The 115,343-nt window shown below is 69.7% G+C and carries 93 protein-coding genes and 13 pseudogenes (1 of these 106 running past the window's edge); 59 read left to right on the top strand and 47 right to left on the bottom strand.

All coding sequences use genetic code 11. From position 1 onward, the window contains the following. The 4 genes from QFZ67_RS09335 to QFZ67_RS09320 all read left to right on the top strand — a co-directional run. Positions 1-2,164 carry the final stretch of a non-ribosomal peptide synthetase gene (locus tag QFZ67_RS09335; RefSeq protein ID WP_307660628.1) on the top strand. It extends 5,702 nt beyond the left edge of the window, so 2,164 of the gene's 7,866 nt are visible here — the last part of the coding sequence; its start codon lies beyond the left edge, outside the window; its stop codon occupies positions 2,162-2,164. Between the two features lie 8 nt (positions 2,165-2,172). After that, a complete protein-coding gene (locus tag QFZ67_RS09330; RefSeq protein ID WP_307660627.1) occupies positions 2,173-11,577 on the top strand; it encodes a non-ribosomal peptide synthetase in 9,405 nt (3,134 codons plus the stop codon). 47 nt (positions 11,578-11,624) lie between these two features. Beyond that, positions 11,625-11,837, top strand: coding sequence for an MbtH family protein (locus QFZ67_RS09325; protein WP_069926457.1), 213 nt, complete (start codon positions 11,625-11,627; stop codon positions 11,835-11,837). A 286-nt stretch (positions 11,838-12,123) separates the two neighbouring features. After that, positions 12,124-12,528, top strand: a complete 405-nt coding sequence (locus QFZ67_RS09320; protein ID WP_307660626.1) for a winged helix-turn-helix domain-containing protein — start codon at positions 12,124-12,126, stop codon at positions 12,526-12,528. A gap of 371 nt (positions 12,529-12,899) precedes the next feature. On the opposite strand, the gene QFZ67_RS09315 is transcribed toward QFZ67_RS09320, so the two are convergent. After that, positions 12,900-13,595: a tryptophan 2,3-dioxygenase family protein gene (locus QFZ67_RS09315; protein ID WP_307660625.1), complete on the bottom strand. Its 696-nt coding sequence runs from the start codon at positions 13,593-13,595 to the stop codon at positions 12,900-12,902. A 187-nt stretch (positions 13,596-13,782) separates the two neighbouring features. Here QFZ67_RS09315 and QFZ67_RS09310 point away from each other — a divergent pair, with 187 nt between their 5' ends. Continuing rightward, complete coding sequence (locus tag QFZ67_RS09310; RefSeq protein ID WP_307660624.1) at positions 13,783-14,970, top strand: cytochrome P450; 1,188 nt, start codon at positions 13,783-13,785, stop codon at positions 14,968-14,970. Positions 14,971-14,976: 6 nt separating this feature from the next. Here QFZ67_RS09310 and QFZ67_RS09305 read toward each other — a convergent pair whose 3' ends face one another. From QFZ67_RS09305 to QFZ67_RS09295, 3 genes are all read right to left on the bottom strand, one after another. After that, entirely contained in the window at positions 14,977-16,737 is a 1,761-nt protein-coding gene (locus tag QFZ67_RS09305) for a non-ribosomal peptide synthetase (RefSeq protein WP_307660623.1), read from the bottom strand. Between the two features lie 89 nt (positions 16,738-16,826). After that, the gene (locus QFZ67_RS09300) at positions 16,827-18,011 is read right to left on the bottom strand and encodes an erythromycin esterase family protein (protein ID WP_307660622.1); all 1,185 of its coding nucleotides are present in this window, start codon (positions 18,009-18,011) and stop codon (positions 16,827-16,829) included. An 85-nt stretch (positions 18,012-18,096) separates the two neighbouring features. After that, positions 18,097-18,870, bottom strand: a complete 774-nt coding sequence (locus tag QFZ67_RS09295; protein WP_307660621.1) for a TioE family transcriptional regulator — start codon at positions 18,868-18,870, stop codon at positions 18,097-18,099. 158 nt (positions 18,871-19,028) lie between these two features. Here QFZ67_RS09295 and QFZ67_RS09290 point away from each other — a divergent pair, with 158 nt between their 5' ends. The 7 genes from QFZ67_RS09290 (at position 19,029) to QFZ67_RS09260 (ending at position 28,152) form a co-directional block, all read left to right on the top strand. Then, positions 19,029-21,407, top strand: coding sequence for an excinuclease ABC subunit UvrA (locus QFZ67_RS09290; protein WP_307660620.1), 2,379 nt, complete (start codon positions 19,029-19,031; stop codon positions 21,405-21,407). A gap of 283 nt (positions 21,408-21,690) precedes the next feature. Then, positions 21,691-22,629, top strand: a complete 939-nt coding sequence (locus tag QFZ67_RS09285; protein ID WP_190174513.1) for an NAD(P)/FAD-dependent oxidoreductase — start codon at positions 21,691-21,693, stop codon at positions 22,627-22,629. Between the two features lie 62 nt (positions 22,630-22,691). Then, positions 22,692-23,675 (top strand): ATP-binding cassette domain-containing protein, encoded by a 984-nt coding sequence (locus QFZ67_RS09280; RefSeq protein ID WP_307660619.1) that lies wholly within the window; start codon positions 22,692-22,694, stop codon positions 23,673-23,675. After that, on the top strand, positions 23,672-24,490 hold the full coding sequence (locus QFZ67_RS09275; protein ID WP_307660618.1) for an ABC transporter permease: 819 nt from the start codon (positions 23,672-23,674) through the stop codon (positions 24,488-24,490). The genes QFZ67_RS09280 and QFZ67_RS09275 overlap by 4 nt, the downstream gene beginning before the upstream one ends. 77 nt (positions 24,491-24,567) lie before the next feature. Next, positions 24,568-25,281: a class I SAM-dependent methyltransferase gene (locus tag QFZ67_RS09270; RefSeq protein WP_190174510.1), complete on the top strand. Its 714-nt coding sequence runs from the start codon at positions 24,568-24,570 to the stop codon at positions 25,279-25,281. 40 nt (positions 25,282-25,321) lie between these two features. Continuing rightward, complete coding sequence (locus QFZ67_RS09265) at positions 25,322-26,704, top strand: DoxX family protein (protein WP_307660617.1); 1,383 nt, start codon at positions 25,322-25,324, stop codon at positions 26,702-26,704. 65 nt (positions 26,705-26,769) lie between these two features. Beyond that, positions 26,770-28,152, top strand: coding sequence for an FAD-binding oxidoreductase (locus QFZ67_RS09260; protein WP_307660616.1), 1,383 nt, complete (start codon positions 26,770-26,772; stop codon positions 28,150-28,152). A gap of 792 nt (positions 28,153-28,944) precedes the next feature. Here QFZ67_RS09260 and QFZ67_RS39080 read toward each other — a convergent pair. Then, the gene (locus QFZ67_RS39080) at positions 28,945-29,088 is read right to left on the bottom strand and encodes a hypothetical protein (RefSeq protein WP_373429973.1); all 144 of its coding nucleotides are present in this window, start codon (positions 29,086-29,088) and stop codon (positions 28,945-28,947) included. A 62-nt stretch (positions 29,089-29,150) separates the two neighbouring features. Between QFZ67_RS39080 and QFZ67_RS09250 the strand changes: the two genes are divergently transcribed. Beyond that, positions 29,151-29,510 (top strand): hypothetical protein, encoded by a 360-nt coding sequence (locus QFZ67_RS09250; RefSeq protein WP_307660615.1) that lies wholly within the window; start codon positions 29,151-29,153, stop codon positions 29,508-29,510. A gap of 64 nt (positions 29,511-29,574) precedes the next feature. Here the strand turns inward: QFZ67_RS09250 and QFZ67_RS09245 are convergent, their stop codons facing one another. From QFZ67_RS09245 to QFZ67_RS09235, 3 genes are all read right to left on the bottom strand, one after another. Next, positions 29,575-29,979, bottom strand: coding sequence for a hypothetical protein (locus QFZ67_RS09245; RefSeq protein WP_307660614.1), 405 nt, complete (start codon positions 29,977-29,979; stop codon positions 29,575-29,577). 51 nt (positions 29,980-30,030) lie between these two features. Next, positions 30,031-30,564 (bottom strand): ParB/RepB/Spo0J family partition protein, encoded by a 534-nt coding sequence (locus tag QFZ67_RS09240; protein ID WP_307660613.1) that lies wholly within the window; start codon positions 30,562-30,564, stop codon positions 30,031-30,033. 378 nt (positions 30,565-30,942) lie between these two features. Beyond that, a complete protein-coding gene (locus QFZ67_RS09235) occupies positions 30,943-31,308 on the bottom strand; it encodes a nuclear transport factor 2 family protein (RefSeq protein WP_307660612.1) in 366 nt (121 codons plus the stop codon). A 99-nt stretch (positions 31,309-31,407) separates the two neighbouring features. On the opposite strand from QFZ67_RS09235, the gene QFZ67_RS09230 reads away from it, so the two are divergent. Beyond that, positions 31,408-32,319 (top strand): LysR family transcriptional regulator, encoded by a 912-nt coding sequence (locus QFZ67_RS09230; RefSeq protein WP_307660611.1) that lies wholly within the window; start codon positions 31,408-31,410, stop codon positions 32,317-32,319. A gap of 821 nt (positions 32,320-33,140) precedes the next feature. Here the strand turns inward: QFZ67_RS09230 and QFZ67_RS09225 are convergent. From QFZ67_RS09225 to QFZ67_RS09215, 3 genes are all read right to left on the bottom strand, one after another. Next, positions 33,141-33,809, bottom strand: coding sequence for a nucleotidyl transferase AbiEii/AbiGii toxin family protein (locus QFZ67_RS09225; RefSeq protein WP_307660610.1), 669 nt, complete (start codon positions 33,807-33,809; stop codon positions 33,141-33,143). Positions 33,810-33,814: 5 nt separating this feature from the next. Then, the gene (locus tag QFZ67_RS09220; protein WP_307660609.1) at positions 33,815-34,207 is read right to left on the bottom strand and encodes a hypothetical protein; all 393 of its coding nucleotides are present in this window, start codon (positions 34,205-34,207) and stop codon (positions 33,815-33,817) included. A gap of 556 nt (positions 34,208-34,763) precedes the next feature. Further along, positions 34,764-35,234, bottom strand: a complete 471-nt coding sequence (locus tag QFZ67_RS09215) for a type ISP restriction/modification enzyme (protein WP_307660608.1) — start codon at positions 35,232-35,234, stop codon at positions 34,764-34,766. On the opposite strand from QFZ67_RS09215, the pseudogene QFZ67_RS09210 reads away from it, so the two are divergent. Together QFZ67_RS09210 and QFZ67_RS09205 are read left to right on the top strand one after the other, a co-directional pair. After that, positions 35,229-35,711 (top strand): annotated as a pseudogene (locus tag QFZ67_RS09210) (IS5 family transposase); the annotation flags it as partial. The gene QFZ67_RS09215 and the pseudogene QFZ67_RS09210 overlap by 6 nt on opposite strands. Positions 35,712-35,736: 25 nt before the next feature. Then, positions 35,737-36,096 (top strand): annotated as a pseudogene (locus tag QFZ67_RS09205) (hypothetical protein). Between the two features lie 24 nt (positions 36,097-36,120). Here the strand turns inward: QFZ67_RS09205 and QFZ67_RS09200 are convergent. From QFZ67_RS09200 to QFZ67_RS09190, 3 genes and pseudogenes are all read right to left on the bottom strand, one after another. Then, positions 36,121-36,684: a dihydrofolate reductase family protein gene (locus QFZ67_RS09200; RefSeq protein WP_307660607.1), complete on the bottom strand. Its 564-nt coding sequence runs from the start codon at positions 36,682-36,684 to the stop codon at positions 36,121-36,123. 106 nt (positions 36,685-36,790) lie between these two features. After that, positions 36,791-37,156: pseudogene (locus QFZ67_RS09195) on the bottom strand (transposase); the annotation flags it as partial. A 24-nt stretch (positions 37,157-37,180) separates the two neighbouring features. Next, on the bottom strand, positions 37,181-37,375 hold the full coding sequence (locus QFZ67_RS09190; protein WP_307660606.1) for a hypothetical protein: 195 nt from the start codon (positions 37,373-37,375) through the stop codon (positions 37,181-37,183). Here QFZ67_RS09190 and QFZ67_RS09185 point away from each other — a divergent pair. Beyond that, a pseudogene (locus QFZ67_RS09185) lies at positions 37,374-37,562 on the top strand (transposase family protein); the annotation flags it as partial. The gene QFZ67_RS09190 and the pseudogene QFZ67_RS09185 overlap by 2 nt on opposite strands. A gap of 32 nt (positions 37,563-37,594) precedes the next feature. On the opposite strand, the gene QFZ67_RS09180 reads toward QFZ67_RS09185, so the two are convergent. Beyond that, positions 37,595-38,851, bottom strand: a complete 1,257-nt coding sequence (locus tag QFZ67_RS09180; RefSeq protein ID WP_307665777.1) for an IS110 family transposase — start codon at positions 38,849-38,851, stop codon at positions 37,595-37,597. A gap of 389 nt (positions 38,852-39,240) precedes the next feature. Here QFZ67_RS09180 and QFZ67_RS09175 point away from each other — a divergent pair. Further along, positions 39,241-39,636: pseudogene (locus QFZ67_RS09175) on the top strand (transposase); the annotation flags it as partial. 69 nt (positions 39,637-39,705) lie between these two features. Here QFZ67_RS09175 and QFZ67_RS09170 read toward each other — a convergent pair. The 5 genes and pseudogenes from QFZ67_RS09170 to QFZ67_RS09150 all read right to left on the bottom strand — a co-directional run bounded on the left by QFZ67_RS09170 (position 39,706) and on the right by QFZ67_RS09150 (position 47,508). After that, complete coding sequence (locus QFZ67_RS09170; protein ID WP_307660605.1) at positions 39,706-40,134, bottom strand: VOC family protein; 429 nt, start codon at positions 40,132-40,134, stop codon at positions 39,706-39,708. 241 nt (positions 40,135-40,375) lie between these two features. Next, positions 40,376-42,003, bottom strand: a pseudogene (locus tag QFZ67_RS09165) (ISAzo13 family transposase). 291 nt (positions 42,004-42,294) lie between these two features. Next, a complete protein-coding gene (locus QFZ67_RS09160; protein WP_307660604.1) occupies positions 42,295-43,170 on the bottom strand; it encodes a transposase family protein in 876 nt (291 codons plus the stop codon). A 181-nt stretch (positions 43,171-43,351) separates the two neighbouring features. Next, positions 43,352-45,325 (bottom strand): collagenase, encoded by a 1,974-nt coding sequence (locus QFZ67_RS09155; RefSeq protein WP_307660603.1) that lies wholly within the window; start codon positions 45,323-45,325, stop codon positions 43,352-43,354. Between the two features lie 1,208 nt (positions 45,326-46,533). Further along, positions 46,534-47,508 (bottom strand): LysR family transcriptional regulator, encoded by a 975-nt coding sequence (locus QFZ67_RS09150; RefSeq protein WP_307660602.1) that lies wholly within the window; start codon positions 47,506-47,508, stop codon positions 46,534-46,536. Between the two features lie 100 nt (positions 47,509-47,608). On the opposite strand from QFZ67_RS09150, the gene QFZ67_RS09145 reads away from it, so the two are divergent. After that, positions 47,609-48,811, top strand: coding sequence for a M6 family metalloprotease domain-containing protein (locus QFZ67_RS09145; protein ID WP_307660601.1), 1,203 nt, complete (start codon positions 47,609-47,611; stop codon positions 48,809-48,811). A 79-nt stretch (positions 48,812-48,890) separates the two neighbouring features. Here the strand turns inward: QFZ67_RS09145 and QFZ67_RS09140 are convergent, their stop codons facing one another. The 5 genes from QFZ67_RS09140 to QFZ67_RS09120 are packed head-to-tail and all read right to left on the bottom strand — an operon-like array spanning position 48,891 to position 54,532. Next, positions 48,891-49,865, bottom strand: a complete 975-nt coding sequence (locus QFZ67_RS09140; protein ID WP_307660600.1) for an ABC transporter ATP-binding protein — start codon at positions 49,863-49,865, stop codon at positions 48,891-48,893. Further along, a complete protein-coding gene (locus tag QFZ67_RS09135; protein ID WP_307660599.1) occupies positions 49,862-50,866 on the bottom strand; it encodes an ABC transporter ATP-binding protein in 1,005 nt (334 codons plus the stop codon). The genes QFZ67_RS09140 and QFZ67_RS09135 overlap by 4 nt, the downstream gene beginning before the upstream one ends. Then, on the bottom strand, positions 50,866-51,852 hold the full coding sequence (locus QFZ67_RS09130) for an ABC transporter permease (protein ID WP_307660598.1): 987 nt from the start codon (positions 51,850-51,852) through the stop codon (positions 50,866-50,868). The genes QFZ67_RS09135 and QFZ67_RS09130 overlap by 1 nt, the downstream gene beginning before the upstream one ends. Further along, a complete protein-coding gene (locus QFZ67_RS09125) occupies positions 51,849-52,772 on the bottom strand; it encodes an ABC transporter permease (protein ID WP_307660597.1) in 924 nt (307 codons plus the stop codon). Before QFZ67_RS09125 ends, QFZ67_RS09130 begins: the two co-directional genes overlap by 4 nt. A 14-nt stretch (positions 52,773-52,786) precedes the next feature. Then, the gene (locus QFZ67_RS09120) at positions 52,787-54,532 is read right to left on the bottom strand and encodes an ABC transporter substrate-binding protein (RefSeq protein WP_307660596.1); all 1,746 of its coding nucleotides are present in this window, start codon (positions 54,530-54,532) and stop codon (positions 52,787-52,789) included. Positions 54,533-54,704: 172 nt separating this feature from the next. Here QFZ67_RS09120 and QFZ67_RS09115 point away from each other — a divergent pair, with 172 nt between their 5' ends. The 9 genes from QFZ67_RS09115 (at position 54,705) to QFZ67_RS09075 (ending at position 64,535) form a co-directional block, all read left to right on the top strand. Then, a complete protein-coding gene (locus tag QFZ67_RS09115; RefSeq protein WP_307660595.1) occupies positions 54,705-55,880 on the top strand; it encodes an FAD-binding oxidoreductase in 1,176 nt (391 codons plus the stop codon). A 46-nt stretch (positions 55,881-55,926) separates the two neighbouring features. Then, on the top strand, positions 55,927-56,241 hold the full coding sequence (locus tag QFZ67_RS09110; protein WP_307660594.1) for a (2Fe-2S)-binding protein: 315 nt from the start codon (positions 55,927-55,929) through the stop codon (positions 56,239-56,241). Continuing rightward, positions 56,222-57,730, top strand: coding sequence for an NAD(P)/FAD-dependent oxidoreductase (locus QFZ67_RS09105; RefSeq protein ID WP_307660593.1), 1,509 nt, complete (start codon positions 56,222-56,224; stop codon positions 57,728-57,730). Before QFZ67_RS09110 ends, QFZ67_RS09105 begins: the two co-directional genes overlap by 20 nt. A 64-nt stretch (positions 57,731-57,794) precedes the next feature. Beyond that, on the top strand, positions 57,795-58,700 hold the full coding sequence (locus QFZ67_RS09100) for a dihydrodipicolinate synthase family protein (protein WP_307660592.1): 906 nt from the start codon (positions 57,795-57,797) through the stop codon (positions 58,698-58,700). A 30-nt stretch (positions 58,701-58,730) separates the two neighbouring features. After that, complete coding sequence (locus tag QFZ67_RS09095) at positions 58,731-59,735, top strand: proline racemase family protein (protein ID WP_307660591.1); 1,005 nt, start codon at positions 58,731-58,733, stop codon at positions 59,733-59,735. Next, positions 59,732-61,114, top strand: a complete 1,383-nt coding sequence (locus QFZ67_RS09090; protein WP_307660590.1) for an aldehyde dehydrogenase — start codon at positions 59,732-59,734, stop codon at positions 61,112-61,114. Before QFZ67_RS09095 ends, QFZ67_RS09090 begins: the two co-directional genes overlap by 4 nt. A 46-nt stretch (positions 61,115-61,160) precedes the next feature. After that, entirely contained in the window at positions 61,161-61,883 is a 723-nt protein-coding gene (locus QFZ67_RS09085; RefSeq protein WP_307660589.1) for a GntR family transcriptional regulator, read from the top strand. A gap of 124 nt (positions 61,884-62,007) precedes the next feature. Continuing rightward, positions 62,008-63,273, top strand: a complete 1,266-nt coding sequence (locus QFZ67_RS09080) for an alpha/beta fold hydrolase (protein WP_307660588.1) — start codon at positions 62,008-62,010, stop codon at positions 63,271-63,273. 557 nt (positions 63,274-63,830) lie between these two features. Then, entirely contained in the window at positions 63,831-64,535 is a 705-nt protein-coding gene (locus tag QFZ67_RS09075) for a hypothetical protein (RefSeq protein WP_307660587.1), read from the top strand. Between the two features lie 255 nt (positions 64,536-64,790). On the opposite strand, the pseudogene QFZ67_RS09070 reads toward QFZ67_RS09075, so the two are convergent. Next, a pseudogene (locus QFZ67_RS09070) lies at positions 64,791-64,950 on the bottom strand (ABC transporter); the annotation flags it as partial. A gap of 728 nt (positions 64,951-65,678) precedes the next feature. Further along, positions 65,679-66,635 (bottom strand): hypothetical protein, encoded by a 957-nt coding sequence (locus QFZ67_RS09065; RefSeq protein WP_307660586.1) that lies wholly within the window; start codon positions 66,633-66,635, stop codon positions 65,679-65,681. A 371-nt stretch (positions 66,636-67,006) separates the two neighbouring features. Between QFZ67_RS09065 and QFZ67_RS09060 the strand changes: the two genes are divergently transcribed. After that, a complete protein-coding gene (locus tag QFZ67_RS09060; protein WP_307660585.1) occupies positions 67,007-67,402 on the top strand; it encodes a TetR-like C-terminal domain-containing protein in 396 nt (131 codons plus the stop codon). 66 nt (positions 67,403-67,468) lie between these two features. Here the strand turns inward: QFZ67_RS09060 and QFZ67_RS09055 are convergent. Further along, positions 67,469-67,870: pseudogene (locus tag QFZ67_RS09055) on the bottom strand (TetR/AcrR family transcriptional regulator C-terminal domain-containing protein); the annotation flags it as partial. Here QFZ67_RS09055 and QFZ67_RS39075 point away from each other — a divergent pair. Then, entirely contained in the window at positions 67,772-68,041 is a 270-nt protein-coding gene (locus QFZ67_RS39075) for a hypothetical protein (protein WP_373429971.1), read from the top strand. The pseudogene QFZ67_RS09055 and the gene QFZ67_RS39075 overlap by 99 nt on opposite strands. 25 nt (positions 68,042-68,066) lie before the next feature. Then, positions 68,067-68,273, top strand: coding sequence for a RidA family protein (locus QFZ67_RS09050; protein WP_307660584.1), 207 nt, complete (start codon positions 68,067-68,069; stop codon positions 68,271-68,273). A 288-nt stretch (positions 68,274-68,561) separates the two neighbouring features. Here QFZ67_RS09050 and QFZ67_RS09045 read toward each other — a convergent pair whose 3' ends face one another. Beyond that, on the bottom strand, positions 68,562-69,641 hold the full coding sequence (locus QFZ67_RS09045; protein ID WP_307660583.1) for an NAD(P)/FAD-dependent oxidoreductase: 1,080 nt from the start codon (positions 69,639-69,641) through the stop codon (positions 68,562-68,564). Between the two features lie 344 nt (positions 69,642-69,985). Between QFZ67_RS09045 and QFZ67_RS09040 the strand changes: the two genes are divergently transcribed. Beyond that, positions 69,986-70,345 (top strand): UBP-type zinc finger domain-containing protein, encoded by a 360-nt coding sequence (locus QFZ67_RS09040; protein ID WP_307660582.1) that lies wholly within the window; start codon positions 69,986-69,988, stop codon positions 70,343-70,345. 83 nt (positions 70,346-70,428) lie between these two features. Here QFZ67_RS09040 and QFZ67_RS09035 read toward each other — a convergent pair whose 3' ends face one another. Further along, positions 70,429-71,370, bottom strand: coding sequence for a DUF5996 family protein (locus QFZ67_RS09035; protein ID WP_307660581.1), 942 nt, complete (start codon positions 71,368-71,370; stop codon positions 70,429-70,431). 83 nt (positions 71,371-71,453) lie between these two features. Next, positions 71,454-72,020, bottom strand: coding sequence for a nucleoside deaminase (locus QFZ67_RS09030; RefSeq protein ID WP_307660580.1), 567 nt, complete (start codon positions 72,018-72,020; stop codon positions 71,454-71,456). Between the two features lie 80 nt (positions 72,021-72,100). Here QFZ67_RS09030 and QFZ67_RS09025 point away from each other — a divergent pair, with 80 nt between their 5' ends. Continuing rightward, positions 72,101-72,979, top strand: a complete 879-nt coding sequence (locus QFZ67_RS09025; RefSeq protein ID WP_307660579.1) for an antibiotic biosynthesis monooxygenase — start codon at positions 72,101-72,103, stop codon at positions 72,977-72,979. Between the two features lie 131 nt (positions 72,980-73,110). On the opposite strand, the gene QFZ67_RS09020 is transcribed toward QFZ67_RS09025, so the two are convergent. Further along, positions 73,111-74,169: a zinc-binding dehydrogenase gene (locus tag QFZ67_RS09020; RefSeq protein WP_307660578.1), complete on the bottom strand. Its 1,059-nt coding sequence runs from the start codon at positions 74,167-74,169 to the stop codon at positions 73,111-73,113. A 152-nt stretch (positions 74,170-74,321) separates the two neighbouring features. Here QFZ67_RS09020 and QFZ67_RS09015 point away from each other — a divergent pair, with 152 nt between their 5' ends. After that, complete coding sequence (locus tag QFZ67_RS09015; protein WP_307660577.1) at positions 74,322-75,704, top strand: FAD-binding oxidoreductase; 1,383 nt, start codon at positions 74,322-74,324, stop codon at positions 75,702-75,704. A gap of 31 nt (positions 75,705-75,735) precedes the next feature. On the opposite strand, the gene QFZ67_RS09010 is transcribed toward QFZ67_RS09015, so the two are convergent. From QFZ67_RS09010 to QFZ67_RS08990, 5 genes and pseudogenes are all read right to left on the bottom strand, one after another. Next, the gene (locus QFZ67_RS09010; protein ID WP_307660576.1) at positions 75,736-76,461 is read right to left on the bottom strand and encodes a TetR/AcrR family transcriptional regulator; all 726 of its coding nucleotides are present in this window, start codon (positions 76,459-76,461) and stop codon (positions 75,736-75,738) included. Next, positions 76,458-77,387, bottom strand: a complete 930-nt coding sequence (locus QFZ67_RS09005; RefSeq protein WP_307660575.1) for an SDR family oxidoreductase — start codon at positions 77,385-77,387, stop codon at positions 76,458-76,460. The genes QFZ67_RS09010 and QFZ67_RS09005 overlap by 4 nt, the downstream gene beginning before the upstream one ends. 53 nt (positions 77,388-77,440) lie before the next feature. Continuing rightward, the gene (locus tag QFZ67_RS09000; protein WP_307660574.1) at positions 77,441-78,187 is read right to left on the bottom strand and encodes an SDR family oxidoreductase; all 747 of its coding nucleotides are present in this window, start codon (positions 78,185-78,187) and stop codon (positions 77,441-77,443) included. Positions 78,188-78,482: 295 nt separating this feature from the next. Continuing rightward, positions 78,483-78,752 (bottom strand): annotated as a pseudogene (locus QFZ67_RS08995) (MBL fold metallo-hydrolase); the annotation flags it as partial. Beyond that, positions 78,698-78,832: a hypothetical protein gene (locus tag QFZ67_RS08990; protein WP_307666125.1), complete on the bottom strand. Its 135-nt coding sequence runs from the start codon at positions 78,830-78,832 to the stop codon at positions 78,698-78,700. The pseudogene QFZ67_RS08995 and the gene QFZ67_RS08990, both read right to left, overlap by 55 nt. Positions 78,833-78,906: 74 nt before the next feature. Here QFZ67_RS08990 and QFZ67_RS08985 point away from each other — a divergent pair, with 74 nt between their 5' ends. Both QFZ67_RS08985 and QFZ67_RS08980 read left to right on the top strand, forming a co-directional pair. Continuing rightward, complete coding sequence (locus QFZ67_RS08985; protein WP_307660573.1) at positions 78,907-79,233, top strand: hypothetical protein; 327 nt, start codon at positions 78,907-78,909, stop codon at positions 79,231-79,233. Next, complete coding sequence (locus tag QFZ67_RS08980; protein WP_307660572.1) at positions 79,230-79,922, top strand: YoaK family protein; 693 nt, start codon at positions 79,230-79,232, stop codon at positions 79,920-79,922. Before QFZ67_RS08985 ends, QFZ67_RS08980 begins: the two co-directional genes overlap by 4 nt. 107 nt (positions 79,923-80,029) lie before the next feature. On the opposite strand, the gene QFZ67_RS08975 is transcribed toward QFZ67_RS08980, so the two are convergent. Beyond that, positions 80,030-80,602, bottom strand: coding sequence for a PadR family transcriptional regulator (locus QFZ67_RS08975; RefSeq protein ID WP_307660571.1), 573 nt, complete (start codon positions 80,600-80,602; stop codon positions 80,030-80,032). A 118-nt stretch (positions 80,603-80,720) separates the two neighbouring features. On the opposite strand from QFZ67_RS08975, the gene QFZ67_RS08970 reads away from it, so the two are divergent. The 11 genes and pseudogenes from QFZ67_RS08970 to argF all read left to right on the top strand — a co-directional run bounded on the left by QFZ67_RS08970 (position 80,721) and on the right by argF (position 92,786). Continuing rightward, complete coding sequence (locus tag QFZ67_RS08970; protein WP_307660570.1) at positions 80,721-81,152, top strand: nuclear transport factor 2 family protein; 432 nt, start codon at positions 80,721-80,723, stop codon at positions 81,150-81,152. 92 nt (positions 81,153-81,244) lie between these two features. Beyond that, on the top strand, positions 81,245-81,643 hold the full coding sequence (locus QFZ67_RS08965) for a cell division protein SepF (RefSeq protein ID WP_307660569.1): 399 nt from the start codon (positions 81,245-81,247) through the stop codon (positions 81,641-81,643). Between the two features lie 56 nt (positions 81,644-81,699). Beyond that, positions 81,700-82,848, top strand: a complete 1,149-nt coding sequence (locus tag QFZ67_RS08960) for an AAA family ATPase (RefSeq protein ID WP_307660568.1) — start codon at positions 81,700-81,702, stop codon at positions 82,846-82,848. 113 nt (positions 82,849-82,961) lie between these two features. Continuing rightward, positions 82,962-83,285 (top strand): nucleotide pyrophosphohydrolase, encoded by a 324-nt coding sequence (locus QFZ67_RS08955; protein ID WP_307665776.1) that lies wholly within the window; start codon positions 82,962-82,964, stop codon positions 83,283-83,285. A gap of 180 nt (positions 83,286-83,465) precedes the next feature. Next, positions 83,466-83,936: pseudogene (locus tag QFZ67_RS08950) on the top strand (DUF6099 family protein); the annotation flags it as partial. Positions 83,937-84,242: 306 nt separating this feature from the next. Beyond that, complete coding sequence (locus QFZ67_RS08945) at positions 84,243-85,166, top strand: LLM class F420-dependent oxidoreductase (protein WP_307660567.1); 924 nt, start codon at positions 84,243-84,245, stop codon at positions 85,164-85,166. Positions 85,167-85,171: 5 nt separating this feature from the next. Beyond that, the gene (gene mmuM / locus QFZ67_RS08940) at positions 85,172-86,083 is read left to right on the top strand and encodes a homocysteine S-methyltransferase (RefSeq protein WP_307660566.1); all 912 of its coding nucleotides are present in this window, start codon (positions 85,172-85,174) and stop codon (positions 86,081-86,083) included. 149 nt (positions 86,084-86,232) lie between these two features. Continuing rightward, complete coding sequence (locus QFZ67_RS08935; RefSeq protein ID WP_307660565.1) at positions 86,233-87,771, top strand: 3' terminal RNA ribose 2'-O-methyltransferase Hen1; 1,539 nt, start codon at positions 86,233-86,235, stop codon at positions 87,769-87,771. Then, on the top strand, positions 87,768-90,356 hold the full coding sequence (locus tag QFZ67_RS08930) for a polynucleotide kinase-phosphatase (RefSeq protein ID WP_307660564.1): 2,589 nt from the start codon (positions 87,768-87,770) through the stop codon (positions 90,354-90,356). The genes QFZ67_RS08935 and QFZ67_RS08930 overlap by 4 nt, the downstream gene beginning before the upstream one ends. 67 nt (positions 90,357-90,423) lie before the next feature. After that, the gene (locus tag QFZ67_RS08925; protein ID WP_307660563.1) at positions 90,424-91,656 is read left to right on the top strand and encodes an arginine deiminase; all 1,233 of its coding nucleotides are present in this window, start codon (positions 90,424-90,426) and stop codon (positions 91,654-91,656) included. A 122-nt stretch (positions 91,657-91,778) separates the two neighbouring features. After that, positions 91,779-92,786, top strand: a complete 1,008-nt coding sequence (gene argF / locus QFZ67_RS08920) for an ornithine carbamoyltransferase (protein WP_307660562.1) — start codon at positions 91,779-91,781, stop codon at positions 92,784-92,786. Between the two features lie 15 nt (positions 92,787-92,801). Here argF and QFZ67_RS08915 read toward each other — a convergent pair whose 3' ends face one another. Further along, a complete protein-coding gene (locus QFZ67_RS08915) occupies positions 92,802-93,230 on the bottom strand; it encodes an ATP-binding protein (RefSeq protein WP_307660561.1) in 429 nt (142 codons plus the stop codon). 224 nt (positions 93,231-93,454) lie between these two features. On the opposite strand from QFZ67_RS08915, the gene QFZ67_RS08910 reads away from it, so the two are divergent. Both QFZ67_RS08910 and QFZ67_RS08905 read left to right on the top strand, forming a co-directional pair. Further along, positions 93,455-94,282, top strand: coding sequence for an enoyl-CoA hydratase family protein (locus QFZ67_RS08910; RefSeq protein ID WP_307660560.1), 828 nt, complete (start codon positions 93,455-93,457; stop codon positions 94,280-94,282). A 152-nt stretch (positions 94,283-94,434) separates the two neighbouring features. After that, positions 94,435-96,892, top strand: a pseudogene (locus tag QFZ67_RS08905) (bifunctional salicylyl-CoA 5-hydroxylase/oxidoreductase). On the opposite strand, the gene QFZ67_RS08900 reads toward QFZ67_RS08905, so the two are convergent. Both QFZ67_RS08900 and QFZ67_RS08895 read right to left on the bottom strand, forming a co-directional pair. Beyond that, positions 96,879-97,694 (bottom strand): PaaX family transcriptional regulator C-terminal domain-containing protein, encoded by an 816-nt coding sequence (locus QFZ67_RS08900; RefSeq protein WP_307660559.1) that lies wholly within the window; start codon positions 97,692-97,694, stop codon positions 96,879-96,881. The pseudogene QFZ67_RS08905 and the gene QFZ67_RS08900 overlap by 14 nt on opposite strands. 4 nt (positions 97,695-97,698) lie before the next feature. Further along, the gene (locus QFZ67_RS08895; protein WP_307660558.1) at positions 97,699-99,315 is read right to left on the bottom strand and encodes an AMP-binding protein; all 1,617 of its coding nucleotides are present in this window, start codon (positions 99,313-99,315) and stop codon (positions 97,699-97,701) included. 99 nt (positions 99,316-99,414) lie between these two features. Here QFZ67_RS08895 and QFZ67_RS08890 point away from each other — a divergent pair, with 99 nt between their 5' ends. The 6 genes from QFZ67_RS08890 (at position 99,415) to QFZ67_RS08865 (ending at position 105,234) form a co-directional block, all read left to right on the top strand. Continuing rightward, entirely contained in the window at positions 99,415-100,659 is a 1,245-nt protein-coding gene (locus tag QFZ67_RS08890; protein ID WP_307660557.1) for an acyl-CoA dehydrogenase family protein, read from the top strand. Further along, complete coding sequence (locus QFZ67_RS08885) at positions 100,656-101,054, top strand: RidA family protein (protein ID WP_307660556.1); 399 nt, start codon at positions 100,656-100,658, stop codon at positions 101,052-101,054. The genes QFZ67_RS08890 and QFZ67_RS08885 overlap by 4 nt, the downstream gene beginning before the upstream one ends. A gap of 45 nt (positions 101,055-101,099) precedes the next feature. Continuing rightward, the gene (locus QFZ67_RS08880) at positions 101,100-101,330 is read left to right on the top strand and encodes an alpha/beta fold hydrolase (RefSeq protein ID WP_307660555.1); all 231 of its coding nucleotides are present in this window, start codon (positions 101,100-101,102) and stop codon (positions 101,328-101,330) included. 35 nt (positions 101,331-101,365) lie between these two features. Then, positions 101,366-101,944 carry an alpha/beta fold hydrolase gene (locus QFZ67_RS08875; RefSeq protein WP_307660554.1) on the top strand — a complete coding sequence of 193 codons (579 nt, stop codon included), beginning with the start codon at positions 101,366-101,368 and terminating at the stop codon, positions 101,942-101,944. Between the two features lie 87 nt (positions 101,945-102,031). After that, on the top strand, positions 102,032-103,582 hold the full coding sequence (locus QFZ67_RS08870) for an MFS transporter (RefSeq protein ID WP_307660553.1): 1,551 nt from the start codon (positions 102,032-102,034) through the stop codon (positions 103,580-103,582). Positions 103,583-103,704: 122 nt separating this feature from the next. Beyond that, a complete protein-coding gene (locus QFZ67_RS08865) occupies positions 103,705-105,234 on the top strand; it encodes a PP2C family protein-serine/threonine phosphatase (protein WP_307660552.1) in 1,530 nt (509 codons plus the stop codon). Positions 105,235-105,541: 307 nt separating this feature from the next. On the opposite strand, the gene QFZ67_RS08855 is transcribed toward QFZ67_RS08865, so the two are convergent. The 4 genes from QFZ67_RS08855 to QFZ67_RS08840 form a co-directional block, all read right to left on the bottom strand. Then, positions 105,542-105,919: a VOC family protein gene (locus tag QFZ67_RS08855; RefSeq protein ID WP_307660551.1), complete on the bottom strand. Its 378-nt coding sequence runs from the start codon at positions 105,917-105,919 to the stop codon at positions 105,542-105,544. A gap of 227 nt (positions 105,920-106,146) precedes the next feature. Continuing rightward, positions 106,147-106,410 (bottom strand): hypothetical protein, encoded by a 264-nt coding sequence (locus tag QFZ67_RS08850; RefSeq protein WP_307660550.1) that lies wholly within the window; start codon positions 106,408-106,410, stop codon positions 106,147-106,149. Continuing rightward, entirely contained in the window at positions 106,407-106,688 is a 282-nt protein-coding gene (locus QFZ67_RS08845; RefSeq protein ID WP_307660549.1) for a hypothetical protein, read from the bottom strand. Before QFZ67_RS08845 ends, QFZ67_RS08850 begins: the two co-directional genes overlap by 4 nt. Before the next feature lie 460 nt (positions 106,689-107,148). After that, positions 107,149-108,678 carry a UDP-N-acetylglucosamine 1-carboxyvinyltransferase gene (locus tag QFZ67_RS08840; protein ID WP_307660548.1) on the bottom strand — a complete coding sequence of 510 codons (1,530 nt, stop codon included), beginning with the start codon at positions 108,676-108,678 and terminating at the stop codon, positions 107,149-107,151. A gap of 382 nt (positions 108,679-109,060) precedes the next feature. Here QFZ67_RS08840 and QFZ67_RS08835 point away from each other — a divergent pair, with 382 nt between their 5' ends. Continuing rightward, complete coding sequence (locus QFZ67_RS08835; protein ID WP_307660547.1) at positions 109,061-109,552, top strand: hypothetical protein; 492 nt, start codon at positions 109,061-109,063, stop codon at positions 109,550-109,552. 101 nt (positions 109,553-109,653) lie between these two features. Here the strand turns inward: QFZ67_RS08835 and QFZ67_RS08830 are convergent. Further along, positions 109,654-109,821, bottom strand: a pseudogene (locus QFZ67_RS08830) (transposase); the annotation flags it as partial. 90 nt (positions 109,822-109,911) lie between these two features. Here QFZ67_RS08830 and QFZ67_RS08825 point away from each other — a divergent pair. Together QFZ67_RS08825 and QFZ67_RS08820 are read left to right on the top strand one after the other, a co-directional pair. Continuing rightward, positions 109,912-110,529: a TOPRIM nucleotidyl transferase/hydrolase domain-containing protein gene (locus tag QFZ67_RS08825; RefSeq protein WP_307660546.1), complete on the top strand. Its 618-nt coding sequence runs from the start codon at positions 109,912-109,914 to the stop codon at positions 110,527-110,529. A gap of 129 nt (positions 110,530-110,658) precedes the next feature. Next, positions 110,659-111,381: a VOC family protein gene (locus QFZ67_RS08820; protein WP_307660545.1), complete on the top strand. Its 723-nt coding sequence runs from the start codon at positions 110,659-110,661 to the stop codon at positions 111,379-111,381. Positions 111,382-111,685: 304 nt separating this feature from the next. On the opposite strand, the pseudogene QFZ67_RS08815 reads toward QFZ67_RS08820, so the two are convergent. Then, positions 111,686-112,414, bottom strand: a pseudogene (locus QFZ67_RS08815) (TnsA-like heteromeric transposase endonuclease subunit); the annotation flags it as partial. Between the two features lie 158 nt (positions 112,415-112,572). On the opposite strand from QFZ67_RS08815, the gene acnA reads away from it, so the two are divergent. Beyond that, positions 112,573-115,302 (top strand): aconitate hydratase AcnA, encoded by a 2,730-nt coding sequence (gene acnA, locus QFZ67_RS08810; RefSeq protein WP_307660544.1) that lies wholly within the window; start codon positions 112,573-112,575, stop codon positions 115,300-115,302. Positions 115,303-115,343: the final 41 nt, after the last annotated feature.

Genomic DNA, 115,343 nt, shown 5'->3' with positions numbered 1-115,343 from the left:
CGCCCAGGCGAGGCTGTTGGACCATCACCATCTGGGGCTCGCCGACATCCAGCGAGCGACCGGGCTGAACTCGCTGTTCGACACGCTGGTGGTGTTCGAGTCGTTCCCCGTCGACCGGTCCGGCCGCTCGGCGGCCGCCGCGTCGGCGCAACCGGTGGTGAGCGGTATCCGCCCGTACGCCCCGCCGCACTACCCGCTGACCGTGATCGCGGCGGCCGACCCGCTGTTGCGGATCTCCTTCCAGTACCGGCGCAACGCATTCGAGCAGACCGCCGTGGAGGCGCTCGCCGACCGGCTGGTGCGGGTGCTGCGGCAGATCGCCGCCGGTCCGCGGACCACCGTCGGCGCGCTCGACGTGCTGTCCGACGCCGAACGTGAACAGGTGCTGCACGGCTGGAACGACACCACGGTCCCGCCCCCCGAGCGGACCGTCCCCGAGCTGATCGCGGCGCGGGCGGCGGCGACGCCGGACACGGTCTGCGTCGAGTTCCGCGGGCACCGGCTGACCTTCCGGGAGCTGGACGAACGGGCCGGCCGGCTGGCGCACTGGCTGGCCGGACAGGGTGTGGGCCCGGAGTCCCGGGTCGTGGTGCTGCTGCCCCGTTCGGCCGACCTGGTGGTGGCCCTGCTGGCCGTGTGGAAGGCCGGCGGCACGTATGTGCCGGTGGATCCGGAGTATCCGGCCGCCCGGGTGCGGGCCGTGGTCGAGGACAGCGCACCGGTGCTGGTCCTCGACGAGGAACGGCTGGCCGGGGTGGACCTGTCCGACCGGTCCCCCCACCCTGCCCACGGCCCGCGCGTTCCGGTCGGCGCCGACCACGCCGCCTACGTCATCTACACCTCCGGCTCCACTGGCACACCCAAGGGCGTGGTGGTCCGGCACGGTGCGCTGGCGATCCTGCTGACCGGTATGCAGGATCGATTCTCCTTCACGCCGGACGACCGGCTGCTGGCCTGCGCCACCGTCGCGTTCGACATCGCCGCGCTGGAACTCTTCCTGCCCCTGCTCGCCGGCGGGCGGGTGGTACTGGCCGGCAAGGACGACATCACCCAGCCGACGGCACTGCTCGACCTCGTCGAACGGTCCGGCGTCACCGTCATGCAGGCCACCCCCGCGCTCTGGCAGAGCCTGGTCACCCACGCGCCGGCCTGTCTGACCGGGCTGCGGGTGATCTCCACCGGCGAGGCCCTGCCCCTGGCGCTCGCCGAAACCCTGTGCCGGCACGCCACCGAGGTCACCAACCTCTACGGCCCGACCGAGACCACCGTCTACGCCACCGCCGCCCGTCTGCTCCCCGGCCACTGCGGCATGCCTCCCTCGGTCGGCGGCCCGGTCGCCGGCACCCGGATCCTCGTACTGGACCGCACACTGCGCCCGGTGCCGCCCGGCGCTGCCGGTGACCTCTGGATCGCCGGCGAGGGCCTGGCCCGCGGCTACCACGACAGGCCGGGCATGACCGCGGAGCGGTTCGTGGCCTGCCCGTTCGGGCCACCGGGCGAGCGGATGTACCGCAGCGGGGATCTCGCCCGCTGGACGGTCACAGGTGAGGTGGAGTACCTCGGCCGCTCCGACCACCAAATCAAACTGCGCGGCTTCCGGATCGAGCCCGCCGAGATCGAGCACACCCTGACCCGCCACCCCGCGGTCCGCCGGGCGGTCGTCATCGACCGTGAGGACCGGCCGGGCGACCGCCGGCTGGTGGCGTACGTGGTCCCGGAGACCGGCACCGAGCCGCCCACCACGGAACTCCTGCGGGAGGCGGTCGGAGAGCGGTTGCCGGCCTATATGATCCCGGCCGCGTTCGTGACGCTCACGGAACTGCCGCTGACGCCCAACGGCAAACTCGACCGTTCCGCCCTGCCCCGCCCGGAGTTCGGCGGGGACGAGTACCGGGCTCCGCGCTCGCCCCGGGAACAGGCGCTGTGCGCGCTGTTCGCCGAGGTCCTGGGCGCCGAGCGGATCGGTCTCGACGACGACTTCTTCGTCCTGGGCGGCCATTCACTGATGGCCACCCGACTGGTGGCCCGGGTACGCGCCGAAATGGGCGTGGAAATCCCAATGCGCGTTCTGTTCACCGCCCCGACCGTCGCCGAACTGACCGACCGCTGGAACGAGATGTCGGCCTCCACCCGAATGCCGCTGCGGAGAATGACCGAAAGGTAGGAAACACCATGACCCCCCTGTCGTACGCGCAGCGGCGAATGTGGTTCATCAACCGCTTCGAAGGCCCTTCCTCCACCTACAACATCCCGCTGCTCCTGCGTTGCCACGGCCCGCTCGACACGGTCGCGCTGCGGGCGGCTTTCCGTGACGTGATGATCCGCCACGAGGTCCTGCGTACCGTCTTCGCGGAGACCGACGGCCAGCCGTACCAGCGTGTTCTCGACCCTGACGAGATCGAACTGCCCTGGCAGGACTGGGGCCGGGTGGCCCCCGAGCGGATACCCGGCGTGGTGGCGTCGGTGAGCGGCAGCTGGATCGACCTGTCGACGGACGTGCCGCTGCGCGGCTGCGTCCTCCAGAGCGGCGACGAGGAATTCCTGGTCGTCCTGGTGATCCACCACATCGCCGGCGACGGCGGCTCGCTGGCCCCGCTGGCACGTGACGTGTCGACGGCCTACCGGGCCCGGGTGACCGGCACGGCACCGGACTGGTCCGAACTGCCCGTGCAGTACTCGGACTACGCGCTGTGGCAGCACGAAATGCTGGGCGACGAAAAGGATCCGGACAGCGTTGTCGCGGTGCAGAGCGCCTATTGGCGCGAGGAACTGGCTGGTGTGTCCAAGCCTCTTCCCCTGCCCCTGGACCGGCCCCGTCCCGAGGTGGCGAGTTTCCGGGGCGGATCGGTTCCGGTCGGGTTGCCCGCCGAACTGCGCGCCGGGGTCGAAAAGTTGGCGCAAACCCATGGCGTCACGACGTCGATCGTGCTCCAGGCCGCCTTGGTGACGTTGCTGCATCGGCTGGGAGGAGGCAAGGATGTGACCGTCGGCTCGCCGATTGCGGGCCGTACGGAGGAGGCACTGAATGAACTCGTGGGGTTCTTCGTCAATACCTGGACGCTGCGCGTGCAGGTGACCGCGGACCAGCCTTTCGAGTGGGTGCTGGAACAGGTACGGAAGAAGGCGCTTGCCGCCTATGATCATCAGGACGTGCCGTTCGAGCGGCTCGTAGAGCTGTTGCGGCCGGAACGGTCGACCGCGCATCACCCCCTGTTCCAGGTCGTGCTGGCGTGGCAGAACAACACCCCACCGCACTTGGACCTGCCGGGTCTCACCGTGACGATGGAACCGCTGCCCACCGGCAGCGCGAAGTTCGACCTGTTCTTCAACCTGGCGCCGGACGAGTCCACCGGCTCCGTCGTCGGTGAGATCGAGTACGCCACCGACCTCTTCGACCGCTCCACGGTGGAGGAGATCGCGGCACGGTTCGTGGCCGTCGTCGAGGAGGTCGTGGCCGACCCGAGGACCCCCGTCGGCGCAGCGGGCGAGGCCGGGCCCGGTCGGTCCGGCGGCACTCTCGACGCCGCCGAACGCCGGAAGATCCTCGTCGAGTGGAACGACACCGCCCGCCCGGTCCACTGTCCGGGACCGGTCCACCTGCTCTTCGAGGAGCAGGCCGCACGCCGCCCGGACGCCACCGCCCTGCGCTGGGCCGGCGGCACCATGACGTACGGCGAGCTGAACCGGTGGGCGAACCGCGTCGCCTGGGACCTCAAGGAACGCGGCGTCGGCCCGGAGACCGTCGTCGGCGTCGGCGTCCCCCGCGGCCCGGTCATGATCGCCGCCGTCCTGGGCGTGCTCAAGGCGGGCGGCGCCTATCTGCCGCTCGAACCGGCGCTGCCCGCCGACCGCGTGGCCGGCATGCTCGCCGACGCCGGGTGCTCCCTCGTGCTGTCCACGCCGGACACCGAACGCTGGGCCCTGCCGGACGGCGTCCGCCTCGTCGAGCTCACCGACGCCCGGTCGCCCGGCCCCGACCACGATCCGGAACCGGCCGCGGGCCCGGACAACACGGCGTACATCATCTTCACCTCCGGCAGCACCGGGAAGCCGAAGGGCGTCGCGGTCACCCACCGCCCGGTGCACAACCTGCTCGACTGGTGCTACCGCACTTTCGCGTTCGGCCCCGACGACGTCGCCCTGTGCGTCACGTCGCTCGGCTTCGACCTCTCCGTCTTCGACGTCTTCGGCCTGCTCGGCTGCGGCGGCGGCGTCTACATCGCGGACGCCGTCCAGCAGCGAGACCCCCAGCTGCTCCTGGACGTCCTGCTCACGGAACCGATCACCTTCTGGGACTCGGTGCCCACCACCCTCAACCAGGTCGCCTCCTTGCTCACGGAGGACGGCGGGTACGAGGGCACCGACGACCTGCGCCTGGTGTTCCTCTCCGGCGACTACACCCCGCTGTCGCTGCCCGACGAGGTCCGCCGGGTGTTCACCGGCGCGGAGATCGTCAGCCTCGGCGGTGCCACCGAGGCGACGGTGTGGTCCAACTACTTCCGGGTCCGGGAGATCGACCCGGCCTGGCGCAGCATTCCGTACGGCCGTCCCATCGACAACGCCCGCTACTACGTGCTCGACGAGAACATGGAGCCGTGCCCCGTCGGCGTCGAGGGCGACCTGTACATCGGCGGGGACTGCCTCTGCGTCGGCTACGTCAACCGGCCCGAGCTGACCGCGGAACGTTTCGTCCGCGACCCGTTCAGCGCGCGTGAGGGCGACAGGCTGTACCGCACCGGCGACCGCGCCAGTTTCTTCCCGGACGGCAACATCTGCTTCCTCGGCCGCGCCGACAACCAGGTCAAGCTGCGCGGATTCCGCGTCGAGCCCGGCGAGATCGAACACACCCTGGTCCGGCACCCGGCCGTCCGCCAAGCCATCGTCACCGCCCGCGAGGACCGGCCCGGTGACCTGCGGCTGGTCGCCTACGTCGTCCCGGACACCGGCGCCCTGCGGCCCGACGACGACGCCGACGAACAGGTGGGGGAGTGGCAGGAGGTATACGACCAGGCCTACTCCCACGACAACGGACACGGATTCGGTGAGGACTTCACCGGCTGGAGCAGCTCCTTCACCGGCGAGCCGATCCCGCTCGACGAGATGCGGGACTGGCGCGACGCCGCCGTGGAACGCGTCCTGTGCTGGTCGCCCGAGCGCGTCCTCGAACTCGGCGTCGGCACCGGACTCCTGCTCGCGCACATCGCCGGCCGGGTGGAGGAGTACTGGGCCACCGACTTCTCCCAGGCCGTGATCGACCGGCTCAGCGACCAGGTGACCCGGGCCGGCCTGGCCGACCGGGTCCGGCTGCGCCGCCAGGCCGCCGACGACCTCACCGGACTGCCCCGGGGCACATTCGACACCGTGGTGCTCAACTCGGTCGTGCAGTACTTCCCCGACGAGCGCTACCTCGCCCGGGTCCTGGACGGCGCCTGGGAACTGCTCGCGCCGGGCGGCCGGATCGTCCTCGGCGACATCCGGCGGGCGTCCTCCCTGCGCACGCTCCAGACGGGCGTCCAGCGGACGAAGCACCCCGATGCGGCACCGGCCGTACTGCGCACCACGGTCGACCAGGCCGTCCTGCTGGAGAAGGAACTGGTGGTCGACCCCGAGTGGTTCCTGCGCTGGGCAGACCGGGCCGGGGCGACCGGTGCCGACATCCGCGCCAAGAACGGCATCCACCACAACGAGCTGACCCGGCACCGCTACGAGGTCGTGCTGCACAAGCCGGGCACGGCACCGGCGGACGCCCCGCGACGGCTCGACGTCGTCCCCACCCTGACCTGGGAGGGCGACCTCGGCCGGCTCGCCGACCGGTTACGTGACCGGTCCGAGCCGGCGGTGCGGATCACCGGAATCCCGAACGCCCGCCTCACCGAGGAGGCCGCGGCAGCCCGCGCCCTCGGCCTCGACGACTCCGCGCCGCCCGAACTGCCCCCGCTCGACCCCGCCGAGATCCGCGCCTGGGCCGCCCGGCACGGCTGGGACGCGGTGCCGACCTGGTCGGCCGACGCGGTCGACCTGCTCGACGTGATCGTGCTGCGCGACGGCCCGGCCGCCGGCACCACCCTCACCGGCACGTACCTGCCGGCCACCGACGGACGCACCCCGGCGAACGACCCCGCGGCCGCCGCCGCCGTCACGGCGCTGCTGCCCGCCCTGCGCGGCCATCTGCGGGAGACCTTGCCCGAGTACATGGTCCCGGCCGCCATCGTGCCCATCGCCGCCGTGCCGCTGACCGACAACGGCAAGCCCGACCGGCGCGCCCTGCCCGTGCCCGACTACGTGGTCGGCGGCGGCCGGGCTCCCTCCACCCCGGAGGAGGAGTCGCTGTGCGCGCTGTTCGCCGCGGTACTCGGACTCGACCAGGTCGGCGTGGACGACAACTTCTTCACCGTCGGCGGCCACTCGCTCCTGGCCACCCGGCTGGTCAGCCGTATCCGTGCCGAGCACGGTGTGGAGATCCCCATCCGGGTCGTCTTCCAGTCGCCCACCGTCGCCGAGCTGGCGGCCCACCTGAACACCCTGAGCAACGTCCGCCCGCCGCTCCGTCCCCAGGTCCGGCCCGAACGGCTGCCGCTGTCGTACGCCCAGCAGCGGCTGTGGTTCATACACCGCTTCGAGGGACCCTCGGCGACCTACAACGTCACGCTGGCTCTGCGCATGCGCGGCGAACTCGACGCGGCGGCCCTGCGCCGCGCCGTGCACGACGTCGTCGTGCGGCACGAATCGCTGCGCACCGTCTTCGGTGAGGCGGACGGACAGCCGTACCAGCGCATCCTGGAACCGGCCCTGGTCGAGGTCCCGTGGGAGGAGCGCGAGATCACCGAGGCCGAGCTGCCCGGCGCCCTGCGGGCGGCGGCGCGCCGCCCGTTCGACCTGGCGGCCGAGATCCCCATCCGCTCCTGGCTGCTGCGGACCGGCGAGCGCGAGGCGGTGTTCCTGATCGGCGCACACCACATCGCCGCCGACGGCTGGTCCGCCCTCCCGCTGGCCCAGGACCTCACCACCGCGTACGAGGCCCGCCGCGCAGGCCGGGCGCCCGAGTGGGAACCGCTTCCCGTGCAGTACGCCGACTACACCCTCTGGCAGCGGGAACTGCTGGGCGACACCGACACCCCGGGCAGCCTCTACCGGCGGCAGCTGGACTACTGGACCACCCAGCTGGCCGGCCTGCCCGAGACCGTCTCGCCGCCCGCCGACCGGCCCCGGCCCGCCGCGGCGTCGTACGCCGGCGACCTGGTGCCGCTCGCACTCGACCCGCAGCTCACCGACGGCGTGCGCAGGCTGGCCCGGGAGACCGGTGCCACGGTGTCGATGGTGCTCCAGGCGGCCCTTGCCGCGCTGCTCACCAGGCTCGGCGCGGGCACGGACGTGTCGATCGGCTCGCCCATCGCCGGACGCACCGACGAGGCGCTCAACCGGTTGGTCGGCTTCTTCGTCAACACGTGGGTGTTGCGCGCGGACACCTCGGGCGACCCCTCCTTCGCCGAGCTCGTCGGCCGGGTCCGCGAGAGCAGCCTCGCCGCCTACGACCACCAGGACATCCCCTTCGAGCACCAGGTCGAGAAGCTCAACCCGGTCCGCTCGCCCGCCCACCACCCGCTGTTCCAGGTGTGCCTGGCGCTCCAGAACAACGCGCGGCCGGAGTTCCACCTGGCGGGCCTGACCGTGACCGAGGAGCCGTTCTCCCCGGGCACCTCCCGCTTCGACCTGTTCATCAGCGTCACCGAACAGGACGAGGACGGCGCGCCGGCCCGTATCGAGGGCTTCGCGGAGTACGCCACCGAGCTGTTCGACGCCGGGACGGTCAGCACGCTGCTCGACCGCTGGCTGCACTTCCTGCGCCAGGTGGTCGCCGCGCCGGAGACGCCCATCGGATCCGTCGGCGTCCTGGCCGAGCACGAGCGCGCCGCGCTCAGCGGCTGGGGCGGCGGAGGCCGGGACGCCCGGTTCGACGCCGGCACCCTTCCCGAGCGGTTCGCCGCCACGGCCGCGGCGACCCCGGACGCGACCGTGCTGGTCTCCGCGGACGGCACGCTCGCCTGGACCTACGCCGAACTGGACCGCTGGGCCAACCGCCTCGCCCACCACTTCCGGGCCCGCGGCGCCCGCCCGGACAGCCGCGTCGCGCTCGTGCTGGAACGCTCGCCGCTGCTGGTCGCCGCCGTCCTCGGCGTCCTCAAGACCGGCGCCGCCTACGTGCCGGTCGACCCCACCTACCCGCCCGAGCGCATCGACTACCTGCTCGCGGACCTCGCCCCGGCCGTCACCGTGTACGAGGACCTCGCCGAGGAGGATCTCGACGGGCTGCCCGACTCGCCGCCCGAGACGGAGGGCGTCGGCGAGCACGCTGTCGCCTACGTGATGTACACCTCGGGTTCCACCGGCCGACCCAAGGGCGTGGAGGTGACCCACCGGAACGTCGTCGACCTCGCGCTCGACGGCTGCTTCGGCACCGGGGCCCACCACCGCGTCCTCCTCCACTCGCCGCACACCTTCGACGCGTCGACGTACGAGATGTGGGTGCCGCTGCTCGGCGGCGGCACGGCCGTGGTGGCTCGCGCCGGCCGGCCGGACACCGCGGAACTCGCCCGGGTGATCACCGAGCGGGAGGTGACGGGGCTGTGGCTGACCGCCGGACTGTTCGCCGTGATGGCCGAACAGCACGCCGAGTGCTTCGGCGCCGTCCAGGAGGTGTGGGCGGGCGGCGACGTCCTCTCGCCGACCGCCGTCCGCGCGGTGCTCGACGCCTGTCCCGGCGTCACCGTGGTCAACGGCTACGGCCCGACCGAGACCACCACGTTCGCCTCCCGGCACCGGGTGGCCTCTGCGGCGGAGTGCACCGACCCGCTGCCCATCGGCAGCCCGATGGACGGCAGCCGGCTCCTCGTCCTGGACGACCGGCTGCTGCCGGTGCCGCCCGGCGTGGTGGGCGAGCTGTACATCGGCGGCGACGGCGTGGCGCGCGGTTACGCGGGCCGGCCGGGCCTGACCGCCACCCGGTTCGTGCCCGACCCGTCCGGACAGTCCGGGGCGCGGATGTACCGCACCGGCGACCTGGTGCGCTGGAACACCGCCGGCTGCCTTCAGTACATCAGCCGCAGCGACGAGCAGATCAAGCTGCGCGGCTTCCGCGTCGAGCCTGGTGAGCTGGAAACGGTCCTGCGCGAAGAGGACGGCGTGGCGAACGCGGTGGTCACCGTGCGTCAGGACCGGCTCGGTGAACGCCGCATGGTCGCCTACGTGGTGCCCGACGGCTCCGTGTCCACGGGCCGCGACGCCGCCGAACAGGTCGGCGAGTGGCGCGAGATCTACGACACCATGTACGGCGGGACGGAGGTCGACACCGACGAGTCCGAGGACTTCACCGGCTGGAACAGCTCCTACACGAGCCGCCCCATCCCGCTCCCCGAGATGCGGGCCTGGCGCGAGGCCGTGCTGCGACGGGTACGGTCTCTGCGCCCGCGCCGGGTGCTGGAGATCGGTGTCGGCTCCGGCCTGCTGCTCGGCCCGCTCGCACCGGAGGCCGAGGAGTACTGGGGCACCGACTTCTCGGCCCCCGTCGTCGAACGGCTGCGCGCCCGGACCGGCGCCGACCCGGTGCTGTCGGACAAGGTGACCCTGCGCTGCCAGCCCGCCGACGACGCCGAGGGCCTGCCCACCGGGTACTTCGACACGGTGATCCTCAACTCGGTCCTGCAGTACTTCCCGGACGCCGACTACCTCACCCGGGTGCTCGACCTCGCGATGGACCGGCTCGCACCCGGCGGACGTGTCGTGATCGGCGACGTCCGCAATTACCGCACCCTGCGCACGTTCGCCGCCGCGGTCCACCGCTGCCGGCAGCCCGACGACGGCCCGGCCGCCGTACAGGCCGCCGTCGAGCGCGCGGTGCTCGGCGAGAAGGAACTCGTCGTCGACCCGGGCTTCTTCACCCGCTGGGCCGAGACCCGGCCGGACGCCGTTGCCGCCGACATCCGCCTCAAGCAGGGCACCCACCACAACGAGCTGACTCGCCACCGCTACGAGGTCGTGCTGCACAAGGCGCCCGCGAGGCCATTGCACCTCGGTGACCTGCCTGAGGAGGTCTGGGGAGCGGAGGTCCGCGAACTAGCCGACCTGGAGACCGCGCTGGCCCGCCAGGGCGGCCGGCTGCGCCTGACCCGTATCCCCAACACCCGCCTGGCCGGCGAGGCCGCCGAGTGGGGCGCCCCCGCCGAAGTGGGCGGCACCCTCGACCCCGCCGACCTGGAGGCATGGGGAGCCCGGCGCGGGCTCGCGGTGTACTGCACCTGGTCGGCACAGGCGGGTGACTGCTTCGAAGCGATCGTCATGCCCGAAGTCGACGCCGTCTGCTGCGACGGCCTCTACCGGCCCGCCGGCGCCAGCTCGGCCCGGCTGGCGAACGTGCCCGCGGTCTCCCGCCGCGTCTCCCGGCTGCCTTCCCTGCTGCGCGAGCGGCTCGCAGGCCGGCTCCCGGAGTTCATGATGCCCGCCGACATCGTCGTCCTCGACCGGCTGCCGCTCACCGAGAACGGCAAGGTGGACCGTGCCGCGCTTCCCGAGCCGGACCCGGTCGGCGGCGAACACCGGGCCCCGCGCACCCCGCGCGAGGAGGAACTCGCCGCGCTCTTCGCCGAGGTGCTGGGCATGGACCGGATCGGCATCGACGACGACTTCTTCGCCTGTGGCGGCCACTCCCTGCGGCTGACGCGCCTCGTCTGGCGGATCCACGAGAAGCTGGGTGTGGACGTCCCGATCCGCACGGTATTCCAGTACCCGACCGTAGCCGCACTGGCGGCACAGCTGTCCGCCGACACCGAGGCCGACTTCGAGGACCCGTTCGCCGTCCTGCTGCCGATCCGCACCGAGGGGCACCGGCCCCCGCTGTGGTGGCTGCACCCGGGTGGCGGGTTGAGCTGGCCCTACCTGGGATTCGCCCGCCACGTCGAGCCGTCCTGGCCGCTGTACGGCATCCAGGCACGCGGCTTCGACGGCACCACCCCGCCGGCCGGCTCCATCGAGGAGATGGTCGAGGACTATCTCGGGCAGGTGCTCCAGGTCCAGCCGAGCGGCCCCTACCACCTGCTGGGCTGGTCCTTCGGTGGCACTCTCGCGCACGCCATGGCGGCCGAACTCCAGCGCCGCGGACATGAGGTGGCACTCCTGGCGCTGCTGGACGCTGCGCCCTCCAGCCACTTCGCCGACCTGGAAGCGCTGGACGAGGCCATGGTCCGCCGCTACCTCGCCAACTACATGGGACACCTGGCGGGGATGGAGGAGTACCCGTCGCTGGTCACCACCGCCTCCTCGATCTTCATCGGACAGATGGAGCAGATGCGGCGGTTCACCTCACCGCTGTACCGCGGTGACGTCGTCTTCTTCAACGCACTTCTCGACCCGGAGACCCACGACAAGCGGGAACTGGACGAGGAACTGGACGTGCTCTGGCAGGAGCACGTCGACGGTCGTGTGCAGCGCATCGACATCGCCTGCGCTCACAGCGAGATGTACTGGCCGCGGAACGCGGCTGAGATCAGCCGCGCCATCAACCGGTATCTGCGGGCAGCGCATTGATCCTGTTTCGAAGCCCCAACTGGTGGAACGAGTTCTGGAGGACACAGGTGAGCACCAATCCGTTCGACGATGAGAACGGCCAGTTCCACGTGCTGGTCAACGACGAGGACCAGCACTCCCTCTGGCCGGCATTCGCCGAGGTGCCCGCCGGGTGGCGCAGCGTCTTCGGCCCCGCCGCAAGAGCGGAGAGCGTCGCCTACGTGGAGGAGCACTGGACCGACATGCGGCCGCGCAGTCTCCGGGAGGCGATGAACGGCTGAGGCCGTGCGGTGAGGCGCCGTCGCGGATGCTGACCTGAGGAAGCGCGGCGCCTCTGCGGTCGAGGCCGTGGAGACCGAACCAGACCACCACGGCTCAGGCCCTTTACGCGTGCTCGGCCGACACAAGAACGCCGTCGGCCGGCGATGACAGTGACCATCTCTTTGCGTCGACGGGGAGGCGTGTGCTGTGGGGTGCACAACCAGCGATGTCATGTTCGTCCGATGGCCGGCACAAATAGACCTTCGGAACCGATGTAAGAGGGACGGCGTACCCCGTCTCCTCGTAGTGGAGGCGGGTGCCCGTCCGCCAGTCTGCAACGATCCGTTCGAAGACTGGGTCCGAGCGCCCATCTCCCGGGAGGATCTCGACGCCCGGGTCAAAGCTCTCCAGAACCGGCTCGACGACCGGCAGATACCAACCCTCGACTCCGCCGGAACGCTCAGCTACGGACCGCACTCGATCACTATCTCGAATGTCCAGACCGAATTGATGGAACTGCTCATCGAGCACTTCGGGGAGGTGGTGTACCGGCATGAACTCACTCAACGGCTGGCGGACTGCGTGCAGAGGCCGACGAGGAATTCGCTCGACCTCCACATCATGCGGCTTCGCCGCCGTCTCTTACCGACCGACCTGGTCATCCGCACGGCCTGGGGGCGCGGTTATGCGCTGGAGACCGAGGCCGGCTAGGCGGTGCGGCGAAAGCGGGTCTTGAGCCCTCAATGATCACGCTCATGACGCGGGGTGATCGCACGGGACGGCACGTGGCCCGTTCCGCATCGCGCCACCCCAGTCCGTGGCGGTGGGCGAAGGCACCGACGTGATCACCGTCGGCGCGGGCGGCACCCGCGACCCCGCCCCGAGGAGCCGGCCGTCGTCCACCCCGACGCCCAGGACGACATGCCCCGCCCGCGAACCGGCCCCGGCACGATGCCGGGGGCGGTTCAGGACGAGGCGGAACCGACGGGGGTGCGGCCCGTTCCGACATCGCTGACCGCGGCCCGCGAAAGCCGGGCAGACTGCCTCGGCGCTGTGGACACGCCCTGGCCGGCGGCCGAAGGCTATGGGTGGTGCACCTTCCCGCGCAGCCGGCGAAGTTCGGGGAAGGGCCGGGTGACTCGGCGGGCGAGGAAGTCGACACCGCTCGACCCGCCGGTTCCGCCCTGCTCCCCGACCATCTTGGACACCAGTGCCAGGTGTGCCACTTTCCAGTGCCAGTACCCGTTCCCCAGGTCCACCAGCGCTTCCGCGAGGCGGTGCAGCACGCCGGACTCCACGCCACGTCGGCAGACGTCGTCCACGGTCTGCCCGTGGTACTCGACCGCCGCCGCGAACACCTCGTAGAGACTGCCCTGGTGGTGGCTGTTGCCCAGCAGCGTGGTCAGCCGCCGGAACTGCGCGGACTGCGCGCCGCTCGCCGTGTCCAGGTAGGACCGGAACTCGGCGAAGTAACGCAGTGGCAGTTTCTCCAGCACCAGAAGCTGCTGCTGGAGCACCCGTATCAACTCGCCGGACCGCAGCAGGAATTCGAGCCCGAGCTCCAGATCGTGCGTGTCACAGGGCGGCAGGAGCGCCTCGGCAGCGGCGTCCAGATCAGCCCCGAGCTGCTTCAGCCACAGCTCGCAGGACTGGTGGGTGATGATGAAGAACTGCTCGGCCAGGACGACCGCACGGCCGGCCGTGTGTGGGGTCCGCGGCTCCTGGAGCGAAAGCAGACTCTCCATTCGGAGATAGTCCGCATACGTCAGACTGCTCAAGACGCCGCCTCCTCGTCAAAGGTGATCTGCCGGCCGCGCCGGACAGTCCGGCGCGGCCAACGACCCATATGCCTGAGCGTGACACGGAAACGAACCAGCTGATCAACAATCTGTCGTCTCTCATTCAAGTAGAAATACCTGAGCAAGAAATACCCGGCGTCGGCGCCGCCGTTGGCACGCTTCCGGCATGACCATCCCGACCGAGCTGGACCTGACCGACGCGACCGCCTTCGTACGGCACGACGCATACGAGTTCTGGCGCGACGTGCGGAAGTCCCGGCCCGTGTACTGGCACCAGGGGGACCCCGGCTTCTGGGTCGTCGCCCGCCACGCCGACGTGCTGTCCTGCTACGCCGACGTACGATCCCTGAGTTCCGCTCGCGGGACCGTGCTGGACGTCCTTCTGAGCGGCGGTGACTCGGCAGGCGGCAAGATGCTCGCGGTCACCGACCGGCCCCGCCACCGCGAACTGCGCAACCTGATGCTGCGCGCCTTCTCCCCGCGCGTCCTCGGCGCGGTCGAACAGAAGATATGGGAACGGACGTCAGGGCTCATCAAGACCGTCACCGGGCAGGGCGAGTTCGACTTCGCGGCGGAGGTCGCCGAGCACATTCCGATGAACACGATCTGTGATTTGCTCTCCATTCCGGAGGCGGACCGCGAGAAGCTGCTGCGCTGGAACAAGCTGGCCCTCTCCTCGCACGACGCCGAGTCCGACAGGCTGGACTCCCTGGAGGCCCGGAACGAGATCATCGGTTACTTCATGGACCTCGCCCGGCACCGCCGCGGCGACCCCGGCGACGACGTCATCAGCATGATCGCGACGGCGGAGCTGGGAGACCGCCCGCTGACGCTGGAGGAGGTCGCTCTCAACTGCTACAGCCTCGTGCTCGGCGGCGACGAGTCCTCCCGCGTGTCCGCGATCTGCGCGGTGAAGACGTTCGCCGAGCACCCCGCCCAGTGGCGGGCGCTGCGCGAAGGGTCGGCCGCGATCGACACGGCGGTCGAGGAAGTACTGCGCTGGGCCACGCCAGCCATGCACTTCGCCCGCACCGCGACCCGGGACATGGAGATAGGCGGCCGGCGGGTGCGCGCGGGCGACATCGTGACGCTGTGGAACACCTCCGCCAACAACGACGAGGAGGTGTTCGACCAGCCGCGCCGGTTCGACCCGGCCCGCTCGCCCAACAAGCACCTCTCCTTCGGCCACGGCCCGCACTTCTGCGTCGGCGCGTTCCTCGGCCGGACGGAACTGCGCGCACTGCTGAGCGCGCTCACCGAGTCGGTCAACGAGATCGAGGTGTGCGGCAAGCCCACACCGATCTACTCCAACTTCCTGAACGGCTACGGCAGCCTGCCGGTCGCCTTCCGCTGACGGCCGTCAGCCGGACAACCGGCTCTCGACGGCCGCGGCCAGCTCGCCGATCGTCGCCGCCTCCAGCACGGTCCGGATCGACAGCGCGACCTCGAACCGCTCCCGGATCCGGGCGGCCAGCCTGGTCGCCTGCACCGAGTGCCCGCCGAGCTGGAAGAAGTTGTCGGAGAGCCTCGCCTCCGGGACCCCGAGGATGTCCCGCACGATCGCGCAGACCACGGCCGCGCAGCCATCCGCCTCGGCGGCGTCCGGCGCTCGGCCGCCGTCCGGGAACCCCTCTGCCCCCGCGTCCGGCTGCGGCAGGGCCCCCCGGTCGATCTTGCCGTTGGCCAGCGTGGGGAACCGCTCCAGCACCGTGACCCGTGCGGGCACCATGTGCGCGGGCAGCGACTCGGCGACATGGGCGCGCAGGTCATCCGGCTCGACCGGCGCCGTGGTGGTGACGTAGCCGACGACATGCGCCTCGGCCAGTTCACCCCGCACCACGGCGACGGCGACGTCCACCGCCGGATGGGCGGCGAGCCGGGTTTCGATCTCACCGAGTTCGACGCGGAAACCGCGCAGCTTCACCTGGCCGTCCGCGCGGCCCGCGAAGAACAGCTCGCCGTCCGGCCCCTTGCGGCCCCGGTCGCCCGTGCGGTACATCCGGCTGCCGGGCGGCCCGAACGGGTCGGCCACGAACTTCACCGCGGTCGCCCCGAACCGGTTGAGATAGCCGCGCGCCAGTCCGCTGCCCGCGATGTACAGCTCGCCCTCCGTGCCGGGCGGCACCGGGCGCAGGCTCTCGTCGAGCACGTGCACCTCGTTGCCGATCCACGGCATGCCGATCCCGACGTCACCGGCGTCGCGCACCGGCCCGCCGATCGTCGCCCCGACGGTCACCTCGGTCGGGCCGTAACCGTTGAACATCCGCCGTGCCCGCGACCACTTGCGCACCAGCGTCGGCGTACAGCTGTCTCCCGTGGACATGACGGTCCCGCCGAGCAGAATGTCCTCGGCGTCGGTCTCGCTGAGCGCCACCGGGGGCAGTACCGCGTGCGTGATGCCGTACTTGAACAAGGTGTTCCACAGCGGATGGCCCGGCAGCAGGTCGTCGGCGGGCACCATCACGAGTGCCGCCCCGGACAGCAGCGCCAGGGACACGTCCCAGAAGGCGGCGTCGAAACTGATGGACGCCCACTGGAGCACGCGGTCGCCCGGGCCCGCGCGCAGGACAGCCGCCTGGGTGGCGGCCATGTCGCGCACACCGCTGTGCGGCACGGCGACGCCCTTGGGCGTTCCGGTCGACCCCGAGGTGTAGATGACGTACATCAGGTGCTCGGGGCGCAGTACGGCACGGCGCTCATGCTGGGCGACGTCGTGCCCCGGCAGAGCCGCGCACGCGGCGCGGAACGCCGGGTCGTCAAGGACGAGTTCCTTCGGACCCGCGATGAGGGGTGCCACCGAGGAGGAACGCAGCAGCAGCACCGGCCGCGAGTCGGCCAGCATGAACCGCAGGCGTTCTGCCGGATAGCCCGGATCGAGCGGGAGGTAGGCGCCGCCGGCCTTGAGCACCGCCATGATCGCCACGATCAGTTCGCTTGACTTCGGCATCGCGACCGCGACGAGCGAGTCGGGGCCGACACCGTGCGCGATGAGCCTGCGGGCGAGCCGGTTGATCCGGGTGTTCAGCTCCGCGTAACCGAGGGTGCTTTCCCCGTCGATGAGGGCGGGTTCTCCGCCCCGTCTGGCGACCGTTGACTCGAACAGTGCCGGAACCGTGTTCAAGCGCGGTCAGCTCCTTCGGGGGGCTCCCTGATCGACGGCGAATCTAATCTCCGGCGACCGGGGAGCCCGGCGAATCCTTCCCGTCTCTGTCAGTACCCGCTCCCAGCACCGGCGGGTACGCGCAGGAGGTCCCGGCTGACGGCGGCGCCGTCGCTGACGTGCAGGACCGCGTCGGCGGTGTCCAGCGTGGCCCGGTCGAGCGGGAAGTAGCCCTGCTGCGGGGTGGTGTCCGTCCGGGTCCGGGCGGAGGCGACCTTGCCGGTGGGGGCCATGGCCCAATCGGTGACGCGGTCCTGTAGGCGGCTCTCGTAGGTGCCCGGCTCGGGATCGCCCAGCCCGACGGCCTCGCTGCGCCCCAGGCTGCCGACGATGAAGACGTACTGCTCGCCCAGCAGCGGTGCCACGACGGTGCCCGCCCCGGGCCAGTTGACGGACAGGTCTCCCAGGCTCCAGGTGCTCGGGGTCCGCTGGAGGTGCACATTGTGGGCGAAGACCAGGGTCGCGCCCCGGCGGCCCTCGATGCTGCGGATGTCGAGGAGGTTCTGCGCCATGAGCGCGTCCCGGGTGGCGAACAGCCGGGACAGCCGGTCGTTGTTCTCCAGGCGCTGGGCCGCCTGCCGGTGGTAGCGCAGCAGACCGAGGCCGGCGGTGAGGTGTGCCCTGGCCCGGAGCCACTCCGCGCGCGAGGTCTGCGCGATCCGCTCGGCGGCGTTGGAGTGGAGCAGGGTGAGCATGTCGTCGGCGAGGGACCACAGCCGCTCGGCCTCGGGCGTGGCGCCGACCGACATGGCCGGGTCCATCACCGCCTCCGCACGGCTCCACTGCTCGTCCGCGCCCAGCAGCCCGGCGAGGTCGAGGTCGAGCCGCAGATACTCCCGGGCGAATTCGAGACAGCGCCGCGGGCTGGGGGCACTCGTCGTCTCCGTAGGGACGTCGAAGCCGTGAAAGCTCAGCCGCTCCTCCGGCGGCCGGCTCGTGTTGTGGTCGCGCATCCAGGCGACGAGGCACCGGTTGGTCTCCAGGTTCCCGAAGTCGTGGGAGAAGCCCTCCCGCGTCACCTCGCCGAGATCCCCGTCGCCGCCCTTGACGAAGTCGTCGACGCGCAGCGCGGCCACGCGGTCGGTCTCCAGGGCGATCGAGCGGAAGCCGATTTCGGCCAGTCGGGCGAACAGCTCGTTGCGCACCCACCCGAAGGCGGGCTCCCGGTGGGTGGGTTCGCCGAGCGCCAGCACAGCACACGAGGCCACGGGAAGGTCGTGAAAGTCCTTGCTCATGTCTGTCAATCGAATCATTGAAAGACCCGTTGAGGCTTACTGCGATGCCGCGGTGCAGCGGTCGGACACACCGGGCCGCGAGGTCTCAAACCGTCGGCGGGGGCCCCGGCGCGGGAGCCGGTTCCGTGGTGGCCGGCGGTCCGGCTGGGACGCCCAAATGGGCCACGTACCCGCCGAGCTGGGCCGCCGCGCCGAGCATGGATACGCCGCGTGCTGTGAGCCGTCGCCGCCAGTCGTCGAGGGCGGCGGACAGCGCCTCGGTGCCGCCGGCCGTGCGGATCTGCCGGACCACCGTGCGGATGTGCTCCAGCGGGTAGCCCCCGCGCCGCAGGAGATGGGTCAGCTCGGCGTCGCGTACGTCCGGGGCGTCGAACGAGCGGTGGCCGGTGACTGGCTCGCGCGCCGGGGTCAGGATGCCCACCGCTTCCCAGTTCCGCAGGGTCGCCGCGGTCACCCCCAGACGGCGCGCGAGTTCGCCGATGCTCAGCGGCTCGCTGCCGGCGGACGTGTGCTCGGCGAGGCCGGGGGCGGAGGTGAGGTGCTCCACCGCCCGTCCCACCGCGTCCAGCGTGCTTCGGTCGCGGAGCAGTTGGGCGTGGCCGCGGTCGACGGCCGTCAGCGCGGCGTCGAGGTCGCCGGTGTTGAGCGACCGCATGATCTCTCCGCCCGTGGCGTACCCGTACGCCTGGACGAGCGCCAGATAGGCGCGCAGGGCCGCCGCGTGGGTCTCGGTGTAGGTGCGGTAGCCGGACGGGGTGCGCTGGGCGAGCGGGATGAACCCGTCCCGCTCGTAGTTGCGGACCGCCTGGGTGGAGATGCCGTGCTCACGGGCCAGGTCGAACGGACGCAGGTGCTTCACGGTTTGAGACTTTATCCTAAAGAATCCGCGTAGCTCCCCCAAAAGCCTCAACCGACTTTGCAGGTATACGCTTGAGTCCCATGAACCGGGACGTTCAGGAACTCGTCACCACGTCACCTGACGAAGGCATGCCGCGTCCGACAAACGGGAGGGACAACATGACCGCTGGCAAGGAGACGGACACCCAGCCTTCTGGGCTGTGTGCCGCCGACGGCCACGATCTGATCCGTGTGCACGGGGCTCGTGAGAACAACCTCAAGAACGTGCATGTGGAGATCCCCAAACGGCGGCTGACCGTGTTTACCGGGGTCTCCGGCTCGGGCAAGAGCTCGTTGGTGTTCGACACGATCGCCGCGGAGTCGCAGCGGCTGATCAACGAGACGTACAGCGCCTTCATCCAGGGCTTCATGCCCACCCTGGCGCGGCCCGAGGTTGATGTGCTCGACGGGCTGACCACCGCGATACTCGTCGACCAGCAGCCGATGGGCAGCAGTCTCCGCTCCACGGTCGGCACCGCCACCGACGCGGGCACACTGCTGCGCATCCTCTTCAGCCGGCTCGCCAAGCCGCACATCGGCTCGCAGAAGGCGTTCGCCTTCAACGTCGCCTCGGCCGACGCCTCGGGTGTCCTCGTGGTGAACGGCAAGAAGATCGAGAAGGGCTTCAGCGTCGTCGGCGGCATGTGCCTGCGCTGCGAGGGCATGGGCACCGTCTCGGACATCGATCCCGCCCAGCTCCTCGACGACTCCAAGTCGCTCGCGGACGGCGCGGTCACGGTCCCCGGCTGGAAGCCCGACGGCTGGGTGGTGCAGTCGTTCACCGAGTCGGGCTTCCTCGACCCGCACAAGGCGATCCGCGACTACACCGAGCAGGAGAGGTACGACTTCCTGCACCGGGACCCGGTCAAGGTCAAGTTGAAGGGCGTCAACACCACCTACGAGGGCCTCCTCGCGAGGGTGCGCAAGTCGTTCCTGTCCAAGGACAAGGAGACGCTCCAGCCGCACATCCGTGCCTTCGTGGAACGGGCGGTGGCGTTCTCCGTCTGCCCCGAGTGCCACGGCACCAGGCTCAGCGAGACCGCCCGGTCCGCGAAGATCGACGGCCTCAGCATCGCCGACGCCTGCGCCATGCAGATCAGCGACCTCGCGGCCTGGGCCCGCGGTCTGACCGACCCGTCGGTCACGACACTGCTCACCGTGCTCGGCCAGACCCTCGACTCGTTCGTCCAGATCGGCCTGGGCTACCTCTCGCTCGACCGGTCATCGAGCACGCTCTCGGGCGGTGAGGCCCAGCGCGTCAAGATGGTCCGCCACCTGGGCTCCGCGCTCACCGACGTCACCTACGTCTTCGACGAGCCCACCGTCGGCCTGCACCCGCACGACATCCAGCGGATGAACGACCTGCTGCTGCGACTGCGCGACAAGGGCAACACCGTGCTGGTCGTGGAGCACAAGCCGGAGACGATCGTGATCGCCGACCACGTCGTCGACCTGGGACCGCACGCCGGCACCAAGGGCGGCGAAGTCGTCTTCGAGGGCACCGTCGAGGGACTGCGGGCCAGCGGCACCGTCACCGGACGGCACCTGGACGACCGGGCCTCGCTGAAGCCGTCCGTGCGCGAGCGGTCCGGTGTGCTGGAGGTGCGCGGCGCGAACGCCCACAACCTGCGCGACGTCGACGTGGACATCCCGCTCGGCGTGCTCACCGTGCTCACCGGCGTCGCGGGCTCCGGCAAGAGTTCCCTGATCCACGGCTCGGTAGCGGGCCGCGACGGCGTCGTCACGGTGGACCAGTCGCCCATCAAGGGCTCCCGGCGCAGCAACCCGGCCACCTACACCGGCATGCTCGAACCGATCCGCAAGACGTTCGCCAAGGTCAACGGGGTCAAGCCCGCATTGTTCAGCCCCAATTCCGAGGGCGCCTGCCCGACTTGCAAGGGCGCCGGTGTCATCTACACCGACCTGGCGATCATGGCCGGCGTCGCCACCACCTGCGAGGAGTGCGAGGGCAAGCGGTTCCAGGCCTCGGTGCTCCAGTACCGGCTCGGCGGTCGGGACATCAGCGAGGTGTTCGCGATGCCGGTGGCCGAGGCCGCCGAGTTCTTCCGCAGCGGTGAGGCACGGACGTCGGCCGCGTATGCCGTCCTCGACCGGCTCGCCGAGGTCGGCCTGGGCTACCTCAGCCTCGGCCAGCCGCTCACCACCCTCTCCGGCGGAGAGCGGCAACGGCTGAAGCTCGCCGGTCACATGGCCGGAACGGGCAGCGTCTACATCCTCGACGAGCCGACCAGCGGCCTGCACCTGGCCGACGTCGAGCAACTGCTCGCCCTGCTCGACCGGTTGGTGGACGCCGGCAAGACGGTCATCGTCGTGGAGCACCACCAGGCGGTCATGGCGCACGCCGACTGGATCATCGACCTCGGCCCCGGCGCCGGCCACGACGGCGGCAAGATCGTCTTCGAGGGCACGCCCGCCGAGCTCGTCGCCGACCGTCCCACCCTCACGGGCGAGCACCTCGCACAGTACGTCGGCGCCTGACACGACGCGGCCCGCCCGGCCCCCGCCTGGTGACAGGGGGCGTTGACCGTGGCCGGCCTGCGCCGGGCCGAAAGTCGACGTTGCTCACACCGCCGTACGCGCACGACTGTCTGGCTCACCTCTTTCGCCCGTACCTCTCCCGCACCGCGGCGGCGACCACAATGCGGGCCGACGGCCTCCGCCCGCTGACAGCCCGTTCCGGCGTTCCCCACCGCGCGCCTGCCGGACCGCACCCACGGTGGACGGACCCCGCTCACGCCGCCCGACGGAAGGGATCAGACCGATGTCCTCGCACGCCGACCACACCACCGTGATCGTGGGAGCCGGCCCCGCCGGGCTCACCGCGGCGCTCAGCCTGGCCAGATACCGGCACCCGGTGACCGTCGTGGACAGCCCTCGGGCACCGCGCAACAGCGCGTCGGCGGGTGTTCACGGCCATGTCGGAATGGACGGCGTCACGCCCGGCGAGTTCCGGGCGCGCGCCTGGCGGGAACTCTCCCGGTACGCGACCGTCGAGCGGCTGGAGGCCGACGCCGAAAGTGTGACCCCCGCTCCGGGCGGAGGCTTCCGGGTCGCCGTCGGCGGCGGTGAGACCGTCGAGGCCCGAACCGTTCTGCTCGCCACCGGTGTCGTGGACGTCCACCCGGCCGACGTGGACGGTTTCGCGGAGTGCTGGGGCCGCAGCGTGATCCACTGTCCGTTCTGCCTCGGCGAGGAGAACGCCGGCGGGCGCTGGGCGACCGTCGCCGACAACGCGGAACTCGCGGGACTGTCGGCCGTGGCCTTCCTCGCCTGGAGTGAGGACACCATCGCGATCTGCCAGGAGTCCATGCCCGGCCTGGAGACCGCTCGCGCGACGGCGCGGAGCAGCGGGGGCGAGGTCGTCACGGGAACGGTCCGCCGCCTGCACCACCGCCAAGGGGCTTTGTACGCAGTCGAGTTGGACGACGGCCGGGTCCTGGAGCGGGAGACACTGGTCTGGACGCCACGACAGCGGCAGCAACCCGTCGTCAGGCGGACCGCCGAAGAGCTGAAGCTGACGGTCGACGACGCCGGCTTCATCGGCGTCGACGCCTCCCAGTGCACCAGCGTTCCGGGCCTGTACGCGGCCGGGGACCTGACCAGCCGCTGGAAGCAGTCGGTCACCGTGTCGGCCGCGGCGGGCGCCGCGGCCGCCGACGCCATCCACATGTCGGCGTTGCTCGGCGCTGTGCGCCGCTGAACCGGTTGCCCCGCCACCACTCAATTCAGGGTTGCGTCGGATCCGGAAAGGAACCACGGCAGATGCCAGCAGCGATCAGAACGGCCGGACTGTGCAAGCGTTTCGGCTCGCTCACCGCACTCGACCACCTCGACCTCACGGTGTCCGAGGGCACGGTGCACGGCCTGCTCGGCCCCAACGGCGCCGGCAAGACCACCACCGTCCGGGTCCTGGCCACCCTCATCAGACCGGACGAGGGAGCGGCCGAAGTGTTCGGCGTGGACGTGCGTGACGACCCCGGGCGGGTCCGGTCGGTCATCGGCCTCACCGGCCAGTACGCCGCCGTCGACGAACTGCTCACCGGGCGCGAGAACCTGCACATGATCGGCAGACTGTTCCGGCTGTCGAAGTCCGACTGCCGGGCCCGCGCGAGCGAACTGCTGGAACGCTTCGGCCTGGACGACGCGGCCGACCGGCAGCCCAGGACCTACTCCGGCGGAATGCGGCGCCGGCTCGACGTCGCCGCCAGCCTCATGGCGCGGCCCAGGCTCATCTTCCTCGACGAGCCGACCACCGGCCTCGATCCGCGCAGCCGCATGGAGGTGTGGCGGCTCGTGCGCGAACTGGTCGCGGAGGGCACGACCGTACTGCTCACCACGCAGTACCTGGAGGAGGCGGACCAACTCGCCGACTCCCTGTCGGTCATCGACCGGGGCAGGGTCATCGCCGGCGGCACCCCGGACGAGCTGAAGGCTCAGGTGGGTCAGGGCCGGGTCGGCATCACGCTGTTGGACGGCGAAGGCATGGAACAGACGGTGCGGCTCCTGCGGGAGCGGCTGGGCGCCGACCCGGTCGCCGACCCGCAGAAGATGGTGGTCCACGCCCCGCTGCCCGACGGCGGCACCCTGCCCGACCTGCTCCACCTGCTCAGGGAGTCGGGGATCGCGATCGGTGACGTGGCGCTCCGCCGACCCACTCTCGACGACGTTTTTCTCGCCGTGACCGGCCGGTCCGCCGATCACGGCGTCGACCAGCAAAACATCGGGAAGGAAACCGGGCGCACATGACCTCCACCACCCTGACACGGGAGAGCGGCACGTCGTACACGCAGTCGCGGAACACCTTCGGGTGGTGGCTCTCCGACGTGTGGCAGATGACCCTGCGCAACGTGCGGCACGTGCTGCGCAGCCCCGATCTGGTGATGTTCTCGCTGGTCCAGCCGGTGATGTTCATCCTGCTGTTCACGTACGTCTTCGGCGGCGCCATGGACGTCGGCGGCGAACGCTACGCCCAGTTCCTACTGCCCGGCGTCCTCGTCCAGATGGCGCTCTACGGCTCCGCCGCCGGCACGACCATCGGGGTCGCCGCCGAGATGCGCGAGGGCCTCATGGACCGCTTCCGCTCGATGCCGATGAGCCGTACCGCCGTGCTCATCGGACGCACGCTGTCGGAGATCTTCCGCAACGTCGGCGTGGCCTGTGTGACCGTGGGAGTCGGCGTGCTGGTCGGCTTCCGGTTCCACAACGGCCTCCTGCCCGCGCTGGCCGACCTGCTGCTGTTGCTGCTGTTCGGCTACGCGGTGTCGTGGTTCGCCGCCTACCTCGGGCTGTCGGTGCGCAACGCGGAAGCCGCCCAGGCGGTCGGCGGCGTGTGGATCTTCCCGTTCACACTGATCTCCTCGGCGTTCGTACCTACCGACACGATGCCGGGCTGGCTCCAGGCGTACGCTGCCCACAGCCCCATGACGGCGGCCGTGAACGCCCTGCGCGCACTGTTCACCGGGGGCCCGGCGACGAGCTACGTCCTCCAGACCGTGGCCTGGTCGGTCGGCCTGATCGCGGTGTTCGCCCCGCTCGCGGTCCGCAAGTACGGCTCGCGCTGACCGGCGGGCGGTGCCTCCCTGACAGAAGTCCGCAAGAGACCGAGGACGCACCGGGGGGCGACGCAATCATGGCAGCCATGACTGAACCTGTCGCCGCACCCGACGGACCCGCCCCGATGACCGAGGTGTTCGACGCCGTTTACCGCGGGGAGAGCCCTTTCGGCAAACGCCCGCCGTGGGACATCGGGGCGCCCCAGCCCGCCTACGTCGCCCTTGAGGAAGCGGGACTCATCGGCGGCGCGGTCCTCGACGCGGGCTGCGGCACCGGTGAGGACGCCCTCCACCTGGCGGGCAAGGGGTACGCGGTGACAGGGTTGGACCTGTCCCCGACGGCGATCTCCCTCGCCCGGGACAAGGCGGGGGCACGCGGACTCGACGCCGTCTTCGAAGTCGCCGACGCCCTCGACCTCAAGGGCTGGGAAGGGCGCTTCGACACCGTGATCGACTCCGGCCTCGCCCACACCTTCGAGGGCGACACTCTGCGTTCCTACGCGGCGGCCCTGCACCGGGCCTGCCGCCCGGGGGCGGTGGCGCACATCCTCTCGATCAGCGACCGGGGGTCCGCGGAGATGCAGGCGCGGCTCGCCGAGGCCATCGAGGAGATACCGGCGCCGCTTCCGGACAACGACGAGCCGCCCGGCCTCAAGCGCTCCGCCGACCACTTGCGCCACGGCTTCGCCGACGGCTGGACGGTGGAGTCGATCGACGAGACCCACATACGGGGCATCATCCCGACCACGTCCGAACTCCTCGACGTGCACGCCTGGCTCGGACGCTTCCGCCGTAGCTGACCGCGACCACCGAAGACGGCCCTTGCGAAGGTGATGAACGATGAAGGTGCGAGTAGGCAAGTGGCTGCGGACCGTCGCGTCCTCACCGGCCGGCCGGGCGGCCCGACGGGTGGTCCCGTCGGCCGGCGCCTCCCCGGCCCCGCCTCCCTGGACCGGGGCCGCCCGCGCCGCCTACCGGTTCGGTTTCGCCTACGCCGGCCTGTACTGCCTGACCTCCCCTCAGGTCTATCTGGCCTTGCGCGGGGGCGGAATGGGGCGTCTCCAGGAAGCGGCCGACTCCTGGGCGAAGCTCTGGGAGGTACGCCCGGTGCGGAACTGGATGTCCCTCCGGGTCCTCGGCAGGGAGTTGGGTGACCGCTTCGACGGCGGCGACGACCCGCACACCTGGGCGGGGCAGCTCTGCTGGCTCGCGGGCGCCGCCGCGGCCACCCCGGTCTGGTCGGTGCTGGACCGGAACCGGACGGACTACGCGGCGCTGGACAAGTGGGTCCGCCTGGCCGCCCGTTTCTGCCTCGCGGGGCAGATGTTCTCCTACGGCGCGGCCAAGGCCGTCCCGCTCCAGTTCCAGCTGCCGCCGTCCAAGCTCGTCGAGCCGCTCGGCGACCTCAGCCCGATGGGCCTGCTGTGGGCGCAGACGGGGTCCTCGAAGCCGTACCAGATGCTGCTCGGCTGTGCGGAGATCGCGGGCGGGCTGCTGCTCATCGTTCCGCGCACGGCGTCGCTGGGCGCGCTGGTGTCGGCCGCGGAGATGGCCCAGGTGCTTCTCCTCAACATGACCTTCGACGTCCCCGTCAAGGTCCACTCCTTCCACCTCCTCCTGCTCAGCCTGCTTCTGCTGGCCCCGCACACGCCTCGCCTGGCCGAAGCCCTGCTCACGGAGCGCCGGGTCCCCGCGGCCGCCCCCGCGGACCTCTTCCGCTCCCGCCGGGCGAACCGGATCGCCACCGCACTGCAGGCCGGGGCGGGGCTCTGGCTGCTCGGCGCACAGCTGCGCAACGACTGGTCGTTCTGGAAGAACCACGGGGGCGGACGGGAAAAGCCCGAGTTGTACGGCGTCTGGGACGTCACCGACTTCTCCATCGACGGCGAGCGGCACCCGCCCATGACGACCGACGGCCAGCGCTGGCGCCGAGTCGTCGTGGACTCCGTCGACGCCGTGGCCATCCAGCACATGGACGACTCGCTCGACCCCTGCATGGCGGCGATCGACATGAACGCCCGTTCGGTCGCGCTGACCAAGATGGCCGACCCCAAGTGGCAAGTGACGTTCACCTTCGAGCGCCCGGCCGACGACCGCCTGATCCTGGAGGGCGACGCCGACGGCTACCACCTCCGCCTGCATCTGCGCCGCCGCGATCTCGGCACCTTCCCGCTGGTCGGCCGTGGCTTCCACTGGGTGCAGGACAACTCGTACCTGCGGTAGCGGACCAGTCGACCGGGCGGCACACACGGGACGGCGGCCCGCCGTCCACGGGAGGAGAACAACGGATGAGCGCGGACGTGGAGACGCTGGCCGCGGAGGTGCGAGGACCCGTCCTGCTGCCCGGCAGCCGAGGATACGACGAGGAACGGACCGGTTTCCAGACCGGCTTCCGGCACCGGCCCGCCGTCGTCGTCGGCGCCACCCGCCCCGAGGACGTGCGCGCCGCGGTCCGCTTCGCCGCCGAGCGGCGGCTGCCCGTCGCCGTGCAGTCCACCGGACACGGCATCGTCACGGCCCTGGACGGTGAGGGCGTACTCATCACCACCCGCCGGATGAAGGCCGTCGTGGTGGACGCGGAGGGCGGAACCGTCAGAGCCCAGGCCGGCGTGCTGTGGGGAGAGGTCATCGAGCGGGCCGCCCCGTACGGTCTGGCCCCTGTCAACGGCTCAGCTCCGCACATCGGCGTCGTCGGCTACCTCCTCGGCGGCGGTGTCGGCCTGCTCGGCCGCCGGACCGGTTACGCCAGCGACTACGTCCGCGCCATCGACATCGTCACCGCCGACGGCGCGCTGCGCCACGTCACGGCCGGATCCGACACCGACCTGTTCTGGGCGCTGCGCGGTGGCGGCGGCAACTTCGGCGCCGTCACCGCCATCGAGACCGCCCTCGTGCCGGTGACCAGGATCTACGGCGGCGGCCTCCACTTCGCCGCGGACCACCCCGTCGACCTGCTGCAGGCCTACCGCGCGTGGACCCTCACGCTGCCCGAGGAACTCACCTCCTCGATCGGCGTCATGACCTTCCCACCGTTGCCGTCCGTCCCCGAGCCGCTGCGCGGACGCTACGTCGCACACGTTCGGATCGCCTTCACGGGCTCCGCCGAGGGGGGCGAACGGCTCGTGGCGCCCCTGCGCGCTCTCGGCCCGCGTCTGATCGACACCGTCCGGGAGATGCCGTACACGGAGGTCGGCACCATCTACCAGGACCCGCACGTCCCGCATGCCTACTTCGGCGGGAACGTCCTGCTGAGCGAACTCGATCCCAGGGCCCTGCGGACCGTCGTGGAGGTGGCCGGACCCGATGCGACCGTCCCCTGCATCGTCGACATCCGTCACCTCGGCGGGGCCTTCGCCCGCCGGCCCACCGATCCGGGCGCGGTCGGGGGCCGTGACGCCGCGTACATGCTGCGAGTGATGACCGGCGGCACGGCCGCGCCGTCCACCGCAGCCCGGCCGGTCCACCAGCGCGTCTACGACGCCCTGAAGCAGTGGACCGTCGGCCGCAGCCTCAACTCCGTCTACAACGACGGCGCCCCGGTCCGCCAGGAGCAGGTGCGGGAACTCTTCGCGGCCGAGGACTTCGAGCGGCTGCGACGCGTAAAGACGCTGCACGATCCGCACAACCTGTTCCGGTTCAACCACAACATCCGACCGAAAGACAGCGATTGACTGAGCTTTGTCGCTTGCAGCGGGCACCATGCCGCTCGTCGTGCCCGTGGTCCCGCTGATCAACTTCGTCGTGGTGATCGTCGTCGGCTTGGTCATCGGTTCAGGTTCGTCGCCGGGCTGCTGCCGGCGCTGGGCGGCCTGGTGCTGCTGTTCTCCGCACCTCCTCGCGGGACTCTCGTCTTTGACGCTCGTTCGACGCTCTGGCCGTTCACACGAAGGACGATGAGCCGAGAAACCGGCTCTGACCAGGGAGTTTCTGGGATCTGTTCAGGCCGACATCTTTCCGATGACGCACCATGTGGAGTGTGTCGCGATTCTGGAGCCCGCCGCGAAGAGCCTCTGACCTGCTGGTTCTTCTTGCACCCAAGCTCTGGGCGGGTGGGGCCGACCTGTTTCCCAAGGCACACGACGTGGAGTGTGCCGTATCCCCGACGAACGTCTCTGACCTGCGGTTTCGGCCAGTGACGTGGGGGTGACGAAACGTCGTGCCACCGGTTCGCAAGGACGGCGCACGGCAGTCTCGACGCTCACGTGACGCTCATCCTGATGGTGCGTCAGGCCAGTAGTCCCAAAGCGCTGCCCTCCTGCCCGACTGCGGCGGCGACGTCTTCCCCGGGCAGCACGGGGAAGCGCTGGGGCAGACGGGCGGGTAGACAGTGAAACGGGACGGCAGATCTGACGGGGAGCGCATCCGGTCGGCAGATCTGCATATGACGTCCGGCTACAGCGTCGAACACGCGACCGGGCAGGGCGGTGGACTGGTCATGCGGTTTCTTTCGGGGGCGGTTCGGTTCACGGGTAGGGCTTGGTGATCAGTTCGATGGCGTGGCCGGCAGTGGTGATCCGGCCGATGCGGTCGACAGTGGACTCGGTGAACCAGAGGGCGCCGTCGGGTCCGGCGGCGGTGCCGAACGGTCCGCAGCCCGCGGTGGGCAAAGCGAACTCGGTGACGGTGCCGTGAGTGGTGAGTCGCCCGATGCGGTGTGCCTGGTACTCGGGTGGCCGCGACCCCGGTGTGGGCGTGGGTCCTGGCGCTCACGCTGTGCGGCATCGGCACCGGCTCGCTGTTCTCGCCCCTCGCCCATGTGGCGACCCGCGAGATTCCGGGCCCGGTGATGGGCGCCGCGTCCGGCGTCTACAACACCGCGCGCCAGGTGGGCAGCGTCTTCGGCAGCGCCGCGGTGAGCGTCCTGCTCCAGCGCGGGATGGCCTCCGCCGGGAACGGCTCCGACGCCGGGGCGGTGGCCGACGCCGTCTCCGGCGCCCTGTGGCTGCCGGTGGGCATGCTCCTCGTCGGCATGCTCGCCTGCCTCGCGATGCGCGACGGGACGGTGCGGGTCCGGCGGAGCGAGACCTGAGGAGCCGGGTGCGAGGAGGCGTCCGGCGCGCGGTCTCGGTACCGCGCGCCGGACGTGCCGTCTCTCAACTGTTCGGCGGCTCCACCGACTCCACCTCCGGATCCAGGCGTTGGGCGAACTCCCGCCACGCCTGCGCGCAGCCGAGGGCGGCCTGCACGGTCATCTGCCTGCTGTGCGGGGGCACGCTCGCCGCGATCCGTCGCCAGCCGTCCTCGCCTATAGCCTGGGCGTCGAGCAGCCGGAGCAGGGCCCGGCCGGTTCGCTGAGCCGCAGCGCCGGGTCGTTGCGCAGCCGCCGGAGCAGGCGGTGGGCGCCGGGGCGGGACGGGCACGCGGCGGACGCCGCCGGCGCGGCGGGTCTGCCCGTCCCGGCCGGGCCCGCCCTCCGCCCGTTCCGGCTCGACCTCGGAGCGGTTCACGGTCCCCCGGGGCGGCGTCGGGTCCTCGCCGCGCCGGATACGGTTGCGCACGTCACGCACCGTCTCCGGTGAGATGCCGGCCTGCCGGGCCACCGCGCGCAGTCACAGCTCCGGGTCCCCGGCGATCAACTCCCCGGTGATGCGGCGCCCTTCTGCGCTGCTGACCGGCCGCTCCTCGCCGTCCTGGCCGATCCGCCGGGTGCCGCCGGCGGTGCCGTCCACGCCGGTCTCCTGGCGCAGCGAGGCCACCGTCCGGGCGGCGAGGCCGGTGGCGGCCGCTATCCGGCGGTCGGACCAGCGCGGATGGGTGGCGACGATGCGCGCCGCGGCGGCGCGGCGGTCGCTCAGGGAGAGCGGCAGACCGTGCGAGACGTTGGTGCGCACCGCGAGGACGAATGCGTCCGCCTCGTCGCCCTCGAAGTACCGGGCCCGGATGCGCCGCGCTCCGCGCAGCTTGGCGGCACGCAGCCGGTGCATGCCGTCGATGACCCGCATGGTGGGACGGTGCACGATGATCGGCGGCAGCCGGTCCTCCACGTCGGTGAGCGCCTTGACATGCTCGTTGTCCTCGCCGCTGCTGCGGGGCGTGCCCGCCTCTCGTAAATGCTCCACCTCGATGGTGGTCTCCGCGGTCAAGGGCGTCTCTGGCGTGTGGGTGTTCAGGGGCGGCTGGGCCGGGTGGGACGAGGCACCGTCGTGGCGCACCGTGCATCTCCGGTCTCGATGAAACTGTGAACAGAGGTGGCGAGAACTTCGTCCTCGTGACCGCGTCGTGTCGGGCCGAAATCCGCCGGACGGTATTTGCTGCCATTTTGCCCGCGGTCGCATGCTCGGTCGCACCCGTCCAGCGCACCCTCAACTCGACTTCCCGCACACAAGGTTGGGTAGTCCCCGTGTCTTCCTCACCGCGCGTGAGAAGGCCCCCGGGCCCCGCGAGCCGCACTGTAGGCCGGTCGCTCACGGCCCGGGGGCCTCACCTCTCCTCGCTAGCCCCTCACTCGTCCCTCAGTCCGCTCAGCCGGTCGGTGTGACGAATTCGGGCTGGTCGAGCACGCGCAGCCAGCTTCCGTCCGGCTGCCGCCGCACCACCTGGGCGCGGGCCCCGGTCCCGTCCTTCGGCGGGGTCGAGGTGAGCGCGAGGTCGCCGCTGAGCAAGGTGGGCAGGGGTGTCTCGGGGGCGAACTCGGCCCCACTGGACAGCACCTTCTCCCACAGCGCGCGGATCGCCTCGCGGCCCATCGTCTGCTCGCCGGGCGGGTAGGCCAGCACGGCGTCTTCCTCGTAGAGGGCGGCGACACCGTCCACGTCGCCCGCATTGGCCCGCTCCACGAAGAGGCGGGTGATCTCCTCGGGGCGCATGGCCTTCTCGTGGTCCGACACAAGATCCTCCTCGGTTTCGTCGTGACTTCCTCCAGGTGGTCGTCACCGATGCGCCAGAAGTCCAACAGGTGGAAATTCTGCGATCTAGAATTTCTGCTCATGAACCTGAGGCAGCTGGAGTACTTCGTCGCGGTGGCCGAAGAGGAGAGCTTCACCCGGGCCGCCGACCGGGTGGGCATCAGTCAGTCCGGCGTGAGCGCGCAGATCCGCCAGCTCGAACGCGAACTGGGCGCCGACCTCTTCGAGCGCTCCGCCCGCCGCGTCATCCTGAGCGTGGCCGGACGGGCGGCCATGGGGCGCGCCCGTGCCGTCCTCGCTGCCGCCGAGGGCGTCGGACAGGCGGTGGACGAGGTGACCGGCCTGATCCGGGGCCGGCTGGTGGTGGGCATGGTCGTCGGGTGCACCGTCACGCCGCTCTTCGACGCGCTGGCCGCCTTCCACAACGAGCACCCCGGCGTCGAGATCTCCCTCTTGGAGGACCGTTCCGACCGGCTGTTCGACGCTGTGCGCGCCGGAAGCGTCGACCTGGCCCTGGCCGGAACCACCGGACCCACCGCACAGGACCTTCGGACGCTGACCGTCGTCAGCGAACGGCTGATCGTCGCTGTCCCGCCCGGGCACCCCCTGACGGCGTCGCCCCGGCCGCCCCTGCGTGACGTCGTCGGCTACCCGGTCGTGTGCATGCCGCCCGGCACCGGGGTGCGCGCGGCGTTCGACGACGCGTGCGCCGCCCAGGGGCTCACCCCCACGATCACGCTCCAGGCGAGCGCCGCGAACGCCGTCGCCGACCTCGCCGCCCGCGGCCTCGCCGTCGCCGTCCTGACCGAGTCGATGACCGCCCCGCAGCACGAACGCCTGCTGTCCCGCCCCATCGACGACGCCACGGACCCGGCCCTCCTCGTCCTCGCCTGGAAGGACACCGGCAACCCGGCAGTCCACGCCCTCCTCCGACATGCCGGACCCGCCTTCACCGGCAGCGCCGAGCGGCAGCCGGTGAAGGCGGGGAGGTGAGCCGAGGACGTGTCCGCACGGTCGGAGTGGGAGCGCAACCAGATCGAAGGCACGTCCACCGAGCGATGACCGCGAGGATTACCTGGAGCGGGTACACCCCGGAGGCACCCTGATCATTCAGGACACGGGCGGCCACATGCGCTGGTGGACCTGGGCGGGCCACCGCACGAACGCCACACTTGCCGCGACCCTCGGCACGGTCGCCGTGCCGGGCAGCACATCAACGACCGATGGATCCGGCTTCGGGAGGACAGCACCGCGCGCACCTGGAACGACGCGACGCGGGACGTGACGGACCGGTTGGGTCTGCCGGACGTCGACGAATGTGCGGTGCGCAGACTGAAGTTCGGCGAGGCCCTGCCTCCACGCCTCGCGGAGGCCACCTTGTCGGCCAGGCTGGCCGACACGCAGTCAGCTACCGCCCTGCTCGCGGAACCGGTGCGTTTTGTCCGGAGCTGACGTGACATCGTCGTGGTGCTCCGGCTGGACGAGGGCAAGGGCGGTATGGGCCTGGCGGACACACGGAAAACAGACATCCCGCTCAGCAGAGGGCGCCGGCCCGGAACAATGGATCGACGATGACCTCCGAGAGCTCAGAAACGCCCCAGTCCTCCCCGCCCGTCGACCCTGCCCCCTTCGCCCACCTCACCCGTTCCCAACGCCTCCCTCTACCGGCAGGAGATGCGGACCTTCCTGGTCGCCAAAAGCGGTTCGCGGTGCATCTGCGGCCGGAGGGCATGTACGCTCCGACTGCTTTCCTACCCGCTCATCTCTTGGCTCTTGCTCTGATCGCTTGCAGGCGTGATCTCATCCGGACGTGATCAGTCGATGTCCGGCTCATCGGCCTCTTCGAGGAGCCGGGTCGCGAGGTCGTCGGCCCACTCCACGGCCCAAGTGCGAAGAGCGGTGATGGTGGCGTCATCGAGTCCGTAGGCGGCGAAAGCTTCGTCGTCGGTCCACTCGGCGCCCGTCAGGTTCGCCTGCAGGTCCTCGCGCTCAAAGCGGCCTCGGGCATGGCGGCGCCCGAACTCCTCAAGCTCGGCATTGTTCCAGCGGCGGGAGGCCGCGAAAACGTCGATCAAGTCGCGAGGCGCTCCGCGATCGGCGAGGGCGCGGACCTTGGTCCCGATCACGTCCTCCTCCGCGAGGACGGGGCCGTACGGGCTCTGGGCGACAGGCCGCCAGAAGATCTCCTTGAGGATGTCGACTTCGCATTCCTGCCCGGTGGCCGGGTCGGTCACGGTGAAGCGGGCGGACAGCGGGGCGGTCTCCAGCGCGTGCACCTTCCAGCCGCGGGCTTCCAGGCCGACGCGGAGCGTGGCTGCGATGTCGGCCATGGGCGCCGGGTTCTCGGTGGCGACATCAAGGTCCTGGCTGGGGCGGTTCACGAGGCGGTGCGCCCGCACGGCATATCCACCGGTGAGAACCAGTGGATACGGGGAACCGAGCGCGATCACATCCGCCAGGAGCCGCGTGTGCAGCTCCGGCATGTCCGTCACGCGGCTGCCCGGTGGCGGGAGGCGAGCTGGGGGAAGGCGTCCTCCCATACGGCGCGCACGGTGCGACCGACGAGGGTGCGCAGCACCGGCCACAGCTGGAGGAGCAGGTCCTGGTTGAGGTACCGGGGCAGGTCATCGCGCAGACCCTCGTGCAGGACAGTGCGGTACAGGCCCATGCGCTGGCGAGGCTTGCTCATGTCGTACGAGGTCATCCCCGACCAGGCCATGTGCAGTGGCAGCTCCACGACCCCCTGGGGCGGGCCGTGCAGCTCGTCCAGCGACTCCGGCAGCCGGAGCCGGAACTTCTCCCGGTACAGCGCGAGGTCCTCGGCGACCGCGCCCGAGAGGTTGCTCGGCGTGGGTGCGGCAGACTGCGGGCTGGAGGGCATGACTCCATTATGGCGGTCTGAGAAGCGGTGCGGGTCGTTGATGTGCTGATGTGCGAGCCTGTGTCCGGAGTGAGCGGGAGCGGGCTCGTGTAGGTGAGCTGGTCGTGGCAGCCATTTCCGCCCGAAGAGGAGGGATGGACTGTTGGTCATGACGCTCGTTTGACGCTCCGGGCGCCCACACGCGGAACAGCGAGCCGATAATTCGGCTCTGACCTGGGCTTTTCCGTGACTCGCCCAGGCCGACACTTTTCCGATGACGCACCATGTGGAGTGCGTAGCGATCCTTGAGCCTGCCGCAAAGGGCGTCTGACCTGCAGGTTCGTGCCGTGTGCGTTATGTGCGCTGTGGGCGTTACGGGCGATATATTGACGCATATTCGACGCACGTGACGCACGTTTGACGCACGTTCTGAGGGGTCGTCACCACGCTGATCCTGCAGCTCACGCAGGATGGATGGCCCGGTTACGTTCGTTTAGCTGTCTCGGCACTGAACCCCCTTTCGTGCGAAGTGCTTACTGGCATGTTCTCAGCCGTTGCAGGGGGTTGGGGCATGCTGTCAACTTGGGAAGTCGAAGGTCTCCTGGACTCCAGGAGATCCAGCGGTTGGGCGAGGCGCTCGCGGAACCTTTGGTTCCTTGGTTGCGTAGGGCGGGACAGGAAGTACACGCAGGTCTTTGAGGTCGTCCGTTGTTATCAACGGGCCTGCGGTGACTTTGTCCAGGAGCTGGTCCTGCTTGGGCTCGAGGGCAACGAGCAGGCCAAGCACGTTGATGAGGTCCAGCAGCTCCACGGTCCATCGTGCAGGCCAAATTCCAGGCAGCATGTCGTTGAGAGGCGTCTGCCACTCGACATCGGGCTTGCGCTTCCGGAAGGCGAACCACTTGCGGATCACTTGCACGCCGCCGATCCGGTATTCCCAGATCTCCGGTGCGACGGGTGTGATGGGTGCCGCCTCCCAGCGTGAGGGTGCGGCACGCTGCGTCGTAGGTGCCCGCCTGGCGGCCTGGCCACCGAGCCTGCCGATCACGCCCTCGGCAGGTCCCGTGGCGGGCTGACCGCGAAGATCCACCTGACCTGCGAGCAGGGCCAGAAGCCGTTGGCCATCCTGGTCACGGCGGGCCAGCGCGGCGACTCGCCGCAGTTCACCGCGGTGCTCGAAGCCATACGCGTGCCCTGCGACGGGCCCGGCCGCCCACGCACCCGACCGGATCGGGTGCGAGGCGACAAGGCCTATTCCTCCTGGGCCAATCGGGACTACCTGCGCCGACCCGGCATCGCCTGCACCATCCCCGAGCCGGCCGACCAGATCCGCAACCGCAAGCGCCGTGGCCGCTCGGGCGGCAGGCCGCCGGCGTTCGACCGCGAGGACTACAAGGGCCGTCATGCCGTCGAGTGCGGGATCAATCGCCTCAAGCGCCACCGAGCCGTCGCCTGCCGCTTCGACAAGCTCGCCGTCCGATTCCAGGCGACCGTGCTCGTCGCCGCGATCGGCGAGTGGCTGTGAGGGGCCGCCGTCCCGTCGGCCCGGCATGCCATCCTGTCCCGCGACAGCAATCCGTGTCCCTCGGAGGTTCGTGGCCGCCACCTACCACCGCGCCGACAGCGAGAACGGTGACCACATCGACGACCCGTCCGAAGACGCCATCTACATGCTGATCGACGACCTAAACGACAGCGACAACACGTTCGTCGTCATCTAGCCCGACGAGGACGACCCCGCTTGGTACGTCTCAGTGGCCGTCCTCGACACGGGCGAGGGCTACGAAGTAGTCCGCCGTGACACCCGTAGCCGCGAGCACGATGTCACCACGGGCGACGACATCAGCGACATCGCGCACGAGATCGTCTCGCGGCTCAAGGGCCGGAGCCGCCCCAGGCCAACAAGCTGAGGCGGCAGCGTTCTAAGACACGGCCTAGCGCGCCACGCGGTAGCGGAGGTAGACGACTCTCGAGCTGAAGGTGCGGGTCTCGACGAGTTCGAGATCCATCCGGCGCTCGTGCTGGGGAAAGAACGGAATGCCACCGCCAACCAGCACCGGGTAGACCATGGCTCGGTACTCGTCGATCAGACCTGACGCGGCCGCCTCGGCGGCGAGAGTCGCGCCGCCGATCGCGATGTCGCCCTCCCCCGGCTCGGCTCGCAACCGCTCGATCTCCTCCGCCAGGCCGCCGGAGGCCAGGCGGGCATTGCCCTGCACCGCGGACAGCGTGGTGGAGAACACCACCTTGGGGAGCGGCTTCCAGAGCGCGGCCCACTCGAGCATGGAGTCGTCGAGCGATGGATCCTGGTCGGCGGTCTCCCAGTACAGCATCGTCTCGTACAGCCGTCGTCCCAACAGGTGGACGCCGACCTCTCGTATCTCGTTGATCCAGAAGCGAAAGACCTCCTCGTCGGGTGCCGTCCAGTCGAAGTCGCCGTCCGGCCCGACGATGTAGCCGTCAAGTGAGACGCTCATCGAATAGGTCACGCTGCGCATCAGAAGTCCTCCTCGGTAACGGGTTCGACAGTACGACCGCCGGACGCCGCAGGACTCATCGCGGCTCGCGGGATCCCCTGGGCTAAGGCGGTTCCTTCTGGGCCTGGCCGTCCCGGCGTGCCCCGGCGGCGTGCTGGTGAGTCCGGCAGATCGTGGAGTCGACGTTCACCGTCCACCCGATGCGACCGCGCGTTGGCTCGCGCCTGGAGCTTGGTGAGCAGCCCTGCCCACACTCCCAGGCGCTGCCAGCGGCGGAACAGTCCGTAGACCGTCTGCCAGGCCCATAGCAGGGCGGGAGGTCCCGCCACGGAGCCCCGGTCCGCACTCGCCACCGGATCCCGTCGATCAGCATCCGCTTCGACCTGGACGGCCTTTGATCGCACCCCGACCCTCGCCGGGACCAACGAGCGCTGCTGGGGCCTGGCGTATGGGACCCAGCAGAGCGACCCGGAACTGGCGCTAGAGCCGCCAGTTCCGGGCCGTGCTGAATGGAAGCTCAGGCCGCTGTGGCGGGGGTGGTGGCCGTCGCCCGCTCGGCGCGGACCTGGTGGAGCAGCTGCAGCACTTCGTTGTAGACGCCGTCAGGGTCGCCGGTCTCCAGGATCAGCACGGCCACCATGTCGAGGGCGTGGTTGATCTTCCCGCCGGTGTCCTTCTTCGCCTGCTCGATCCACTTCAGGTTGCGGGCCACGAACTTGACGATGCGCCAGCTCGCGCCGCTGTTCGGCGTCTCCAAGTCGGCCGCGGACCGGATTATCGACCAGGTCGGTCCACTCCTCGTGCTCCAGCCCAGGCAGCGTTTCGCGAAGGACACCGTGCTCATCGTGGACGGCACCCTGGTCCCCACGCGGGATCACACGGTTGCCGAGCAGTCGAAGACATCTCATGTCGCTGGTGGGTCAAGTCGGCGTTAGGCGGCAAGGTCCAGAGGTACTGCGAAGGCGCGATCGGGGTCGTAGTGTGCCCGGTTCTGAAGACAGTGGTAGAGGCAGCCGAGCAACTTGTTGAATAGGTTCCTCAGCGCGGCTGTGTGACGTTCCCCGCCTGCTCGTCGTCGGTCGTAGTGGGGGCGTGGGGCCTCGGTGCGGAGGGCGGCGAAGGCCCACATGTATCCGGCGGCGGCCAGCCGCTGGTTCTTGACTGTTCGGGCCACGACGACGTGGCTGCGGCCTGATGCCCGGGTGACGGGAGCCGCGCCGGAGTATGCCTTCACCGCTCTGGCGTCCGCGAAGCGTTCGCGGTCGTCGCCGATTTCGGCGAGGACCCGCGCTCCGGACAGTACTGACAGGCCCGGGAAGCTGGTGATGATGCCGGCATCCGGGTGCGCGAGAAACGCTTCCTCCGTCGCTGCCGCAAGCTGGGCGACACTGTTGCAGGCGGCATCGAGCTGCTGGATGAGAGCCATCGCTTGGTGTCCCAGGGCCAGTTCGACCTGCGGCAGCTGGCGAAGGCTGTCCGCGCGGAAGATGTTCCGGAGCCGCTCGACCTCGGTGTCGATTCCGCAGCGCGGGCGGGCGGTGCGCTTGATCAGTGCACGCAGCTGGCTGCGGGTGAGATTGGCGGCGTCAGCCGGCGTGGGTGCGGCGGCGAGGATCACGCGAGCGCGTGGTGAGTCGAGTCCGGTCTTGCCCGGTCCGTGGAAGGCCACGAGGGCAGCCGGGTAGTACTCACGCAGGTGAGAGCGGAGCCTATTGATCATCTGCTGCCGGTCCCAGATCGCGTCTTGGTGGGCGCGGGCGAGAACCGCAACGGCCTGCACGGCCTCACTGTCTGCGGGCAAGGGCCGGTGGGCGTGCCGATCGGTGCGGAGGATGTTCGCCAGGATCCGGGCGTCGGCGGCGTCTGACTTGGCCCGGGAGACGCTGCCGCGGTCGCGGTCGCGGTAGCGGGCGGCGGCCAGGGGGTTGATCGCGTAGATCTTCCGACCGGTGGCCCGCAGGCTGGCAACCAGCAGGCCGCGCGGAGTCTCGATAGCAACCGGGATCGGAGTCTCTGCGGTATCGCCATGCCGAGCCAGTAGTTCCATCAGCGCGTGGAATCCGGCGCTGTCATCGCTGATCCGAAGCTTGGCCACCTGGGTGCCGTCCTGGTCGACAAGGGCTATGTCGTGGTGTCCTTCCGCCCAGTCGATGCCGCAGTAGATCGCGCTCAACTCCTGTACCTCCATGTCAACTTGCCAGTCCTTTCCCGAGCGGAGCACGCGGCGCTCTAATAGAAGTGCTCGGGGCACGCCATCTCATGAGCCGTTCGTGTCTCCAGCGACCGGCAGGGACCTCGGTCTGCTGAAGAGCTCCCGGGCTCGCGAATTACTGAGAGGTCGGCCCCTGCCAGCGGGCTGGTGACATGAAATCTGTGGTGCCCGTGCTTCCGCCGGGCGGGACCGGTCTTAGACAAGAGATCAAGGTCCCGAAACTACCGAAGGTCTCCGCCCGGCAGGGCGGGGCAGAGTGGAGCCGGTCTGACCACGGGGATCACAGTCCCTGAAGGGCGGCAGGCCTCCACCTCGCGATGGCACCCCTTGTGCTCATGCACCTGGGGTCACCGGTCACCTATTAGAACTACCGGTACTCCACCAACCACCAGGTCGTCATCGACGCCGACACCCGACTCGTCGCCGCCGTCGGCCGGCCCCTGCCGGGCAACCGCAACGACTGCAAGGCATGGGAAGAATCCGGGGCCAAGGCCGCCGTGGGCAAGACCATGACGATCGCCGACGGCGGCTATCCAGGCACCGGACTCGTGATGCCGCACCGCCGCCGGGCCGGCGAGGAACTCCCCGACTGGAAGCAGCAGCACAACCGCTCCCACAAACAGGTCCGCGCCCGCGTCGAGCACGCCTTTGCCCGGATGAAGACCTGGAAGATCCTTCGCGACTGCCGCCTGAAGGGCGACGGCGTTCACACCGCCATGCTGGGCATCGCCCGGCTGCACAACCTCGCCCTCACGGGGTAACTCCCGCCCCATACGAGACCAGAGAGGTCCAAGGGAGGTGACTCCCCACCTCGACGGCTCGGAGGACGTTCAGTCGATGCAGAACTCGTTGCCCTCGATGTCCTGCATCGGGATGCACGAATCATTGCCGTCATAAAGAGTTTGGACGTGTACCGCGCCGAGCGGGACCAGTCGTGCGCACTCGGCCTCAAGTGCGGCGAGGCGCTCTTCACCTACGAGTCCGGTGCCGACCCGCACGTCAAGGTGCAGCCGGTTCTTGGCGGCCTTCCCTTCGGGGACGCGCTGGAAGTACAGTCGCGGGCCCACGCCTGAGGGATCAATGCAGGCAAACCATGCGTCCTGCTGCTCAGGTGGCAGCGAGCTCTTGAACTCGTCCCAAGTGGCAAACCCCTCCGGTGGCGGAGGTAGGACGTACCCCAACACCTCACACCAGAAACGAGCGAGGCGCTCAGGTTCCGCGCAGTCGAAGGTGACTTGGAACTGTTTGATCGATGACATCGGCGCACCCTACCAAGGGGGCTCTGTTGCTCATTTCCCCAGGTGGATCCGCATGCTGTCGAGAGGACGGCCCCAACCCGGCCGAGTCCTGGGCCGCCTTGGGCACCAGGTGATCAGACCAACAGCCCACAAGAACGACGTAACCCTGGCGGCGTAGCCCACCGGTGGGGCCCAGGATCCTATCCCGACCACCCTCATGCCAAAGATCAGTTACGGGACAGCCCTTAGGGCTTGCAGATCATTAACACGTCGTCTTGATCACGCTGTTGGGGTTGTCGCTCTGGGCTCGAACCCGAGCTTGGAGGGCTGTGAGGGCGGCGGGCGGGGTGGCCGCCGGCGCGATGACGATGCCGTGTGCCTTGAGTAGCCTCCTGATCTTCAGCAGGGTGCGGTGCATGGCGGTCCGACTGCTGTCGAACAGCACGGCGAGGGGTTCTGCGGCCAGGGCGACCCGCAGGTGGAGCACGGTGGCCAGGACCTGGTCGGGGAAGGCGAGCCGGGGCGGGCGGCCGCGCTGGGTATCGCCGTCCGGGGCCAAAGTCTGTGCGAGGTCGGCCAGTTGCTGTGGGGACATTCCGGTCAGAGTGGGGTCGGACAGCAGGGCCTGGTCCCATTCCGGGCTCGGCATCTTCGGGGCCTTGGCCGCCGGGATGGCTGGGCATGGCTGCGGGTGCAAGACGTAGTTCCAGTCGCCGTGGAAGGCGTGCCGGGCCAGTGGCAGGGCGGCCATGTCCGCGTCGCCGATGTGGACTCCTGTCGGGTAGGTGTTGGTGTCGAGTTCTGCCCTCACGCGCAGTCCGGTGCGGGTGGTGGTCGCGGCGATGGACTGGACGATGACTTCGTGGCTGGTCAGCGGGCGGCCGCGCCAGTTCATGGTGATGTGGGAGAAGAGCCGGTGCTCGATCTTGTTCCACTTCGAAGTCCCCGGCGGCAGGTGATACACAGTGATGACCAATCCCGTTTCCGCGGCGAGCGTGGCCAGTTCGAGTTTCCAGGCCCGGGTGCGGTAGCCGTTGGAACCGCCCGCGTCAGCGGTGATCAGTAGTCGTGTCGCGCCTGGGTAGGTGCCCCGGCCCTGGTCGTGCCACCAGCGGCGGATCGATTCCACCGCGAACGCGGCGGTGTCGTGGTCGGTGCCGACGTTGACCCAGCCGGTGTCCGCCGCGAGATCGTAGATCCCGTAGGGGACGGCCTTGCCCAGTTGCGGGTCGGCGAAGTCATGGACGTTCACCCGTACCGGATCGGCCGCGGGCCGCCACTGCCGTCCGCTGTTCTTGAACGCGCCGACGAGCTCCTTCTTCTTGGTGTCCACGCTGATCACCGGCTGACCGGTGTCCCGGTGCTCGCGGGCCTGCTCGTTGAGATAGCAGAACTGGGCATCCCGATCCGGATGCTCGCTGCCCTCGATGGTCTTGGCGTTGGCCTGCAGACTGAAGCCCTCCTCGCGCAGCAGGCCGGCGACCGTGTCGGCACCGACCCGGTGTCCGGCCAGGGTCAGCTCCCGCGCCAGAGCGCGGGTCGACCTCACCGTCCACCGCAGCGGCGACATCGGATCACCCCGCACATCCGGCTCGACCAGCGCCAACAGCGCCGGCCGCAGCCCCGGATCCAGATCCGCGACCCGCTTGCGGCCTCCACCCGGACGCCGCACCCGCCCCAGAGGCTCCTCGCCGGACTCCAGCTCGAACACACCTTTGCGGACCGTGTCTCGCTGACCGCGGCCGCCCGCGCGACGGCCCGAACACCACCATGCCCCAGAGCACGCGCCTCCGCGGCCATCAACAGCCGCCGTTGCCGCTCGTCCAGATGCGGCAGCAACACGGCAAGCTTCACAGCGAGTTGGTCACGTGTCTCGTCCGGGATGCGCATACCACATCAACGACCCCGAGAACGGGAAGCAACACCTTGATTCCCTGCAAGCCCTTAATTGAGGGAGAGCGCGGCGAGCGCCGCCCCTGCCCAGGAGGTGTCCTTGTTGGTGTCCGGGTGGTCCGGGTCCATGGTGGCCAGCGCCCGCTTGATGAGGGGAAGTTGGTGCTGGCGCAGGCCGGGAGCACTGAGAAGATTCCATCCTGATTTCGCAGGCCACAGGGCTGGCGTGGGGCGGGAGTGACGTACTCGTGCTGGCCGTGGGCGTGATCGGCGGCAGGTGATCGTCTGTCACCTCTGGACCTCGGTGATCGCCAGGACGAGCAGGGCCCGCAGGAGAGTGGTCGCGTGGCGGGCGTTCATGCGGACCTTGGTCAGGACGCGCCAGGACTTCAGGTTCGCGAAGCCGTGTTCGTTCGCGGCGCGTTCGCGACTGATCAGACCGTTCATCTCTCTCTCGGCGTCGGTCAGTTGGTGGGTGCGGGTGGCTTTGCGGCCGGTGGTGACCACCGGGTTGTCGTCGGGGTCGTCGTCCAGGCCGACGAAGCCGAGGTCGGCCAGGGCGCCGAGCCCGGCCTCACGCAGATGGCCGGTGAGCTTGTTGTGGCGGGCGGTGGTGATCTCACTGGAGCGTCCGGGACGGGCCGCGGAGATCCAGATCAGGTTGCCCGTCTCGTCGGTGAGGGCGAGGAACAGCAGGCCATGGGCCTTGTGTTTCCCGGAGAAGTTCTCGCGGTTGTCCACCCCGGTGCGGCGGCGGGTGCGGATGAGGGTGCCGTCTTCGACTGCCGCCAGGCGGGTGCGGTCCCCACCGACTTCGGCGAACTGGTCCTTGCCCGGGCCCGGCCCATCCTGCCAGGCGTCGACGGCCCGCTCGCCGACACCGCCCGCGCCGCCCGCCGCGTGTCGGCTCCCGGACCGCGTCCGCCTGGGTCCGCCGACGCTCCCTTGCTGAGTCATCTCAGCCTGGCTGTACGGGAGTTGATGCCCCGTACCGAAGTGACATCCCGCTCCCGGCACTCCCCCGTACCGCTCCTGGACGACCGGGCGGCGGGCCGCCTGGAAGCCGCCGTCCGCGGCGACAACCGCGATCAGGAGCTCCAGCCCCCGGGGCGGCGTGGTTTTCGCCCCGCTCGTCACCGAGCCGGTCTGCGCCCTGCTCCCCACGGCCCATCCGCCGGCTTCCCAGAAGGAGGTGGCCCTGGCCCAGGTCCCGGAGGAGCCTCCACGTTCTCAGGGGATTGACAGATGAACCGGGACAGTTGAGAAGCCTGGTGTCCCGCGCACGAACGATGCGCGGGACACCAGGCTCTCCTGGCTCAGTTCTTGTCGGTGACCGAGGCCCCGGTCACCGGCCGCTCCGGGCCGGCAGTTGGCCGCAGTCGCCGCCGGCGCACTTGCTCAGCCAGTCGGCGAAGTCGGCGTCGTACTTGGTGCCGATGGTGTCGCGGAGCAGGCTGTGGGCCGCGTCGTACTCGCCTGCGCGGTAGTGGCCGAGCAGGGTGGTCACGTCCTCGGGGTGCGACTGGAGCATGTAGCGGACGCCCAGATAGCCCCACTGGTAGATACGGGTGGTATCGGCGTTGTCGTAGGTGGTCCCGAAGAGCTGGCTGAGCTTGTAGGTGTTCTTGCCCGCCTCCTCGATCGCCCTGTCGTAGGTGACGTCGCGGTACGAGTAGGAGACGTACTCGGCGAAACCCTCGATCCACATCACGGTCGGGGTGGTCTGCCCGGCTGCGAAGTCGCCGTACATGTCGTAGCGGCCGTCGAGGTAGTGGGTGTACTCGTGGTTGAGGTTCCAGATCTGGAAGGCACCGTCCTCGGCCGGCTGCTCGTAGGCGATGAAGCGCGGCTGGTTGCCCTCAGCGGCCGGGTCACCCTCCAGGTACATGCCGCCGTTGTTGGTGTCGATGCCGAAGACGACACCGGCGTAGGTCTTGTAGTCGGTACTGGAGTTGAAGGCGACGATCTCGATGTTGGTGTTGTTGTCGTCCTTGACCGGACCGTTGTCCTTGACGATGTTGTGGAAGACCGGGTCCTGCTTGAGGACGCTGTCACAGGTGGCCGACAGTTCGGCCGCGGTCAGCGCCTGTGCGAGGATCTTCGCGCTCGGACCGCATTCGTGCTTGACCGTCAGCACGGCGTCACGCACGCGGCTCTGCAGGTCGCAGGTGTCGTACTCGGCGCAGTTCTCCTTGTCGTGCTCGTCCGTCATCTCGGCAAGGCCGACCCAGAGCGGGGCGGTGCGTCCAGTGATCTCGCTGCGGTCGAGCAGTTCCTTGACCAGCGGCTTGACGGTGTCCTTGAGGTCGGCGTGCTGCAGGAAGCGGCCGAGTTCGCGTCCGGCGTTGCTGGCCAGGTAGGACTTGTCGGTGCCGAGTAGGTCGTCGTGGGCGACGGCGAAGTCGCGCAGTCCGGTGAGGACGCTCGGGTCCGCCTGCACGGCGGACACGAACTCCGGCAGCTGGTGGCCGCGGAAGAGCACGGTGTAGGTGTTGTTGACCGCCGCGACCATCCCGTAGAACTGGTCGTACGACGAGTTGTAGTCCTTCTGCAGACGCTTGACCACGTCGAGGTGGCCGGCGTTCTCTCCGGAGCTGTCGATCAGGGTGACCGTCTCGGCCAGGGTTTCGCCGTTGGCCTCGGTGACGTCGAAGGCGTGGGACGAGCCGAAGAAGGCATCCAGAGCGCCCTGGATGGCGCTCTTCAGCGTCGGGCCGTATTCGCCGACGTTCTCCGGCTGGTTGTACTGGATGTAGTAGCCGGCGCGCAGGTACAGCACCACCTGGGTTGTGAAAGTGCTGTTGTCCCCCGGGTAGTTGGTCGCGACATCCTTGAGTGCGTTCGCCACCGTGACCATCTGTTCCTCGCGGAAGAGGGCCTTGGAGTCCTCACCGGTCACGCTGAACAGCGTGTTGATGCAGGTGGTTTCCGACTGCTTGATCTGCTCGACCAGGGCAGCGCCGGTCTTCGAGGTGAAGTCGCTGACGTTGCAGTCCGCCGCGGTCTTCGCCGCAGAGTGGGCCTGCTTGCGCTGTGCGGCGTTCTGGGCCGCGGGGAGCGGAGGGCGTTGCGCGGGGTTCGAGGTCTTCGTGGCCGATCGCGCGGGGTCGGCGGCGTGTCCGGGTGCGAGATCGGCGGCAAGCACGGTGGCGGAGGCGGGCTGTGGGGCGGGGGCCGACCTCGGTGCGGACTTGGGTGCCCCGGAGCCGGCCGGGGCCGCCGCGCCATTGGGGGCGAGCATGGTGAGCCCCAGGCCGGCGGCGGCCACGGTAGGTATCAGCAGTTGGGCGAGTTTCCTGAGGGTGGGGGGTCTGCGCATAGCGATGGCCTCCAGGCCGGTCGGCAGCCGTGCGTGGGGCACGGCGGTGGGGGGTGCGGACCGTGATGGCAACGGAAGTTGAGCACTCCCGGAGCTGTCATGCCCGCGGAAAGTGTGACCGTACAATTTCACAGTTCACATGGCAGTGAAAGGGACTTGCAAGCAACGGAAGAAATTGATGAGCCGTCAGAGAGGGGTCCTGTCGGGGACCTTGGGGTTCCCGGACGGAAATACGTGATCGCTGGGCATGCTCATGCCGGTTTCGAGGGACGACCGTCGTCCCTGAGGTGAGCCGGTGCCCCTCCATCCCCACTCTGGTGCGCGGATTCCGCCCCGGACCGCGCGGGTGGCGCGGGCAAGCAATCCCGGTGGCACGACGGCGACATGGGTACGAGACCGGCTGGACGGGCCGTGGAGTGACGAGGACTTCGTCGGCTGGTCGCAGGCGAAGGTGTTCCGAGGTCACGGGTGCTGGCGTGGGTGGCGGGTGGCGTACTCGGGCCGGTCGGGGTCGTGTCCGGGCCGGGGGCCGGTGGGTTGCTGCTCGTGCCGCACCACGCCGAGGGCGTGACCATGGACGTGCTGCCCGCCGACTACCAGCGGATCCCGCGTGCCGCGGAGGGCAAGGGCAAGCAGGCGGTGATGATGCGGGAGGTGTGTGAGGCGCTGGGCATGGGGTGCAGCCGCAGCAGACCGAGCCGATGCGGGGAAAGCTCAAGCGGCTCGCGGACAGGGGCTGGCAGCACCGCACCCCCTCGGGCCGCTACAGCGCGCGCTGACACCGACCCGCCCAGCCGCGGACGCGCCGCTTCCTGCCGTAACACGAGGGCCCCGGCCGCGAGTTGGGGAATCTGTGAAACACCAGCCCACGGAAGGCCCTCATGATGCTGTCTACCAGGTTCGCCTGCCGCTGTCGAAGCGAACCATCGATCTCGTCGCCGACCTGATACGCGCCCGACGCAAGCGACTTGGCGCCCGCTGGCGCATGGCCACCCCGGGCACCCAGGCCCTGATCGTGCTCGCCGTCCTGCGCCACGACCAGCGGCTGGCGGAAATGGTCGGCGGCAACGACGTCTCCGCCTCCACCGTGCGCCGTTGGGCGATCGAAGTGATCAACCTGCTCTCCGCCCGCGCCCCGCGCCTGGACCGCGCGTTGAAGAAGATCGCCCGGAAGGGCGGGGTCGTCGTCCTGCTGGACGGCGCCCTCGTCAGGGCGGCACCGCCACCGGCCGGGCTGCAGCCCGGTGCCGCTCCCGCCAGCGCGCGTACGTCGGGCTGGCGGAGCAGGTGGACAGGTAACCATCGGCGACCCGGCGCAGGACCTCGGTGCCGCAGGCCGCGAGAGGGCCATCGTGGTGCCAGGCCAGAATGTGCCGGTACCACAAGGGGTTTTCGGCCAGAGGGCGGACCGTGACGCCGGGCACCTCGATGAACGTGGCCTGGCAGAGGCTGACGGCCAGGCCCGCCCTGACGATCTCGATCAGCTGCCGCCCCTCCGCTTCGTAAGGGGCGAACGGAGCGCGGTCCGTCAGGGCGCAGACGGAAGCCCAGTATTCGCGGGTCCGGTCGCCGTCGGGCCGGGGAACCGCCCAGTCCTCGTCCAGAAGCTCGGGCAGCGGGACCTCGTCCCGCGCGGCAAGCGGGTGGGTCGCCGGCAGGAGGACGAAGACCGGCTCCGTGACGATCGCGTGGAGTGCCACGCCCTCACGCTGCGGCAGCTCCAGGTCCGGGTGGTCACCGAGCACCGCCGCTTCCAGCCGGCCCGCGGCGAGGTCGTCGAGCAGAGCGACGGGCGAGTACTGACAGCGGGCGGTCAGGTGGGCTTCGGGCAGCAACGCCTTTACGGCCAGGAGGAGATGACCGAGCAGCGGAGCGCCGACCGAGCCGACGCGGATCCGGTCCGCGGCCGACATGCGGCGGGCGGCCCGGGCCGTGTCGGCGAGCAGCCCGTCGATGCCCGGCAGGACGGCGCGGGCCCGCCCGATGACGAGCTCGCCGAAGGGCGTGGGGACGGTGCCCTCCTGTCGCCGGGCGAACAGGGTCCCGCCCAGCATGGCTTCGATACGGCGCAGTTGGGCGCTGAGTCCTGGCTGCGTCATGCGGAGTGCGGCGGCAGCGCGGGTGAGGCTCCCCGCCTCGGCGATCGCGCACACCACCCGCAGGTGCCGTATCTCCAGATCCATGGCGCGGATGTTATGGACCGGCGACAGCTTTCGGACAGGGCCGTGCGTCATCAGTCTTATGTGAAATGTCACACGCCATTCATGGAAAGGTAGTGATCACGTGAGACCCCCACATCTCTCGTCGACCACCCGGCCGGCTCTTCTGCCGCTGCTGCTCGCTGCCCTGCTCCCGCTCCTCCTCCTCGGCACCCCTCCCGCCCGGGCTGCGACGGCCGCGGACAGCGTGTCGGCCTGTGCGCTGCGCGGCACCACCGGCTGGACGGACGAAGGACAGAACACGGACTACTCCGTGTTCAAGCGCCCGTCGGGGACCATCAAGGTCGCCATGATCTTCGTGGACTTCCCGGATGCACCCGCCACCGCGTCCCCTGCCGAGGACGCGGCACAGATCACACCCGGTGCGGACTGGCTGTGGAACGCCTCGTACGGCAAGGCCTGGCTGGCCATCACCCAGCACCAGCGCTGGGTCAGGATGCCGCACCGCTCCACCGACTACGGCTACGCGCGCGGGCTGTCGCACGAGGAGCACGAGGCGTACGTCAAGGACGCGGTCACGGCGGCCGACCCGTACGTGGACTTCTCGCAGTACGACATGGTCTACGCCGTGGCGACGAGGAACGCGTCGGCGATCTCCTTCACCCCCACCTATGTGTACGACCCTGGAACAGCGGGTGTCGTTGCCGACGGCAGCCGGATCAAGTGGGCGGTGACCTTCGGCCAGGACATGTGGCACTGGGGCAAGAAGCTGGTGGCCCACGAGACCGGCCACACCTTCGGCCTGCCCGACCTGTACGCCTTCGCCGCGGGCGACGACGCCCACCGCTTCGTGGGCGGATGGGATGTGATGGGCCTGATTGGAGGAGCGGGACCGCAGTACTTCGCCTGGCACTCCTGGAAGCTCGGCTGGACCCAGGACAGTCAGGTCGTCTGCCGGGCCTCGGCAGGCAGCGACACCGTGTATCTCACCGCCGTCGAGTACGGATCCGGCACCAAGATGGCGGTCATACGCACCGGTCCCACGACCGCGTACGTCGTCGAATCGAGGCGGAGCGTCCAGGCGGACACCGGCGTCTGCTCCACCGGTGCGCTGGTCTACGGGGTCGACTCCTCCGTACCGACCGGTGAAGGGGCGATCCGGGTCATGGATGCCAAGCCGACGGCCACGCCGGCGTCGGGCTGCCGCCCGCTGGACGACGCCCCGTACTGGGCCGGCGAGACGTTCACCGACACCGCGGCCGGTGTCCGGATCGACGTACTGAGCGCCGACGGGTACGGCGAGACCGTGCGGATCACCAAGTCGTAGCGTGACGCGGAGGGCTGTGCCCCGGTTCCTGCCCGAGGAGCCGGGGCACAGTCGTGGTCAGCGCAGGCCGGGCACCGGCTCAGGCCGCTTCGGGGAAGTGGCAGGCCACCTGCCGCGTCGCGCCCGGCACCGTGTTCCCCAGTGACGGTGCCTCGGTTCGGCAGATCTCCTGGGCCTTGAGGCAGCGCGGGTGGAAGGTGCAGCCGGGCGGGGGCGAGGCCGGGCTGGGCGGGTCCCCGAGCAGGGTGATCCGCTCTCGGGACCGTTCGGTGGCCGGGTCGGGCAGCGGTACGGCGGACAGCAGCGCGCGTGTGTACGGGTGGGCCGGGGCGGCGTAGACCTGGTCCTTCGGGCCGATCTCGACGATCCGGCCCAGGTACATCACGGCGACCCGGTCGCACACCCGCTTGACGACCGACAGGTCGTGGGCGATGAAGAGGTAGGCCAGGCCGAGTTCGTCCTGGAGACGCTCCATCAGGTTGACGATCTGGGCCTGGACGGAGACGTCGAGGGCGGAGACCGGCTCGTCGGCGACGACGAGCCGGGGGCCGGTGGCCAGTGCGCGGGCGATGCCGATGCGCTGGGCCTGCCCGCCGGAGAACTCGTGGGGATAGCGGTCGATGTGCTCGGGGATGAGCCCCACCAGCTCCATCAGCTCAGCGGCCCGCTTGCGGGCGTCCGCCGCCGGACTGCCCTGTACGAGTAGCGGGTCGGAGATGATCCGGGCCACCGTCTGGCGGGGGTTGAGGGAGGAGTGCGGGTCCTGGAAGACCATCTGCAGGTCCTTGCGGAGCGGCTTCAGTTCCCGCTGTGACAGGTGACTGATGTCGCGTCCGTCGTAGGTGACGGAGCCGGTGGTGGGTTCCAGGAGCCGGACAATCATGCGGCCGGTGGTGGACTTGCCACAGCCGGACTCTCCGACCAGTCCCAGCGTCTCGCCCGCCGCCACGTGGAAGGTGATGCCGTCGACGGCCCGGACCGGGGCGGACCGACGCCGTCCGGGAAACGTCATCGTCAAGTTCTGTACAGACAACAGGGGTTCAGTGGGAGTCATGAGGCGATGCCTTCGTACGCGGGGAAGTGGCAGGCGGCCGGATGTGCGGCCGGACCCTCGAGCAGCGGGAGCACCGTCTCGCAGCGGGAGCGCTCCTGGTCGGAGGCGCGGGCGAGCCTGGGGCAGCGGGGTGCGAACGCGCAGCCGGGAGCCGGGGTGAGCAGGGACGGCGGGCTGCCGGGGATCGCTCTCAGCGGTTCGTCGTCGCTGTCGTCGAGGCGGGGAAGGGAGTCGAGCAGGCCGCGGGTGTAGGGGTGGTCCGGTGCCGTGAACAGGGTGTCCACGTCGGCCCTTTCGACAGCCCTGCCCCCGTACATCACCAGCACCTCGTGGGCGACGCGGGCGACCACACCCAGATCGTGCGTGATCATGATGACGGCCAGACCTCGCTCCTGCTGGATCCGTGCGATGAGCTCCAGGATCTGCGCCTGCACGGTGACGTCCAGGGCAGTGGTCGGCTCGTCCGCGATCAGCAGCTCGGGTTCGCAGGACAGGGCCATCGCGATCATCACGCGCTGGCGCATGCCGCCGGAGAACTGGTGCGGGTACTCCCGCGCCCGGCGTCTCGGCTCGGGGATGCCGACCTCGGCCAGCGCCTCCACAGCCCGCTCACGGGCGGTCCTTCTGCCGCTGCCGAAGTGCACGCGGTGGTGCTCGGCTATCTGTTCGCCCACGGTGTAGTAGGGATGGAGGCTGGAGAGCGGGTCCTGGAAGATCATCGCCATCTTGCGGCCGCGCAACCGGTTCAGCTCGCGCTCCGGCAGACCGGTCAGCTCCCGGCCGCCCAGGATGATGGAGCCGGTGACCGAGGCGCCGGTGTGCAGGCCCATCACCGCCAGGGAGGTGACGGACTTGCCGGAACCGGACTCGCCGACGATGCCGAGGGTCTCTCCGTGCCGCACCTCGAAGCCGAGGCCGTCCACGGCCCGCACCGGACCGCGAGTGGTGGCGAAAGTGACCGTCAAGTCCCGTACCGAGAGCACGGGTTCGGGGGCGCCCATCAGTACCTCACTCGGGGGTCGACGACGGCGTAGAGCAGGTCGACGGCCAGGTTGGCGACGACGATAAAGGTGGCGGCGAGCAGCGTGACGCCGAGGATGACCGGCTGATCGCCGGTGGACAGCGCTCCGTAGAAGAGCCGCCCGATGCCGGGGATCCCGAAGATGGACTCGGTGATCACCGCGCCCGCGAGCAGCCCGCCCAGGTCCATCCCGAAGAGGGTGAGGATGGGCGTCACGCCGGCCCGCAGCCCGTGCTTGACCACGACCGTCCGGCGCGGCAGACCCTTGGCGCGGGCGGTGCGGATGTACGGCTCCGCCATCGCCTCGATCATCGAGTTGCGGCTCTGGCGCGCGTACATGGCCGCGTACAGGATGGCCAGGGCCAGCCAGGGCAGCAGCAGGTTCGAGGCCCAGTGGAGGGGGTCGGAGGTGAACTCCACGTACTGCGGGTAGGGGAGGAGACCGGCCGTTCGGATCAGCCCGTAGATGAGCATCACCGAGGTGAAGTAGACGGGCAGGGAGGCGGCGGCGACCGCGCCGACCATCAGGGCGCGGTCGGTGAGGGTGTCCTTGCGCAGGGCGGCGGTGACTCCCGCGGTCAGGCCGAGGGACAGCCAGATCACCGCGGCGCCCAGGGCGAGTGAGGCGGAGACCGGGAGCCGGTCCATCAGCAGGTCCCACACGCCTTGGCTGTTCTCGTACGAGTAGCCCAGGCACGGGAAGTCGCAGTGCAGCGCGTACTGGCCGCTGCCCATGGTGCGGCCGGTGAAGATGCCGGTGACGAAGTCGGCGAACTGCCGCCACAGCGGCTGGTCCAGCCCCATGTGGGCGCGGATCGCCTCCAGGCGCTCGGTGCTGCACGACTTGCCGCAGGCCGCGGCGGCCGGGTCCGAGGGCAGGACGTAGAAGATGGTGAAGGTGACTGCGGCGACGGCGATCAGAACGCCGATGACGGCGACGATCCGGCGGCCGAGGTAGAGGATCACGTGCGGTTCCCTCTCGGGTCGAGGACGTCGCGCAGCGCGTCGCCGAGCAGGGTGAACGCGAGCACGGTGAGGAACAGACAGAGGCTCGGGATGACGAAGTACATCGGATCGGTGTCGTAGAAGGCGACGCTCTCGGCGATCATCTGCCCCCAGGAGGGGGTGGGCGGACGGACGCCGACGCCCAGGTAGCTCAGGGCCGCCTCGGTGGCGATCATCCCCGGGATGATCAGGGTGGTGTACGCGATGACGGGCCCGGCGACGCCCGGGAGGATGGACCGGCCGATGATCCGCCAGGGCCCCGATCCGGCGACGCGTGCTGCGTCCACGTACTCGCGATGCCTCAGCGAGAGTGTCTGGCCGCGCACGACGCGGGCGATGCCCGGCCAGCCGAACAGGCCGATCACGGCGGTCATCAGGACGACCCGGTTGACGTCCTTGGCCACGGACATCATCGCGATCATGAAGATGAGGGACGGGAAGGACATGGTGAGGTCCATCAGGCGGGAGAGCACAGCGTCGGTGCGGCCGCCGAAGTAGCCGGCCGCGATCCCGGCCACCGTCCCCGCGATGACGACGATCGCGGTGGCGGCGAAGGCGATGAGCAGGGAGATCCGGGCGCCGTGCACGACACGGGCGAACAGGTCCCGGCCTGTGACGGGTTCGACGCCGAGCCAGTGCTCGGCCGAGACGCCACCGAGCGGACCGATGGGCTGTCCGCCCAGATAGAAGTCGACGGCGGACTTGTCGAACTCCTCGGGAGACCAGCCGCCCAGCGCGCTGAGCAGGGGGGCGGCCACTGCCATGACCGCGAAGAGCGCGACCACGACGAGGGAGACCTTCACAGAGGGGCGACGGCGCAGTTCCGCGCGGGCGAGCTGCCAGGGGCTGCTCCCCACCGGAACGGAGACGGTGGAAGCCATGAGATGACGTACCTTCAATTGCTGCTCTTGGAGGGGTCCTTGAGGCCGACCGTGGCGTAGTCGATCTGGCCGCCGAAGGATGTGTGGCCGAACGCGCCCGCGACGTTGGTACCGAGCAGGAGGGGCATGCGCTCGATGACGGCGGGTGCCGCGGGGGCCTTGGCGAGGATCGTTCTGTCCAGCTCGCGCCACGCCTTGCCCGCCTGTTCGGCATCGGTCATGGCGGCGATCTCGTCCATCCGCTTCATGGTCGCCTCGTCGCGGAAGAGCGAGTGATTGCCGGAGTTGCCCTTCTCCTTGATGTAGCGGCCGTCGAAGACGAAGGGAAGGAAGGTGGAGCCGGAGGGGTAGTCGGGGCACCAGCCGGTGTAGACCAGATCGGTGCGGTTCTTGGTGTCGCCGATGGTGTCGTAGAAGGCGGACGGGTCCACCGTCTCGATGGTGACCTTGATCCCGGCCCGGCCGAGGGACTGCTGGACCGCCTCCGCGACGCCCTTGTCGCCGTTGGAGACGGTGATGCTGGTGGAGAAGCCGTCCGGCTCGCCCGCTTCCTTCAGCAGCTGCTTGGCCTTCTCCACGTCACCGGTCGCCGGGATCTTGAGGATGTCGGGCTGCTTGCCGCCGAAGAGCGGACCCGGCATGTAGGCGGTGGCCACGTCGTTGAGAGCCGGCCCGCCGGAGGCGGTCAGGATGCCCTCGCGGTCCAGGGCGTACTGCACGGCTTGACGCACCTTGACGTTGTCGAAAGGCGCGCGGCCAGTGTGCATCTGCACCATCTCGGTGCAGTTGGTGGACTCGGCGAGCAGCCGCTTCCTGACGTCGCCCTTGGTCAGCACCTTGGGGGTGCTCTCGGGACGCAGCTTGCCCCAGGGCACAGCGGAGGCGTCCTGGCCCTGGCCGGCGATGAGCCGGTCGTCGATCTGGTTGGCCTTGAGTCCCATCACCACGACGACCTTGTCCGGATACGCCTTGCGCACGGTGTCGGTTCCCGGGTTCCAGTGGGTGTTGCGGACCAGCACCAGCTGCTTGTCGCGGCCGTACGATTCGATCTTGTACGGCCCGGACGAGAACGGGCGGTTGTCGTACTGGGGCCCCTTGTCCTTCGCCTTCGGCACCGGGGCGAAGGTGGGCAGGACCGTCGCGTAGGGGAACTCCGCGAAGGGCTTGCGCAGTTCGAAGACGATCGTGTGCTCGTCGGGGGTCTTGACGGAGTCGAGGTGCTTGCCCTGGGCCGGACCCCGGTAGCCCTCGGCGCCCGCGAGGTAGCGGGCCGCGTAGTCGGGGCCGCCGGGCAGGTCGGGAGAGAAGGACCGCTCCACGTTGTACTTGATGTCCTGGGCGCTTATCGGCGAGCCGTCCTCGTACTTCAGGCCCTTCTTGAGCCTGAAGGTCCACGTCTTGGCCCCGTTGGAGGAGACACCGAGGTCCTCAGCGAGGTCGGGGACCAGCTCCCCGCCCTTGGCGCCCGGTTCCGCCTTGTACGTGACGAGGGTGCGGTAGAGCAGCCGGGTTCCGAAGTCCATGTCGCCCATCACCCAGTTACGGGCCGGGTCGAGGTGGGTGAAGTCCTGGTTGGACAGGACGGTGAGGGTGCCGCCCTTCTTCGGCGTCCCGCCAACCACTTGGCCGTTGTTGGTCGTTGCTGGGTTCTTGCCGTTGCGGGAGCCGCTCGCCTCCGGCCCACCGGAGCAGCCGGCTATGCCGAGGGCGAGGGTCGCCACCAGCGCTGTGGCGAGAGCGGTACAGGTGCGCTTGTCCATGAGTGGTCACTCCGGAAGCAGTTGGACAGCCGAGGGCTGCTGGAATGTGACCTGTAACATAGTAATGTGAAATTGCACTGACAAGATGTCGGCCGCCTCGTTACCCACCCGTGTCCGAAGAGCTCGGCGTTGTGGTCTGGCGAGCGGGAGTGCAATGTGAAATATTACTGCCGTGCTCACGAGAAACTCTTCGGACGTCATCGTCGTCGGCGCCGGTGCGGTCGGCGCGGCCTGCGCCTACTACGCCGCCGTCGCCGGTCTCCGGGTCACCGTGATCGACCGCGGTTCCGTCGCGGGCGGCACCACAGGGGCCGGCGAGGGCAACCTCCTCGTCTCCGACAAAGGGCCGGGCCCTGAGCTGGAACTCGCCTTGCTGTCCGCGCGGTTGTGGACCGAACTGGCCGGGTTGCTGCCGCCGCAGGTCGAGTATGAACCCAAAGGCGGTCTCGTCGTCGCCTCGGACGAGGCCGGGATGGCGGCACTGAGGCAGTTCGCGGCGCGGCAGCGGAAGGCGGGCGTCACCGCCGAGGAGTTCTCCGGTGGCGGACTCCACGACCTGGAGCCGCACCTTGCCCCCGGTCTGACGGGCGGCTTCCACTACCCCACAGACGCCCAGGTCATGCCCGCACTCGCCGCCGCGCACCTGTTGCGCGCCTGTGGCGACCGGGTGCGTCTGAGACCGGGGGAGGAGGTCACCGGACTCCTTCTCGGTGCCGGCCGCGAGGTGCGCGGAGTGCGTACGCCCAGGGGGGAGCTCCACGCCCCGTACGTGGTGAACGCCGCCGGGACCTGGGGCGGCGACTTCGCCCGCCTCGCGGGCATGGACCTTCCCGTGCGGCCCCGTCGGGGATTCGTCCTCGTCACCGAGCCGCTGCCGCGCGTCGTGCGCCACAAGGTGTACGCGGCCGACTATGTGGCGGACGTGGCGAGCGGGTCCGCCGCGCTGCAGACCTCGGCGGTGGTCGAGGGCACTGCGGCAGGACCGGTCCTGATCGGCGCCAGCCGTGAGCGGGTCGGCTTCGACCGGACGCTGTCGGTGGAAGCCTTGCGGCGCCTGGCGGCCGGGGCCACGGCGCTCTTCCCGGTACTGGCCGAGGTGCGGGCGATGCGTACATACGCCGGCTTCCGCCCGTATCTCCCGGATCACCTGCCCGCGATCGGCCCCGACCCGCGCGTCCCCGGCCTGCTGCACGCGTGCGGCCATGAGGGGGCGGGAATCGGACTCGCGCCGGCGACGGGTCTGATCGTCGCCGGGTGCCTGACCGATGGGGAACCACCCCTTGACATCAGCCCCTTCAGGCCCGAGCGGTTCACTCCGGCCGCGCCGAGTCCGCTTGCCGATGTCTGAATCCGTCCGACCGTTCATCCGCGCCCGTCGAGAAAGGAGGCCCGCAGTGGCCCGTACACCCGCCGAACTGGTCGGGGCGCAGCCGGATCCACCATTCGAGATCACCTTCGACGGCCGTCGCATCACCGCCCGGCCCGGGCAGTCTGTTGCCGCCGCACTGTGGGGCGCCGGCATTCTGGCCTGGCGTACCACACGAGGTGAAGGCCGCCCGCGAGGCGTGTTCTGCGGCATCGGCCAGTGCTTCGACTGCCTGGCCACCATCAACGCGCAGCCCAATCGCAGGGCCTGCCTGGTGCCCGCGCGTCCCGGGGACGTGATCACCACACAGGAGGGACACGGTCATGACCGCCTCAGAGTCTGAGCTGTACGACCTGGCGGTCGTCGGAGCCGGCTCCGCCGGCCTCGCCGGTGCCGTCACGGCCAGTGAACTCGGCCTCTCCGTAGCTTTGCTGGATGCCTCCGCCCAGACGGGCGGGCAGTTCTACCGGCATCCTGCGCCGGTGGTGGGCGCTGTCCGGCCCGAGGCTCTGCACCACGACTGGTCCGCCTACGCCGATCTGCGCCGACGGCTTGCGGAGAGCGATGTAAGGCACCTTCCCGGACATCACGTGTGGAGCGTGATGAAGGATGAGGAAGGGGGCGACGTCTGGGCGGTGCACGCCGTCACCGGGGCCGACGGCGACGGCGAGCGTCCCGTACGCGTGCAGGCCCGAGCGGTCCTGCTGGCAACCGGCGCGTACGAGCGTCAACTCCCCTTCCCGGGCTGGACATTGCCCGGTGTCGTCGGCGCCGGGGGAGCGCAGGCCATGCTCAAGTCCGGCCTGGTGCTGCCCGGCCGGCGGATCGTCGTGGCGGGAAGCGGCCCCTTGCTGCTCGCGGTCGCCTCCTCGCTGGCCGCGGCGGGCGCTAGGGTGCCGGTCGTCGTCGAGGCGTCCGGATATCTGCAGTACGCCAGGCATCCCCGGGCGCTCGTCACCAATCCGCAGAAGGCCGTCGAGGCGCTGGTCCACGGCACCGCGTTGCTGTGGCACCGGGTGCGGGTCCGGCCGCGCAGCGCGGTCACCGAGGTGCATGGCACCGACCGGGTGGAGGCGGTCACCGTCACTCGCCTCGATCGTGACTGGCGTCCCGTACAGGGGTCGGGACGCCGGATCGAGTGCGACGCGCTGGTCGTCGGGCACGGCCTGGTCCCCCAGATCGAACTGGCCACAGCGCTCGGCTGCGCCACCCGCCCACTGCCCGACGGCACCAGCGCCCTGGCTCTGGACGGCCTTCAGGAGACCACGGTGCGCGGTCTGTGGGCGGCAGGCGAGACCGGGGGAGTGGGAGGGGCTCAACTCGCGGGTGCGGAAGGGGAGCTGGCGGGAGTCGCCGCTGCCGCCCGGTTGCTGGGACGCCCTGCCCATGGCGGCCGGGTGCGGGAGCTCCAGCGCCGCCGGGACCGGATGCGCTCCTTCGCCGATGTGATGGCCGCCACCCACGCGCCCGGTTCTGGCTGGCCGTGCTGGCTCACGGACGACACCGACGTATGCCGCTGCGAGGAGGTCACCGCCGGGACGATCCGTGAGTCGGTCGAGGACCTGGGAGCGCGTGATGCACGCACCGTCAAGCTGTTCACCAGGGCTGGCATGGGCTGGTGCCAGGGGCGCATGTGCGGTCCGGCCGTGGCCTGCCTCGCGGCCCGAGACGGAGCTGCCGACCTCCCGGCCGAACGCCGTCCCTTCGCTGTCCCCCTTCCCCTCGCGGCGCTCGCGGCCCTCGACAGCCCGGTCGTGCATCAGCACGAGGGCCGGGCCGCCGAGACGGAAACCCAATCCGAGCCCGGCGCCCTCCCACCCGCCGACGGCTGACCGAGACACCCCTCGTGGGCACCCACCCCTAGTGATATGTCACATTCCATAGAGAGGTTCTGGCATGACCGCCACCACCTGGAACAGCAACCACCCCTGGCGCGGCATCATGGTCGCAACTGCCCTTCCCCTGCGGGCCGACCTGTCCGTCGACTACGACGCCTACGCCGACCACGTCCGCTGGCTGCTCGACAACGGCTGCGACGGCGTCGTGCCCAACGGCTCGCTCGGCGAGTACCAGACCCTCACCGACGAGGAGCGGGCCCGCGTCGTGCGCACCGCGGTCGAAGTGGCGGGCGGCGCACGGGTCATGCCCGGAGTCTCCGCTTACGGCAGCGCCGAAGCCCGGCGCTGGGCGGAGCAGGCGGCCGAGGAAGGCTGTGGCTCGGTGCTCCTGCTGCCCCCGAACGCCTACCGGGCCGACGAGTCGGCCGTGTGCGCCCACTACGCCGAGGTCGCCCGGGCCGGGGTGCCGGTCGTCGCGTACAACAACCCCATCGACACGAAGGTCGATCTCACCCCCGGCATGCTGGCCCGGCTGCACCAGGATGGCAGTATCGTCGCCGTGAAGGAGTTCACCGGTGACGTCCGCAGGGCGTACGAGATGGCCGAACTCGCTCCGGAACTGGATCTGCTGATCGGCGCCGACGACGTCCTGCTCGAGCTCGCCGTCGCCGGTGCCGTCGGATGGATCGCCGGATACCCCAACGCCTTCCCCGCCAGCTGCTCCACGCTGTACCACGCCGCCGTCGCAGGTGACCTGGCCACGGCCCTCCCGCTCTACAAGTCCCTGCACTCCTTGCTGCGCTGGGACTCCAAGACGGAGTTCGTTCAGTCCATCAAGCTGTCCATGGAGATCGTCGGGCGGCCCGGCGGGCCCACCCGCCCGCCGCGTTTCCCCCTCACCGGGGAGACCGAGGCGGGAGTGCGGGCCGCCACCGAGAAGGCTGCCGCCGACGGCCACCGCTGACCACTCCGCCCGCTAACCGAAAGGAAGCCCGTGCGTACGCGCCATGTCTTCCACGCAGTCGACTCACACACCGAGGGGATGCCCACGCGCGTCATCACTGGCGGCGTCGGTACGATCCCCGGCGCCACCATGGCCGAGCGGCGGCTCCACTTCATCGAGCACATGGATCATCTCCGGACGCTCCTGATGTACGAGCCGCGTGGCCACGCCGCCATGAGCGGCGCCATCCTCCAGCCGCCCACCCGCCCCGACGCCGACTACGGCGTCCTCTACATCGAGGTCTCCGGGCTGCTCCCGATGTGCGGACACGGCACGATCGGGGTCGCCACCGTCCTGGTCGAGACGGGCATGGTGCCGGTGACCGAACCGGTCACCACAGTCCGGCTCGACACCCCGGCGGGGCTCGTGACCGCCGAGGTCCAGGTGACGGACGGGGCGGCAAGGGCGGTCACGCTCACCAATGTGCCGGCCTTCTGTGCCGCTCTGGACAGCAAGATTTCCGTGCCCGGCTACGGCACGGTCACCTACGACCTCGCGTTCGGCGGGAACTTCTACGCCTTCGTCGAACTCGACGCGCTGGGGCTGCCGTTCGACCGTGCACGCAAGGACGACCTGCTGGCCGCCGGGCTCGCCATCATGGACGCGATCAACGCCTCGCCGCAGCGGCCCATGCACCCCGAGCGCCCGGAGATCGCCGGAGTCAAGCACGTGTACCTGGCAGCTCCCGGCTCCGACGCCCGCCATTCCCGGCACGCGATGGCCATCCATCCCGGCTGGTTCGACCGCTCCCCGTGCGGCACGGGCACCTCGGCCCGGATGGCCCAGCTGTACGCGCGCAGGCAGCTGCCACTGGGCCGCGACTTCGTCAACGAGTCCTTCATCGGAACCCGCTTCACCGGCCGCCTGATCGAGAAGACCACCGTCGGCACGGTGCCCGCCGTCGTGCCGACCGTCACCGGCCGCGCCTGGATCACCGGCACCGCCCAGTACTTCCTCGACCCGGACGACCCCTTCCCCGGAGGTTTCCTCCTGTGACCGCCACCGCATCCCTCATCACCTCACGCAATCCGGCCGACCCGTCCGACGTACTCCTTCAGATTCCGGCGCCCGGCGCCTTCGCGGCGGTCGAGACCATGGAGCGGGCCCGCGCCGCTCAGCCGGGCTGGCTGCTCGGCGGGGCGGCCGCCCGCTCGGCCGCCCTCGGCGCGGTCGCCGATGCCATCGATGCCGCAAGCGCCGAGCTCGCCGCACTCGCCGTCCGCGAGGTGGGCAAGCCCCTCACCGAGGCCCGGGCCGAAGTCGCGCGCACCGCCGCGATCTGGCGCTACTACGCCCAGGCTCCGTACGAGCCCGTCGGCGCGGTCCACGAGACCGCCGCGGGCCCCGGACTGCTGCTCTCCCGCCGCCGCCCGTACGGCGTGGCCGGGCTGATCACGCCCTGGAACTTCCCCTTCGCCATTCCGAGTTGGAAGTCCGCCCCGGCGCTCGCGGCGGGCAACGCGGTCGTCCTCAAGTCCGCACCCGAGGCCACCGCCTGTGCGCAGCGCCTGGCCGAGATCATCCAACAGGCCGTGCCCGCCGGGGTGTTCACCGTCCTGCCGGGCGGGGCGACGGAGGGCAACGCGCTCGTCTCCGCCGCCGACGTGGTCTCCTTCACCGGCTCGACCGCCGTCGGCCAGGCCGTCGCCCGCGCCGCCACGGCCCGTGGCGTTCCGGTCCAAGCCGAGATGGGCGGCCTGAACGCGGCTATCGTCCTCCCGGACGCCGACATCGAGCAGGCTGCCACCCACCTCGCCGCGTCCATCGCCGGGTACGCGGGCCAGAAGTGCACCGCCACCAGCCGCGTCATCGCGGTCGGCGCGGCTCTTGAGCCCCTGCGCGAAGCACTCGCCGAAGCGCTGCGGGCCGTGCCGGTGGGCGACCCGGCCGACGCGGCGACCGTGTGCGGGCCGCTCATCAACGAGCACGCCCGAGGCCAGGTCGGCGACGCCTGGCACGGCCTTTGCGCGCTGGCCGGCGGCACCGTGTCCGACAAGCCCGGCTGGTACGCGGCCCCGACCTTGGTCGAGAAGGTCCCGGTGGGTCACCGGCTGCTGCGCGAAGAGGTCTTCGGCCCCATCGCGGCCCTGCTGCCCGCCGACGATCTGGCCCACGCGGTGCGGATCACCAACTCCGTGCCGTACGGCCTGGTCACCTCCGTCCACACCGCCGATCTGAACACGGCGCTGTGCGGACTCGACCGGCTTGACACCGGAATGATCAGGATCAACGCACCGTCCACCGGCGTCGACTTCCACTTGCCGTTCGGCGGTGCCAAGGCATCCAGCCACGGGCCGCGCGAACAGGGCCGGGCGGCGCTGGAGTTCTACACCTCAAGCCGGACCTACACCCTGTCGGCCGCTGGGGCAACGTGACATTGTACGGTTGTGGTCCGGACCAGATCGAAGGGATCACCACCGCATGGGGCACCTGAAGCACCACGATCTCAACGCCACCCGGGAGCGGCTGCGCGACCAGGTGAGCAACGCCCTGCGAGCGGCTTTGATCTCCGGTGAGCTGCGGCCGGGCATGGTGTATTCGGCGCCCACGCTCGCCGAGGACTTCGGCATCTCCGCCACCCCCGTGCGCGAGGCGATGCTCGACCTGGCCCGTGAGGGCCTGGTCGAGCCCGTCCGGAACAAGGGCTTCAGGGTCACCGAGGTCAGCGAGCGCGACCTCGACCAGTACACGGAGATCCGCGCCCTGATCGAGATCCCCACGGTCGGCCGGGTCACCCGCAGCGCCGCGCGCGAGGAACTGGAGGCGCTGCGCCCGGTCGCCGAGGAGATCGTCCGGGCAGCCCGTGACCACGACCTGATCGGTTACCTGGAGGCCGACCGGCAGTTCCATCTGTCGCTCCTCGCGCTCTCAGGCAATGAGCGCCTCGTCGAGACCGTCGGCGACCTGCGCAAGCGCTCCCGACTGTACGGGCTCACCGCCCTGGACAAGCGTGGCGAGCTGATCCCCTCTGCCGAGGAGCACCTGGAGCTCCTCGACCTGATGCTCGCGGGCGAGGCCAAGAGGGCCGAGAAGTGCATGGCCAGGCACCTGGGGCATGTCCGCTCGCTGTGGGCCGGCAGCGGCGGCTCTTCCTCGGCCGGAACCAAGCGATCGGTGCGCGGCGCCGGAAAGCGCTCGGCTTGAGGCGCACGGGCCCCATAACGCGGTGCTATGCCCGAGTGAGAGCTCCTCGGAGCGGGGTCGGTGATGCACGCTCCCTATGCAATGTCACACACCACTCGGCGCTTGCGTGCTGTGAAAGGGACCCATGAACCCGGCGTACGCCACCACCGATCACTTCTTCACCGTCCCGCTGGACCACTCCCTTCCGACCGGCCCGACCATCCAGGTGTTCGCGCGCGAGGTCGTCGACCCGGCCCGCACCGGTGAACAACTGCCTTGCCTGCTCTATCTGCAGGGCGGTCCCGGCGGCAAGGCACCACGCCCTTCGGCAGGTTCGCCGGGGTGGCTGCCTCAGGCGCTGAAGACCCACCGGGTGTTGCTTCTCGACCAGCGCGGCACCGGCCGCTCCACCCCGATCACCGCCCGCACGGCCTCCCGGTTCGACTCCCCGGCCCGACTGGCCGCGCATCTGGCCTGCTTCCGCGCCGACGCCATCGTGGCCGACGCGGAACTGATACGCCGCCAACTGTGCGGCGACGCGCCCTGGGAGACGCTCGGCCAGAGCTACGGCGGCTTCATCACCCTCACCTACCTCTCCCAGGCCCCAGAAGGTCTGCGGGCCTGCTACGTCACCGGCGGCCTCCCCGGTCTCACCGCGACCGCCGACGACGTGTACGCCCGCACGTACCCCCGGGTGCGGGAGCGCGTCCTCGACTTCTACGCGCGCTACCCGGACGACGCCTCACGCCTCCGCAAGATCGCCGATCTCCTCGCGGCCGACGACATCCGACTGCCCGGCGGAGACCGCCTCACCACCCGCCGCCTGCGCACCCTCGGCCTCGCCCTCGGCATGGGTGAAGGCTTCGAACGGATCCACTGGCTGCTCGACGAATCCCTGGACATGGACGGCGAGTTGACGGACACCTTCCTCCACCAGGTCGAAGCCCTGACCTGCTTCACCGACAACCCGCTGTTCGCGGTCATGCAGGAGACCCTGTACGGGCAAGGAGCCGCCCCGAGCGCCTGGGCGGCGTCCCGCTCGCTCGCCGGCTTCCCCGAGTTTGCCGAGGACGCGGACCCTCTCCTCCTCACTGGCGAAATGATCTACCCCTGGATGTTTCAGGAGATCAAGGGCCTGCGCCCCTTCGCGGACGCCGCGGACCTCCTGGCCCAGCGCACCGACTGGCCCGCGCTCTACGATCCCCACGGCCTGGCCGCCAACCACGTCCCCCTCGCCGCGGTCGTCTACCACGACGACATGTACGTCGACGCGGACCTCTCCCTGCGCACGGCGCGCGAAGTCGGCGCCACCCGTGCCTGGGTCACCAACGAGTGGGAGCACGACGGCGTCACCGCCTCCGGCGGCCGCGTACTCGCCCGCCTGATGGACCTGGCCGCGGGCCGCGCCTAACCCGCCCATCCTCGCTTCGCCGCTTTTGCCCTGTCAGTCATCGCCCGCCTCCGACAGGAGTCCCATGTCTGTCCTGCCGACCTGTCTGCGTTCCGTCACCGTGGCTCTCGCCCTCGCCTCGTGCCTCACCGCCCCCGCCACGGCGAACGCGGCCGCCCCATCCCCTGCGCCCCAGTCAGCCGCTCCCGCCTCCGATTGCGCGCTCCCCGGAAGGACCGGCTGGACCGACGAAGGACACGACACCGACCGCGTCCAGTTCCAGCCCGCCACCGGAACCCGGCGCGTCCTGACGCTGTTCGTCGACTTCCCCGACGCCCAGGCCACCGACTCCACGGACGCGTACGCCGCTCAGCTCGCCCCGGCCGCCGACTGGATGCGCACAGCCAGCTACGGCCGCTCCCGACTCGCCATCACCTCACTGCACCGCTGGATCCGCATGCCGGCGGATTCGGACTCGTACGGCTTCGAACGCGGCCTCACCTTCGAGGCCCACGAGAGGTACGTACGCGACGCGATCGCGGCCGCCGACCCGTACGCGGACTTCTCCCCGCTACGACATGGTCTACACCGTCCCCACCAGGGCGGCGTCAGCGATCTCCTTCTCCCCGACCTACCTCCACGACCCCGCCTCGTCCGGCGTGACCGCCGACGGCACCCGTCTGAAGTGGGCCGTGACCTTCGGACAGGACCTCTGGCGCTGGGGCCACAAGGTCGTCGCCCACGAGACCGGCCACACCTTCGGCCTCCCGGACCTGTACTCCTTCACCGGCGCCACCCATCAGTACGTCGCCGGCTGGGACGTCATGGGCAACATCGCCGGCCACGCTCCCCAGTACCTGGGCTGGCACTCCTGGAAGCTGGCCTGGACCCGCGACGCTCAGGTCGCCTGCCTGGCCGCCCCCGGACGGCGCACCGTACGGCTGACCCCCGTGGAACGGCCCGGCGGTACCAAGATCGCCGTACTGCGCATCAGCGAGACGATGGCGTACGTCGCGGAGTCCCGCCGGGCCGAGGGCAACGACCGGCACGCGTGCTCAGCCGGTGTCCTCATCTACAAGGTCGACTCCGCGACCCCGACCGGCGAGGGGCCGGTCCGGCTTATGAACGGCAGCCGGTCCGCGACGCCGCGCACCGGCTGCACCGGACTCGACCTGGCGGCGTACGCACCGGGCCAGACCTTCACGGACCCGGACGGCGGCGTCCGTATCGACGTTCTCGCGGGCGGTAGAGCGGGCGATGTGGTGCGGCTCCGCATGTTCTAGGCCATGTGGTCGGGAGCCGATCCCGGTTCCGGTCTCCGGGCGTTCAAGAGCGCGCCCGGGAAACCGTCGGTTTCGTCTGCCAGCCGTTTCCTGTCCACCGCGCCTGCCTACTGCCCACCCAGGCGAGCACCACCACTTCTCCCGCAGCGGCCCCGGCTCATGCACCCGAACCCGAGCTGGGGCGGGTTGTCCACGAGTTCCGAGCTTCATGCCCTCTGAAGGCTTCGTCCCTCTCAGTCGAGGACGCGCCGTGGTGAAGGACTGCGGGTCGTCGAGACAGCGGCGCCAGTGGTCGACCAGGGCGAGATCGCGCCAGGCCACCCGGCGCATGCCATGTTCGCCGACCTCGACGATGTCCGCGCCGGAGCAGCGCGGTCAGCAGCGGGGAGTGGGTGGCGCAGATGACCTGGCCGCCGTGGATGCGGTCTGTGCCGAGGGCCATGGTCCCCCGATCGATGAGGGTCCTGGGTGTCCCGCGGCTGCCCGGGGGAGCGGCGCGAGGCTGCACCTAGCGCCCACGCCGCACGCAATGCACATCTGCAATCGGCACGAGGTGTGTGCAGCAGGTCGCTGACCTGCTGCTTCCTTCCACATGTTTTCGTTGCACGTCTTTCTTATGACGCATCATGTGGAGTGCGTGGCGATTCTGGAGTCGGTCGCGAAGGGGTCCTGACCTGGGGTTTTGTGCGTGCGCACTATGTGCGGTGTGGGCGTTACAGGCGATATCTTGACGCTGAAACGACGCTCGTGACGCTCATTTGACGCTCGTTCTGATGGGGTGTCAGGCGTGTTGTGTCGCTGGTCAGGCGATCTGTTGGCTAAGCCGGTTACGCAGAATCCCCGAGAGTTTCGTGGTGCCAAGCGGTCATGCTCAGCCACATGTGTGGAGCGCCCAGCAGGTTCTTCGTCTCTCAACTACGGGATGGCGGTACCGCACCGCAAACGCCCGGACGGGCCCTGCTCCAGGGCTGAGGAGGACGACAACGCTGAGCACCACAAGGCCTGTTCTCGGGAGGGTGTGGAACTCCGCCGTCGTACCGCCACCGGCCCGCGAGGGCGGGGCCGGTGGAGCACCGGAGCGGTGAACGCCTTCGGGCGGTGCCGCGAGGGCACCGCCCGGAGGGGGAGCGTCACTTCTTCACGTCAGCAGGACCCGGGACAGCCGCCCCGCCGGGGCGGGTTCCACCAGCCGCCGGCGTTGTACGGGGTCTGCTCGCCTGCCGCCACGACGTAACTGGTGGACCGGCCCGAGGAGTTGACGGCGTTGACGTACGAGCCCAGGCTCTCGTCGCCGAGGTCGGTCGTACGCAGCCGGCTTCCGCGGCCCGGCTCCCACATCACCGCGGTGAACGGGAACGCGGACGAAGTGGGGAAGGCGCGGATGCCGACGATCTGGTTGCGGTCGTTGACCTCGAACGCCACCCGACCGGGAAGCTCGACGGGAAGCGCGTCCGCGCTCGGCCAGTAGACGGCGGTGGGCGCCGCGCCGGGCGCGTTCGTCCGCCAGCCGACGATCATCCCTTTCTCGTTGCGGTCGGTGGCGAACGCGTCGGTGGTACCGCCGGAGGAGAGCGTGTGCGGGACGAGGGTGCCGGGCTCCCACACCGTCGCCGTGTGTTGCCAGGCCTGCTCGCTGACCGGGGACACCAGTCCCCCGGCCACCCCGCCGCGCTCGTTGAGCGTGCGCGCGATCGGCACGGGTCCGGTGCCTGACGGACCGGTCGTCGGGAGCGCGGTGTACGTACGCGCGGCCGGGTCCCACAGGTACGAGCCCACCGGGAGGCCCACGCCCGTGGAGTCCGTGCCGACGACGAGCACCGTGCCCGCGTCGTTGATGTCCGCGGCCTGGCCACCGGCGGCGCCGGGCGGCAGCGGAAGGACCTCCAGCCCGGTGCGTGGCCGCCAGACGAAGGGCTCCGGCAGCCCGGCACCCGGTACGGACCCGAGTGTGCCGGCCACCACACCAAACCGGTTGACCGCCTCGGCCCGCGTGCTGCGCGCCTCCGACGGCGTGATGTCGGTGAGCCGGCCGCCGTCGACGCCGGGGTTCATGACGAAGGCGTGGGTCGCCTGGGTGCCCGGGACCGCACTGGCGCCCACGACGACGCCACGGTCGTTGATGTCGGTGGCCTCGCTCTGCGTGCCGGCCCCGGCGAGCGAGCCGACGCCGTGGAACCGGACGCCGGTCCCGGCCCGCGTGCCGTCGGCATCGGAAGCCGTGCCGCCGGCGTCGGACGCCGTGAAGCCGATCGGCCGGACGCCCCGGCGCCGGGGTCCGTGGGCGACCCCCGCACCACCCCCGACCCCACGTGGGTCTCGTACCTGCCCACGACGAATCCCGCAGGCCCAGCAGCCATCCCAGGCGGCCGGGTGAGGTGTCGGCCATCCAGAAGTGGTGAGGGCATCGCGGCGAGAGCGGTGTCGCCAAGCAGACCATCTACCGCTGGTGGAACTCCAAGACCGACGTCCTCGTGGACGCTTTCCTGCAGGACATGGCCGAGGAGCTGATCCCGCCCGATCACGGCGACATCACCCTCGATCTACGTGCCTATCTGCGTCAACTGGCTCATTTCCTCAGCGAGTCCGACTCCGGAGCCGTCTTCGAGGCCCTGATCGCACAGGCGCAGCACGATCCGGTGTTCGCCGCGGACTTCCGGGCCAGGTACCTCGACGAGCAGCGTCGCCGCGACCGCCTGCCTCTGAAACGCGCCGCGCGGCGGGGCCAGTTGCCCGCCGACCTCGACATGGCGGCCGAGGCCGACCAACTCGTCGGCCCCCTCTACTACCGTGTGCTGGTAACGGACGAGCCGCTCGGCCAGGACTTCACCAACCGACTTGTCGACGCTTTCCTCCGCCGCATGCGCTGACGACACCCGTCGGCGCCCGAACCCCGAACTTCACACGCTCTGGATGCGGATCGTGAACGGTGGCCGTCAGCGCTGCTGTCGCAGGGCGCGCAGCCCCTCGATGAGCAGGCGCAGGCCGAACTCGAAGTGGGCGGTGAAGTCCGTGCTGGTGAGCACGGGCAGGGTGGTCGTGAGGTGCGGGTACGACCCGGCCGCCACGGCGTCAACCAGGCGACCCGGGTCTGCGGGGGCCTCTGCACCCGGTTCCAGAGCGGCTTGCTCTTCCAGGGTGTGGCCGACGGTGAAATTGGCCACCGCCATCAGGGCGCGCGCCGCGTCCGCATCGTCGAAGCCGGCCTCACGCAGGACGCCGATCACGGTGTCGGCTAAGTGCAGGGTGTGCGCCCCGGTCGAGTGCGTGCCGGCGAAGACGCGGGCGCCGTCGCGGTGGGCGAGCAGCGCTGTACGCATCGCTCTGGCCAGGCCGGCACGAATCACGACGAACACGCGGACCTGCACGGCGTGACCGAAGTGCTCGTCCGCCCCGACGGGCACATCGCCTGGGCCACACGCGCCACCGATGCCGACGTCCGCAGTTCAGAGCGGACCGCCGCACTGGCCGCATGGGCAGGCGCACCCGCGGGAGGCGACGCCTCATGACCGTGACCCGCCTCAACCCCCGTCCGTGAACTGCCCGTCCGACCGGATCAGCCAGATCGTCAGCGTCGAGGACACCCGGCTCGTGCATCTGTCCGGGCAAGTAGCGTGGGATGGAGACGGGCGACCCGTAGGACCGGACGACCATGGCGCGCAGGCGGCACAGATCGTCCGCAACCTCGACACCGTGCTGGCAGCGGAACTCCCGCAGGTACTCCAGTGGAACCCCTTGTGACCAGCCCGGGACGGTCGCCGACTCGGGCCACTGTGTGTTCAGCAGCCGCTTTCGCAGATCGTCCAGGTCCACCTCGGGACAGCAACCGCCACGGCCTGACCGTGTCATGCCCGGCGCCGCGTCCTGAATCGAGACTGGAGTGAGGCATGTTGCATTCCTTTCGGGGCTCTTGTTTTCGCGGCTCGTCCTTGAAGGCCCGTCCACCACTTCGGTGGCCCGAACCGAAGTCGCCGGGCTCTACGGACGACTCGCCGCGGGGCATGAACACGCGGACAGCCGCGAGACGGGTCAGTCGTGCGAGCGGTGCCCGGGACTGATCACGGTCCCGATTCCGTGGCGGCGTTCGCCGAGGACCCGCTCACAGTTGGCGGCCTCCGCGGCCGGGCTGAATGCCTGCTGGGCCTGCGCTGCCGAGTGGTGGGACAACGCCGCCGCGGTATCGGCGGCCACGAGGTCGGCGTTGATCGCCACCGCGGCCTGCACTCCGGACGCCGCGGCCACCGCGACGCCGGCCATGAGGTCGGTGACATTGCCCGCCACCCACACGCCCGCGACCCCGGTGAACCCGCTCGCGTCGGACTCCACATAACTGCCCACGCCCAAGGGGTGTTCCACGGTCGTCAGGCCAAGCCCCGAAAGCATCTCACCGCGCGCCTCGAACCGCGGCCCCACAGCCAGAGCCCGCACCGGCACACACGTACCCGAAGCCAGCCGTACACCGCAGAGGCGGTCGTCGTCGACATCGAGACCGACCACCTCGCCGTCAATCACGGCGATACCGCGGGCGGCCAGCTGCTCCCACTGTTCCTCGGTCAGTTCGCCCGCAGTGTGCAGGAACACGGTCACATCCGGCGACCACTGCCGGAACAACAGCGCCTGGTGCACCGCCCCCGGACCGGTCGCCAGCACACCGATCGGCGCGTCGCGCACCTCCCAGCCATGGCAGTACGGGCAGTGCAGCACGTCACGGCCCCACCGCTCACGCACGCCAGGAACGTCGGGAAGCTCGTCGACCAGCCCCGTGGTCACCAGCAGACGCCGCGCTCCATGGCTCTCGCCGCCCTCGGTGTCCACGACGAAGCGCTCGCCGGTGCGACGGGCGCTGGTCACCAGGTCCGCCACGATCCGCCCGCCATAACCAGTGACCTCGTCCTTGCCCGCCCGCAACAGCTCGCCCGGCGCGAGGCCGTCGCGGGACAGGAACCCGTGAACCCCGGCAGCGGGAGCGTTGCGCGGCTCCCCGGAGTCGACCACCAGCACCGAACGCCGGGCCCGAGTCAGAGTCAGCGCAGCCGACAGACCAGCCACACCACCCCCGACCACGACAACATCGAGATCAGCGAGGTTTCGCTTGTTCGTCTCAGTCATGCCGCCACCCTGCGGCTCGCACAACGGGATGGCAATGTCCCTTGCTGTTTCGGCAAGTATGGGGTGGCGTCAGCCGGCGCCACTGCGGGTCAGGCGGCGCTCACCGGGACAGTGACAGCCCCGCCGACCGGTCTGCCCCGCACAGGGCGCCTTACGGTCCGACGACCGGATGTCTGGGCCCGTCGCTGTTCGGGGCCCGGGCAGTTCCGATCGTCGCCGTATGCCGAGTGGACGCGCTCCGTGCTGACGCCGGTTACGATGCAAGAAGGGCAGGTCACCGACCTCAGCACGCCGAACGGGTCCCCAAAGACACCTGCCAAGCCTCACTCAGAGAGGCATACCAAATGGCACATGACCAGATCCCAGGTATAGATCCAACTGCGACTCCGAGCGGAGACGGCTGCGTGGAGTGCCTGGCGGGCGACGGTCCGGGATGGTGGTTGCACCTGCGGCGCTGCGCCGCGTGCGGGCACATCGGATGCTGCGATTCCTCACCCTCGCAGCACGGTACGAAGCATGCGCGCGAGGCGGGACATCCCTTCCTGACCAGCTTCGAGCCGGAAGAGAGCTGGTTCTGGAACATCGAGACCGAGCAGTACTACGACGGCCCGCAGCTGCTCCCACCCGTCTCGCACCCGGTCTCCCAGCCGACCCCGGGCCCGCGGGGCAAGGTGCCCGCGGACTGGCAGCAGCACGTGCACTGACGTTGCTGTTGTTGCTGTTGAGGTTCACTCGGCCTGCCGTCGCTTGTTCGGAATCCGCTCGTGGGGAATCCGCTCGTTCGGAATCAGCGACGCGGGACCGGCAGTTGTGGATCTGTGATCCCGTCCGGAGAGGCGAAAGCGGCGATGTCCCAGCCGGCGCGTCGGGATCCGGCCTGGTACGCGCTCTCATAGAAGTCGAGTACGGCGGAACGAGGATCGTTTTCGGCGCGGGCCGCGTCGTAGGGCAGCACGGCCAGGTGGGTGTCATTGCGTGAAACCCAGTGTGCTGCAGCGGGCTTGAGCGGCTCCCCGGTCAGTTCCGCAGGTTCGGGGGCGGTGTAGGAGTAGAAAGCGGGCTCGGCGAACGTATCGTCACCGAACCAGAATCCGAAGCTGATCAGCTCTCGGGAGTATGCCTCCCGCGTTACCGGATCGACCTGCGGCGACTGGTCGATGTGACGCCCTGAGAACCGGCTGTGGGCAATGTCGAAGGTGTGCCAGAAATGGTGTACGGGGCTGGCTTTTCCCGAAAAGCCGGCTGCGAATTCCTCCAGCACCAACGCCACCTGGCTGAGGACCTGCCAGTAGCGGTTGGCCAGCACAGGATCGTAGGCCGCATGCTCGGTGTCCTCGGCGAACGGCCGGTCGGCATCGGGCAGGTCGTACGGCCTGGGAATGGCGATGCGCGCGAGGACGCCCACTTGGGCCAGAGCGTCAAGGGTGTTGCTGTGGAAGGACGCCACGGACTGGCCCTCAAGCGGGAGGGACGCTCGGCCGTCCAAGGTCGCGACGACCAGTTGATGGTCGACGAAGTCGAAGTCGACAGTGAAGACCGGATTTCCGTCGACCTGTCCCATCGGACGTGTGGTGATGCCGCGTCCGGTGAGATGGAACGGAACGTTCCACCAGTGGTTGCGCCGGGCACTCGCGGCGAGGCGGATCTTGCCGACGACTTGCGCGAATCGGTGCAGTGTTTCTTTGGTGTCCTGCCACTCCGCGAGCGGTATCGGCGGGAACAGCTCCATCGCGTTCCCCTTCCTGCCCCGCGCCCCTGCGGCCGGGCAATTCCAAGACGATGCCGACCAGGGAGCAGTTCAGGGGCTCCGCGTCAGTACGGGTGATTGTTCGGCTTCTTCGCCCATGCCTCGTACGACGTGGCGCCCAACTCGGGGTGGAGCTGCTCGAGAGTGATGCTCCGATGGTCCGGGGGCTTCGCGAAGTCCTCGTACTGGAAGGCGTCGTCGAAACCGATCCCCTGAGTGGCCTTCCAGTCGCAGCTGTAGTAGACGGTCCCTATCCGAGCCCAGTAGATGGCGCTCATGCACATCGGACAGGGGGCGCCGCTGGTGTAGATCGCGCACCCCTGCAGCATGCGAGCGCGCTCCGGCACGAGGTCGGGGGAGCCCTCAGGCCGAGGCACCAACTCCAGGGTGTACTCGTTCTGGTGCTCCTCGGAGATGCTGGGCGCCTCGGGATTGAGCACCTGAACGGCCTTGCGGATGGCTTCCACTTCGCCGTGCGCGGTCGGATCGGCCGTGAGGAGTACGCGATTCTGCCCGCGAGCGATGATCTCGCCGTCGTTGGTGATCACCGCACCGAACGGGCCGCCCCAGCCCTTCTCGACGGACTCGGTGGCCAGCCGAACCGCTTCGGCCATGAACTCCTGGTGTCCCATCTCAGAATCCTCCCGCTCACTGGCCGGCGCAAATTTCTCCCATTTGTTCGATAACTCCCTTTTGATCTAGACTACTCTGCATGAGTACCCGTGCAAGCCGTGACCTCGGTGACAGCGCTACGGTCGTGACCTCCCAGAAGGTCCGGGCGGGCCGGGATGACGACTACAAGCGCTGGCAGGAGAAGACCAACCAGGTCGTGCGAGGCTTCGACGGGTTCCAGGGCACGGAGTTGTACCCGCCGGTCTCCGGCGAAGAGAACGAGTGGGTCGTCGTATTCCGCTTCTCCGGTGTCGAGCAGCTGACCGCGTGGCTGAATTCGGGTGCGCGTCGACAACTCCTCGATGAGGGCCGCCCGTTGTTCGACGGGACTCCGACACAAGAGGTGCTCACCGGTGGGACGCCGGCCCAGGATGTCGTCACGGCCGTCATCTCGCACGACGTGCTGCCGGGGCGGGAGCGGGACTTCATGCGCTGGGAGGACAAGATCCTGAAAGCGCAGGAGGGGTTTCCCGGCTTTATGGGGTCGGAGATGTTCAAGCCGGTGGAGGGCATTCAGGACCGTTGGGTGGTCGCCTTCCGCTTCGACACGCGCGAACACCTCGACGGCTGGCTGGACTCCGAGGCCCGCGAGAAGCTTCTGGAGGAAGGGCGCGGCTACTTCCGCTCGTACGACGTGCGCAAGATCGGGTCGGCGTTCGGCGGCTGGTTCCGCTTCGGCGAGGGGGCGGATGAAGGCATTCCGGCCAACTGGAAACAGGCCATGTCCGTGGTGCTGGCCCTGTATCCCACGGTGATGATCCTGAACCTGACGGTCGGCGACTGGTTCAACAGCCTGGGAATGCCCGGGTATTTGGCCCTGTTCATCAGCAACGTGCTGAGTGTCAGCGTTCTGACGTGGTTGCTGATGCCGCTGGTCAACCGGGCGCTCGCCTTCTGGCTGCTGCCCAGCCGGGCGTGATCCTTCCGTACCCATGCGGCGGGCGCCGCCGTCGTGGCGTTGTGCTGTCTGGTGATCATCACCATCTTCGGTCTGACCACGGGTTAGGCAACACAGCGCATTTGCCGAAACGCGTCATTTGCCGAAACGCGTCAGTCGAAACGAATCAGTGGCTTGATGATCCCGTTCTCTCTCGATTCCATCATCCGAAATGCCCGCTCGATCTCGTCGAAGCCGAACTCCTGCGTGGTCATCGGCGTGGGATCCACCTTGCCGTGCTCCAGCAGCCGGAAGATCCGCCGCAGCCGCTCCCGGCCCCCGCGGTTCAGTCCGCCGTAGATCTGCTTGTCGGACATCCCGTATCCGAAGGGTTCCAAGGGGATTTTGAGCGGCTTGGGTACGTCGCCGTGGTATCCGACATTGGAGATACGTCCGCCCGGCTTGGTGACACGGAAGGTCGCTTCCCACGTACGGGGGGTGCCGAGCGCTTCGATCGCGGCGTCCACGCCCTGACCGCCGGTCAACTCCAGAATTCGCCGCACCGGGTCGTGCTGGGCGTGGTCGACGATGACATCGGCGCCGAAATGCCTCGCAAGTTCCTGACGCTGGGGAATCGACTCGACTGCGATGACGAGGCCGGCACCGCGCAGACGGCAGCCGATCGTCGCCGAGAGCCCCACCGCCCCCTGGGCGAAGATCGCGACGGTCTCACCGAATTCGATTTCCGCGTGTTCGGCGGCGACGAATCCGGTCGACAGCATGTCCGTCGCGTACAAGGCCTGGTGGTCGCCGAGGGTCTCGGGGATCGGCGCCAGATTGGCCTGCGCATTGCGGACGAGGAAATACTCCGCCATGTTCCCGTCCGCCTGGACGGTGAACACCGCGCCTCCCATCATCCTGCCCCCGCACTGCGAGGAGAAGCCGCGTTGGCAGTATTCGCACTGGAAACACGGGGTCACGCCACCCACGGCGACACGCTGGCCCTCCCCGAGACCCTCTACGGCAGAACCCAGGGCATGAACGACGCCGACCGCCTCGTGTCCCAATGTGACATCGGGAGCGACCGGGATCGCTCCCTTCATCGTGTGCACGTCGGACGTACAGACCATGGCCGCGGTGGTGCGCACGACCGCCTCATTGGGGCCGGGTTCGGGGACCGGTTTCTCGACGACGCCGACCTCGCCGACTTTCCTGAGTACAAAAGCTCTCATGGTGTCGATGGCCATCTCCAGGGCAGCAATTCCAGGCCGCGAGCTTTCGGGGCGGCCGGTAAACTGGGGATGTCTCCGCTTGTACTCTGCGGTACTTCACACCGGATCTTCAGCTTCAGCCGCAGCCGCAGCCGGCGCAAGTCCTGGAGTCCATGATGCGCGAACACGGGCAGGCCGGACGTATTGAGGGGGCGCTCGTCCAGCGAGGCGACGCCGACTACGAAGCCATCCGGACAAGCATGGTGTGGAACGGGCTCAAACCCGAGCGATTCCCGGAGGTGATCGTCCGGGCCGCCTCCGAGCGGGACGTTCCCGAAGCCATCGGGCTGGCCCGCTCCCGCGGTCTCCGCATCGCCGTACGGGCGGGCGGGCACAGTTGGTGCGGCTCGTCCGTCCGCTCCGACGGCATGCTCATCGACCTCTCCCGGCTCCGGCGGTGGGACTTCGACGAGGCTTCCGCGACGGCGACCGTGCAGCCGGCTGTCACCGGTGGCGAACTCGTTCCGGAACTCGCCGCGCGCGGCCTCGCCTTTCCCACCGGGCATTGTGGGTCGGTCGCCGTCGGCGGATATCTCCTCAGTGGTGGTCTCGGGTGGAATTCCGGTGCCCTGGGGCCGGCTTGCCGGAGCGTATACGAGATTGAAGCCGTGACGGCGGACGGCGAAGTGGTCCGATGCAACGAGGACGAGAATCCCGACCTGTTCTGGGCGGCGCGTGGAGCAGGGCCGGGTTTCTTCGCCGTCGTCACCAGCTTCCGCCTTCGCCTGCACCGGCTTCCCGGGGCGATCATGTCGACCACGTATGCCTTTCCCCTCGCGGATGTTGAAGAGGTGTCGAACTGGGCCATCGAGACCGCGAACGAACTCGAGCCGACGGTGGAATTGGCTCTCGTACTCGCAACGGCCGCCCCGCACATGACGAAGGAAAGGCCACGGCCGAAGGCGATCGTCGTAGGCGCCACCGTATTCGCGGATTCGAGCGAGCAGGCCGTCCAGGCTCTCCGACCGCTCCGGAACTGTCCCTTCGCCGATCGCTCCCTTTTCCGGGAAGCGGACGAGCCGACGTCTCTCGATGCCCTCTACGACGCCTCCGGCAGCATCTGGCCCGGACAGCACCGCTTTGCGGCCGACACCCTGTGGTCTCAGGCGGACTTCGGGACGCTGTTGTCCAGGCTCGGCGACGCGGTCGAAAGTGCCCCCTCCGACAAGTCCCTCGTCCTGGCACCCGTATCGCCCGTGTCGCACGACGAGGATCTGCTGCGCGACATGGCGTTCTCGGTGCTCGGCGAGAGCTACGTCGTCCCCTACGCCGTCTGGGACGACCCTTCGGAGGATGACATCAACGTCCGCTGGCTGCGCGAGGCGATGAGCGCGGTGGAGCCGCTCGGGACGGGGCACTACATCGCCGAGGCCGACCTCACCGCCAGTCCGAGCCGCGCCGAGCGGTCGTTCACGCCGAGCGACTGGCAGCGGCTGCAGACCCTGAGGGCGCAGTACGACCCCGAGGGCGTCTTCCACTCCTACCTGACGCCCTGAGAGGCTCGTCGCTACCGCTCGGAGGCGGTGTCTACTGGTTGCGGGGGGCGTTGGACAGCCGGTCCAGCCATTCGGTCATCAGGCCGGTTTCGGCGGGGGTGAGGGCCGGGTCCGGTGACTGGCGCAGCAGTGCGTTCAACCGGGCTGCCGTGGACGGTACTTGCGTGTCCTCGGACCCCGCCCCCTCGGCGGCCGTCCCCGCGGGGGCGGACACGTCAGGGGTGAAGATGGCGGCGTGCACCGCGTCCCGTACGCGCGTCGATGTGCTCTTGTCCGTGAAGGTCGAAGGGCGGGCGACGAGCATCAGGGCCACGCCGACATTGGCCGACATGACTATCTGGGCTGCCAGTTCGGGGGCGAGCCGCAGTTTGCCCTGGGCCGCGGCTCGTTCCAGGTCCCGGGTGAGGATCTGGTGGGACTCAAGGGCCGCGGCCGGCGGTGTGCGCATCGCGGGGGAATTCATCAGCCGGTACAGATTCGGGTTCCGCAGGGCGAAGTCCACGTGGGTGTCCCAGCCGTCGCGCAGGTCCTCGATGGGGTCCGCGCCCGGGTTGTGCTGCCGCTTCGTCGCCAGGTACTTGTCGAAGCCGTAGTCGACGACGGCCGACAGCAGGCCCTCCTTGTCACCGAAGTGCCGGTAGAGCGCCGGTGCACCTACCTGGGCGGCCTCACACACGGCCCGGGTGGAGATGTCCCCGTTCGGGGACTGGGCGACCAGGTCCGCCGCCACTTCCAGGATGCGTGCTCGCGTACTCATGAGAGTGACGCTATCAAGAGCGCTGTAGCGACGCTACGAGCTGTGGGGGTGAGGAGGTCGTGGAGGCCGATGCGAGTGAGGAATTCGGCGCGGATGTGGTCGGCGACGGCGCTGACGGTTTCGCTGCCGTCGTTGGCGGGGTCGATGTGGACGCGGAAGGGCCGGGTGCCGTGGGGGGTGTCGATGACCTGGACGACGGCCTCGGCGACCTGCGCGACATCCGCGTCGGCGGGGGCGAGGGCGGCCAGGCGCTCGGAGACCTGGTCCATGAGGCCGGCGTAGCGGGCTTCGTAGTCGGGGATGACGGTCTGCTCCGCCGGATGGCCGCCGGTGAGGAAGTGGTTGGTGCCGGTGGTGAAGGAGCCGGGGATGATGATCGAGGTCTCGATGTTGAAGCGGGCCAGTTCGGCGGCGTAGGAAACGGCGAGGGAGCCCATGGCTGCTTTGGCGGCGAAGTAGGGGGCGAGGTAGGGCGGGGTGCCGCCGCGGGTGCTGGTGGAGCCGATCCACAGGACGAGGCCGCGCTCCTGGGCGCGCAGGTGGGGCAGGGCGGCCCGGTTCACGCGCTGGGTGCCGAGGACGTTGGTGTCGTAGACGGCGGCGAGTTCATCCGGGGTGAACGCCTCGGTGGGGCCGGTGACCATGTGGCCGGCGTTGTGGATGATCACGTCCAGCCGTCCGGCCTCGGCGAGAACGGTGTTGACGGCGGTGTCGGCGGATTGCTGGGAGAGGACGTCGAGTTCGACGGTGCGCAGGTCGACGTTGTGCTCGGTGGCGTAGGCCTTGGCGTCGGCGACGCGGTCTGCGTTGCGGCTGGTGGTGTTGCGCATGGCGGCGTAGACGGTTTGGCCGGCGTCGGCCAGCCTCCGTGCGGCCAGCGCTCCGAAGCCGGAGCCGGCGCCGGTGATGATGATGGTCTTGCTCATGACGGAACTCCCTCGGTGGATGGGCGACGTGCGGGGAAGGCTGGAGGGGGAGGTCAGACCATGCCGCCGTTGGCGCGCAGTACCTGGCCGTTGACCCAGCGGGCGGGTCCGGCGAGGAAGGAGACGACCTCGGCGATGTCCCCAGGGGTCCCCAGGCGCTCCAGGGGGTTCATCTTGGCCATGCGGTCGATGGTCTCTTCGTCCTTGCCGTCCAGGAACAGAGCGGTGGCGGTGGGGCCAGGGGCCACCGCGTTGACGGTGACGTCCCGCCCGCGCAGCTCCCGGGCCAGGATCAGGGTTACGGCCTCGACCGCGCCCTTGGTGGCGGCGTAGGCGCTGTAGCCGGGCAGGGCCAGCCCCAGAACGGACGTGGAGAAGTTGATGATCGCCCCGCCGGTGCGCAGCCGGCGGGCGGCCTGCTGGTCGACGACGAACGTGCCGCGGATGTTGGTCCTGTGCATACGGTCCAGGACCTCGAGGTCGGTGTCGACCAGCGGCGCGAGCGTCATGACTCCGGCCGCGTGCACGACTACGTCGACACCGCCGTACATGTCCTCGGCGGCGTTGAAGAGCGCCGACACCGCGGCTTCGTCGGCCACGTCCGCGCGGAACGCGATCGCCTGCCCGCCGGCCGCGGCGATGACCGCCACCGCCGCCTCGGCCTCGGTCTGGTTGCCGGCGTAGTTGATGACGACGGCGAACCCGTCGGCCGCCAGTCGCTCGGCGGTCTCACGGCCGATGCCGCGGGACCCGCCGGTGACGATCGCGACCCGGGACGGGGTGGAGGTCTGCTCGCTCATGACGTTGCTCCCTTTTCGGATGGGTAGCGGTTTCCGCAACCCGCTGAGAGCGACGCTAACATCATTACGTTAACGTCGCTACGTCCTTGCGTGGCGACGTTACGCGTGCCAGACCCCACCCCTCCTGACCCTGGGGTGGTCGACCAGTCGACGAGTCCAGGGTCACCAGCACTCTTCACCGCCGACCAGCGTCAGGCGCAGCTAAGCGAAGCCGGCGCGGCCGAGGCTGAACTCGCAGCGCACGGAGCGGCGGCATCCCGGTGGAAGCGGCCCATCCTCGCCTCGGCCGCCCCGGTCAGGAAGTGAGTTCGCGTGCGCGCCGGGCGGCCTCGCGTACCGACCCGTGATGGAGGGGGCCGTGCCCGGGCAGCATGATGTGGGCCGCCAACTGCTCGATCACGTCCAGAGATGCCACGGCGCGTTCGCGGTTCGCGTCGAACATCGTGGGCAGCAGTTGCGGCCCCCGCACACGGGACGTGGGATGGCCGCTGACCAGCGCGTCTCCGGAGATCAGAATCCCTTTGTCCGGGAGGTGGTAGGAGCAGTGCCCCGCGGTGTGGCCGGGGTCAGGATGACCCAGTTGGTGTTGCTGCCGTGGACCAGGTGAACACCGGTGGTGGCGTGGACGAGGGCGTCTTCGCGCATGACCTTTCAATGTCTTGAGACCTGTTGCTGCCGGGCGCTGCGGTCGCCGACTGCGCTCAGGAGCAGGCTAGTTGATGGCCGGGCGGTACTCGCGTGGAGAGCGGGTCGCTGCCGGCCACACCGTCTGTGCCGCTGATGGTTCCGGATACATCGACGCGCAGCGGTACGGCGTCTGCCTGGTGCTGCCGGTGCTGCGCTCCGGCGCGGTGCCCGTCACCTGGCTCCAGGTGCTGCTGGAGATCCAGCGGGACGGGGCGCGCTCGGAGACGTACGCGGTACCACGCCCTCGGGCTCGCACCGTGGCCGATCTGGCTGAGCCTCGTGTGCGTCGCCCTCGGCGCGCCGACGGGTGGATGGCCCGGCTCGCACTGCACCGGGTTTCCGCCGAAGGAAAAGCATGAACACTCTGCTCGGCCGGGCCGCCGCCCGCCTCTTCCCCGACACCCCAGGACACCACGGCGTACTGCCCCCGCTGCTCGTCCTGCTGACCTTTGTCACCGGCCTGGTGGACGCCGTCAGCTATCTGGGTCTCGACCGTGTCTTCGTCGCCAACATGACCGGCAATGTGGTCTTCCTGGGCTTCGCGCTGGCGGGCGACAAGGAACTGTCCGCCGTCGCCTCCCTCCTGGCGGCCACGGCGTTCGCGGCCGGTGCGCTCGCCGGAGGGCGGATCGCGCCCAGGGTCACGGAGCCCGTGCGGCTGTTCGCGCTGCTCGTCGCGGCGCACGGCGTCCTGGTCGCGGCGGCGCTGGTGGCCGATCTCGCCGATGTCACGAAGCACGTACTGATCGTGCTGCTCGCGCTCGGAATGGGCGCGCAGAACGCCGTGGTCGGGAAGCTCGCCGTACCGGACTTCACCACCACCGTCCTGACCCGCACCCTGACCGGTCTGGCCGCCGACCGGCCGGGGCCGGCCACCGTACGCCGTCTGTTCTCGCTCGCCGCGATGTTCACCGGCGCCCTTGCCGGCGGCCTGCTCCAGCTCCACTACGGCACGGCCGCCGCGCTCGCACCGGCTCTTCTCCTGCTCACCGTTGTCGCCCTGGCGGCAGCCACCACACCCCGACCCGGACAAGGAGTCCCGTCATGACCCAACTCGGCCGAGGCCGCCATCCGCCAGGCCGCGGACAAGCGGACTACCTGTGCACCGTGTTCCGGACGGGGGCGGTGGCGGCGGACCGCCTCCCTCGCGCTTGCCTAGGCGATGCCCTGACGGTCCGACTGCCGTTCCCTCAGGACCGTGGCGATCCGCAGACACCAGTCCCGGTTGTCCCGCTCGAAGGCGAGACCGCGCAGACAGGTCAGATACGGCCCGATCCGCTCGCCCCGGCGCAGGAATTCGTCCTCGTCCGCCTCGCCCCGGATCTGCCGCAGCAGCTTGCCGAAGAGCTCGATCTTGGCTTCGGCGACGGCCGCCCGCTCTTCGAGCTGCTCGATCACCGGGCCGGTGCCTACGCGGTCGGCGGCCTGGACCTTGACGAGCAGGTCGTCCCGGATGAACGAGGGCTTCGACGCGGCCGCGGCGAACTCCTCCAGTTCGGCGAGGCCGGCGTCGGTGACCTTGAACAGGCGCTTGTTGGGCCGGGTTTCCTGCACCACCTGCCGGCCCGTGACCAGCCCTTCCTTCTCCAGCCTGGCCAGTTCGGCGTACAGCTGCTGGGGCAGGGCGTGCCAGAAGTTCGCGACGCCGACGTCGAACGCCTTGGCCAGTTGGTATCCGCTGTACTCGCCGTCCAGCAGCGCAGCCAGTACGGCATGTCGCAGGGCCATCGAACGCAGCCCCCCTTCCCTCGGTGTCTCCCCGCATGATACTCAATAAAGTGACTAGTCAGATCCTTGAGTATCAGGATCAGTGGCGATGGCAGTAATGACAGTTTCAGGAGGACTGATGGACACGACCGAGCGCTTCCGCGCAGCCGTCGAGAAGCGGGACTTGACCGCCCTGGACGACCTGTTCACCGAGGACATCCGCTTCTACAGTCCAGTGAAGTTCACCCCCTTCGAAGGCAGGCCGATGGTCATCGGCCTCCTCGGCGTCCTGCTGCGCACCTTCGAGGACTTTCGCTACGTCGGCCGGTTCGCGGGCGAGGCCGAGACCAGTACGGACGGCGAGGAAGTCCCCTCGGAGATCCTGCTCTTCCGGGCTGCGGTGAACGGCAAGCAGATCCACGGCATCGACCTGCTTCAGCTCGACGAGGCGGGCCGGATCAAGGAGTTCACCGTGATGGTCCGCCCCATGTCCGCGGTCCAGGTATTGAGCGAGGCGGTGCTCGTCGGCCTGGTCGCCGACGGCCTCGTACCCGACCCCGCCGGGCACTGAGCGGCCGCGCCGAACAGCCCCGGACCGATCCGCGGCCGACTCGCCCGTGTCGCTGTTGGGCCGAACGGGTGAGGAGCGCGAGGATGGGTCGCATGAGTAGGTACGAGAGGTACGACGTCACCGACGAGCAGTGGGAGGGCCTGGCCCAGGTCGTCCCGCTGCGCAGCCGTAACGAGTGGCCGTCGCGGGTCGACCACCGAACCATCCCGCAGGACTACGCGGTGGCGGAGCAACGTCGCTTCGTCGTGCTGCGGGTGCAGGTCTTCGCCGACGCGCGTGAGGTCGCCGAGTACCTCATCGCCCAGATCCCGGTGCTGCTCGACCTCACCGGCGCCGACACCGATGTCGCCAAGCGTATCCTGGACTTCAGCAGTGGTGTCGTCTTCGGGCTCGGCAGCGGGATGCACCGGGTCGACCGGAATGTCTTCCTGCTGGCCCCGATCGGCACGGAGGTCGAGGGGATAGCGGCCGCCGCCGTCCCCCGTTCGTAGGAAGGCCGTCGAGGCGGAACGGTTCGGCGCACTGCGCGCTGCGTACCGTCCGGCTCATGGACGCAAACACCCCGCTCAACGGCGCGAACGGCGCCCGCCCCACCGTCACGGAACTGCGGCTCTCCGCCTTCAGGACACACCGTGGCGCGGTCTTTCCCCTCGGTCCGCTGACGCTCTTCGCGGGGGCGAGCGGCAGCGGCAAGTCGAGCGTCCTGCAGGCGTACGAAGCGCTGGCGCGGCTGGGCGCGGGCGACGACCTCGAGGCCGCGTTCCCCGATCCCGCGGCGTGTGTGCCCGAGTGGGCGGAGGCCGACGGACAGGGGCGGCGGGGATTCAGGATCGGCTGCACCGTGGATGGCCCGGCCGGTCCCGTACGGCTTGATCTGGCCGTACAGGCGGAACCCGAATTGCGGGTCGTCGGCGAGCGGTTGACCAGCGGTGGGCAGACCCTGCTGACCACCGCGCTGCGTGATCCCGAGCGGTCCTCCGTGCAGGCCGCCTGGCGCACGGCCGGCGCTGCGTCGGTGACGCGTGCCCCGCTGCCGGACGACCGGCTCGGCACGGCCCTGCTGCCGTTACGCGTGGCAGGCAAGACGCAGGGGCAGTTGCAGGTGCTTGCGGCGGCCGAGCAGGTGGTGGTGGCGCTGCGGTCCGTCTTCGCCTGCGACCCGCAGCCGCACCGGATGCGCGAGCCGGTGGCGGCGGGGGAGGGGCGGCTGACGCGCGGCTGCGACAACCTCGCGGAGGTGCTGCACCGAACCCGGAGCGAGTGCGCCAAGCGGCATGCGCGACTGGCCGCGGCGGCGCGGGTGGGGTGCGCGGGGGTGGTGGAGGAACTGGCCGTCGAGGAGCTGGACGACGGGACGGTGCGGGCGTTGCTGGGCCGGGGCGGCGCGCGGGGAGCCACTCCCGTGGGGCGGCTCGGCGAGGGCGAGTTGAGGTATCTGGCGCTCGCGCTGGTGCTACTGACCGGGCCGGGCGTGCTGGCCATGGACCAGGCGGCCGAGGTGCCGTCGGCGTACCAGGCTCTCACCGTTCTCGCGGACGGCTTCGACCGCTGCCTGGACCCGCGACAGGCGCGTGAACTTGTATCGCTGGGCACGGAGGTGTGCGCGCGGGGCCATGTCCGGCTGGTGGGGGCGGTCGCCGATGCGTCGTGTGCGCGCGGAGTGGACGGCGTGACGGTGGTAGACCTGGTGCCGTGACGACAGATGACGGGCGGGACGGACGGGCTGGACAGCAGGAACAGCAGGAACAGCAGGAACAGCAGGAACAGCAGGAACAGCAGGAACAGCAGGAACGGTACGGACAGGGCGGGCTGGGCGGGCTCGATGTGGCGGGATTGCAGCGCAGGCTGGCCGAGTTCGCGACGGCGCGCGGCTGGGAGCCGTACCACACCCCGAAGAACCTGGCGGTGGCGCTGAGCGTCGAGGCGTCCGAACTGGTCGAGATCTTCCAGTGGTTGACGCCGGAGCAGTCGGCGCGAGTGATGGACGAGGAGGGGTCGGCGCACCGGGTGCGGGACGAGGTCGCGGACGTGCTGGCGTATCTGCTGCAGTTCTGCGAAGTGCTCGGAATCGACGTGCTTGCCGCGCTCTCCGACAAGATCGACCGGAACGAGATTCGGTTCCCGGCGAAGTGATCCTCGGCGGGTCCGGTGATCCGCTACACATGCCTTCGTCACTCTACGGAGTGGTCGGGTTATCCACAACGGCCTTGGTGTCCACAGATTTCCGAATTCCCTTGGCGTTCAGGCTCAAGAGCCTTCACTCTGGGTAATGAACTGAGTGGGCAGTAAGTCGTACGAACGGGGGCGGCGTACATGGATGCGCAGCGGCTCATCGGAGTCAGCCGACATGCTCTGGCGCAGAGCCGGGCCGTGCCGGACATCGTGGCGGAGGCCTGGCAGGCGCAGGCACTCGCACAGGCGATCGGGAGCAGGCTGGCGGTTTGCGGACCGCTGGAGCTGAGAGGCGAGGCGCGCGGGCTCAGCGAGATCGGCGGACGCGGATGCGGAGTGCTCGACCATCCGATGGTGCGCAGCGGCGGGGTCAGAGCCGCGCAGCTGTCCGAAGTGGCGGATGCGCGGGGGACGTTGATCGGGCTGGGCGTGCTGTTGGGAGAGGTGGGAATCGCCCTGGTCGGGGTCGCGTGCGCCACTGACGAGGAGGGGTTGTACTGGCAGTGCATCGAGGCCATAGACGCCGCGGACGAGTCGAGTGACCGGGTGCGGGGAATGCTGCGCCGGCTTGCGGAGAGACCGCCCGACACGATCCGGGGCAGAGCCGATCCCGTGGCTGTGGCGGGGCCGATGGAACCGCTGGAGCCGCCGGAGGTACCGGATTTACCGGAGCCACCGGACTCGTTCGACCTGTCTGGCGCCTCCGACCCCTCCGGCTCCTGCGGCTCCTCCGGCTCGGTGGGCGTCGTGGACGCTGTGGACTCGGCGGCGGGGCCGTCATGACCCCGCAGTGGTCGGGTGGTAGCTGTGCGGGATGGGCGCGCCCCGCCGGGATGACGGGTCTCCATCCGGCCGGGCCGTTGCGGATCCGGTGGGGACGTTGGGGTTGGCGGCCGTTCGAAGGTGCAGGATGGATGCATGGATCTTCGAATCTTCACCGAGCCCCAGCAAGGTGCGAGCTACGACACCCTGCTGACCGTTGCCAAGGCCACCGAAGACCTCGGCTTCGACGCCTTTTTCCGTTCTGACCACTACCTCCCCATGGGGTCCGCCGACGGGCTGCCCGGGCCCACCGACGCCTGGATCACCCTGGCCGGGCTGGCCCGCGAGACCAAGCGGATCCGCCTCGGCACGCTCATGACCGCCGGTACGTTCCGGCTGCCCGGCGTGCTGGCCATCCAGGTCGCGCAGGTCGACCAGATGTCGCGCGGCCGGGTCGAGCTGGGGCTGGGCGCCGGCTGGTTCGAGGAGGAGCACAAGGCATACGGCATCCCGTTCCCCAAGGAGAGGATCGCGCGGCTGGAGGAGCAGCTGGCGATCGTCACCGGGCTGTGGGCCACGGAGGTCGGCAAGACCTTCTCGTACGAGGGCGCGTACTACCAGCTCGTCGACTCGCCGGCGCTGCCCAAGCCCGCCCAGGGGAAGCTGCCGGTGCTGATCGGCGGGCACGGGGCGACCCGCACCCCCCGGCTGGCCGCGCGATACGCCGACGAGTTCAATATCCCGTTCGCCTCGATCGAGGACAGCGAGCGGCAGTTCGGCCGGGTCCGCGCCGCCGCCGAGGCGGCCGGGCGTGGAGCGGACGACCTGTTGTACTCCAACGCCCTGGTCGTCTGCGCGGGCAAGGATGACGCAGAGGTGGCGCGCCGCGCGGCCGCCATCGGACGGGAGGTGGACGAACTGAAGGCGAACGGGCTGGCCGGCTCGCCCGCCGAAGTGGTCGACAAGATCGGGCGGTACGGCGCCATCGGAGCATCCCGGATCTACCTCCAGGTCCTGGACCTCGACGATCTCGATCACCTGGAGCTGATCTCCTCCCAGATCCAGTCCCAGCTGAGCTGATTGCCATGCGCCCCGCCCGTACACTCGCCGCCGCCCTCGCCGAAGGAGTCGTCGTCCTCGACGGCGGACTCTCCAACCAACTGGAGGAGCAGGGCTGCGAGCTGTCCGACGAGCTCTGGTCGGCGCGGCTGCTCGCCGACGATCCGCGTCAGATCGAGGCCGCGCATGCGGCGTATGTGCGTGCGGGCGCGCAGGTGCTGATCACCTCCAGCTACCAGGCCACGTTCGAGGGGTTCGCGCGGCGTGGAGTCGCGCGGGAGGAGGCGGCGGGACTGCTGGCCCGCAGTGTCGAACTGGCCCGCAGCGCGGGCGAGTTGGTCCAGCGGGAGGTGTGGGTGGCGGCCTCGGTCGGGCCGTACGGCGCGATGCTCGCGGACGGCAGCGAGTACCGCGGCCGGTACGGGCTGTCCGTGCGGGAGCTGGAGCGCTTCCACCGGCCGAGGATCGAGGCCCTGGTGGCAGCGGGCCCCGATGTGCTGGCGCTGGAGACGGTGCCGGACACGGACGAGGCGGAGGCGCTGCTGCGGGCGGTCGACGGGTGCGGAGTGCCGGTCTGGCTCTCGTACAGCATCACCGGCGAACGCACCCGGGCCGGCCAGGAGCTGGCGGCGGCCTTCGCCCTGGCCGCCGGCCGGGACCAGGTGATCGCCGTCGGGGTGAACTGCTGCGAGCCGGGTGACGCGGGCCGTGCGGTGGAACTCGCGGCGTCGGTGACCGGCAAGCCGGTGGTCGTCTATCCGAACAGCGGGGAGCGCTGGGACGCCGACGAGCGGGGGTGGCGGGGCGGGGCCACGTACGACCCGGGCCGGGTGCGGGACTGGCTGGCGTCCGGTGCCCGACTGGTCGGCGGCTGCTGCCGAGTGGGGCCGGGGCAGATCGCGGACCTCACAGCGGCCCTCGAAAGCGTCGGCCGTTAAGGGCCGGCGGCCCTTGAAGGCGGCGGCGTCCAGGCGGCGGCCGTAGGCGCGGTACGCCGCCACGCGAAGCCGTTCCACGCGCCTGTGGGTAATCGCACCCGCCAGGAATTCCCTGGTCAGGATGGGTGAGTACGGCCATACTCGGACGCGTGTTCCTGACGATCAGCACCACCGGTACCACAGAACGTCCCGCCACCGACCTCGGCTTTCTGCTGCACAAGCATCCCGACAAGGCGCAGACGTTCTCCACCTCGCACGGCACGGCGCATGTCTTCTACCCCGAGGCGTCCGCCGAGCGCTGCACTGCCGCGCTGTTGCTGGAGGTGGATCCGGTGGCGCTGGTGCGGCGCGGCAAGGGCAAGGGCCGTGGTGGGGCGCCCGATTCGGCGCTCGCGCAGTACGTCAACGACCGGCCGTACGCCGCGTCCTCGTTGCTGGCCGTCGCGCTGAGCACCGTATTCAAGAGCGCGCTGCGGGGCGTGTGCGCCGTGCTGCCCGGCCGCGCCGAGGCCCCGCTGCCGCTGCGCGTCGAGGTGCCCGCGCTGCCCGCGCGTGGTGGTGCGGAGATGGTTCGGAAGCTGTTCGGGCCGCTGGGCTGGACATCGGTCGAGGCGGAGCCGGTCGCGCTGGATGAGCAGTTCCCCGAGTGGGGCGACTCGCGCTACGTCCGGCTGACGCTGGAGGGGGAGCTGCGGCTCGCCGACGCGCTGCGGCAGTTGTACGTACTGCTGCCGGTGCTCGACGACGCCAAGCACTACTGGGTCGCGCCCGACGAGGTGGACAAGCTGCTGCGGGCGGGCGAGGGCTGGCTGGCCGAGCACCCCGAGCAGAAGCTGATCACCAGCCGCTATCTGTCCCGCCGCTGGGGGCTCACCCGGCAGGCGATGGAACGTCTTGAGCTGGTGCGGCTCGCCGAGACCGACGACCTCGAAGTCGAGGACGTCGACAACGCCGTGGACGAGACGACGGACACCGAAGAGAAGCCGGTTCCGCTCGCCGAGCAGCGGCGGGACGCGATTCTTGAGGCGCTGCGCGGGGCCGGGGCGAGCCGGGTGCTCGACCTGGGCTGCGGCCAGGGTCAGTTGGTGCAGGCACTGCTCAAGGAGGTGCGCTTCACCGAGATCGTGGGAGTCGATGTGTCGGTGCGTGCGCTGACCATCGCCGGGCGGAGGCTGAAGCTGGACCGGATGGGCGAGCGGCAGGCCGCGCGGGTCAAGCTGCTGCAGGGCTCGCTCACCTACACCGACAAGCGGCTGGCCGGCTATGACGCGGCCGTGCTCAGCGAGGTCATCGAGCACCTCGATCTGCCGCGGCTGCCCGCGCTGGAGTACGCGGTGTTCGGATCCGCCCGGCCGCAGACCGTGATCGTGACGACGCCGAACGTCGAGTACAACGTCCGCTGGGAGACCCTGCCCGCCGGGCATGTGCGCCACGGGGACCACCGCTTCGAGTGGACGAGGGACGAGTTCCGCACCTGGGCGGAGCGCGTCGCCGAACGGGACGGGTACGGCGTCGAGTTCGTCCCCGTGGGGCCCGACGACCCCGAGGTGGGGCCGCCGACCCAGATGGCTGTCTTCACCAGGGCCGACGAGGCCGAGACCGACAAGGCCGAGACCGACAAGACCAAGACCGACAAGACCGCGACCAAGAACAAGACCGAGGCCGAGAAGGAGGCGAAGACCGCATGACCAGCACGACCACCACGACTGCCGCGCCGGCGAAGCGCAGACTCCCGGTGACCGACCTGTCCCTCGTCGTCCTCATAGGCGCCACCGGATCCGGCAAGTCCACCTTCGCCCGCAAGCACTTCAAGCCCACCGAGGTCATCTCCTCCGACTTCTGCCGCGGCCTCGTCGCCGACGACGAGAACGACCAGAGCGCGAGCGGCGACGCCTTCGACGTACTGCACTACATCGCGGGCAAGCGGCTAGCGGCCGGGCGGCTGACCGTCGTCGACGCCACCAGCGTGCAGTCGGAGAGCCGCAGGCAGCTGGTGCAGCTTGCGCGCCAGTACGACGTGCTGCCGATCGCGATCGTCCTCGACCTGCCGGAAGAGGTGTGCGCCGAACGCAATTCGGTACGCCCCGACCGGGCCGGGATGCCGCGCCATGTCATCCAGCGTCACCGCCGTGAACTGCGCCGCTCGCTGCGCGGACTGGAGCGCGAAGGCTTCCGCAAGGTGCACATCCTGCGCAGTGTGGATGAGGTCGAGGCCGCTGAGGTCGTCCTTGAGCGTCGTTACAACGACCTCACGCACCTCACGGGCCCCTTCGACATCATCGGCGACATCCACGGCTGCCGCTCCGAGCTGGAGACCCTGCTCGCCAAGCTCGGTTATGTGGACGGCGCACACCCCGCAGGGCGTACGGCCGTCTTCGTCGGCGACCTCGTCGACCGGGGACCGGACAGCCCCGGTGTGCTGCGCCGGGTGATGAGCATGGTCGCGTCGGGCAACGCCCTGTGTGTGCCCGGGAACCATGAGAACAAGCTCGGCCGCTATCTGAAGGGCCGCAACGTCCAGCACACGCACGGACTGGCCGAGACCATCGAGCAGCTGGAGAAGGAGGACGACTCCTTCCGCGAGCAAGTGCGGGAATTCATCGTCGGCCTGGTCAGCCACTACGTCCTGGACGAGGGCAAGCTGGTCGTCTGCCACGCCGGTCTGCCCGAGAAGTACCACGGGCGCACCTCCGGCCGGGTCCGCTCGCACGCGCTGTACGGCGACACGACCGGCGAGACCGACGAGTTCGGCCTGCCCGTGCGCTACCCGTGGGCGGAGGACTACCGAGGACGCGCCGCTGTGGTCTACGGCCACACACCCGTGCCCAACACATCGTGGATCAACAACACCATCTGCCTGGACACCGGAGCGGTCTTCGGCGGCAGGATGACCGCGCTGCGCTGGCCGGAGCGCGAGCTCGTCGACGTACCGGCCGAGAAGGTCTGGTACGAGCCGGTGCGGCCGCTCGTCACCGAGGCGCCGGGCGGCCGTGAGGGCCGTCCGCTGGACCTCGCCGATGTGCAGGGGCGGCGGGTCGTGGAGACCCGGCACATGGCGCGCATCGGCGTACGCGAGGAGAACGCCGCGGCGGCGCTCGAAGTCATGAGCCGTTTCGCGGTCGACCCGCGGCTGCTCGCCTATCTGCCGCCGACGATGTCCCCGACCGCGACATCGAGGGAAGCAGGCTATTTGGAGCACCCGGCCGAGGCCTTCGCGCAGTACCGGGCGGACGGCGTCGCCAAGGTCGTGTGCGAGGAGAAGCACATGGGCTCGCGGGCGGTGGTGCTCGTCTGCCGTGACGCCGAGGCCGCGCGCGAGCGGTTCGGGGTTGGGGGTACCTCCCATGCCGGAGGCTGTGAGGGAGGGCCGACCGGCGCGCTGCACACCCGGACCGGACGACCGTTCTTCGACGATGAAGCCGTCACCGAAGAGATCCTCGACCGGCTGCGTACGTCCGTCACCGAAGCCGGTCTCTGGCAGGAACTCGACACCGACTGGCTGCTGCTGGACGCCGAGCTGATGCCCTGGTCGCTCAAGGCGTCCGGGCTGCTGCGCTCGCAGTACGCGGCGGTCGGCGCCGCCTCTCGTGCTGTCTTCCCCGGCGCCACGGCGGCCCTCGAAGCGGCGGTCGCGCGCGGCGTCGAGGTGGAGGGACTGCTGGCCAAGCAGCGCGGACGCGCCGGTGACGCCGCCGCGTTCACCGAGGCGTACCGGCGTTACTGCTGGACGACCGAGGGGCTTGACGGAGTGCGGCTCGCTCCGTTCCAGATCCTCGCCGCGCAGGGGCGTTCGCTGGCGTCCGTGCCGCACGACGAGCAACTGGCATGGCTGGACCGGATGGTGGAGCACGACCCCACAGGCCTGCTCCAGGTCACCCGGCGGCTGGTCGTCGAGACCGGCGACGAGGCATCGGTCGGCGCCGGTGTCGACTGGTGGCTGGAGATGACCGGAAGGGGCGGCGAAGGCATGGTCGTCAAGCCGCTCCAGGCACTCGCCAGGGACGAGAAGGGCCGGCTCGTGCAGCCGGGCATCAAGGTCCGCGGCCGCGAGTACCTGCGGATCATCTACGGTCCCGAGTACACCCGCCCGGAGAACCTGGAGCGGCTGCGCAACCGGTTCCTGAACCACAAGCGCTCGCTGGCGCTGCGGGAGTACGCGCTCGGCCTCGAGGCCCTGGACCGGCTGGCCGACGGCGAGCCGCTGTGGCGGGTCCACGAGGCGGTCTTCGCCGTGCTGGCACTGGAGTCGGAGCCCGTCGACCCCCGGCTGTGAGCTGTTCGAGTGGATCTCGTGGACCATTCGCCGGGTGAAGGGCGCTCCGCGCGGTGAGGATGGAGGCATGGGATTCCACGTCGACTCCGAGACCGGGCGGCTGCGCCAGGTCATACTGCACCGGCCAGATCTGGAGCTGAAGCGCCTCACCCCCAGTAACAAGGACGCTCTGCTCTTCGACGATGTGCTGTGGGTGCGCCGCGCCCGTCACGAGCATGACGGGTTCGCGGACGTCCTGCGTGACCGTGGGGTGGAGGTGCACCTCTTCGGTGATCTTCTGCGCGAGTCGCTGGAGATCCCGGAGGCCAGAAAGCTCGTCCTGGACCGGGTCTTCGCCGAGAAGGAGTACGGGCCGCTCGCCACCGATCACCTCAGAGCCGTCTTCGACGAGCTGCCCACGGCCGACCTGGTCGAGGCGCTCGTCGGCGGGATGACCAAGCGGGAGTTCCTCGCCGGTCATCCCGAGCCGACCTCCGTCCGCTTCCATGTGATGGACCTGGACGACTTTCTCCTCCGCCCGCTGCCCAACCACCTCTTCACCCGCGACACCTCCGCCTGGATCTACGACGGCGTCTCCATCAACGCCATGCGCTGGCCGGCCCGGCAGCGCGAGACCGTCCACTTCGAGGCGATCTACAAGCACCACCCGCTGTTCACCAGCCCGCGGGCGGGGGAGTTCCACCACTGGTCGGAGGGGCAGGACGACTACCCCTCCACCATTGAGGGCGGCGACGTCCTGGTCATCGGCAATGGCGCGGTGCTGATCGGGATGAGTGAGCGCACCACTCCGCAGGCCGTGGAGATGCTGGCGCGCGGGCTGTTCGCGGCCGGCTCCGCCCGGACCATCGTGGCGCTGGACATGCCCAAGCGGCGGGCCTTGATGCATCTCGACACCGTGATGACGATGGTCGACCGCGACACCTTCACCCAGTACGCGGGGCTCGGCATGCTCCGCTCGTACACCATCGAACCGGCCGTCGGACCTCAGGCCCTCAAGGTCAGCGATCATCCGCCCGAGCACATGCACAGCGCGATCGCCGCCGCGCTGGGGCTGAAGGAGATCCGGGTGCTCACGGCGACGCAGGACGTGCACTCGGCGGAGCGCGAGCAGTGGGACGACGGCTGCAATGTGCTCGCCGTCGAGCCGGGCGTCGTGGTGGCGTACGAGCGCAATGTCACGACAAACACCCATCTGCGCAAACAGGGCATCGAAGTGATCGAGATCCCCGGCAGCGAGCTGGGCCGGGGCCGCGGAGGCCCCCGCTGTATGAGCTGTCCGTTCGAACGCGATGCCGTGTAGTGCCGTAAGCCGCCCAGCCCGCGGCCGGCCATGGAGACGGCCGTATGGCGCGGCCGTATAGCAATGCAGAGGCTCGTATACACTTCCACGGTCACCGCATTCGCGACCCAGGAGCAGCCACCATGGCGATACATCTCGAAGGCCGCCACTTCCTCAAGGAGCTGGACTTCACCGCCGAGGAGTTCCGCGGCCTGATCGATCTGGCCGCCGAGCTCAAGGCCGCCAAGCGATCGGGCACCGAGGTGCAGCGGCTGCGCGGCAAGAACGTCGCGCTGATCTTCGAGAAGTCGTCGACCCGTACGCGCTGCTCGTTCGAGGTCGCGGCCGCCGACCAGGGCGCTTCGACGACGTATATCGACCCGGCCGGTTCGCACATCGGCAGCAAGGAGTCCGCCAAGGACACCGCGCGGGTGCTTGGCCGCATGTTCGACGCCATCGAATTCCGCGGTGACGGCCAGGCCACCGTCGAGGAGCTCGCCGCGTACGCCGGGGTGCCGGTCTACAACGGCCTCACCGACGACTGGCACCCCACCCAGATGCTCGCCGATGTGCTCACCATGACCGAGCACAGTGACAAGCCCCTCGAACGGATCTCCTTCGCCTACCTCGGGGACGCCCGCTTCAACATGGGCAACTCCTACCTGGTCACCGGTGCGCTGCTGGGCATGGACGTACGGATCGTCGCGCCCAGGTCGTACTGGCCGGCCGAGGAGATCGTGACCCGAGCCCGGGCGGCCGCCGAGACGAGCGGCGCCCGGATCACCCTCACCGAGGACATCGCCGAGGGAGTCCAGGGTGCGGACTTCGTCGCCACCGACGTCTGGGTGTCGATGGGTGAGCCCAAGGAGATCTGGGACGAGCGCATCAAGGTGCTCGGTCCGTATGCCGTGACCATGGACGTGCTGCGCGCCACCGGCAACGCGGACGTGAAGTTCCTGCACTGCCTCCCCGCCTTCCACGACCTGGGCACCAAGGTCGCTCGCGAGATCCATGAGAGCCACGGCCTGACCGAGCTCGAAGTCACCGACGAGGTCTTCGAGTCGGAGCACTCCGTCGTCTTCGACGAGGCGGAGAACCGTATGCACACGATCAAGGCGGTCATGGTCGCCACACTCGCCTCCGCCGGATAGTCGTGCGGCAGAAGGTCAGCTTCGCGACGGGAGCGTGAACCAGACCGCCTTGCCCCCGCCGGTGAGGCGGTGCCCGCACGCCGAGCTCAGCGCGCGGATCAGCAGCAGCCCCCGGCCGTGCTCCTGCCAGGCGTCGGGGGCCTGGCCGGGTCCGGGCCGGGGCCAATCGCCCGGCGGGGCGGGGTCGCCGTCATGGACCTCCACCTGACAGCCCGTCGGCAGGAGTTCCACCACCAGCTCGATGGGGGTCTCGCCAGTGGTGTGCTCCACCGCGTTGGCGACGAGCTCCGCCGTGAGCAGCTCGGCCGTGTCACTGTCCGCCGACACCTCGATGTCCGTCAGCGCCGTACGGATCAGGGCGCGGGCGATCGGCACGGCGGCCGCGGTGTGCGGCAGCGCGATGCGCCACGAGGCGGGGACGGGCAGGCCGGAGAGTTCGAGCAAGGCGGGCGGTCCATTCGAGGTTCGACGTCGTGCTTTCAACCTTATGAAGCGCAAGACGCCGAACAAGGGGCTGGGGCCCGCCCTGGATAGGACCTGTGCCACAACTGGGACGGGACCCTTGCATGGCTACAATCGACGTATCGCGCAGTCGTGACGGGAGTCACGTAAGGGTGATAGCTTCGAGTGGCAGGCAGCAGCCAGCCCGCTGAAGGAGGCCACACTCCATGAGCCCCTTTTCCAGCTCCGCGCAGCGCACCGAAAAGTGGCGCCATCTGCGGCTCACGACGGACGACGGGGTCGCGACCGTCACCCTCGCCCGTCCCGAGAAGCTCAACGCCCTCACCTTCGGCGCCTACGCCGACCTGCGTGATCTGCTGGCCGAGCTGGCGCGGGAGCGGTCCGTACGAGCGCTGGTGCTGGGCGGGGAAGGGCGCGGGTTCTGCTCCGGCGGTGACGTCGACGAGATCATCGGCGCCACGCTCGCCATGGACACCGCCCAGCTCCTCGACTTCAACCGGATGACCGGGCAGGTCGTACGGGCGCTGCGCGAATGCCCCTTCCCGGTGATCGCGGCGGTGCACGGCGTCGCGGCGGGGGCCGGCGCGGTGCTGGCGCTGGCCGCGGACTTCCGTATCGCGGACCCGTCGGCCCGTTTCGCGTTCCTCTTCACCAAGGTGGGGCTCTCGGGCGGCGACATGGGCGCGGCGTATCTGCTGCCGAGGGTGGTCGGCCTCGGCCACGCCACCCGGCTGCTGATGCTCGGCGAACCGGTCCGCGCGCCCGAGGCCGAACGGATCGGCCTGATCAGCGAGTTGACGGACGAGGGCCGGTCGGACGAGCGGGCCGCGGAGCTGGCCCGCCACCTCGCACAGGGCCCGGCCCTGGCGTACGCGCAGACCAAGGCGCTGCTCACGGCCGAACTCGACATGCCGCTCGCCGCGTCGGTCGAACTCGACGCGGCGACGCAGGCGCTGCTGATGAACGGCGAGGACTACGCGGAGTTCCACGCCGCTTTCACGGAGAAGCGTCCGCCGAAGTGGCGAGGGCGCTGACGATGCCACGCCGCGCACCCCGGGGCTCCGCCCCGGCCCCCGAGCGGGTGCTCCGCCCCCGGCCCCCCGCGCCTCAATCGCCGGCGGGGCTTGAGTCGCCCGGGCGGGCTTCACAATGGCGGCCGGGGTCTGGGACGGAGCCCCAGTCCGGGATGGGGGTACCCCACCTGGCTTCGCCGGAGGCACCCCCACCCAGGCGAAGCTCTGGGGGAGGGCGGGGTGGAGCGAACCCCCCCGCGCCGCAGTCGGCCCGGACCTCCGGCTCCCCGGCCGAGCCGAGGGTCCGGGTCCCCCAGCCCGGCCGGCCGACGGCCACCGCGCCCGAGGCACGCCGACGCGCCCTCCGCGTGGCCGTCATCGGCGGTGGGCCCGGTGGGCTGTATGCCGCCGCGCTGCTCAAGCGGCTCGGCCCCGAACGCGACATCACCGTCTGGGAGCGCAACGCCCCCGACGACACCTTCGGCTTCGGCGTCGTCCTCTCCGACGAGACTCTCGGCGGGATCGAGCACGCCGACCCCGTCATCTACCGCGCGCTCCAGGACGAGTTCGTACGGTGGGACGACATCGACATCGTCCACCGCGACCGCACCCTCACCTCCGGCGGGCACGGCTTCGCCGCCCTCGGGCGACGTCGCCTGCTGGAGATACTGCACGGGCGCTGCGAATCCCTCGGCGTGCGCCTCCGCTTCCGCACCCCAGCCCCGCCCGCCGCCGAACTCGCCGCCGCGTACGACCTGGTCATCGCGGCGGACGGGGTGCACAGCCTCACCCGCGAGGCGCACGCCGACACATTCGCGCCGCACGTCACCACCCACCGCTGCCGCTACATCTGGCTCGCCGCCGACTTCGCCTTCGACGCCTTCCGCTTCGAGATCGCCGAGACCGAGCACGGTGTCGTGCAGCTGCACGGCTATCCGTACGCCCCCGATGCCAGCACCGTCATCGTCGAGATGCGCGAAGAAGTATGGCGGGCCGCCGGCTTCGACACGGCCGACGAGCAGGAGTCCACCGACCTCTGCGCCAAGATCTTCGCGGAAGCCCCTCGGCGGCCGCGGCCTCCGCTCCAACAGCTCCTCCTGGATCGCCTTCCGCACCGTCGTCAACGACCGCTGGTCCCACGGCAATACAGTGCTTCTCGGCGACGCCGCCCACACCGCCCACTTCTCCATCGGCTCCGGGACCAAGCTCGCCGTCGAAGACGCCCTCGCGCTCGCCGCCTGCGTCGAGGAACAGCCCGACCTGCCCGCCGCACTCGCCGCGTACGAAACCGAGCGCCGCCCGGTCGTCGAGTCCACGCAGCGCGCGGCGGCCGCCAGCCTCCGCTGGTTCGAGGAGCTCGCCGGCTACCTCGACCAGCCGCCGCGGCAGTTCGCCTTCAACCTCCTCACCCGCAGCCGCCGCGTCACCCACGACAATCTGCGGCTGCGCGACCCGGCGTTCACCGACGCCGTCGAGCGCGACTTCGGCTGCCCGCCCGGCACACCGCCGATGTTCACCCCCTTCAGCCTGCGCGGACTGACCCTCCGCAACCGGGTTGTCGTCTCACCCATGGACATGTACTCCGCCGTGGACGGCGTCCCCGGCGACTTCCACCTCGTACACCTCGGCGCACGGGCACTCGGCGGAGCCGGCCTGGTGATGACCGAGATGGTCTGTGTGAGCGCCGCGGGCCGCATCACCCCCGGTTGCACCGGCCTCTACACCCCCGAACAGGGCGCCGCCTGGCGGCGCGTCACCGACTTCGTGCACCACCACTCGCCCGGCACGGCGATCGGCGTCCAGCTCGGTCACTCCGGCCGCAAGGGCTCCACCAAGCTGATGTGGGAAGGCATCGACCAGCCGCTGGACGAGGAGAACTGGCCCCTCGCGGCCGCCTCACCGCTCCCGTACCGCCCCGGCGTCAACCAGGTCCCGCACGCCCTGGACCGCGCCGGACTCACCGGCATCCGCGAGCAGTTCGCCGCCGCGACCCGGCGCGCCGCCCACTGCGGGTTCGACCTGCTCGAACTCCACTGCGCCCACGGCTACCTCCTCTCCGGCTTCCTCTCCCCGCTCACCAACCGGCGGACGGACGCCTATGGCGGCTCCCTGGAAAACCGACTCCGCTTCCCCCTCGAGGTCTTCGACGCGATGCGCGCCGTCTGGCCCGACGATCGGCCCATGACCGTCCGTATCTCCGCCACCGACTGGGCACGCGGCGGCACCACAGCCGAGGACGCGGTCGAGATCGCCCGCGCCTTCGCCGCCCATGGCGCGGACGCGATCGACGTCTCGACGGGGCAGGTAGTCCCCGACGAGCAGCCGGAGTACGGCCGCTCGTACCAGACCCCGTACGCCGACCGGATCCGCAACGCCCTCGGCATCCCCGTCATCGCGGTCGGCGCGATCTCCTCCTGGGACGACGTCAACTCGCTCCTGCTGGCGGGTCGCGCAGACCTCTGCGCCCTGGCCAGGCCGCATCTGTACGACCCTCACTGGACCCTGCACGCGGCAGCGGACCAGGACTACGCGGGAGCGGCGGCGCTGTGGCCCGATCCTTACCGGGCGGGCAGCCGCAAACCCCCGACCGGCCGCACCGACGCCCCGAAACCGCGGCTCACTCTGAGCTGAGCTGTACGAACTCCGCGCCCGCGTCCCGCAGCAGCGCGTGCAGCCGCGCGAAGACCTCCGCCGACCGCCCGCCGGGCCAGCCCTGCGGCAGCAGCTCGGCCGGCAGCCCCGGATCGATGTACGGCAGCTGCCGCCAGGAGTCCAGCGCCGGCAGATAGTCGCGGTAGGCGTCCCGCGCCGACACCTCACCGCGCGCTTCCCACGCCCGTAGCACCGGCTCGTGCAGATCCAGGAACTCCTCGTGCTGCTTGGCGATCGCGCCCAGATCCCACCAGCGCGCCACCGCCTCCGCCGTCGCCGCGAAGCCGAGGTGCTCGCCGCGGAACAGTTCGACGTACGGGTCGAGCTGGAGGCGGCGCAGCGTGTGCCGGGTCTCCTCGTACAGCCACGCGGGGGCGATCCAAACCCCGGGCGCCGCCGACCCGAAGCCCAGCCGCCCCAGCCGCGAACGCAGCAGATGGCGCTTGTGGCGCTCGGCCTCGGGCACCGAGAAGACGGCGAGCACCCAGCCGTCGGACAGCAGCGGGGCGTGCCGGGCGTAGATCCGCCGGTCGCCGTCGTCGAGCAGCTGACGGGCGGCGGGCGACAGTGCGTAGCCGGCCGCACCGTCCGGCGTGCGTTCGGGGACGAGCAGGCCGCGGCGTTTGAGCCGGGAGACCGAGGAGCGCACGGACGGCGCATCTACGCCGAGAACGGCCAGCAGACGAATGAGCTCGGCCACGGGGAGGGGCCCCTGCCGTTCGCGTCCGTAGGCGCCGTAGAGGGTGACGATCAGGGAACGGGGAGTGTGCTGCTCGGCCACGTGATCACTCTAGGGCCCGCAGGCGGAAGCGCTGCAGCTTGCCGGTGGGGGTGCGCGGAAGCGCATCGAGGAAGACGATCTCGCGCGGGCATTTGTACGGTGTCAGGCGCCGCTTCACCGAGTCGGTGAGCGCGGCGGCGGTGTCCTCGCCGGCCGGGACCCCCGCGCGCAGCACGACGTACGCCACCACGATATGTCCTCGCAGCTCATCGGGGCGGCCGACAACCGCGGCCTCCGCCACATCCGGGTGGTGCAGCAGCGCGTCCTCCACCTCGGGCCCCGCGACGTTGTAGCCGGCCGAAATAATCATGTCGTCGGCGCGGGCGACGTAACGGAAGTAGCCGTCGGGTTCACGCACATACGTGTCACCGGTGAGATTCCAGCCGTCGTGCACATAATCCAGCTGCCGGGGGTCGGTCAGATAGCGGCAGCCCACCGGGCCGCGCACGGCCAGCAGGCCCGGCTCCCCGTCCGCAACCGGCCGGCCGGAACGGTTCACCACCCGCGCCTGCCAGCCGGGAACGGGAATCCCGGTGGTTCCCGGTCTGATCGCCCCGTCCGCCGCCGAGATGAAGATGTGCAGCAGCTCGGTCGCGCCGATGCCGTTGATGATGCGCAGCCCGGTCCGTTCCTGCCAGGCCTGCCAGGTGGCGGCGGGCAGATTCTCACCGGCCGACACGCACCGCCGCAGCGAGGCGGTGTCGTGCCCGTCGAGGCCGGCCAGCATCACGCGGTACGCGGTGGGCGCGGTGAACAGGACCGACACCCGGTGTGCGGCGATCGCGGGCAACAGCTGCGTCGGGCCCGCCTGTTCGAGCAACAGCGCGGACGCGCCCGCCCGCATCGGGAAGATGACCAGACCGCCGAGCCCGAAGGTGAAGCCCAGCGGCGGGCTGCCCGCGAAGACGTCGTCGGGCTGTGGCCGCAGCACCTGCGCGGAGAAGGTGTCCGCGACGGCCAGCACATCCCGGTGGAAGTGCATGCACCCCTTGGGGCGGCCGGTCGTGCCCGAGGTGAAGGCGATCAGCGCGACATCGTCGGCCGCGGTCGCCACCGCCTCGTACGGCTCACCGGTCCCGGCGGCGGCCAGCCGCAGCAGATCGTCGGGGGAGTCGCCGCCGTAGCCCGTGATGCGCAGCCCCGGCACCTCGGCCTTCGCCAGGTCGTCGAGCGAGCGGATGTCGCACAGGGCGTGGCGGACGGCGGCGATCTCGCACACCGTGGCCAGCTCCTTGGCGCGCTGCTGGGCGAGGACGGTGACCGCCACCGCGCCGGCCTTCATCACCGCCAGCCAGCAGGCCGCGAGCCAGGGCGTGGTGGGGCCGCGCAGCAGGACGCGGTTTCCGGGGACGACTCCCAGGCTGGCAGTGAGGGCATGGGCAATCCGGTCGACCTGGTCGCGCAGCTCTGCGTACGTCCAGATCTCGCCGCCCCCGGTACGGAAGACGGGGCGGTTGGCGCCGAAGCGGTCGATCGTACGGTCCAGCAGCTCGGCCCCGCAGTTGAGCCTCTGCGGATAGCGCAGAGAGGGCAGCTCGAAGAGGAGTTCCGGCCACTGCCCGGCGGGCGGGAGATGGTCGCGCGCAAAGGTGTCGCGGTGGGCCGAGGGTGACAGCTCCATGGTTCGCCCCCTTCTCGTGGTGGGGTCGCCAAACGAGCGTATCGTGAAGGTGACGACAGTCAACGGTCCGCGATAGATGCGTCAGAAGTGGGGGCACGAATGCCCGTATTCTCGCTCGATCCGGTACAGACCGCCTGGTGTGCGCAGTTGCGTACGCTCGCCGCCGAGAAGCTGCGACCGCTCGCGGAGAAAGCGGGGCCGGGCCGGGTCAACCGCCCCTTGGTGGCCGCACTCGGTGAACTGGGGCTGCTTGAGCGGCTGTTCGGAGCGGCGGGCTCTCCAGCAGGAGCAGGAGCAGGAGCAGGAGCAGGAGCAGGAGCGGGGGCGGGGGCCGCGGCCGGGGCGGGAGCGGGAGCCGGAACCGGAGCCGGAGCCGGGGCGGGAGCGGGAGCAAGAGCGCTCGAGCTGTGCCTGCTGCGCGAGTCCCTCGCCTACGGATGCACGGAGGCTGAGACCGCCCTCGCCCTCCAGGGGCTGGGCAGCTACCCCATCGTCCAGGCGGGCACGGCCGCGCAGCGGGAACGCTGGCTCCCCGAGGTGATCGCGGGCCGCGCCGTCGCCGCCTTCGCGCTCAGCGAGCCTGACGCCGGCTCGGACGCGGCCGCTCTCGCTCTCAAAGCCGTTCCGGATCAAGGGGGTTGGCGACTGAGCGGGGAGAAGCGCTGGATCTCCAACGCCCCCGAGGCCGACTTCTACACCGTCTTCGCCCGTACGACACAGGGCGCGGGCGCCCGGGGCGTGACCGCCTTCCTCGTCCCCGCCGACCGGCCGGGCCTTGCCGGAACCGCGCTGGAGATGCTCTCGCCGCACCCCATCGGAGCGCTGACCTTCACCGATGTTCCGGTGACCAGGGACGATGTGCTCGGTGACGAGGACCGGGGCTTCCGTGTCGCGATGAACGCGCTGAACCTCTTCCGCCCCAGCGTCGGCGCTTTCGCCGTCGGGATGGCCCAGGCGGCCCTGGATGCGACGCTGGGCCACACCGCCCGGCGCAGTGCCTTCGGCGGTCCCCTCGGGGACCTTCAGTCCGTTGCCCATCAGGTCGCGGAGATGGCCACCCGCATCGAAGCCGCACGGCTTCTCGTCTACGCGGCGGCCGCGGCGTACGACGAAGGCGCCGCCGATGTACCGAAACGGTCCGCGATGGCGAAGCTGCTCGCCACGGAGACCGCGCAGTATGTCGTGGACGCCGCCGTCCAGCTGCACGGGGCACGCGCGCTCCAGCGCGGGCATCTGCTGGAGCATCTGTACCGTGAGGTCCGTGCGCCCCGGATCTACGAGGGCGCCACCGAGGTCCAGCGCACGATCATCGCCAAGGAGCTGTACAGGGAGCCGTACGCATGAGCCTGCACCGCCACAATCCGGCCGAGCTCTCGCCGCCCACCGGCTTCTCCCACGCCGTCACCGCCACCGGCACACGGATCGTGTTCCTGGCCGGGCAGACCGCCCTGGACAACGAGGGCAAGATCGTCGGCGAGACGTTGCCCGAGCAGTTCGAGACCGCGCTGGCCAATCTCCTCACCGCCCTCGCGGCCGCCGGCGGCGCCCCGCAGGACCTGGCCCGTGTCACCGTCTACGCCACCGATGTGGCCGACTACCGCGCGCACGCGCCCGAACTGGGCAGGATCTGGCGGCGGTTGGCGGGCCGCGACTATCCCGCGATGGCGGTGATCGGGGTGGTCCGCCTCTGGGACGGCGTAGCGCTGGTGGAGCTGGAGGGCTTGGCCGTGCTCCCCTGACGGGCATAACATCGTTATGCCCGTACCGGTGCGAGGGGAGACGCCATGCCGGAGATCGAGCTCGGTGCAGGGACGATCGCCTACGAGGACAGCGGAGGCCCGGGCCCGGTCGTGGTCCTGTTGCACGGGCTGGTCCACGACGCGACGGTCTGGCGCAAGGTCGCCGCCGACCTGGGGCGGGACCACCGCTGTATCGCCCCGACCCTGCCGTACGGCTCGCACCGCACCCCCATGCGCCCGGACGTCCCGCTCACCCCGACTCTGTCAACGAGCTGATCGCGGAGTTCCTGGACCGGCTGGACCTGCGCGACGTGACCCTCGTCGAGAACGACTGCGGGCGCGCCCAGACCGTCGCAGGACGCCATCCCGATCGGCTCGCCCGGCTCGTGCTCATCTCCTGCGAAGCCTTCGACAACTACCCCCCGGGCGCACCCGGCAAGATGATCTCCCTCGTCTGCAAGGTGCCGGGCGGCATCGCGCTGATGGCCCGGATCCTGGCGCTGAAGCCGCTGCGCCGACTGCCCATCGGACTCGGCGCGCTCACCAAGCGCCCCGTACCGCCCGAGATCGCCGACGGCTGGCTGCGGCCCCTGCTCACCGACAAGGCCATCAGGGCGGACTTCAAGCGCTACAACGCGGGCGTACGCAAGACCGAACTCCTGGAGGCGGTCGAAGGACTGCGGAACTTCGACCGGCCCGCGCTGGTCATCTGGGCGGCCCAGGACCGGATGATGCCGCGCGAACACGGCAGGCGGCTGGCCGAACTGCTGCCGCAGGGGCGGCTGTTGGAGATCGAGGACAGCTGCACGCTCATCGCCGAGGACCAGCCGGAGACCCTGTCCACGGCCCTGCGCACCTTCATTGTGGAGCCGGCTGTCGGCGGGTCTTGATCGACTGGTCACGGCCCCGCGCCGGGCTTACGGTCGACTAGTAGACGGAATCGTCTACTGACCCTCGTAAGAGGGACGCGATCCGCCATGACGCCCCCGCAGCCGACCCCCACCTCCAAGAGCACCGCCCCGAAGAAGAAGGGCGGCAGCGGCGATGGGATCGCGCTTCTCGTCATCGCCTCCTGTCAGTTGATGGTGGTTCTCGACATCACCATCGTGAACATCGCTCTCCCGCACATCCAGAGCTCGCTGAACTTCTCCACCACGAGCCTGTCCTGGGTGGTCAGTGCCTATACGCTCACGTTCGGCGGTCTGTTGCTCCTCGGCGGCCGCGCCGGGGACATCCTCGGCCGCCGCCGGGTCTTCGTCTTCGGAGTTCTGCTGTTCGCGCTCGCCTCCCTGCTCGGCGGGCTGTCCCAGAACTCCGGCCAGCTCCTGGCCGCGCGCGCCCTCCAGGGCGTCGGCGGCGCCATTGCGTCACCGACCGCGCTCGCGCTGATCACCACGACGTTCACCGAAGGCCCGGCCCGCAACCGGGCGTTCGGCGTCTTCGCCGCGGTCTCCGCGGGCGGCGGCGCGATCGGTCTGCTGGCGGGCGGCGTCCTCGTCGAATGGCTCGACTGGCGCTGGGTGTTCTTCGTCAATGTGCCGATCGCCCTGCTCATCGTTCTGGCGACCCCCCGCCACATCAAGGAGTCCGAGCGCCACCCCGGCCACTTCGACCTGGCCGGCGCGCTGACCTCCACGCTCGGCATGGTCTCACTGGTCTACGGCTTCATCCGGGCCGCACAGGAAGGCTGGCGCGACAGGTTCACACTCGCGTCGTTCGCGGCCGCTGTGCTGCTTCTGACCACCTTCATCCTGGTCGAACGCCGCTCGAAACAGCCGATCACCCCGCTGCACATGTTCGCCGACCGTAACCGCGCGGGCACGTACGGAATCATGCTCAGCCTCGCCGCCGCGATCTTCGGCATGTTCTTCTTCCTCACGCTCTTCGTACAGAACGTGCTTGACTTCAGCCCGCTGAGAGCCGGACTCGCCTTCCTTCCCGTGAGCGCGGTCATTGCGGTGGGCGCGGGTATCGCCTCCCAACTCCTGCCCAAATACGGCCCGAAGCCCTTCATGGTGACAGGCGCGATCCTGGCCGCGACGGGCCTGTCCTGGCTGACCCAGACCGACATCCACTCCACGTATCCGGGCAGCATCCTGGGCCCGATGCTGATCTTCGGTCTCGGCATGGGCATGAACTTCGTCTCGCTGACGCTGATGGCCGTCTCCGGAGTGCCCAAGCACGAGTCGGGTGCCGCATCCGGCATGCTCAACACCACCCAGCAGGTGGGCGGCTCGCTCGGCCTGTCCATCCTGGTCACGGTGTTCGGCACGGCCAGCCGCAACGAGACCCAGGAGCAGATCCCGCGCTTCATGGCCCAGGCCGGTCCGAGGGAGCGGCTGTTCTTCGAACGCACCGGTCAACTCCCGCCGCCCTGGGGCGACGAAGTGCTCACCTCGGGGGTCTCCGCCGCCTTCATCGTGGCCGCCATCTTCGCGGTGATCGCCGCGGTGATCGCCCTTCTGGCCATCCAGGTCCGTCCCGCAGACCTGGAACGCCTCCAGGGAGGCATCAGCCCTGGGCCCTGAGGCTCGCCCCGGCCCCGCCTCGCCGCAATCCGGTCTGCGACCTGGCTGAAGTGCGCCAATGCGGGTAGACGTGAGGCGCATGGGACTGGGGAGAAGGGCCAGGACCCGGAGGAGGCGATCATGTGAGTGCCGACTCCCTCGGTGGGTACCAGAGCGCCCACTCGCAGGCTGATTCCGTGGGCCTGGCTGTCCTCGACACCGATACGAGGTACGTCTTCGCGGACGCCGCCTACTGCCAGATCGTGGGGGAGGAGCACGAAGGGCTGGCAGGCAGCCCCGTCAGCTGGGGAGCCCGGCCGAGAGTCGGCTCCACGCTGCTGCTGACCAGGGTTCTCACCGACGGGGTGTCCCGCACGCATGTGACCGCACTCAGCCGCTGCACATGGCACCGTCTGACGATCCACGGAGAAGTCGTCGGGCTCCTGGGAGTCATCCTCGAGACCGCGCCCGCGTCGGCCGGCGAGTTGCAGGCAGCTCTGTCCTACCTCTCGCTGGCGGAGACCGGCGAAGGCATCGGGACGACTCTCGACGCGGAGACCACGTGCCTGGAGGTGGTCAGCTACCTCAGTCCCGGTCTTGCCGACGCGGCGGCGGTCGACCTGCTTCCCACTTCGCCCCTCACTACCGGTGACCTGGGCAATGAGGAGCCGCGCGGGGTGTACCGCGCTGCCGTGTCGGGCCGGGAAGAGCTGCTCGCTCATTCCTCCGCGGACGCCGTCCCGGTCTCGGTCCGTGCGATGCGGGCCGGCCGCCCGGTCCTCGACGAGCGAAGACTGGCCATGCCGCTCATCGGCGACGGCCGAGCCATCGGCGCCGTGCTGGTCGCCCGCACCCACGGCAGGTTCACTCGGGACGACGTACGGAGCGTCCAGGCGGTGTCCGCGCGGGCAGCCACCGCCATCGAACACGCCCGCCTGTACGAGCAGGCCGAGCGGACCGCGTTCAAGCTGCAGCGAGCCCTGCTGACCGACCCCGGCCTCCCGCATCCCAACCTCAAGGTCGCCACCCGGTACCTGCCCTCGGGATCCGGCAGCCTCGTGGGCGGGGACTGGTTCGAGACCGTGCGCCTGCACTTCGGCCGGACGCTGCTCGTGATGGGCGATGTGATGGGCCACGGCGTGGAAGCCGCCGTCGACATGAACAGCTACCGCTCCACGCTGCGCGAGGTCGCGGCCAACGACCTGCCACCGCACCGGGTGCTGCGGCAGCTGGACAACGCCATTTCCGAGGCCGTCACCCGGCGGCCCGCCACCTGTCTGCTCGTACGCGTCGACCCGGCGCGCGGCATGGGCTCCTTCTCCAGCGCAGGCCATCTGCCGCCCGCCGTATTCAGCCGGGAAGGCGCCGCGGAGCTGATAGGCGTGCCCGTCGGACCACCTCTCGGCACCGGCCTGGGCGGATACGAAATCATCTCGCGCAGCCTCCAACCCGGTGACACCCTGCTGCTGTTCACCGACGGCCTGGTCGAACGTCGCGGAGAGGACATCGACGCCTCGCTCGCCCGCCTCGCGGACGTACACGCCGCCCCCGACAGCAGCCTCGACGAACTGCTCGACGTCGTGCTCGACGAACTCGACGCCGCCCACGCGGAGGACGACGTGGCGGTCATGGCCGCCCGCATCCGCCGCAGGCCGGTGGTGGAGCACCACTGACGGCGGCCCTCGGCCGCGGCCTTGATTGCGTCTTGCATGGGCCACCACATCAGCTTGAAGTCCACTTCGCTCGATGGTCTGCCGGTCCGGCGTCACGGTGATCTCGAGACTCTCGGCTTCGACAGGCAACGGTACGAAGACCGCAACACGGTGGAGTGAGCCACCGGAAAGCTGAAGCAGTTCCGAGCCGTAGCGACGCGGTACGACGAGCGCGGACATGTCTATCTCGGCACCGTGCCGCTGCCGCCCTCCTCAGCCGGCTCCGCTCGTGACTCTCACGAGCGCAATTGCACCCGCTGATCCGCTGTCAGTGGCGGACCAGGCAGAACGGATGCCCTGCCGGGCCGGCATAGATACGCCAGCTCCGCCCGGCGGAACCCTCGTCCAGTACCGTCGCTCCCCGCGCCAGGACCTGCTCTTGGGCACGGTCCAGGTCCGCAACACCGAAGTCCAGATGGAACTGCTGCGGCCGGGCGGGGTCCGGCCACTGTGGCGGCAGAAAGTCCGATGCCCGCTGGAAGGCGAGGACGAGACCGGACGGAGTGTGCAGGGTCGCCCAGTCGTCGCCCAGTGCCCACCGTTGGTCCTGCTCGTTGGCGGTCCCACCGACCAGCAACTGGTAGAAGTCGGCAAGTTCCGCCGGATCGGGGCAGTCCAGCACCACACACTGCAGGTCAGCGATCATGGACAGATCCTGAGCGGCCGTCATAGCGGCCCCGGTAGCTGCATACCCAAGATCGAAGGGACAGGTGCCTGGTTGAGGTCGTTCAGCGAGCTCTTGACGCCGCAGCAGGGAGTCTCGGCGTCGAGGTTGGCGAAGCCGTTCTGGTAGCAGTCGTGGACGCGTGCGAGGACCCACCCGCCTTGTCGGGCTGCCAGTGCGGAGCGGGCGGGATCACGGTGAGGCAGTTGTCACTCAACGTTGACCCGTTCGGCATCGTAGACATCGGCCGCCACAACGATCACGGCATTCCAGGTCACGACGTACTTGACGTTGAGGTGGCCGGACCAGGCCGAGCGTGTGACATCGTCGTTCGTGTACGCGAGGTGAGTGCCGGGGCCATTGGGTTCCTCGGCGATCTCGCTGACGAGACGCATCAGCGACTGACGGTCGTCGGCTGGGAGGTAATCGCGGAATCTTCCCGCCTGCTCAGTGAACTCGGCGTGACGCTTCATTGTGGGCTGAAGTGTACGTATCCGGTTGCCACGCTCCGGTCGCCGGCCTTCCGGTCCCGCGGGATGCTGGCGGTGCCCTCGCGCGCCTGGAACCCGGAGACGCGGGTGCGGACATTGCGCGCGCTGAAGAGGTGTCCGTCGTAGTCGTGGAACTCGCAGTCGACCGTGAACCAGGCGGCCGCCGGACAGTAGTTGGGATCGTGCAGGCGGCGGTCGCATTGGAGTGGCAGCCTTCGCCCTGTGTGCGCCGGTACTGCCGGGCAGGACAGCCGCGGCATCGCACACACCCTTCCGGAGAAGGCTGCCACGGCGGCCGCGGGCCAAGGTGAGGTCTCGAATGTCCTGTCTCACATGTCTCGATTGAATCATTGAAAGGTGCCGGCGCCGGTGCCGGTCACGCTGCCGTGGGACGATCCCCGTCCTGCTGACACGCCTGTGGAAGCCAAGCACCGGCGGCCGAGGACGTACAGCCTTGGCGACGGGGCGTGAGCGTGTCCTCTCCCTGGCCCCGGTGGATCGGCCACTCGGGTCCCGGGTTCAGGCTCCGGAAGTACGCGCACTTCCTGCCTCGCGCAGGCGGGCGCGGCAGCGCCGCCATCGACGCGGTCTTCGCGTAGCCCCGGCCGGGGGGCAGCAACTCCGTTCCGGCGTAAAGTCCAGAGAAGTCCCACGGGTGCCGCCGCACCCCTCCTGACCCGCGTCCTTGCTGGTCAGACAGAGTGCGGCGGCATCCGCGTTTCAGATGTCCCGGAAGATCTCGATCTGCGCGCCCACCGAGTTCAGCCGCTCCGCCAGCTCCTCGTAACCCCGGTTGATGACATACACATTGCGCAGTACGGACGTGCCCTCCGCCGCCATCATCGCCAGCAGCACCACCACCGCGGGCCGCAGCGCCGGCGGGCACATCATCTCCGCCGCGCGCCAGCGGGTCGGGCCCTCCACCAGGACTCGGTGCGGGTCCAGGAGTTGGAGGCGGCCGCCCAGCCGGTTCAGGTCCGTCAGATAGATCGCGCGGTTGTCGTAGACCCAGTCGTGGATCAGCGTCTTGCCCTGGGCGACCGCCGCGATGGCCGCGAAGAACGGGACGTTGTCGATGTTCAGGCCGGGGAACGGCATCGGGTGGATCTTGTCGATCGGCGCCTCCAGCTTGGAGGGCCGCACGGTCAGATCGATCAGCCGGGTACGCCCGTTGTCGGCGTGGTACTCCGGCGTACGGTCGTGGTCCAGGCCCATCTCCTCCAGCACCGCGAGCTCGATCTCCAGGAACTCGATCGGCACCCGGCGGATGGTGAGTTGGGATTCGGTGACCACCGCCGCGGCCAGCAGGCTCATCGCCTCGACCGGGTCCTCGGAGGGGGAGTAGTCGACGTCCACGTCGATGGTCGGCACACCGTGCACGGTCAGCGTCGTCGTCCCGACGCCCTCGACCTTGACGCCCAGCGCCTCCAGGAAGAAACACAGGTCCTGGACCATGTAGTTGGAGGAGGCGTTACGGATGACGGTCACCCCGTCGTGCCGGGCGGCGGCGAGCAGCGCGTTCTCGGTCACCGTGTCGCCGCGCTCGGTCAGCACGATGGGGCGTTCGGGCGTGGTCGTGCGCTCGACCTTCGCGTGGTAGAGCCCCTCGGTCGCGGTGATGTCGAGGCCGAAGCGGCGCAGCGCGATCATGTGCGGCTCGATGGTCCGCGTGCCGAGGTCGCAGCCGCCCGCGTACGGCAGCCGGAAGGTGTCCATCCGGTGCAGCAGCGGCCCGAGGAACATGATGATCGACCGGGTCCGGCGGGCCGCCTCCGCGTCGATCGCGTCCATGTCGAGCTGCGCGGGCGGCACGATCTCGAGGTCGACGCCCTCGTTGATCCAGCGGGTGCGCACCCCGATGGAGTTCAGCACCTCCAGCAGCCGGAAGACCTCTTCGATGCGGGCCACCCGGCGCAGTACCGTACGGCCCTTGTTCAGCAGCGAACCGCAGAGCAGCGCGACACACGCGTTCTTACTGGTCTTGACGTCGATGGCACCGGACAGCCGACGGCCGCCGACCACCCGAAGGTGCATGGGCCCGGCGTAGCCGAGCGAGACGATCTCACTGTCGAGCGCCTCACCGATACGCGCGATCATCTCAAGGCTGATGTTCTGGTTGCCGCGCTCGATGCGGTTCACGGCGCTCTGGCTGGTGCCGAGCGCCTCGGCAAGCTGCGTCTGTGTCCAGCCCCGATGCTGACGGGCGTCACGGATGAGCTTGCCGATGCGTACGAGGTAATCGTCTGCCATGGCCGCAGGCTATCTCAGATATGAGATGTGATCGCGCGGGGATAGGCCATCGGGGTGACAGGCTGTGGGCAATCGGGTGTTCGCGGCTCGTAAAGCGGTAGTTCGGCCCCGCTCGGCATCCATGCAGCGGCGACCGGGTGAGTGTCCCATCTCCGTAATGGTGGCCTGGGGGCAGTCGCTGACCTGCGGCTGGACAGGTGTGGTGAGACTGCGCTTCGGACGTCGTCTCACCAGGGTGGCCACTTGAAGCAGGGCTGGAAAATCTCGCCCGATGTGGCCAGGCCTGCGGTTCAGTGCTTGATCTCGAACTCTCCTGTCCCGGCTGCTGGAAGAGTCGATCTCTTTGGCACGTCGGGTACGTCACGATGCTCGTGCTGAAGCCATGAACGCTGTTGTCTCTGATCTGCGACGTTGGGATGATCGCGAGATGAGCCGACGAACGGACCCTGTTGCCCAATGGGGGCGATGCCTGTTTGAGCAGCAGAAGGGCCCGGTGAGATGGGCGGCGGACGTTCTCGATGCGGCTTCGGCGATCCTGGGCAAGACGCCTGAGATCGAAGCTGCCCTGGTACTGGCAGGTGACAGGGATCAGTGGATGCACGGACGCGCGGTGTTCGAACTGATCCGCGGACGCGGTTTGGACAAGGACAAGCCGCTCACAGCACGAGAGCATCTACTTTTCCGGCTCGCGGAGCTGGTCGGCAAACTAGCCCATAACACTGCAGGTCCGCCTCCGTTTTTCGACTATCACGCAGGTTGGCAGGTGGGGTCCATCGCCCACCGTCTCGCTATCGACGTGCAGGACCCAGTCTTGTGTGACCGGCTCGTCGCTGCACTGGGCGGTTGGCCGAGGATCAGTCCTGCGACCGCATGATCTCTTGGATGGCGTCCCGCCACGTGGTGTAGGGGATCAGCCTTCGGTGGGGCTGGGTAGGGCGGCGTGTCGGTGGTGAGGCGGCTGGCATAGACCGTGGCCATGCTCTCCTCAGAGAGATAGCGGCGGGGGAAGGCGATCCATTCGTCGTGGAGTTCGGCCAGGACGGCGGTGGCCAGTCGGAGGACCGCGTCGGGGTTGGGGAAGACCCGCACGACTTCGGTGCGGCGCTTGATCTCGCGGTTCAGCCGTTCCAGGGGATTGGTGGACTGGGCGGCCGGGGCCTGAGGACCGTCGCAGCTCCTGAGGCTGTCGAATAATCCCGTGCCGTGCCACCGGTGGACGGGCAGACTCGCCCCATGGCGGACATGAGGGCGTTCCAGGATGCGGTCACCAGCTGGGCGACGGGCGGTCCCGACGGGCCGGCGCGCGATCTGGCGGAAAGCCTGGGGGTGCGGACCGCGGTGCTCCTGGAAGGGCTGAGCGATCTCGCGGCCGTCGAGGCGCTGGCCGCCCGGCGTGGCCGGGACCTGGCCGCCGAGGGAGTGTTTGTCGTGCCGATGGGCGGGGCGATGAGCGTCGGCTGCTATGCCGGCCTTCTCGGGCCGCCCGGCCTCGGTCTGCGCCTGACAGGACTGTGCGACGAGGGCGAACAGGGCTTCTACGAGCGCGGCCTGACGCGGGCACAGGCACCGCTCCAGGACATCTACGTATGCACCGCGGATCTGGAGGATGAACTCATCCGCGCGCTCGGCATGGCAGGAGTCGAGGAGATCCTCCGCGCCGAGGGCGACTTCCGCGCCTGGCAGACCTTCCAGCGCCAGCCCGCACAGCACGGCCGGCCCCGGCACCAGCAGGTGCGGCGCTTCCTCGGCACGAAGAAGGGCCGCAAGATCCGCTATGGCCGTCTCCTTGTCGAGGCCCTCGCACCGGACCGGACACCGCCCCCGCTCGACGGCCTCCTCGCGAGCCTGTGAGGTCGTGGACGGACTGCCGTTTCGAGCGTGCTCGACAGCGGACGAGCGCGGGGCTTAATCAGTTGACCGGGTGGCACCGGCTGGGCAGGCTCCAGCACGACCCGCCTGCCCCTACCGGGAGACCTACGGATGACTTCTCATCTACACGCGCTCTGCTTCGATGCGCACGACCCGCTCCGTCTCGCGCGCTTCTGGGCGGACTTTCTCTGCTGGGAGACGTCCAAGGACTCCTCCGACGGCATCACGCTGCTGCCCAGCGATGAGACCGGGTTCCGGCTCCGCTTCCTCCCGACCCAGGAGCTGAAGACAGGCCAGAACCACATGCACTTCGATCTGACGAGCACGTCCCTCGACGACCAGAAGCAGGTGGTGGAGAGGGCGCTCGAACTCGGTGCCCGGCACATCGACATCGGTCAACTCCCGGAGGAGGGGCATGTGGTGCTCGCCGACCCCGAGGGCAATGAGTTCTGTGTCATCGAGCCGGGCAACAGCTTCCTCGCCGAGTGCGGATTCATCGGAGCGCTGGCGGGCGATGGCTCGCAGGAGGCCGGGTACTTCTGGAGCCGAGCGCTGGGCTGGCCGTTGGTCTGGGACCGGGACCAGGAGACCGCGATCCGCTCACCGCACGGCGGTCCGAAGGTCACGTGGGGTGGTCCACCCCTGATGCCGAAGACGGGGAAGGAACGGCTGCACTTCGACCTCGCTCCACCGACCGGCAGTGACCAGCAGGCGGAGGTCGACCGGCTCGTCTCCCTCGGGGCAACGCGCATCGACATCGGCCAGGGGGACGTCGACTGGGTGGTGATGGCCGACCCCGACGGTCACGAGTTCTGTGTGCTGACCCCCCGATAAGCCCCGGGGTCGGGTGGGTGCATGAAGACAGGGCCTCCGATGCAGCACGAGGGTTGTGTGCAGCCGGTCCTCGAAGCGCACCTGGTCACCGATCCGCAGCCCCACCGGCCGTGACCCGCTCATCGCGTACCGCCCTCAGGTAGCCGCACGATCGTCTCGGCACCGAGCAGAGCCGACTCCAGATCCGCGACCAGCAGCTGCCGCCAGAGCAGATGGAACAGCACCGGAAGAACCGCCAGCCGGGAACCGGCCGCCCGGCCGCATCAACTCCCGCGAACAGCGGCCGGGGGGAGGCGAACACGTCCCAGAGTCGGCCGGCGATCTCGGGCTGCAAGCTCCGCGGGTGCCGGTAGCCCGCTAGCCACCGAAGGTTCGACTCCCGCACGGGGGGACTCCCGATCCGCTCGAAGCTCCAACCCGCCACGGCGCAGGCCTCCGCCATGGCTGCGAACGCCTCGGCATCCCGGGCCTGAATCCGGTCATCGGCCTGGACATCGACCAGACCAGCCGAACCGTCAGCACGGCGTACGAAATAGTCCGGGGCGTGCCGCCGCGAGCGTTCTCCGGCAGACCAGTGCAGCCAGAACGGCTGTGAGGCGATGCCCGCCACATCCGGGTCGAAGTCGAGCCCGATCAGCACCGCCCGTTTCAGCCATGATTCGTAGCCCACGTGCGTGGCCGTCGTCGCGGTCCACCACCAACCCGTGAAGTTCTTCTGACCTCGGTAGACCGGGAACTCCCGGACGGGCGGGAGTCCTCGAACGGGACATGCCAGCACTGTCTCAGCGCTGAGCGGACCACCCGGCCCAGACCGTCGACGTACTCCACATCGAACGGATCGGCCCCGCCATCCGGGACCACCGAAACCGCCGGATCCGCCATGTCCACCCCTGGCACCGCAACGTACGGACACTCGCGAACCTACGACGGACACTGGAGCCACTGGCCATGTGCACGAGGCTTTCCCCGAACGTGGCCAGACTTGGTGAGACCTGGCCAGGTACACGGAGACAGCACAGCGAGGTCGGGGCATGACCCAGCAGCGGTCATGTACTAGAGTTATCTCGACATCGAGATATCTGCCGAAGGCGTACCGCAGCCGCCATTCGGTAAGGGTTACCTAACTAACTCTTACCTTAGCGGATCGGCGAGAAGCCGTGGCGGCAGCATTGAGGTAGTACGCGCACATTGATGAAGGAGACTGTCGTGTCGGCGAACAGCTTCGACGCCCGCAGCACGCTGCGCGTGGGCGACGAGTCGTACGAGATCTTCAAGCTGGACAAGGTCGAGGGCTCCGCGCGCCTCCCTTACAGCCTGAAGGTGCTGCTGGAGAACCTGCTCCGCACCGAGGACGGCGCGAACATCACCGCCGACCACATCCGGGCGCTCGGCGGCTGGGACTCCCAGGCTCAGCCGAGCCAGGAGATCCAGTTCACGCCGGCCCGCGTGATCATGCAGGACTTCACCGGTGTTCCCTGTGTCGTCGACCTCGCCACCATGCGCGAGGCCGTCAAGGAGCTCGGCGGCGACCCGGCGAAGATCAACCCGCTTGCCCCGGCCGAGCTGGTCATTGACCACTCCGTCATCGCCGACAAGTTCGGCACCAACGACGCCTTCGCGCAGAACGTCGAGCTGGAGTACGGCCGCAACAAGGAGCGTTACCAGTTCCTGCGCTGGGGCCAGACCGCCTTCGACGAGTTCAAGGTCGTCCCCCCGGGCACCGGCATTGTGCACCAGGTGAACATCGAGCACCTCGCTCGTACGATCATGGTCCGCGGTGGCCAGGCGTACCCCGACACCCTCGTCGGCACCGACTCGCACACCACCATGGTCAACGGCCTCGGCGTGCTCGGCTGGGGCGTCGGCGGCATCGAGGCCGAGGCCGCGATGCTCGGCCAGCCGGTCTCCATGCTCATCCCGCGCGTCGTCGGCTTCAAGCTGACCGGTGAGCTCAAGCCGGGCACCACCGCCACGGACCTCGTCCTCACCATCACCGAGATGCTGCGCAAGCACGGCGTCGTCGGCAAGTTCGTCGAGTTCTACGGTGAGGGCGTCGCCGCCACCTCGCTCGCGAACCGCGCCACCATCGGCAACATGTCGCCGGAGTTCGGCTCCACAGCCGCGATTTTCCCGATCGACGACGAGACCATCAAGTACCTGAAGCTGACGGGCCGCAGCGAGCAGCAGCTCGCGCTGGTCGAGGCATACGCCAAGGAGCAGGGCCTCTGGCTCGACCCGGCCGCCGAGCCCGACTTCTCCGAGAAGCTGGAGCTGGACCTCTCCACGGTCGTCCCGTCGATCGCCGGCCCGAAGCGTCCGCAGGACCGCATCGTGCTCGCCGACGCCGCGTACCAGTTCTCGCAGGACGTACAGAACTACGTCGAAGACGCCAACGAGGCGGGCATCGAGTCCTTCCCGGCCTCGGACGCCCCGGCCACCCGCAACGGTGTGCCGACCCGCCCGACCCTGGTCACGGCCCCCGACGGCTCGACGTACGAGATCGACCACGGCGCCGTCACCGTCGCCGCGATCACCTCCTGCACCAACACCTCGAACCCGTACGTCATGGTCGCCGCCGCGCTGGTGGCCAAGAAGGCGGTCGAGAAGGGCCTCACCCGCAAGCCGTGGGTCAAGACCACTCTCGCCCCGGGCTCCAAGGTCGTCACCGACTACTTCGACAAGGCGGGTCTCACCCCCTACCTCGACAAGCTCGGCTTCAACCTCGTCGGCTACGGCTGCACCACCTGCATCGGCAACTCCGGCCCGCTGCCGGCGGAGGTCTCCAAGGCCGTCAACGACCACGACCTGGCCGTGACTTCGGTGCTCTCCGGCAACCGTAACTTCGAGGGCCGGATCAACCCCGACGTCAAGATGAACTACCTGGCCTCCCCGCCGCTGGTCGTCGCGTACGCCATCGCCGGTTCGATGAAGGTGGACATCACCAAGGACGCGCTGGGCATCGACCAGGACGGCAAGCCGGTCCACCTCCAGGACATCTGGCCGACCGAGGCCGAGGTCAACGACGTGGTGGCCAACGCCATCGGCGAGGACATGTTCAACAAGTCCTACCAGGACGTCTTCGCGGGCGACGCGCAGTGGCAGGCGCTGCCGATCCCGACCGGCAACACCTTCGAGTGGGACCCGCAGTCCACCTACGTGCGCAAGCCCCCGTACTTCGAGGGCATGACGATGGAGACCACCCCGGTCTCGGACATCGCCGACGCCCGCGTGCTCGCCAAGCTGGGCGACTCGGTCACCACCGACCACATCTCCCCGGCCGGTGCGATCAAGGCCGACACCCCGGCCGGCCAGTACCTCACGGAGCACGGCGTCGAGCGTCGCGACTTCAACTCGTACGGCTCGCGCCGTGGCAACCACGAGGTGATGATCCGCGGCACCTTCGCCAACATCCGTCTGCGCAACCAGATCGCGCCGGGCACGGAGGGCGGCTTCACCCGCGACTTCACCCAGGACGACGCCCCGGTCTCCTTCATCTACGACGCCTCGCAGAACTACCAGGCCGCCGGCATCCCGCTGGTCATCCTGGCGGGCAAGGAGTACGGCTCGGGCTCGTCCCGCGACTGGGCCGCCAAGGGCACCGCGCTGCTCGGCGTCAAGGCCGTCATCGCCGAGTCGTACGAGCGCATCCACCGCTCGAACCTCATCGGCATGGGCGTCCTGCCCCTGCAGTACCCGGAGGGCGCGTCCGCCGAGGCCCTCGGCCTGACCGGCGAGGAGTCCTTCTCCTTCACCGGCGTGACCGAGCTGAACAACGGCAACACGCCGCGCACGGTCAAGGTCACCACCGACACCGGTGTGGAGTTCGACGCGGTCGTCCGTATCGACACCCCGGGTGAGGCGGACTACTACCGCAACGGCGGCATCATGCAGTACGTGCTGCGGAACCTGATCCGCAAGTAGGCACGGAAGCAAGGCAGTAGGGCAGTAAGGCAGAAGGGCCG

This window comes from Streptomyces sp. V1I1, assembly GCF_030817355.1.
Taxonomy (GTDB): domain Bacteria; phylum Actinomycetota; class Actinomycetes; order Streptomycetales; family Streptomycetaceae; genus Streptomyces.
The sequence above is the reverse complement of the archived record's forward strand: the minus strand, read 5'-3'. Positions and strand labels throughout refer to the sequence as shown.

Bases quoted from the DNA above. Each gene is read 5' to 3' on its own strand.
- QFZ67_RS09330 (WP_307660627.1), top strand. From the start codon at position 2,173: ATGACCCCCCTGTCGTACGCGCAGCGGCGAATGTGGTTCATCAACCGC.
- QFZ67_RS09310 (WP_307660624.1), top strand. From the start codon at position 13,783: ATGACCATCCCGACCGAGCTGGACCTGACCGACGCGACCGCCTTCGTA.
- QFZ67_RS09300 (WP_307660622.1), bottom strand. From the start codon at position 18,011: ATGAGCAAGGACTTTCACGACCTTCCCGTGGCCTCGTGTGCTGTGCTG.
- QFZ67_RS09290 (WP_307660620.1), top strand. From the start codon at position 19,029: ATGACCGCTGGCAAGGAGACGGACACCCAGCCTTCTGGGCTGTGTGCC.
- QFZ67_RS09285 (WP_190174513.1), top strand. From the start codon at position 21,691: ATGTCCTCGCACGCCGACCACACCACCGTGATCGTGGGAGCCGGCCCC.
- QFZ67_RS09280 (WP_307660619.1), top strand. From the start codon at position 22,692: ATGCCAGCAGCGATCAGAACGGCCGGACTGTGCAAGCGTTTCGGCTCG.
- QFZ67_RS09275 (WP_307660618.1), top strand. From the start codon at position 23,672: ATGACCTCCACCACCCTGACACGGGAGAGCGGCACGTCGTACACGCAG.
- QFZ67_RS09270 (WP_190174510.1), top strand. From the start codon at position 24,568: ATGACTGAACCTGTCGCCGCACCCGACGGACCCGCCCCGATGACCGAG.
- QFZ67_RS09265 (WP_307660617.1), top strand. From the start codon at position 25,322: ATGAAGGTGCGAGTAGGCAAGTGGCTGCGGACCGTCGCGTCCTCACCG.
- QFZ67_RS09260 (WP_307660616.1), top strand. From the start codon at position 26,770: ATGAGCGCGGACGTGGAGACGCTGGCCGCGGAGGTGCGAGGACCCGTC.
- QFZ67_RS09230 (WP_307660611.1), top strand. From the start codon at position 31,408: ATGAACCTGAGGCAGCTGGAGTACTTCGTCGCGGTGGCCGAAGAGGAG.
- QFZ67_RS09225 (WP_307660610.1), bottom strand. From the start codon at position 33,809: ATGCCGGAGCTGCACACGCGGCTCCTGGCGGATGTGATCGCGCTCGGT.
- QFZ67_RS09220 (WP_307660609.1), bottom strand. From the start codon at position 34,207: ATGCCCTCCAGCCCGCAGTCTGCCGCACCCACGCCGAGCAACCTCTCG.
- QFZ67_RS09200 (WP_307660607.1), bottom strand. From the start codon at position 36,684: ATGCGCAGCGTGACCTATTCGATGAGCGTCTCACTTGACGGCTACATC.
- QFZ67_RS09180 (WP_307665777.1), bottom strand. From the start codon at position 38,851: ATGGAGGTACAGGAGTTGAGCGCGATCTACTGCGGCATCGACTGGGCG.
- QFZ67_RS09170 (WP_307660605.1), bottom strand. From the start codon at position 40,134: ATGTCATCGATCAAACAGTTCCAAGTCACCTTCGACTGCGCGGAACCT.
- QFZ67_RS09155 (WP_307660603.1), bottom strand. From the start codon at position 45,325: ATGCGCAGACCCCCCACCCTCAGGAAACTCGCCCAACTGCTGATACCT.
- QFZ67_RS09150 (WP_307660602.1), bottom strand. From the start codon at position 47,508: ATGGATCTGGAGATACGGCACCTGCGGGTGGTGTGCGCGATCGCCGAG.
- QFZ67_RS09140 (WP_307660600.1), bottom strand. From the start codon at position 49,865: ATGACTCCCACTGAACCCCTGTTGTCTGTACAGAACTTGACGATGACG.
- QFZ67_RS09135 (WP_307660599.1), bottom strand. From the start codon at position 50,866: ATGGGCGCCCCCGAACCCGTGCTCTCGGTACGGGACTTGACGGTCACT.
- QFZ67_RS09125 (WP_307660597.1), bottom strand. From the start codon at position 52,772: ATGGCTTCCACCGTCTCCGTTCCGGTGGGGAGCAGCCCCTGGCAGCTC.
- QFZ67_RS09120 (WP_307660596.1), bottom strand. From the start codon at position 54,532: ATGGACAAGCGCACCTGTACCGCTCTCGCCACAGCGCTGGTGGCGACC.
- QFZ67_RS09105 (WP_307660593.1), top strand. From the start codon at position 56,222: ATGACCGCCTCAGAGTCTGAGCTGTACGACCTGGCGGTCGTCGGAGCC.
- QFZ67_RS09100 (WP_307660592.1), top strand. From the start codon at position 57,795: ATGACCGCCACCACCTGGAACAGCAACCACCCCTGGCGCGGCATCATG.
- QFZ67_RS09085 (WP_307660589.1), top strand. From the start codon at position 61,161: ATGGGGCACCTGAAGCACCACGATCTCAACGCCACCCGGGAGCGGCTG.
- QFZ67_RS09080 (WP_307660588.1), top strand. From the start codon at position 62,008: ATGAACCCGGCGTACGCCACCACCGATCACTTCTTCACCGTCCCGCTG.
- QFZ67_RS09075 (WP_307660587.1), top strand. From the start codon at position 63,831: ATGGTCTACACCGTCCCCACCAGGGCGGCGTCAGCGATCTCCTTCTCC.
- QFZ67_RS09045 (WP_307660583.1), bottom strand. From the start codon at position 69,641: ATGACTGAGACGAACAAGCGAAACCTCGCTGATCTCGATGTTGTCGTG.
- QFZ67_RS09040 (WP_307660582.1), top strand. From the start codon at position 69,986: ATGGCACATGACCAGATCCCAGGTATAGATCCAACTGCGACTCCGAGC.
- QFZ67_RS09035 (WP_307660581.1), bottom strand. From the start codon at position 71,370: ATGGAGCTGTTCCCGCCGATACCGCTCGCGGAGTGGCAGGACACCAAA.
- QFZ67_RS09030 (WP_307660580.1), bottom strand. From the start codon at position 72,020: ATGGGACACCAGGAGTTCATGGCCGAAGCGGTTCGGCTGGCCACCGAG.
- QFZ67_RS09025 (WP_307660579.1), top strand. From the start codon at position 72,101: ATGAGTACCCGTGCAAGCCGTGACCTCGGTGACAGCGCTACGGTCGTG.
- QFZ67_RS09020 (WP_307660578.1), bottom strand. From the start codon at position 74,169: ATGAGAGCTTTTGTACTCAGGAAAGTCGGCGAGGTCGGCGTCGTCGAG.
- QFZ67_RS09015 (WP_307660577.1), top strand. From the start codon at position 74,322: ATGATGCGCGAACACGGGCAGGCCGGACGTATTGAGGGGGCGCTCGTC.
- QFZ67_RS09010 (WP_307660576.1), bottom strand. From the start codon at position 76,461: ATGAGTACGCGAGCACGCATCCTGGAAGTGGCGGCGGACCTGGTCGCC.
- QFZ67_RS09005 (WP_307660575.1), bottom strand. From the start codon at position 77,387: ATGAGCAAGACCATCATCATCACCGGCGCCGGCTCCGGCTTCGGAGCG.
- QFZ67_RS09000 (WP_307660574.1), bottom strand. From the start codon at position 78,187: ATGAGCGAGCAGACCTCCACCCCGTCCCGGGTCGCGATCGTCACCGGC.
- QFZ67_RS08990 (WP_307666125.1), bottom strand. From the start codon at position 78,832: ATGCGCGAAGACGCCCTCGTCCACGCCACCACCGGTGTTCACCTGGTC.
- QFZ67_RS08985 (WP_307660573.1), top strand. From the start codon at position 78,907: ATGGCCGGGCGGTACTCGCGTGGAGAGCGGGTCGCTGCCGGCCACACC.
- QFZ67_RS08980 (WP_307660572.1), top strand. From the start codon at position 79,230: ATGAACACTCTGCTCGGCCGGGCCGCCGCCCGCCTCTTCCCCGACACC.
- QFZ67_RS08975 (WP_307660571.1), bottom strand. From the start codon at position 80,602: ATGGCCCTGCGACATGCCGTACTGGCTGCGCTGCTGGACGGCGAGTAC.
- QFZ67_RS08970 (WP_307660570.1), top strand. From the start codon at position 80,721: ATGGACACGACCGAGCGCTTCCGCGCAGCCGTCGAGAAGCGGGACTTG.
- QFZ67_RS08965 (WP_307660569.1), top strand. From the start codon at position 81,245: ATGAGTAGGTACGAGAGGTACGACGTCACCGACGAGCAGTGGGAGGGC.
- QFZ67_RS08960 (WP_307660568.1), top strand. From the start codon at position 81,700: ATGGACGCAAACACCCCGCTCAACGGCGCGAACGGCGCCCGCCCCACC.
- QFZ67_RS08945 (WP_307660567.1), top strand. From the start codon at position 84,243: ATGGATCTTCGAATCTTCACCGAGCCCCAGCAAGGTGCGAGCTACGAC.
- mmuM (WP_307660566.1), top strand. From the start codon at position 85,172: ATGCGCCCCGCCCGTACACTCGCCGCCGCCCTCGCCGAAGGAGTCGTC.
- QFZ67_RS08930 (WP_307660564.1), top strand. From the start codon at position 87,768: ATGACCAGCACGACCACCACGACTGCCGCGCCGGCGAAGCGCAGACTC.
- QFZ67_RS08925 (WP_307660563.1), top strand. From the start codon at position 90,424: ATGGGATTCCACGTCGACTCCGAGACCGGGCGGCTGCGCCAGGTCATA.
- argF (WP_307660562.1), top strand. From the start codon at position 91,779: ATGGCGATACATCTCGAAGGCCGCCACTTCCTCAAGGAGCTGGACTTC.
- QFZ67_RS08910 (WP_307660560.1), top strand. From the start codon at position 93,455: ATGAGCCCCTTTTCCAGCTCCGCGCAGCGCACCGAAAAGTGGCGCCAT.
- QFZ67_RS08895 (WP_307660558.1), bottom strand. From the start codon at position 99,315: ATGGAGCTGTCACCCTCGGCCCACCGCGACACCTTTGCGCGCGACCAT.
- QFZ67_RS08890 (WP_307660557.1), top strand. From the start codon at position 99,415: ATGCCCGTATTCTCGCTCGATCCGGTACAGACCGCCTGGTGTGCGCAG.
- QFZ67_RS08885 (WP_307660556.1), top strand. From the start codon at position 100,656: ATGAGCCTGCACCGCCACAATCCGGCCGAGCTCTCGCCGCCCACCGGC.
- QFZ67_RS08880 (WP_307660555.1), top strand. From the start codon at position 101,100: ATGCCGGAGATCGAGCTCGGTGCAGGGACGATCGCCTACGAGGACAGC.
- QFZ67_RS08870 (WP_307660553.1), top strand. From the start codon at position 102,032: ATGACGCCCCCGCAGCCGACCCCCACCTCCAAGAGCACCGCCCCGAAG.
- QFZ67_RS08855 (WP_307660551.1), bottom strand. From the start codon at position 105,919: ATGATCGCTGACCTGCAGTGTGTGGTGCTGGACTGCCCCGATCCGGCG.
- QFZ67_RS08850 (WP_307660550.1), bottom strand. From the start codon at position 106,410: ATGAAGCGTCACGCCGAGTTCACTGAGCAGGCGGGAAGATTCCGCGAT.
- QFZ67_RS08845 (WP_307660549.1), bottom strand. From the start codon at position 106,688: ATGCCGCGGCTGTCCTGCCCGGCAGTACCGGCGCACACAGGGCGAAGG.
- QFZ67_RS08840 (WP_307660548.1), bottom strand. From the start codon at position 108,678: ATGGCAGACGATTACCTCGTACGCATCGGCAAGCTCATCCGTGACGCC.
- QFZ67_RS08835 (WP_307660547.1), top strand. From the start codon at position 109,061: ATGAACGCTGTTGTCTCTGATCTGCGACGTTGGGATGATCGCGAGATG.
- QFZ67_RS08825 (WP_307660546.1), top strand. From the start codon at position 109,912: ATGGCGGACATGAGGGCGTTCCAGGATGCGGTCACCAGCTGGGCGACG.
- QFZ67_RS08820 (WP_307660545.1), top strand. From the start codon at position 110,659: ATGACTTCTCATCTACACGCGCTCTGCTTCGATGCGCACGACCCGCTC.
- acnA (WP_307660544.1), top strand. From the start codon at position 112,573: ATGAAGGAGACTGTCGTGTCGGCGAACAGCTTCGACGCCCGCAGCACG.